Origin of the sequence: Mycolicibacterium sp. 624, from assembly GCF_040548615.1 — a bacterium.
In the GTDB taxonomy this organism is placed as follows: Bacteria; Actinomycetota; Actinomycetes; order Mycobacteriales; family Mycobacteriaceae; genus Mycobacterium.
Window position 1 is genome coordinate 744652 of sequence record NZ_JBEPRZ010000001.1, and the last position, 114891, is coordinate 859542.

A 114891-nucleotide genomic window follows, 5' to 3' on the forward strand; every position below is an offset into this window, starting at 1 on the left:
CCGCGGCAGCACTGAGCTGCGGTTCGCGATCCTTGAGTTCATCGTGACCGAGCATCGGCTCGGGAACCGGCATTCCGGTCGTGTCTGCCTTGGCCACGTCTTCGTCTCTGCGCGCACTGGCGGTGGAGAGCGAGCCGAATACGTACAGGAACTGGGTACCCTGGGCGCGGACGTCCACCCCCGCCTGGCCCAGGTCGTCCAGCAGCTCATAGGTGTCGTGCGCCAGCGACACCAAAGCCCTTTGTCCTGAACGGTATTGGCTCGGGCGGCTCTTCCAGGCGAATTGCGCGAAGAACCCAGCCTGGGTCACCACGTCGCCCAGACCGACCGTCAGCGACGGCTCGCGCCGGGGGGCCACCAACCCGCTCAGACCCTTGCGCAGAAAGCCGACGCTGGAGACGGGATCGACGTCGCGAGGTACGACCTCTCCGGCGTTCCACCGGGCGCCTCCGCTGCCGAGCGCGCCCGCGTCGACGACGGTGACCTCGCACCCCCGCCGCACCAGCGCCAGGGCGCTGAGCAGCCCAATTGGGCCAGCACCGATGACGATGACCGACTGCGTCATGCCGTACCTCCTTGCCTCGGCCAAACAGGTCCGCCAGTAAACCAGCGGTTGAAGTGGCAGTCAAAAAATGAAGTGTAGCCAAATTTCCGATGCCGTTATAAGCTGCGTCACACCAAGCCACAGGCCGCCCCGTTGGGGAAATCCGGGCCCGTCGAAGATTGGAACGAAAAGTGCGAATCAAGCTTGCTTGTATGGGTTTTGCCGCTCTGGTCGCGGCGGCGGGAACGGCCTGCAGCGGCTCCAGTGCCCCCACAGACGTCGATCTGGGATCCGGTCCGGCCATTGCCGGTCAGGTCAAGGAAGGCGCCTTGGACGGGGTGACCCTGACCTTCGTGTCGTGGGGCGGCGCCTACCAGGATGCGCAGAAGACGAGCGTGATGGATCCGTTCGCAAAGCAGTCCGGCGCAACGGTTCTCGATGACGGTCCGACCGAGTACGCCAAACTACAGGCGCAGATCGCCAACAAGCAGGTCAGCTGGGACGTCGTTGACGTCGACGGTTTTTACACGCCAACCCGCTGCGGAACCGAGTTGATGAAGCTGGACTGGTCGATCATCGACAAGAGCCAGGTCCCCGAGGGGATGGCGACCGACTGCTCGGTGCCCGCCAACGTGTTCGGCGACGTCCTGGCCTTCAACGAGGACAAGGTCGGCGACGCGCCGACGAGCTGGGCGGACTTCTTCGACGTCGCCAAGTATCCGGGCAAGCGAGCGGTCTCGCAGTCCACCGACACAGGGGTGTTCGAGGCCGCACTGCTGGCCGACGGTGTATCCCCGGACAACCTGTACCCGCTCGACGTGCCGCGGGCAGTCCGCAAGCTCAACAGCATTCGCGATCATCTGGTTTTCTATACATCGGGATCGCAAGCCCAGCAGATGCTGGAATCCGGCGAGGTCGACATGGGAATCGTGTGGACCAGCCGCGCACGAGGGGCCGCCGAGTCCGGTGCGCCAGTCGCGGTCATGTGGGACCAGGCGTTCTCGACCTACGAGTCGCTGGCGGTGCCCACAGGCGTCAAGAATCCCAAAGCGGCTATGGCACTGATCAACTTCTATCTCGGCGTCGATCAGCAGAACGAGTTCGCCGCGATGAACGGCAGCGGTCCGGTCAACACCGAGGCCACGCCCGCCTACAAGGGTGACGCCGGCAGTTTCCAGATCACCAACCCGGCCTACGCCGACAAGGTGGTAAAGATCGACATGAACTACTGGGGGCAGAACTACAAGATGCTCGACGACTCCTACAACGGCTGGGTCTCGGGAGCCTAAGCCCTCGTCATGATTCAACAACCCGTTCCCATTGGACCGGCCGCGGGGCCGTCCGACGATGGTCCGTCGACGGCCGCCGCGGACGGCAGACGCGACCGACTGCTAGTGCTGGGGCTTCTCGTCCCGGCACTGGCGGTACTTGCCCTGCTGTTCGTCTATCCCGTCGCCGTCGGGATCCTGCAGAGCTTCTCCCAACCGCGCTGGGGTTGGGATAACTACGTGTGGTTCTTCGGCTCGGACGTCAATCGCGCGATGCTGTGGCGCACCGTGGTGGTTGCGATTCTGACGACCGTCATCACCTTGCTGATCGCTTATCCGTACGCGTACTTGATGACGCTCGTCGGCCCACGCATGCGCGTCTTGTTGCTTGCTCTGGCGGTGTTGCCGTTCTGGATCAGCGCCCTGATCAGGACCTTCGCCTGGTTCGTGATCCTGCAGGACACCGGCACCCTCAATAAGGGCCTCGACGTGCTCGGCCTGGGCCCGGTGCACCTGATTCGCACCCCCGCCGGTGTTCTCATCGGCATGGTGCAGGTGCTGCTGCCCTTCATGGTGCTACCGCTGTACAACGTCATCCGCAACATCGACCGGCGACTGCTGCAGGCCGCCGAAAGTGCCGGCGCCAGACCGTCAGTGGCCTTCTTCACCGTCTACGTGCCTCTGTCGTTGCCCGGCGTGGCCGCTGGATCCATCGTGGTCTTCATATCAGCTTTGGGGTTCTACATCTTTCCCGCACTGCTCGGATCTCCGCAGGAAGCGCTCATCGCACAAGCCATCTACGACCAAACTGCACGCAGCTTGAACTTCGGGCGCTCCGGAGTCATGGGTGTTGTGCTCCTGGGAGTCGTCGCGGCAGTCTTCGGCGTAGTCGCCCTGGCGTCGTCGCTACGGAACAGGGCCAACCGATGACCCGCACACTGACCCGGATCTTCCTCTGGTTGACAGCAGGTTTGGTCGCGGCGTTCATGCTGCTGCCGGTGCTGATCGTCGTTCCCCTGAGCTTCTCGGAGAAGGCGTCCTTCGAGTTCCCGCCCAGCGGCTGGTCGACGCGTTGGTACGAGCGATTCTTCAGCAACTCGGCATGGTCGACCTCGTTGACCAACTCCCTGCTCATCGGCGTCGTCGTCAGCGTGGTCTCCGTCATCATCGGCACTGCAGCAGCTTTGGGACTGCGCCGCCTGTCGACACGGTATTCCGCGCTGCTAAGACTGACGTTCCTGGCGCCCCTGATCATCCCCGGCGTCGTCATCGCCGTCGGCATCTACACACTGTTCCTGCGCAGCCACCTCGTCGGCACCTACCTCGGGTTCGTGCTCGCCCACACGCTAATGGCGTTCCCGTTCGTCGTAATCTCCGTTAGCGCCTCGCTGGCCAGCTTCGACGACCGCCTACTGGACGCCTCCGCCAGCCTGGGCGCCTCTCCCATCACGTCGTTCGCTCTGGTCACACTGCCAGCGATCGCACCCGGGGTGGCCGCGGGAGCCCTCATCGCCTTCGTCACGTCCTTCGACGAGGTACTGCTGTCCATGTTCATCCAGGACCCCTCCCTGAGGACGCTGCCGGTTCAGATGTACTCGACTCTGATCCGCGACACCGATCCCACGATTGCCGCAGCCTCCACGTTGATCCTGGCTGTCACAACCATCGGCGTCACGCTCGTCCTCACGTACGCGGCACGAAAGGCCAAAGATGCCAACTAGACTCCCCCGGGGCATCGGCGCACCAGTCGAGCTCAAGAATCTGTACAAGAGCTACGCCGGCCGCGACGTAGTCAAGAACATCTCGATGTCAATCAACGCCGGCGAGTTCGTGACCCTGCTTGGTCCCTCCGGCTCCGGCAAGACCACCACCCTCAACTTGATCGCCGGCTTCACCCCGATCACGTCGGGCTCGATCGCCGTCAACGGCCAGGACCTCAGCGGCACACCAGCCCACAAGCGAGGACTAGGCGTCGTCTTCCAGCACTACGCCTTGTTCCCCCATCTGACCGTCGACCAGAACGTCATGTACCCGCTGCGCCGACGACGCATCTCCCGCGCCGAAGCTCGAAAACGTGCGGGAGAGACCTTGGAACTGGTCGGCCTTGGAGGGTACGGAAAGCGGCGCGTCAACCAGCTCAGTGGCGGTCAACAACAACGCGTGGCGCTCGCGCGTGCACTCATCTACTCGCCGCCCCTGCTGTTGATGGACGAACCGCTGGGCGCACTCGACAAACGTCTCCGTGATGCACTGCAGATGGAAATCAAACGCGTGCAAAGCGAACTCGACAGCACCTGCATCTTCGTCACCCACGATCAAGAGGAAGCGCTGGTCATGTCGGACCGCGTCGCGGTCTTCAACGATGGTCAGATCGTGCAGTTCGACCGACCCGAGGTGCTCTACCGCCAGCCCGCCAACCTCTTCGTCGCACGGTTTCTCGGAGACTCAGTCCTCCTCGACGGCGAAGGCGCGGGCGATGTATTCACCACTTCGACAGGCAAGATTCGGCTCAACCAACCCCACCAGGGCAAGGGGACGCTGTTCCTGCGCCCTGAAAAGCTCCGCATCGCCGCCCAACACAGCGAAGTCCCAGAATCCGCCGACGCGCTCCGGGCCACGGTCGTACGCACCATCTTCGTCGGGCCTTCAGCAAAGGTGGAGGTCGAACTTGCCGACGGCACCACTGCAGTCGCTCGGCTGGCCGACGAACATGCCACACTGTGGCGACCAGGCGATTCCGTTCACCTGTGGTGGACATCCCAGGAAGCGCGCGTACTTGTCGATTGAGGCATCGAATGATTGATGAAGTGGGCGGCGGTGATCACGTCGACACAACCACTGAGCGCGAACGTTTCGGCGCGCGCCTCCGTTCCGTGCGACAAGGCCAAGGGCTGACGCTCAACCAGGTCGCGGCCCGAGCTGGTGTCACCGCCAGTGCGCTAAGCCAAATCGAACGCGGACGTAGCGGGGCGACCATCGAGACCGTTGTCCGGATCGCCGGCGCGCTCAACGTCTCGACGGGTAGCCTTTTCATCGAAGATAACTGGCGCACACAACCTCTGCGCCGCGCCGACCGAGTCGCCATGCGCGGCAGCGGCGGACATCTTCAAGAAGTCCTCAACCGGCGCGGCGGAACGCGCTTCGAAGTCTTCGAAGTGCAGATCCCGCCCGGCGTCAGCGACGCACCACATCTCTACGCACACGGCGACTCCGAGGAAATGCTGCTCATCCTCGACGGCGCGCTCGAACTCCAGCTCGGCGGACACACCTACCAGTTAGAAGAAGGCGACACGATCGAATTTCAAACGTCGATCCCGCACCTGGTCACCAACAAACGCAAGACCGAGGCCCGCGCACTTTGGATCATCTCTCCGCCCACCAGCGGACGGCACTACGAATCCGACGCATCTCCCAAGGGCCACCGACGTACAAAGGACTCAAACGCGTCTGACTGACCTGCACCCAGACCGTCTCGCTGCGGCTCTTGCGGCCGCACGTCATCGATCGGCCCGCAGGCATTCCGGCCAACATTGTTGGTCGTCGATCATCATTGGCCGTACGTGCGTCGGAGATTGGCGTTGATCAGTTCTCCAATGCGCTGAAACATGTGCTGCACGAAGCGGGCCTCCGGCAGCGGATCATCGAGATGCAGCGTCCATCGCAGGTCGGTTCCACCGCGCGCCGCCGCGAGATCGAAGCGTAAACGCGCGTCGGGGCGTTCGGGCCACAGTGATGACCACACGACGTAGTCAGGCCGATCCGCCTCGGTGACGGTCGGAGCGACTTCGTCATCGTGCAACACCATCCACGGGCGAACTGGCTGCCGATGGGGATCGCACAAATCGTCGAAGACCACCCCCGGCGGCGCGGGTTGGTTGCGCATACGCGTCCCGACCTCATTCACTGCCCCACCCCCTCTCGCGCCTGCAACGCTCAGTCAACTGTCGCCTGGGAGCGGCGATGCGCGGACCATAGCGCCCAACAAACCGGCGGCTCAACCTTCTCAGCGCCGCGGAGGTGTGCGTGGACCGGCTTGGCCCTTGCACATGCGCAGGATCAAGGCGATCTCGTCCTCCGAGTGGACTGCTGGAGTCAGAACTTGCCGTAAGAGCAGGCCTCGAAGCGCGGCAACGGCGACGGTGGCCATGGTCAGCGCGTCCTCGGGCTCGAGCCCGTCGCGTTCGGCGAGCGCGGCCAGCATCTTGGTCAAGTCGTCGAGCGAGTCGCTGAACTCACGAAAGTTGTCCGGGTTGTGCGCGGCCAGTCCTACGACGTGAAAGAAGCCACGGACACGCGGCAGCTGCTCCGGGCGGGTGTAGGCCCGCCAGATCGCCACGACGAGGTCGTCAAAGGTGCCCTGTTGGGCGGTCTTGAAAAGCGCCTCGTTGTCACGAGATCGCTGCACCGTGAGCATGGCCGCCAAGACGCCCGACAGTGACCCGAAGTGGTACCGCAGCAGCGCGTGGCTGGTCGCCGCCCGGGCGGCGACCTCACGCAGCGACACCTCCGGCGAGGGAAGGTCCTCCCCGTAGGCGTCGAGAAGCCGGGCCAGCAGTCGGTCGCGTGCGTCGCCTCTGCGTTCCGCGCTTGACAAGATCACTCCCGCAGTTTATCCATTGGATAATGATTATCCAATGGATAAAGTCTGCTGTGGCGCCGTGCCGCGCGGCCGGCCGAGTTGTGAAGGACCTTCGATGAGCTCCATGTGGCAGGGCTGTCTCGCCGACACCGACTACTTCGAGATGCGTTCCAGCGGTGGGCATGGCTACGGCGTCTGGGTCACCACGCCACCCGGATACGACCCCGCCACGACGCAAGCGCCTGCCGTGTATGTCCTCGACGGCAACTTTGCCGTGGGCCTGACGGCTCCGCTCATCGTCACCCAGATGGACCCCATGCAGCGGATCCAGCCCTACATCCAAGTCAGCGTCGGCTACGCGGGCGAGGACGCACAGGACTGGGATCGGCTGCGCAACAGAGACTTCGTGCCACCCGGCGAGCCCATCGCCAAGGAACTCATCGACGCCGTGGAGATGGGACTGCAAGCGGGCATGAGGACACGCGAGGAAGCCGACGCCTACCTCGCCGAATTGCGCGACACGCACGCCGATGTGTTCCTGAGCTTCCTCACCGCCGAACTGCATCCGCGGATCGCACGCGACTACGGCACAGCCGCGAGCGGTCACGGCCTTTTCGGCTACTCCTACGGCGGACTCTTCACTCTCTACGCCTGGCTCACCGGCAGCACGCTCTTCGAGAGCATTGGAGCGGGCAGCCCCGGCGTCATCGCTGAAGACAGTCAGGTCTTCGCCCAGCTCCAAGAGATGGGTGACAGCCAGCGTGCCGCCAAGCTTCACGTGACCTTCAACGACCGAGAGCTTCTCGGAGACCTGGCCGTCTACCAAAGCCTCGCGAAGAACACCGCCACCGTGCTTCACCGCCTCACCGCACGCAGCGAAGCGGTCACCAGCGAGATCCTGCATGAGACGCACGTCACTGGCCTGCAGGCCTCATTCCTCAGCTACCTCAGGACCTGCCGTCCTCTGTAAGCGCGAACGTGCCTTCCGCTTGGCAGACCCGAGCTAGGCCAGATTCTGAACTGCGTTCGTGAAACGAGAATGCTCAGAGGGGCCAGGTCAAAGGGTCGAGGAGCAGGTAGAAGCGGAGGCGTTCGGCGTCCAGGTCAATGCCGTACTGATCGGAGAACTCGCGGTCTGCTTGGCGGGCTGTGCGCTCGTCGGGCCATGTCTCGCGGGCGTTCGTAAGAAGGAGCGCGATGTCGGCATAGGGGTCTGCCCGCCCAAGCCGGCCAAGGTCGATCAGCCCGCAGACTCGTCGGGTGTCGGGATCGACCAGAACGTTCGGCAGACAGAGGTCACCGTGGCAGACGACTAACTCGTCGTGCTCCTGTTGTACACGGCGCGGCAACTCGTCTTCGAGGTGTCGCAGTATTTGCGCCGGCGGGGTCTCCTGCAGTTCAGGCGGCAAGAATTCAGCCTGAACGCGGTTCTCGGCCACGGTTGTTCGGGCGAGAGGCATCATCATCGCCAAACTTCTGTCGAAGGGACAACTCGCCGCGGCGAGGTCGTGCAACTCGCGTGCCAAGTTGGTGATTGACAACCAGGTCTCGCGGAGCGTGTCGGCGCCGAGTTGGTCAGCCGGAACGCCAGCAACGGCGCGCGTCACTAGACAGGCGCCGCGGTCGGTGCTTCGCCAGTCCAGCACGGCCCCAACGGGAATGCCGGCATCACCGAGCCACACTATTCGGTCACGTTCGGCGGCCAGATCGGCACAACGCTCAGGTGTCACCAGTTTCGCGTAGCGCGCACCGTCGTGGTCGCGTAGCACCGTATCGCCGGACTCACCGGTCGTGACGGGCACCCACTCCGCATCGTCAGGCAACAGCTGCGTCGACAACCAAGCGTTCACCGGCATATCTCAATCATGGCTTACCGGATTCGACGAGACTCACGGTGCACCGAGAAAGCCGCGCCCGCACCCATACTGGTCACCGTGCTCGATCATGCCGAGGTGGTGCGGCTGTACGGCCCGTGGAGTGTTCGAACTCCTCGCGAGGCGGCCAACTTCCTTCGCGGTTACCCGGGCAGGTGGTGGATCGCCGGCGGCTGGGCGATCGATGCATTCACCGGGACCACACGCGCGCACGGAGACCTCGACATCGGTATCCCACGCATGGAGGCAGCAGGTTTCATAGCGTTCGTCGGCGCGACCCTGGACGTGTGGGCAGCCGCAGGAAGCCTGACACCGCTCCCCCGCGACGGGTCGAGCGTTCCAGATGACTGCGGCAACCTCTGGTTGCGGGCAAGCGGTGCCGATCCGTGGGAATACGACGTCCTGCTCGAAGACGTCCGCGAGGAGACCTGGGTCTACAAGCGCGCCACACACATCTCGCGGCCCCTCAGTCACTGCCTGTGGTCACGCGATGACATCACCTACCTACGGCCCGAGATTCAACTCCTGCTCAAAGCGAAGGACGCCCGGGCCAAGGACGCTTTCGACCTCGAGCGGTGCCTCCCGCGCCTCGACGAATCCAGCCGCACTTGGCTCGCTCAGCGATTGCGCCAGGAGAGCCCCCGACACCCCTGGGTCGGCAAACTGGCCGCCAGCACGACTGACCCCGGCTAACGGTCGGTCAACTCGGCACTGTGCATCCGGTATGTACCAACCTATTTCAAATCACTGCGTCGTTTCTGTAGAAGCGGTGTCGCCGAGTAACCGGCGTCAGCCAAAGGGGCTTGATACGTTTGCTGCTGAGGGGAGTCAAGATGAAGGTGTTCCCTGACGCGGGGCGGCGTCGACGCACTGTTTATGCCGCTATCGTCGTCGGAGTCTTGATCATCGTTGGTTCGATCGTTGCCCTTGCCGTGGTGGACTCACGGTCCAATGAACGAGGGGTCGCGGCACTGCGGCACGCCGTGCCTCCCGGTGATGAGTGGGCGGGGTTAAATCGCGTCTCGCAATGGCCGACTGACTGGACATCGGCTGTGTGCAGACCACCGGTGTACTGGTTGAAGGCTGAAAACAAAGACCTGCCGCACGCAACTCGACGAGGAGTTTGTCAGGCCAAAATTGCCCCGGCAGGTGAGTACTTCGACGTCACTCTCGCCCGTTTCAACAACGAGCTTGAGATGCAGGTCGACCTGCAGAACTACGGGTATGAGGCGTACGCGTTCGCTTACGATCAAGGAGGCTTGCTGGTATACGCCATCTTCGGGTCGGTTCAAAACATGGACATCACGGCGGTGTTGGAACCCCTGGAGAGATACGGCTTCAACGTCTATCACGACCCTGGTCCATAGCGTCCCCGGCAGCACCGACTTCGCTAGCTGGCAGTCTCCGCGGTCTCCGCCGCCCAACTTGGTAGCCAAGTGCTTGGCTCCCGTCGTTGGGCGTGGCGGTATGTGTCGAGGTGGACACGCAGCGCAGCAAGTCCGGGATGCAGGTTTGCGGTATGCCAGATCAGCGAGTGCGGGTAAACCGGGGCGGGGTTGTGCACCGGGATCCGTCGCAGGCCGTATAGATCCGGCCAAACGTAGCGGTCTCGCTTGCCGACAAGCGTTGCGATGCAGGGATCTTCGCGCAGAGCTTCCATCAGAGCTTCGTCGCCGAAGTGCGGACCGTGACCGTCGATTGTGAGGTCAAATGCTGCTGCGAGGTCCTCGTAGAATGCGGCCCACTCGGTTCCGAGGACGATGCCTGGAATCCACACTCTGAACCCGCGCAGTTGATGTGGTGTGACGACGGCTTCAGCAGCGAGCTGGTGCCCCGGGCCCACCAGCACTTCGAGTTCATCATCGACGGCACGAACCGTACTCAAGCCGTGAGGCAGTTCGGTGTCCGGCATGGTGACTGCGCGAAATGCCGCATCAATGGCGCCGGACTGCACGGCTAACAGGGCGCCGGTGAGGGTGTTGTCGACCAGCGTGACAACCTCAACGTTCACACCGGGGTACGCGCGGTGAAAGTCCTGCAGCACGACCGAGGGGGCAACACGACGATTGGTGACATCGACACGTAAAGCCCGATTCTGCGGCTGAACGGATCTTCGTGCCCGATCGGCGGCGCGAAGCACCTCCAATGCGTGCGGAAGAAACGAACGACCCTCCAAAGTGAGCTCCACGCCGTGAACACTGCGCACGAATAGCGTTGCTCCCACCGTGCGTTCGAGCACGGCTATGCGTTTCGACACCGCCTGCGGAGTGATGTGCAGATCGTCGGCGGCGTCTTGAAACCGGCCCAGCTCGGCGGCCACCACAAAGGTGCGAATGCCTTCAACGTCCAACGGTCATTCTCCACTGTTGGTTGTGTCGTGCTCGCGTGTCGGTTGCTTGATGCACCCACATACCCGCTGCTGAAATCGGCGCATGCCTCATGTGACATCTGGTCGTCTGTACATCCACACTCCCGAGTGGGCTCAGGTCGCCCGCAGGATCGAACAGGTTACGACTCTCACCTCGCGCCTGAATCTGCTGACCTTCGACGACCTCGCCGGACGGAGGGCACTGCTCGACGAAATATTCGGACGAGCGCTGCCCGAAACCCTCACGCTGTATCCACCGTTCTTCACCGACAATGGGCTCAACACCACGTTCGGCGAGAACGTGTTCGTCAATCAGGGGTGCAGGTTCTACGACCAAGGCGGCATCCGGATCGGCGACGCAACCATGATCGGTCCGAACACCCATCTCATCACCTCCGGGCACCCCGTTCCACCTACCGAACGGCGAGAGTACATTCTGGCCGCACCGATAGTGCTCGAAGACAACGTCTGGCTCGGCGCGGCAGTCACCATACTTCCCGGCGTCACCATCGGTGCGAACTCAGTAGTCGGTGCCGGCGCCGTCGTCACCAAGGACGTCCCGCCCAACACGCTAGTAACGGGATCCGCCGCAACCGTCCGCAAGCAATGGGAGGTCTAAGGATTTGACGACGCGGGCGCATGAGTCTTAACGGCGCATTGTGTCGGTGGCGAAGAGGCGACTGCACGATTGAGGACCGGCCGAACAGACGCCCTGATTGGGGCGTCAGGTCAGATAGTCGGCACCCCCGACGTAGGTCGTCCCGGGAGCATTGGATTGCAGTGCCGCCCGGGCGATTTCGGTGGCAAATTCCTCAACGCTCGGAAGCGGGGCTTGGTCACGACGGGCTTCGACGGAGGCGGGGTCTTTGCGTTGGAGAAGTCGGACGATGATGGTTCCGTCGATCATGTCGCCGGATACGACCTTCAGTTCGATCCCACGTTCCGCCAGGGCGGGTTTGGCGGCCAGCAGCGCATCCTCACCAGCGCGCTTGCTCTGCGCGATCGGTTCGTACCCGTCGGGCACCGGCTTGTCCGGATAGAAGTGCGCTTGATGACTGGTGACGAAGACAATCCGCGCCCCAGGCGCCATGAGCGGAAGAGCGAGCGTCACGAGACGCAGCTGCGCATCACGATTCAGGCGCATTGCGTAACTCGGGTCGGCTCCGCGCTCCAGACCGCCAGAGGCGTTGAGCACCAACACATCAAGTGCATCAAATCGCTCACCAATAGCCGCCAGCAGCGCCTCCACCTGCGCTCCATCACAGACGTCGGCGCCGGCAGCCGATGCCTGTCCCCCGGCCGCACGGATCCCGTCGACCACAGCGTTGGCTCTCTTGGCCTTTTCACGGTAGTTGACCAGAACATGGACACCAGCCGCGGCGAGGAGCCGAGCCACCTCGGCGCCGATCCCGCGGGACGCGCCCGTCACCAACGCGACAGGTGTGGCCATCCGCCCGTTAGGGCGAGCGCGGCCATCGCCACCTACCTCGCCGTCGTCGGCGTCCCCACCTTGACCGATCATGCAAATCTCCTTGTCACCGTGCGGCGTATTTCTTAGATACTACTTAACTTTGTCTTATTTTTCTTATTTTCGTGTTAGCGTCGATCGCATCGCGCGCCGGAACGCGCTGGGGAGGCGGTACGACATGACCGACCACGCTGTTGTTCTCGGCGCGGGAATCGCCGGACTATTGGCTACGGCGGCCCTGGCCGACACGCATGCGACCGTCACCGTCGTCGAACGAGATCGCCTGCCCGACGGTCCATTCGAGCGCCGCGGCACACCCCAGGCACCCCACCTGCACAGCATTCTGTCCCGGGGGTGGCTCACCATCGAGGAACTGCTGCCCGGGTTTCTCGCCGACCTGGCCGCTCGCGGAGGCGACGTTCTCGACGACGCCCACCTCGGGGCTCGCATACACGTCCAGAACGGTCCCTATACCTTCAACCGCACCGACCCGGTCGCCGACCCGGCGGCCCTCACCATGCATCTGGTGACCCGGCCGTTCGTCGAATTCCACCTACGCCGGCGGGTCGCCGCCCTGCCCAACGTCACCATCACCGACGACCACGACATCGTCGAATTCGCTGCCGCACAACCCCACCGCATCACCGGCGTCTCGATCAGCGACCGCCGCACCGGGCAGACACAGGCACTGTCCGCCGACCTGGTCATCGATGCCACCGGACGCGGCAGCCGCACACCCCTGCTGCTCGACAACCTGGGCCTCGGACGGCCACCGCAGCGATCATTCACCGTTCACGGTGTCTACTACAGCCAACGAATCACCATCCCCGACCACGACACGTTCCCCGAACGCCTGATCCTGGTCGTCCCGCCCACCGCTGCCGGGCGAGGCGGCCTCATCGCGGGCGAGAACGACACATGGACGTTGACCGTGGCCAAGCACACCAACGACCCCCATTCGCCCCCAACGACATTCGCGGACATGTTGGCCCTAGCCGAAGAGTTCGTTCCGCCACACATCCATCCAGCCTTGCAGCGGGCACAACCGCTCACCGATGTGATGGTCCACCGCTACCCCGGCGGCACATGGCATCGCTACGATCGCCACCCTCACCAGCCCGAGGGCCTGCTCGTCGTGGGTGACGCGCTGTGCTGCCTCGATCCCATCCACGGCCAAGGCATCACCATGGCAGCGCTACACGCACACGCTCTCCGCACACACCTACGCCACGGCCGAGACCTTGACCCGCGACGCTTTCATCAGGCGCTGGCAGCCGTCACCGCACCCGTGTGGGCCATGAACCAGCCCCCCGGCCACACCACGACCCGCAGCGTCAAACATGCCCTACAAGGACGTCTCATCCGTTGGGGGCGCCACAAGATCCTCCAATCCGCCGACGACATCGTCGTCACCGAACGGCTCATCCGCGTGGTCAACATGATCGACCCGCCACAACGGCTGCTTGAGCCGACACTGCTCGCCCGCGTGGCCACACACCACATCCGTCAGACACTGACCCGCTACCGCCGACACCCAGGAGCGAACACCCATGCTTGAAGTCGTCTACCGCAACGCTCGCACCCGAGTCGCTGACCTTGCCGCCACCCTCAGCGCCGAACAACTACAGGCACAGGTACCTGCCACACCGCGATGGACAACACACGACCTGATGGCCCATCTCGTCGGATGTGCCGCCGATGCGGCCAGCGGACGAGTAGACGGAGCGCCGGGTGACCAGTGGACGGCACGGCATGTCGCCGAACGCCGACACCTCTCCGTGGGTGAGCTGCTCGTCGAGTGGGACCGTGTCGGCCCAGCAGCAGAATCCACCCTGACCGAGGAACAGATCTTCGGACCCAACATCGCCGCCGATGTGACCTGCCACGAATCGGACCTGCACGAGGCGCTGGGACTGCCTCGCGTCGACCGCGAGCACTGGCAGCCATTCCTCGAGGTGATGATGGGGTATCTGCGGAACCAGCTCCGGCACAACACGACTGTGCTAATCCGCGACGAGGAAGGGCAGCAATGGAGTTGCGGTTCGGGAGAACCCACCACGCTGCTACGGGCCGACGGTTACGAACTTCTCCGTGCCACACATAGCCGCCGCTCCCGGACCCAGATCGCCGCCTGGGACTGGACACCCACAGCGGTCACGCACGTTGTCGAACGCTTCGGGTTCTTCGGCCCACGCGACGACGACCAACCCATCCCCATATCAACGCCCTTGACCTGACCACCCAGTTCGATGACTAGGCTCGCCCGTCAGGCGGTTAGGACGATCTTTCCGCGAAGATGCCCTCCGCGCAGCAGCCGCAGTCCGTCGGCAGCGCGATCCATGGGTAGCTCTGTGTGTATCAGCGGGCGTAGTCGACCGGTGTCGGTGAGTGCGAGGAGTTGGTCGGTTGCCGATTTCGAAGCCATCCCGAGGAGTCCTCGGACGCGTTGGTGGGCTAGCGCCGCCGGCGCTGCGGCCAATATTTCGCGGCCGAACCCCCCGAGGATCTTTCCGCCGCCTTCACCGCCGATGACGACGATGGAGCCGCCGGCAGTGAGTGACCGCCGCAGTTCTCGGATCGGACGCCGGCCCGCGGTGTCGAAGATGACATCCCACCTTCGGCCGGTCGCGTGGATCGGGGTGTTCGGGTAGTCGATGGTGTCGGCTGCCCCTAGGGCGGTGACGGTGCCCTTCGCCGCGGGACGACACACACCGGTGACCCAGGGGCTGCGCAGGGCGGCCAGCTGGACGAGTAGATGTCCTATGCCGCCGGCGGCCCCGATGACCAGAATCGATGTGCTTGAATCGATCTCGACCTTCCGCAGAGCAGCAAGGGCAGTCGCTCCGGATACAGGGAGGGCGCACGCCTGCGCATCGGTGACGCCATCCGGAATTCGGCTGAGCCCGTCCGCCCGCACAGCCAGGTACTCGGCGAACGCACCATGTGTGTGGCCCGCGACACGGTCGCCGACGACAAGCCCTGTGGCGCTTGAGGGCAGCTTCTGAATCACGCCAGCGAAGTCCGAGCCGAGTCGGATGGAGCGAGGTGCGCGTAGCCCGAATGCCAGCCGGCCAGCCAGCGGTAGTCCGGTCAGCATGTGCCACACATCGGGGCCCAGGGATGCGCTCGTCGTCTTGATCAGGACTTCGCCGGGGGCACATTCGGGTAGGGCGATGTCGCGCACTGCGATGCGTGACTCGTCGCAGTAGTGGTCGCGCACAACTGCACGCATCATGTCCTCCTGATTGATTTCCCGGACGAGGCATCACAATTGACGTCCTCCCGATCGATTGCTTACAGTGTAAGTATCACACTTACGCTGTAAGTAATCGAGGAGTCTTTTGGCGCTCAACCGCACGACCGTCATAGCCGCCGCCGTGTCCCTTGCCGACCAGACCGGGCTGACGGGCCTGACCATGCGCTCATTGGCCGAGAACGTCGGTGTCGAGGCCATGTCCCTTTACAACCACGTCCGCAACAAGCAGGACCTGCTCGACGGAATGGTCGACTTCGTCTTCGAGGAGATCGAACTGCCCCGCGAACCAGGTGATTGGCGCCTGGGGCTCCGCCGCCGAACTGTGACCGTGCGGGAAGCCTTGCGGCGGCACCCGTGGGCGATCGGACTACTGGAATCGCGGGCGACGCCGGGGCTGGCGACGCTGCGCCACCACGACGCGATGCTCGGCTATCTCCGCGGGGCGGGTTTCTCGGTTCCGGCCGCCGGTCACGCCTATGCGCTGCTCGACAGCTACGTGTACGGCTTCGCCCTGCAGGAAGCCAATCTCCCGGCTGTCACGCCGGACTCCACTGCGGCACAAGCGATTCTCGCGACCGCTCCAGCCGGAGAGTTTCCGTACCTGGCCGAGTTCGCCGTCGAGTGCGTCCTGCAGCCGGACTATGACTTCGCCGCCGAATTCGAGGTCGGCCTGGACCTGCTGCTCGGCGCCATCGCAACGCTGCTCGACGGAAGGAACACCCCGTGACAACGACACCGCACCGCTCCTTGTCGACCCTCTTGGCGGCGGCTCTGGTCGCCGTCGCAGGATGCGCGCCGACCGCCCCAGATGAGACCGCTGTGCGCCCGGATCCCATTGTCTGGCAGACATGCAACACCGCCGACGATCCCCTCGGGCAACAACTGAATTCGGTCGGCGCCCTGTGCGGCACCTACGACGTACCGCTGGACTACGCGGCGCCGAACAATGGAGTCCTGACCATAGCCGCGGCATTCCGGCCCGCGTCCGACCCGGCGCACCGGATCGGCACACTGCTCGTCGAAACCGGTGGACCCGGCCCCTCCCGCGACGGAGTGATCGTCGCTACCGCCGGAACCGAAGGGCTGGGTCCGCTGCCGCCGTTCGTGGCCGAACGCTTCGATCTGGTGGCAATCGATCCGCGGTTCTTCGGCTTGAGTTCACCCAGGGATTGCGGCTGGCGCACCGATACCTACCTCTCCCAAGTCGCGCAGATGTCGCCGGTCACCGATGAGGCGTTGGCCGTCTCAAGCGCGGCCGCGCGCACACTGGCCGAGCAATGCGCGCCGCACGCCGAAGCGCTCAAGCACGCCTCCACTCGCAACATTGCCCGCGACATCGACCAACTGCGGCAACGTCTATCACTGCCCCGCATCTCCTACCTTGGCTGGTCCTACGGCACCTATCTCGGCGCGGTCTACGCGCAGATGTTCGGCGACACCGTGGACCGCCTCGTCCTGGACAGCTCCCTGAACCCCGATACCTACGGCCCCGGTCTGACCCGGGACACGGCGCCGGCCAACGCGGCGGCACTGTCGCATTGGGCCCGCTGGGCGGCGATCCGGAATCCGACCTATCACCTCGGCGATACCGAAGCACGCGTGCTGGCTACCATCGACGACATCATCGCCCGAGCTGCCCAGCACCCACTGATCGTCGGCCCGCATCACGTCACCGCCGATCTTGTGCCCGGCCTGATGTTGACCGCCGACGACAGTGATACCTCCTACCGCGAGTTTGCCCGCCTGGTCCAACAGCTGGCTGCCGCAGCCGACGGTCTCCCCGGCCCCGGATCCGAGCTACTCGATGCCAAGCTCGGGTTGTACTCACTAGCTGAACCGACCCCCGAAATGTGGTTCAGCACAACCGTCGCCAACCAATGCGCTGATCGGGCGGCCGAGCGCCGCCCCGAGGCCTACCGCGACGACATTCGCGCCCATGCGCGCGACGAGCCGATCTACGGACCGCTCGCCCGGCACATTACGCCGTGTGCGTTCTGGCCGACCACCCCCCTCGAGACACCGACCCGGATCGACACCTCTCACCCCGCTCTACTGGTCGGCGCAACTGGTGATCCGGTGGCCCCCGTCGTCGGGCAACAAACCTTGCGCAGACAGCTAGGAGGATCGCGAATCCTGCTGCTGGACAACTCGTACCGCCACGGCGTCTATCCGAACGCGGGATCCGAGTGTATCGCCGCGGCTGTCGAAACCTATCTACTCACCGAACGGCTACCCGAGCACGATCTGACCTGCCCCTCGGCATGAATCGCGCACATCGCCGACCAATTGTGCTGAGCGACGCGCGATTGCCGTGCTGGTCGTCGGTCACGTGTCCCACGCAGCCGCGCTCTGCGCAGTGTTATGCGCACATCACCGACGTGCAGATCAGCTAGAACAACCCAGTCTGCATGAGGTGCTGCGCGGTGGGCACGAACGCAGCGAGTCTCCGTTTTCGCGCGGGGCGCGGGCGGTGACAATTTGCACTATCGCTGCCTGACTATCCAGACTAAACCTGCTCCGCAGCAACGGAATTCGTGCCTTACAGGTGGATATTGACTACCATCCGTGAACAGGGTCTGCAGCGATGCATTCTAAAGGGGATCAGGCCACAGTCTTCAAACGACGCAGCCCTCGAGTGCGTCGTCAGCGGTAACGCCGTACTGGGCGCACGCCATCGCCGACCCCACGTCGAGAACCGTCCAGCGAGAACCGTCGCGACGGAACAGGACCCCGGACGACTGCACCGTGCCCAAAGTCGCACCCAGCGCGAACGGCGGCGAGCACTGAATGTGCCCGAAGCCGGTGGGGTGCGCCACTCGCATGTCGAAGTCAGGACTGGACTTCAACGCTGCCAGCAGCGCCTCTGGGGTCGCCGCCGCGCATACGTCGACATTCTCGGGAGCCGCCGTGGGTGCATCGGAGGTTACACCCTGGCGGCTGACGAACATGCCGTGGCCAGTTCTGTCGTTGGTGAAACGCGTTCCCACCGAGCTGGGCTCGACGGTCCACCCCTTGAGGTTAAACACCTGTCCGTAGGTGAGGACCAGATCGTATTTCGATTCGGCATAGCCGGTGGATTGCATGTTGGAGGTATTCCACTGCAACCCTCCTCCCTCGGCCTCGATCCACACCGTGTTGGCGGGATACTTGGTGGGATCGTCCGGGTCGCAGGCAGACGGCCCGCCGCACCCGATCGGCGCGTTCGCGAAGGTGCCACTGCACAGGACTCGGTCGGGCTCGACGATGCACCGGACCGTGCGCGACTCGGTCGTCACGAACTCCTGATCGAAGGGGTTGGGAGGTCGGGGCTCGGCGGACGCAGCTGATGTGACGGCCAGTGCCGCAACCGGAACCACCATCACCACCGACGCCAGAAGCCTGATCAGCCGTTTCATGACGACCCCCCGGGAATTCTGAATTGCACCCGTCAACGAGCAGCACACAGCGTGTCTAAGCCTGACTGGGCTGATGCTAGCCGGTGGAACGGCACTCGGCGGAGTCCGAGGGCGCGTGGGTCGGGTCGGTTGCCCTGCTTGATGAGCAGTGTCGTGCCCTGCAGCGTGCTGTAGACCTCGGCGGTGTGGCCCCGGTGCCGCGGTCGATCAAATCATGCAATGGAACTTCGGCACGGAAGGTGCTGTTCTGGTGGATCTCAGACGTTCACTCCATTGGCTCGGGCGTGAAGGTGACGTCGACACCGCCCACGGTCATCGTCACCTGACCTTCAATCACCATCACCTGCGCCGAAAACCGTCGGTCAACGGTCTGGGCCAGCTGCTGCACCGGTGCATGCGGTATCTGTACCACCGACAGGTTCTTCCATGCCGACACTTTGGGGCCGACGGTGCGCCACCAAGTGGCCGCGCCGGCGGCGAACGGGAACAGCAGCACCTGATCGGCCTGGCTGGCCGCCTTGCCCAAGGCGCGTTCATCAGGCTGGCCGACGTTGATCCACTCCAGGACGCGGCCCGTATAGTCGGCGAGCCGCAGGTCCGGCACCCCCGGGGTGGACAGGCCGGCCCCGAACGCCAACTCACCGTCGACGTCGCTGAGCCGGTGTGCGCGCAGCCCAAACGCCAACAACCGCACCACCATCCGCTCATCGGTCTCACTGGGATGACGGGCCACGGTCAGCGCGTGATCGGCGTAGTAACCGTGATCGACATCAGAGACGCCAAGTTCGACTTTGAACACTGTTGCAGAAAGGGCCACGTCATAGTGTCCACCCCGGTGGTGTTTCCCGAGCAGTCAGGCCGCTTCGAGTGGTATCAAGCCGCCGCGGCGAGCGGTCCGCTCTGCGGAGAGCACCAGCGTGCGACACCACCACGGTTCGGTGAGAAGACCGGCGCCGGCGCCGAGCCACCCGGGACCGCACAATCGCGACTTGCGGCTTCTCGAGTTCCATGTCCACAGCCTTTGCCCTGAACTGCGGCGACAACGGCCGCCTACCAGCAGATATCCGTTATTACGTAATTATGTACTACCGTCACTAGTGTGGAGAGTTTCGAAGAACGGTTCGCACGCATCGAGCAGCGTCTCGCTGTCGTCGAGGAGCGCGTCGTTGCAGAGCGCGTCGAGGACAGACCCGCCAGGGAGGAGGAGCGCACCCGACAGGGTGAGCTCGCAGCGCTGGTGGACCTCAAATCGCGAGTCGACCCGCCCGGCGGTGTGACCTACGCCGGCTGGATCGAACGCGGCGGGCAGCCGTTGCAGTGGCAGTTCGGTCACACCCTCACCGACCTCGAGGACCACGACTGGGCGTCTCTTGCAGAGCGGTTCGATGCGCTGGGCAACCCCGTCCGACTGAAACTGCTCCAGTTGGTGTGGGCAGGCCACGAGACCGTGGCCGATCTCACTGGGCAGGAGGGGATCGGCACGACCGGGCAGGTCTACCACCACCTCAACGCGTTGGTCGCCGTCGGATGGCTGATCCAGAGCACGCGGGGTCGATACACGGTGCCTGCAGATCGGGTGGTACCGCTACTCGTGATCCTCTCCGCGGCACGGGGTGTCGCATGAGACTGCCTCCGCGCACGTGTGCGGCCGCTCTCGGCGCGATGATCGTCCTCGCGGTGGGAATAGTCAGCCGTCCGACGCCACCAACACTCGGTCCTGCCGATGGCGACCCCGAGCTGATCGCCCGCGTCGCATCGCTACTGCACGGGCTGCGTGACCGGGTCAGCGTCGTGTACATCCGCGACGGCGTACTGACGGAGGCGCACTTCGGCGCCGATTCGGACACCGTCTACGAGATCGGGTCGATCACGAAAACCATGACTTCCCTGCTCTTTGCAGAAGCCGTGGAGGCGGGTGAGCTGACCCCCGACACTCCGCTCGGGAGCCTGCTCGACCTGGGCAGCAGTGCGGCAGCCGACGTGACGCTCGAGGAACTCGCCAGCCACCGGTCGGGCCTGCCGCGGATCTCCAATCGGCCGCAAGATCTGGCCGGCGCCAGTCTTGCCGTGCTGCGGCACCGCAATCCCTACACAACCGACGTCGCGGCACTTCTCACACAGGCGCGTTCAGCGAATCTCTCGGGGCGCGGCTCCTTTTCGTATTCAAACCTGGGCGCAGCCCTGCTCGGCGAGGCGCTCTCCGCGCATGCCGGCACCAACTATCCGGCAATGCTCGACCGCCATCTGTTCCAACCGCTCAGGATGACTCACTCCTTCACCCCGCTCACCGCGTCGGAGTTGTCCTCGGACGCGCCGATCGGATGGAGCGCGAAAGGCCACCCCGAGCAGGCGTGGACCCTGAACGCGTACGCGCCCGCCGGCGGGGTGCGCTCGACACCGGCGGACATGGCGCGCTACGCACAGGCCCTGCTCGACCGCCGGGCACCGGGCCTCAGTGCGCTCGACCCACGCTGGGATGCGGCCGATGACATCCGGGTGGGCCGCGCATGGCTGACTCACCGGGTCGGCGACGTGGACGTCACCTGGCACAACGGCGGCACAGGAGGGTTCTCCAGCATGCTCGCGCTCGACCGCGAGCACGCCGCGGCGGTGGTCGTCCTGGCGAACAGCGCTGTCGCCGTTGACGAGATCGCCATCCGCATCCTGGTCGACACGGCATGACGGATACCGTCACCGTGGCGGTAAACCTCGCCGTGGCAACCCTATTGCTGGCGATCCCCGCGGCATACACCCTCACAGCCTGGCGCGAACGCGCACGCGAACGGAGACGCCGAGGCGGCACCGATGACCAGTTGACCGTGCTTACGACGAGCATCGCCGCCGTCGCCTTCCTGGCGCTGGCACGCGCCCAGGCCGACTGGAGTCAGTTGCCCGTCGCAATCTGGATCGGCGCAGTGGCCACCCTTGCGCTCGGTGCCGCTGGCAGGATTCGACGCTTGCCGGATCTGCCCTGGGTCGCACGGCGTTCCAGCTGGCGCTTGGTCAAAACAACGCTAACCCTTGCGATTTCGATTGCGCTCCTCGCACTGACCGTCAGCTGAGCCGTCTCCTAGTACCAGCGGGCAGCGACGATAGTCTCGACGCTAGGATCTAATCTTGCTGTGGCCCACAGGATTCGGAATGCCGGGGCCAGGATGGCGAATGCGTGGACTGCTCGCTTGCCGCGATGGGCCGAAGTAGCAGATCCGCATACGCGGGCCCGTTGGCTTGCCGCCAGGCGATGCCGAGCAGCTGTATTGCGCGGTCATGCAGAACGACGTCCTCGGGTTCACCGGCCATGCCGCCGTCGAACCGGCGGTGTTGAGAAGGTAGATCCGATCAGCGGCGTCGTAGGTATCGATGACCCGGTTGGGCGGGCGGCTTGGGGCGTGTGGTGGCGTATCTACCAGAGATCTCCTGGGCGCCACTTCCCCACTGCGTTGTCCCAGCTCGCGCTGTCTCTTTTCCCGTCTCACACGGGCGCTCGCGGCGTACCTGCCGCGGAGTTGAGCTGCCGGCACGCTCGGGAGGTCATCTCGCTGAAGTCTCGCTCTCATGTCCAATTGGACATTGAGTGGACATCAAACTTGAAAAGCCACAGAACTCCGCCGCTAGTGCGCCATGTTCGTGAAGCGCGAAAGATGCAGCTGGTGCGCGACGGTGATCGTCTTCGTCGGTCCCGCACGGTGTTTCGCGATGATGAGATCAGCCTCGCCGCCGCGCGGATCGTCGCGTTCGAAGGCATCCGGCCGATTCAGCAGGACGACCATGTCGGCATCCTGCTCGATGCTGCCCGACTCGCGGAGATCGGAGAGCTGTGGCTTCTTGTCGGTGCGCTGCTCGGGGCCACGGTTCAGCTGGCTCATGGCGACCACTGGGACGCTGAGTTCCTTCGCCAAAAGCTTGATGTTCCTGGAGAGCTCGGAGACCTCCTGCTGGCGAGACTCGACCTTCTTGCCCGAGGACATCAGCTGTAGGTAGTCGATCACGATGAGTCGTAGATCCGACTTCTGCGCCAGCCGGCGCGACTTCGCGCGGATCTCCATCATCGTCAGGTTCGGCGAGTCGTCGATGAACAGTGGTGCCTCGCTGATCTCGCTCATGCGGCGCGCCAACTTGGTCCAGTCGTCATCGCTCATATTGCCCGAGCGCATGTCGGCGAGCTTGATCTTCGCCTCTGCCGACAGCAGACGCATGACGATCTCGGTCTTGCTCATCTCGAGCGAGAACAGGATGCTCGCCATACGGTTCTTGATGGAGCACGACCGCAGGAAATCCAGGCCCAGCGTCGAGTTGTGCGTCGGCACCATCGCGTGGCTGGCCAGGTACATGTGGTCGACATTGTCGACCTCGACGCACCGGACCGGGACGCTCTCGATGGCCCTGACGTCGACGATGAACCTCGAACCTGACCGTGCCGTGTTCGCCGCGGCGCGCCGTTCCTTGTGCAGCACGGCCTTTCGGTGCAAACCGAAGACCTCGTCCTCGGTCGCGAAGGTGATCGTGTACGCGACCGACGATGCCTCGCTGCGACCCTTGACCCTCTTTGTCGAGGTCTGGGCTCGATAGCCCAGGCTCACCACCAATTCAGCGAAGTCATGTGCCAACACCGGATTGGTGACCGAGAACTGCACGGACCCACCGGCAGTCACCGTTCCGTCGGTGTCGAGCAGGCCCGCCAGCAGAGACCGTCGTTGCGCCTCGGATGCCCGCAAGTAGTCGATGGGGATGTGCTTGTTCCCGAGCACGCCGATGGTGCGGAGCCTGCCCTGCAGCGTACCGACGGCATTGCGGCACGGCTGGCACAGCCGCAGCCCACACGACGTTCCCCCGCATCGCGAGCAGGTCGGTGCGGGCACTGGTTGCGAGATGAAGCGCGCACGCCCGCCGCAGCTGCGTCCACACGTCCGGACCTGACTGGTCTGCGGCACGAACTCGGTGCCGCAGACTACGCAGGCTCGCGAATCCAGGGCCGGCTCTTCAGGCAGAAGCAACTGGTAGCGGTAGATGGCCGACGCGGACTTCCGCGCCACAAACCCTTCGGCCTCGATGCGCATGACGATCTCGGGATCGGCCGAGGTGAGTTGGGCAGAGGCCGTAGTGCCGTCGCCCAACCAGGCGCCCAGCGTGTACGGGGGCACAAGCAGTTCGCGCTCGGGGCCTTGAATCGCCTTGGCGTTCGTGACCGAGTGATTCAGGCGCTGGTCCACCGTCGGGCAGCGCAGCGTCTCCGCGATCTCGCCCGTGGTGCGCACCTCGGCGAACGTGCGCTGATTCTTGGTCCGGTTGTAACCGACCGCCGCGGCCTGCGCGGACTTACGGGAGGCGCGGGTGTCGGTGAGCCACTGGTGCTGCTCGTCCGCGACGATCACCGTGCCATCGGAGAACTCGACCTCGAAGCACGGCCGCCCGACCATGACCTCGGTGGCCGCAACAACCCGCGTCGGCAGTCCGTCGGCTCCGATGACGTGATCGCCGACCGCGACCTCGCCCATGGTCGTCCAGCCGGACGGCGTCGGCAGCGGGGTGTCGAGCGCCAAAGCCTTGCCCACACCCGGCCGCGCCGCGACGACGATCATCTGGCCGCCATGCAGCCCGTTGGTCACCTCGTCGAGTTCGGTGAAGCCCGTCGGCACACCTCGCGACACACCACCGTGGGAGGCGATCGCGTCGATCTCGTCCATCGTCGGCTGCAGCAGGTCCTCGAGCACCACGAAGTCCTCGGACGTGCGCCCGTCGGTGACGGCGTAGACCTCGGCCTGCGCGCGGTCGACCACCTGGGCGACCTCCGCACCCTCGGCGCCGGCGTAGCCGTACTGCACGACGCGCGTACCCGCCTCCACAAGCCTGCGCAACATCGCCTTCTCGGCGACGATGCCCGCGTAGAAGCCGGCGTTGGCCGCAGTCGGCACGGTGGAGATCAGGGTGTGCAGATAAGGGTGTCCGCCGACGCGCTTGAGGTGTCCCCGGCGATCGAGTTCGGCGGCGACGGTGACGGCGTCGGCGGGCTCACCGCGGCCATAGAGGTCGAGGATCGCGTCGTAGACGTTCTGGTGCGCGGGACGGTAGAAGTCGCCCGGCCGCAGCGACTCCAAGACGTCGGCAATGGCATCCTTGGACAGCAGCATGCCGCCCAGTACCGATTGCTCGGCTGCCATGTCCTGAGGCGGCTGGCGGCCGTATTCCTCGCTCGTAGGCGGAGCCTCTGTGTCCGAACGACCCCGGTCATCGACGACGGCCACTAAGCGTCCTACCTCCCCCGACTACGTGTCGAACGTGCATTCGATCTCACCGTCCGACCGACACTAGAACAGACCACTGACGTCACCACTGACGCGCGGCTCCGGCGGCTTACGTTAGACGTTGCTGAGGCCACCGCAAGACAGCCCTGTGGACAACCCTGTGGATGGTGTGTGGATACACGTGGACGACCATGTTGAGGCATTGGGGAGAACCTGTGGACTAATGAACGAAAAATCGACATCTCCGCAGATAAGCGCACCACAAGGCCCGTCGGAATCTGTGGATGCCAAATGGGTCGGCGTGTCGCCTCAGGTTGACACGCCGGGCGTGTTGTATTGCGCGAACTGACCGAAGAGGTTAACAGCAGGTTGCTTCGCTGGACAGGGTTTCCCGAGCTAAGTTCGCCAGCCAGACACAGCAACGCCCGGGTGAAGACAGATCATGTCCTCACCCGGGCGAAGTTACGCTGCAGAAATTACTCGGCGACGACGCTCAGTGAGAGCGCAGCGCTCACCTCGGGGTGCAACCGCACCGTGATCGCGTGATTGCCGAGCGCCTTGATGTGCGCCTTGGGCAGCTCGACGGTCCGCTTGTCGAGATTGGGTCCGCCGGCCTTCTTGATGGCCGAGACGACGTCGGCCGTCGTCACCGAACCGAACAGCTTTCCGCTGTCGCCGGCCGTGCGTGCGGGCAGCGACACCGAGCCGAGCGCCTCAATGGCGGTCTTCAGCTCGACGGCGTGCTCGCGGTCGCGGACGGTCTTGATCTCGCGGGCGCGACGGATCTCGTTCGCCTGGCGCTCGGCGCCACGCGACGCTGCGATCGCCAGACCACGGGGCAGCAGGAAGTTGCGGCCGTAGCCGTCCTTCACCTCAACGGTGTCGCCAGCCGACCCAAGATGGTCGACCTCAGCGGTGAGAATCAGTTTCATTGTTCTTCCGATCTACCGCGTCGCCGAGCTGAACGGCAGCAACGCGACCTCGCGGGCGTTCTTCACCGCGATCGCGACGTCACGCTGGTGCTGCACGCAGTTACCGGTCACACGGCGGGCACGGATCTTGCCGCGCTCGCTGATGTAGGTCCGCAGCAGTGCGGTGTCCTTGTAGTCAATGTTCATGCTCTTGCCCTTCTTCGAGCAGAACACGCACTTGCGGGTCTTGACCGGCTTCTCAGGCGCCGGCCGACGCTTGCTTGTCGTCTTGGCCATGTCGTTCTCTTTCTGGTTCTTGCTTTGTGGGCGTCGTCAGACGCCAGGAATTGTCAGAAGGGCGGTTCGTCGTCGGCACCGCTGAACGAGCCCGATGCGGGCGCGCTGCCCCACGGGTCGTCCTTGGGCGGCTCGGCGGGGCGTGAGCCACCGCCTCCTCCGCCGCCACCGCTGCCGAATCCACCGCCGCCACCGCCACCGCCGCGACTGGCCTTGTTGACCTTGGCGGTTGCGTAACGAAGTGACGGCCCGATCTCGTCGACCTCGAGCTCCACGACGGTGCGCTTCTCACCTTCGCGGGTCTCGAACGAACGCTGCTTGAGCCGACCGGTGACAACCACCCGCGCTCCGCGGGTCAGGCTCTCGGCGACGTTCTCAGCCGCCTCACGCCAGATGTTGCACCGGAGGAACAGCGCTTCGCCGTCCTTCCACTCGTTGGTCTGACGATCGAATGTGCGCGGTGTCGACGCGACGGTGAAGTTCGCGACGGCTGCACCCGACGGGGTGAAGCGCAATTCGGGGTCGGCGGTCAGGTTTCCGACGACGGTGATGATGGTGTCACCAGCCACGGTTTCCTCCTGAGATCTGGGTTCGGCTCTTCGCGCAAGCGCTCATCGCTGACGGCGTGCTCGAAGACTGCGGTCGCAGGCGAGCCTACGGAACTGCATCGACGAGCACGTGCTGTTGGCGACTAGTGCTTGTCGGTCCGCATGACCTTGGTCCGCAGCACGGACTCGTTCAAGCCGAGCTGGCGATCCAGCTCCGACACCGTGGCCGGTTCGGCCTTCACGTCGATGACGGCATAGATGCCCTCACCGTGCTTGGCGATCTCGTACGCCAGCCGGCGACGTCCCCAGATGTCGACCTTGTCGACGGAGCCGCCATCCTTGCGGATGACGTTCAGGAACGTTTCCAACGACGGAGCTACAGTCCGCTCGTCGAGAGTGGGGTCAAGGATGACCATGATTTCGTATGGACGCATAAGGAACCCATCACCTCCTATGGTCGTGTGCGGCCGCGGACATTCCGCGACAGGAGGGTCGCCTGCGTCGGCAACTGGGCCAGGTTACCCGACGAGCCCCCCACCTGCGAAATCGCGCTCCCCGGCCCCCGGGTCGTAGTTCACCTGCGGCCGCCCGGTGTCGGGGTGCGGCCGCACGCTGGCCACCACCCGGTAGACCTGCGCCAGAAGCTCGGTCGTCAGCACCTCGTCCGGAGGCCCGCAGCACACCTCGTGCCCTCCATCCAGCACATGGACAACATCGCAGAAGTGCGCGGCGAGGTTGAGGTCGTGCAGTGCGACCACCGCGGTGATGCCCAGCGCGGCGGGCAGCGCCAGCACGTCGAACTGGTGGCGGACATCGAGGTGGTTGGTCGGCTCGTCCAGGACGAGCAGCCGGGGCCGTTGTGCGAGCGCACGCGCGATCAGAACTCGCTGCCGTTCCCCACCCGACATCGAGGCGATGGGCCTATCACCGAGGTGGCCGACCCCGACCATCCGCAGTGCGTCATCGACGATCCGCTCGTCGGCGGCGCCGTCCCGCTGGAACATTCGCTTGTAGGGCGCGCGTCCCATCGCGACGACGTCGCGCGCCCGCAGGTCGAAGTCGCCGGTGACGTCCTGCAGGACGGCGGCCACGGTGCGCGCGGACTGCCGCACCGGAATCGTCTGCACGTCGACGCCGTCGATGTGAATCGACCCGCTCGTCGGGCGCAGGATCCGCACCAGACTGCGCAGCAGCGTCGACTTGCCGCATCCATTGGGCCCGACGATGCCGATCACCTGGCCGGGCTCGGCGCGCACCGACACCTCGTGCAGGATGCGGCGACCACCGAGCTCCACGCACAGCTTGTCGGCCTGCAGACGGGCGCCGGTCATGACCGCACCGCCCCACGACGGGCGTCGCGCCGAATCAGCCACAGGAAGAACGGCCCACCGCACAGTGCGGTGAGCACACCCACCGGAATCTCCTGCGGCGACGCCAATGTGCGCGCCGCGATGTCGGCGAGGACCAGGAACGACGCGCCCGCCAACGCCGCCGCAGGCAGTGCCCGGCGATGGTCGCTGCCGACCAGGAGGCGCACCGCGTGCGGCAGGATCAGCCCGACGAACCCGATCGGACCGCTGACCGCGACCAGCACGCCGGTCATCAGCGATGCCAGTACGAAGGTCACCACCCGGAACCGGTCGGCGTCCACACCCATGGTCACCGCGGCCTCATCACCGGCCAGCAGCACGTTCAGCGTCCGCGCGTGTGCCAGCAGATAGACCAGTCCGAGCAGCACCGCCGCCAGCGGCAGCCACAGCGAATTCCACTGCGCACCACCGAGACCGCCCAACATCCAGGTCAGTACCTGACGCGCCTGATCGCCACTTCTGGCGGTCAGCAGCATCAGACTGGTCACGGCCGACAGCACGTACGCGACGGCGACCCCGGCCAGCACCAGACGTGTCGTGGTGATCTGGCCGCCCGCGCGGGACAGGAAGTACACCAGGCCCAGCGCACCGACGGCGCCGACGAACGCCGCGACGGGCATCGAGGCCGCACCGAGAATCGCACCACCGGTCACGATCACGGCCACCGCGCCCACTGAGGCACCCGAGGAGACCCCGAGCAGGTACGGGTCGGCCAGCGGGTTGTGCACCAACGCCTGCAGCGTCATCCCGATCACCGCCAGCCCGGCACCGACCACCGCGCCGAGGACCACTCGCGGGCCGCGCACGTGGGTGATGATCATCTGATGGTGTGGCGCCCCGCTGGCGTCGAACATGCCGGGGAGCGACTGGTGCAGCAGGTTTCGGGCGACATCCATCGGCGGGATCGAGATGGACCCGATCGCCAGGCCCGCGATCATGCACGCCGCGAGCAGCACCCCCAGCGTCAGTAGCACCAGCGGGTAGGGCACGCGGCGTCGGGACGTCACCGGAAGCGGGCGGGATGCAACTGCTCGGCCAGCGGCCCCACCGCGTACGGCGCCCGTACCCCGAGCACGGCGTCCTGCAGCGTCAGCACGGCGAACCGGTCGTCGCGGATCGCCGGTACCGCGGCGAGTTCCGGCCGGCTGCGCAGGAATTCCTTCTTGGCCTCTACCGCTGGCGTGCCGAAGTAGTCGTAGATGACGATGACCTCGGGCTGCCGTTGCAGCACCTGCTCCCAGGAGACGTCGGCGAACGTCTCGTTGAGGTCGCCGAAAATGTTGGTGCCACCGGCCAATTCGATGATCTGGTTGCCGATGCCCTGGCGGCCCGCCGTGAACGCGGTGGCATCGCCGCTGTCGTAGACGAACACCGTGACGGGGTCGACGCCCTCGATGCGGGTAGTGGCCTCGGCGACACTGGCCGCCATCTCCGACACCAGGGAGTCGGCCCGTCCCGGGACGCCGAACAGCGTCGCGATGGTGCGCACCTCGTCGTAGACGTCGTCCATGGTGATCGGTTCGGTGGCGCAGTACTCCGGGTTGAGGTAGGTGGTGATGCCCGCATCGGCGAAGGCGGCCCGCGATCTTCCCGCCGACTCGTCGAACGTGCTGCTGTACCCGCCGTAGACGAAATCCGGTGCCAGCTCCAGGATCTGCTCGAACGACGCGTCCTTGTTGGACAGCTCCGGGATGGCGCGGTAGTCCTCGGCGTACTGCGGTAGCGGCGGGTTGTCCGGGTACACCGTGGCGACGATGGAGTCGCGCAGGCCGAGCGCGAGCATGAGCTCCACCGACTGCTGGTAGTAGCCCACGGCGCGCGTCGGTGCCGCCTGCAGCGTCACCTCGACACCGCAGTTGTCCACCGAGACGGGGAATCCCGGCGCGGCGGCGGCGCTGGCGTCAGCGTCGCCCCGCTGTGCGCACCCCGCCAGAAGCGGCAGGGCGAGGGCAGCGATCGCCAGCAGGCGCATCGGTCGGCAGAGTTGGGTCGGGCATGGCATTGCATCGGCTCCATCCGGGATGTCCACGTCCCAGAACGAGGTCCGGCGGGAGCAGTATCCTGACTCCTGGATCGATGCTCACCCCGACCTTCCAGCCTTGACGGCCGTGGTCGACAGCGGGGTTCGCTCCCCAGTCACAGTGGCGGGACCGCGCCGGTTTCGCACCGGCTTCCTGACTGCCCATCGGAGCCGGTCGGCGACCGGCCATCTCGACACTATCGGAGATGTGTCGCTCACGGCGCCGTCAGGTGGTGAGAACAGCCTCGCGCTCGGCCGACACGACGGGTTGCGGCTCGCTTCGGGGCCGCAGCCGGGCGGGCCACCAGGACGGGAACGCGTCGGGGGCGCGATCGAACACGCCACCGGACGGGTCGTCCACACGACCGTGCAGGCGGACCAGATCCAGCTCCGGCCGGTAGATCTGCCGGACCACCAGCACACAGAGGCCGACCACGGCGATATCACGCAGCAGCACCGTCGTGGTGAACCACTCCTGGGGCAGACCCATGTTCTGCTCGCCGTAGAGATACAGCATTCGCGGCATCCACACCAGCGCATCAATCGTCATCCATGCCAACAGGATTCGGCGGTGCGGCAACGCCAACGCGGCCAACGGCACCAACCACAACGAGAACTGCGGGCTCCACACCTTGTTGGTCAGCAGGAAGGCCGCCACGACCAGGAACGCCAGCTGCACCAGCCGGGGACGGTGCCTGGCGGTCAGACCGATGTAGGCGATCCCGGCACAACACACCGCGAACAACACCGCGGTCACACCGTTGAGCACGGTGGGGGGTTCCCAGAAGCCCAGGTTCTGGTCGAACCCGCCCCACCCTGTGAAGGACTTCACCACGTTGTAGATGGAGTCCATGTCGTCGCCGCGACGGGTGTTGAGCCGGAAGAACTCAGACCAGCCGCGCGGGAACATCACCATGATCGGCAGGTTGACCACCAACCAGGACAACACCGCGGCGATGGTCGTCTTCCCGACGTCGCGGACCCGCCCCGTGCGCACGCCCAGGATCACCAGCGGGATCAACAGCAGTAGCGGAAAGAGCTTGAGCGCCACGCCGATCCCGATGAGCGCCCCGGCGAGAACCGGTTTTCGCCGCGACCACGCCAGCAGCGCGCCCACTGCGGCCGCGACGGCCAGGGCGTCGAAGTTGGTGAATATCTGGAAGATCAGCAGCGGCGAGGCCGCCACCACCGCGGCGTCCCAGACCCGGCGCCCCGCCAACTGCGATGTCGCCCACACTGTCGCCATCCACGCCAACGCCAGACCGAACGCGGCGATGTTGAAGAACATCACCACCTCGGCGACGATCGGCACCGACACGAGCTTCGTCAACGCCGTGTAGGTCTTGGCCAGGGTCATCGACACGTACTGATACATGCCGGTGAGGACCGGATACTCCATGTACCTGACGGCCGGCGTGCCGTCGTACTGAATCTGCTGCTGGCCCTCGGCGTTCTTCTCGATCCAGCTCGACTTGTACGGGAACTTCCCAAGATTGAGCAGTTCGGCGGTGTAGAGCGGCACGGTGTCGGAGTAGCAGAACTCGTAGTAGGCGCGTTGGTTCTCCCACACGGCGACCCGCTGGTCCGCGGTCCCGGTGTCCGTCGACTGCAGGCACGCCGCCTTGGTGGAGTAGCCGAACGCCAGGAACAACACCGCGAGCGCCAGCATCACCCGCAGCGGAGTGAGGAAGCGAGTGCGGCCGATCAGCGCGTGCTTGCCGACCGGACCTCCGACAAGTCCCGACAGTGCCCGGACCGTGACGTCGTTGCGGCTGGGCAGATCGCGGTCATCCGCGCTCCGCAGGTCGTCGGCCAGCGGAGCGGGCGATACGGTCCCGCCTGGCGATACGGTATCCGCCGGCGGCTCCGGCGAGTCCGTCGACCGATCCGGCTCAGCGCCGGTCACGGCGGCGGCGGGGGGGCTGTCGCAGTCGGGGTGACAGCGGCCGGATCACCAGGCACCGGGGGCAGATTCGGATCGCCAGGCGGTGGCGGCGGCGGCATGGTCACCGTGGTCGGTGGCCCGAACGGGATCGTGATACCCGGGGCGATCTCCAGCGTCGGCTGGATGACGGTCTCCGACGGTGGCGGCGGCGGCACGTTCGGCGGTGGCGCGCTCGGCGGGGCTACGGGCGCCGGTGGGCCCGCATAGCCGCCGATCTCGGTGGGCTTCGGGAAGGTCTCCTTGTCGGTGCCGTCGAGCGCACCGTCCATGGTCGCCTTCCAGATGTTGGACGGCAGGCCCGACCCGTACACCGGGCTGCCGTATGACGTCACGAGCGGCTTGGTGCCGTCGGTGGTACCGACCCAGACCGCGGTCGACAGCGACGGCGTGTAGCCGACCATCCAGGCGTCGCGGTTGGCGCCGGTGTCACCAAGCTGGTTGGTGCCGGTCTTGGCGGCGGAGACGCGCCCGCCGGCGAGGTTGTGCCCGTTGGAGTAACCCGCGATCGGCGCCATGGCGGCGGTGACGTTGTCGGCCACCGCCTTGTCGATGCGCTGCTCGCCCTCGCTGGCCTGTTCGCCGGCATCGAAGAGCACATCGCCCTTGGCGTTGACGACCTTCTGCACGAAGTGCGGCCGATGGTAGACACCGGAGTTCGCGAGCGTGGCGTAGGCCGAGGCCATGTCGAGGACCCGGGACTGGTACTGGCCCAACACGATGCCGTTGTTGGGCGGGCCGCCCTGGCCGTCCTCGCTCAAGGTGTGCTCCACACCGGGGAAGCTCTCGGCGATACCCGCCGCGTGTGCCGCGTCGGCGACGTCCTGCGGGCCGTTCTCGAGTTTGAGCATCAACCGGTAGTAGCTGGTGTTCAGCGATCGCTTCAACGCCTCGGCGATGGAGCAGGTGCCGCAGCTGCCGCCCTCGACATTGGAGATCTTGATGCCGTTCACCTCGACCGGTGAGCTGTCGATCTGATAGCCCAGCCCGATGCCCTGCTGCAGCGCCGCCACGAGCGCGAACACCTTGAACGACGATCCAGTCGGCAGCCCGGCCTGGGCGAAGTCGAAGCCGTTGGCGTCCGAACCGCCGTAGTAGGCCTCCACACCGCCGTTCTTCGGGTTGATCGAGACGACCGCCGACCGCATGTCGGGCTCCTGGCCGTCGAGGGCGTCGGTGACGGCCTCCTCGGCAGCCTTCTGCGCCTGGGGGTTGATCGTGGTGGTGACCTGCAGGCCCTCGGTGTTCAGAGTCTGCTCGTCGATGTCGAAGAGGTCGAGCAGCTCCTTGGTGACCTGGCGCTCGATCAGCCCGTTGGGTCCGGTGGTCTGGTTCTGCTGGCTGGCCTGATCCGGTGGGACCGTGGCCGGGAACACCTGCGCGGCACGGTCGGCCGGTGACAACGCGCCCATCTCGACCATGCCGTCGAGCACCCAGTTCCACCGCTCGGCGGCACCCTCGGGGTCGACGGCAGGATCCAGCGTCGACGGCCGCTGGATGAGCGCGGCGAGCAGCGCCCCCTCGGCGACGGTGAGCTGTTCGACGGGCTTGTCGAAGTAGGCCTTGGATGCGGCGGCGATGCCGTAGGAGCCGCGGCCGAAGTAGATGATGTTGAGGTAGGACTGCAGCACCGCGTCCTTGGACCACTCACTCGACATCTTGGTCGAGATGACGAGTTCCTTGGCCTTGCGGATCAGCCCGCCCACGCCGGATCGCGCATCACCGACCAACGCGTTCTTCACGTACTGCTGGGTGATGGTCGAGCCGCCCTGCAGGTCGCCACCGAAGATGTTGTTCTTGAAGGCGCGCAGGAACCCGGTGAACGAGAACCCCGGGTTGGAGTAGAAGTCGCGGTCCTCGGCGGCCATCGCGGCATCTCGGACGTGCACCGGTATCTGGTCGATGTCGACATCGACCCGGTTGCCCTCCGGCGGAACGATCTTCGCGATCTCGCTGCCGTCGCTGGCCAGAATGGTCGACACCTGCGCGGTGCGGATATCGCCGGGCTTGGGCACCTCGACGATCATGTACGCCATCGCGAACGTCACGATCGGCAGCAGAACCGCCATCACGGTCGCCACGACGAGACCGCGCCGGACCCACTTCCAGTTGATCTGAGGGCGGGGACCCGGGCGCTTGCCCCCCGGTCCACCGCGCCCACCCGGGCCACCGCCGGGCGGCGGTCCCGCTGGCGGCGGCTTGGGCGGCGGTGTGCCGTCCAGCGCGGCCTTGACGATGTCGATCGGATCGCGCAGACGCGGGTCCGGTCCTGCGGGCACGGGCGGCAACACCATGGTGCGGCGGTCGTCGGGCGGCGACGGACGACGCGGCGGTCCGGCTGGTCCCGTGGGACTGGGCCGCATCGACGGTCCCGACGGGCTCATCGAGCCGGAGCCGGGCGCACCTGTGGGGCGGTCGGCGTGACGCTGCGGAGAGTCAGGACGTCGCGGAGGAGGAGCGCCGGCACCCTCAGCCGAGGCCCCCTTGGGGACGTCATCGGCTGACCTGTTGTGGCGCCCTTCGCTATTCACTGGCCGTGCGCGCTCCGGAGCGCGCCGTTCGAGTGCCGCGTGCGCCCTTGACCTTCGGCGGGCGCGGTGCGCCCAGCACGTAGGACTTCACTAGATGGTTCCAACTGCACGTACGACATACCTCCACGACGTGGACCGCGAACTCGTCAAACCGCGCGGCCAGCATCACCAGTTCCTCGGTGTTGCGAGCCGACCCGGATACGGCGCCGAGGTGATCGCCGAACACCCAGGACACCAGCGTGAGCTGTTCCTTGCGGCAGATCGGACACGTCACCGAACTCTGCCTGCCGTGGTACTTCGCGGCACGCACCAAGTAGGGATTGGCGTCACAGACCTCCGAGACGCCGGTGCGCCCCGAATACACCTCAGCCAGCAGGGACCGGCGCCGGAGCGCGTAGTCCACCACCTGTCGCTGCAATCGCACGTTCACCAGAGTACGTCGGCACACATCCGGTAGGGGCGCGACCACGTCATGGCGCGCGGACATTTGCCATGTGGTCAGCGGTGATGGGCACCCGACTTCTAACATCGTTGCGTGGCAACCCGGCAGAGCACAGGAACGCGGGCGAAGGATTCCGACCGCAACGACACGTGCCAGATCCTCGACAGCGCGCTGGCCGACGGCCAGCTGTCGATGGAGGAGCACCGCAGCAGGGTCGCGTCGGCGACCACGGCACCGACGCTGGGTGATCTGCAGGCGCTGGTCAGCGACCTGCAGAACGACAATGCGCCGGTCCAGCTGCCCGACCTGAAGAAGCCGTCGCGCTTCACGGCCGGCCCCGCATCGGCGGGCAACGGCTGGGGCCTGCGCGCCGCCGCCGCCGCCGTGCTGGTGGTGCTCGGCATCGCGGTCGGCTGGGGTCTGTACGGCAACACCAGCTCGCCGCTGAGCTTCACCAGCGACCCCGGCGCGAAGGCCGACGGCATTCCCGCGAAGGTCCTCACGCCACCGCGACAGCTGCACTCACTGGGCGGTCTGACCGGGCTGATCGAGCAGATGCGGTCGAAGTTCGGCGACACCACGGGCTACGGGCTCACGATCTACAGCGACTACGCGTCGCTGGAGCGCACCGACCCCACCGAGCCGCGCCGCGCGCTTCGCTACACCTACCGCGGCGGCTGGGGCGATCCGTCCGAGACCAGCATGAGTTCCCATGACCGCGTCGTCGATCTCGCGCAGTTCGACATCCCCATGCTGGTTGGCGTGGTCAGAGGTGCGCCAGAGACCCTGGGCATCAAGGCCGACGAGGTCGAGACCATCTACATCGACATCGAGGCGAACGAGGATATGACCGCTCCGCCGGGAAGTATCGAGATCAGCATCTATGTGAGCCCGAAGTTCGGGAACAGCGGTTACATCGTCCTGAACGGCGACGGCACCACCAAGAACGTCAACTACCCCAGCCCGTAATCACCTCCGGCGTCCCCTGCTGCATCGAGCTGATGTAGCGGCGTATATATCGGCGCGATACAATTGGCCGACGTGTTGGATCGTCGTAGCGACGGAGCAAAGGGGGTGGTTCGGTGCTTGAACTCGCCATTCTGGGACTTCTGCTCGAATCGCCCATGCACGGCTACGAGCTGCGGAAACGCCTGACCGGCCTGCTGGGAGCGTTTCGCGCGTTCTCCTACGGTTCGCTCTACCCAGCACTGCGCCGCATGCAGGCCGACGGCCTGATCGTCGAGGATGCCGCACCCGAGGGCGCGGTCAAGGTGCGGCGGGCGCGGCGCGTCTACCAACTGTCCGATGCCGGCAAGCAGCGGTTCGCCGAACTCGTCGCCGACACCGGACCTCAGAACTACACCGACGACGGATTCGGTGTGCACCTGGCGTTCTTCAACCGCACCCCCGCCGAGGCCAGGATGCGAATCCTGGAGGGCCGCCGGCGTCAGGTGGAGGAACGTCGCGAGGGCCTGCGCGAGGCAATCGCGCGCGCCAGCAACTCGCTCGACCGCTACACACGCCAGCTGCACCAGCTGGGGTTGGAGTCGAGCGAACGTGAAGTGAAGTGGCTCAACGAATTGATCGCGGCTGAACGCGGAGCGCAGGGACGCGCCGAGCAACAGCCCTAACTACCCGTACCCCCATATCCAGCAGGAGAAGGAGACAGTCCCATGTCCGAGACCCCGTCGAACGAAGTCCGGGTCGCCATCGTCGGCGTCGGCAACTGTGCATCCTCCCTGGTGCAGGGTGTGCAGTACTACTACGACGCCGACGAGAACAGCACTGTTCCGGGCCTCATGCACGTCAAGCTCGGCCGCTACCACGTCCGCGACGTGAAGTTCGTCGCCGCGTTCGACGTGGACGCCAAGAAGGTCGGCTTCGACCTGTCCGAGGCGATCTTCGCCTCCGAGAACAACACCATCAAGATCGCCGACGTGCCGCCCACCAATGTGACCGTGCAGCGCGGACCCACCCTCGACGGCATCGGCAAGTACTACGCCGAGACCATCGAGGTCTCTGACACCGAGGCGGTCGACGTCGTCAAGGCGCTCAAGGACGCCAACGTCGACGTCATGGTGTCCTACCTTCCCGTCGGCTCGGAAGAGGCCGACAAGTTCTACGCGCAGTGCGCGATCGACGCCGGCGTGGCCTTCGTCAACGCGCTGCCTGTCTTCATCGCCAGCGACCCCGTGTGGGCCAAGAAGTTCACCGACGCCGGTGTGCCGATCGTCGGCGACGACATCAAGAGCCAGGTCGGTGCCACCATCACCCACCGCGTGATGGCCAAGCTGTTCGAGGACCGCGGCGTGCAGCTCGACCGCACGATGCAGCTCAACGTCGGCGGCAACATGGACTTCCTCAACATGCTGGAGCGCTCGCGCCTGGAGTCCAAGAAGATCTCCAAGACCCAGGCCGTCACCTCCAACCTGCACAAGGAATTCAACGCCAAGGACGTCCACATCGGCCCGTCCGATCACGTCGGCTGGCTCGACGACCGCAAGTGGGCCTACGTGCGGCTGGAGGGTCGCGCGTTCGGTGATGTGCCGCTGAACCTGGAGTACAAGCTCGAGGTCTGGGACTCGCCGAACTCGGCAGGCGTCATCATCGACGCGGTTCGCGCCGCGAAGATCGCCCTCGACCGTGGCATCGGCGGACCCGTCGAAGCCGCATCGGCCTACCTCATGAAGAGCCCCCCGAAGCAGCTGCCCGACGACATCGCGCGCGCGCAGCTCGAGGACTTCATCGAGGGCTAAGCCTCACTTCTCCACCGAGACTGCGGGGAGATCGCGAATTCCACCGGAAACGTGATCTCCCCGCAGTTTCGGCGTTTGTGGGGGTGGTTAGAGTCACATTCGTGGTCGACCCGGTTATCTCAGATGACGAACTGCTGACACTCGACGAGTTCGGGCTGCTGCCCGAGAACGCCGAACAGATCGGCGCGACGGGCCCGCTACCCCACGTCACACGCATCGAGTCCGGCCCCATCAGCGCGCTCAAGTGGGGCGAGGAGTCCCCGCAGATCGTGTTCCTGCACGGCGGCGGGCAGAACGCCCACACCTGGGACACCGTGATCCTCGGGCTCGGTGTGCCCGCCCTGGCGATCGACCTGCCCGGCCACGGCCGCTCGGCGTGGCGTGAGGACGGCGACTACGGGCCCAAGCTCAACGCCGAGACGCTGCGCCCCATCCTGCGCGAATGGGCGCCGGACCCGCGCCTCGTGGTGGGCATGTCACTCGGCGGACTCACCGCGCTGCGCATCGCCGCCACCGACCCCGCCCTCGTACCCGAGCTGGTGTTGGTCGACGTGACACCGTCGGCACCCGAGCGGCACGAGGAGATGACCAAGGCCCAACTCGGCGCGGTCGCGCTGGTGAAGGGCGACCGCTCGTTCGACAGCTTCGCGGCCATGCTCGACGTGACCGTGGCCGCCGCACCGCACCGGGACCGGAACTCGTTGCGCCGCGGCGTCTTCCACAACAGCAAGCGGCTCGACGACGGCACCTGGACGTGGCGCTACGACTCGATCCGCAAGGGCGACGGGTTCGAGGGCCTGTGGGACGACGTGCCATCGGTCACCATGCCGACGACGCTGGTGCGCGGCGCCAACTCCTACTTCGTCAACGACGAGGACGCCGAGTCCTTCGCCAAGGGCGCACCCGGTTTTCAGCGCACCCACATCGTCGCCGACGCCGGCCACTCGGTGCAGGGCGACCAACCGAAGGCGCTCGTCGAGATCCTGCGCGAAGTGCAGGGCGTCTGACGCCGGCTTTTCGCCAACCGGCATTTGGGGTAGCCCACCGTCATGACTACCCCAGCCGAGCCCATGGAGCCGTTGACGCCCGCCGAGACGCCGGAGCGCCTCTCCCCCGTGGAGACACCGGAACGCCTGGTGCCCGCCGAGACACCGGAACGCCCGGACACCGAACCCTCGCCCGCGTAAGACTCCGTTCACCTTCTCGTTGACGACTGCTCTCCCAGCGCCCGTAGGTTCTCGCGCGACGCGGCCACAGCCCCGGCCCTGCGTCGATTCCGCGAAAGGACCCTGCTCGATGGCACTCGTCCCGTTGAACCTGCTCGTCACCCACGAGGGCCGCTCGTCGCGGCAGCGCATCACCTGTCGCTACAAGTGCGGACAGGCCTGCTTTCACCCCGCACCGAACACCAGTGACAACGAGTACTTCGGCGACATCGTCGCGGCGCTGACCCGCCGCTCAGCGCTCAAGGCCGCCGGGGTGGCGGTCCTGGCCGTCGGCGCGGGCTCGGCGCTGGCCGCGTGTTCGACCGCCGCCCCGCAGGCCACGCCTACCTCGTCACCCGAGCCGGTGCCCAACCCGCCGGGGATGAACTTCACCGCGATCGCACCGAACAGCGAGGACGTCGTCGTCATCCCCGACGGCTACCGCCAGGGCGTCGTCATCAGCTGGGGCGACCCGGTGCTGCCGGGCGCGCCTGCGTTCGACGTCAACGCCCAGACGGCCGACGCGCAACGCGGCCAGTTCGGCTTCAACAACGACTTCGCCGGACTGCTGGCCATCGAGGGCTCGACCAACCGCTTCCTGCTCGTCACCAACCACGAGTACGTCACCCCGCAGTTCATGTTCACCGGCTATGACGCCGCCGCCCCCACGCGCGCGCAGTTCGACATCGAGATCGCCGCGATCGGTCTGTCGGTGGTCGAGGTCGAGCGCACACCGGACGGGCTGCGGCCGGTGCTGGGCCGCTACAACCGCCGTATCACCGCCGACACCCCGATGATGCTGACCGGTCCCGCCGCGGGTACCGACTTCGTCAAGACCGCAGCCGACCCGACCGGTCGCACCGTAGCCGGCACGTTCGCCAACTGTGCGGGCGGTGTAACCCCGTGGGGCACAGTGCTTTCCGGTGAGGAGAACTTCCACACCTACTTCGGCGCCACCGAGGGCACACCCGCACCCAGCCCGGTGGTCAGTGACCAGTTCAAGCGCTACGGCGTCAAACCCGCACCGTCCGAGCTGCTCTGGGAGAGCTTCGACCCCCGCTTCGACCTGACCGCCACACCCAACGAGGTCAATCGGTTCGGCTACATCGTCGAGGTCAACCCGTGGGACCCCGCATCCGCACCCGTGAAACACAGTGCGCTGGGCCGGTTCAAGCACGAGGGCGCCACCATCCACGTCACCGACGACGGCACCGTCGTCGCCTACACCGGCGACGACGAGCGCTTCGACTACATGTACAAGTTCGTGTCGAGCAAGAAGGTGATGCCCGGCGCCGGGGCGAGCGGAGCGACGGGGGGAATTCCAGATGCCGCGTCGATGGCGCACAACATGACGATCCTCGACGAGGGCACGCTGTACGTCGCGAAGTTGTCCAGCGACATCCCCGCCGGCGAGATCGACGGCTCGGGAACGCTGCCGGCGAGTGGCTCGTTCGCCGGTGCGGGCACGTGGATTCCGCTGCTGCGCACGGGTCCCGACGGCCGGGGCGAGTCCCTGATCCCCGGCGTCACCGCACAGGAGGCAGCGGTGTTCACCCGCTTCGCCGCCGACAAGGCCGGCGCCACCAAGATGGACAGGCCCGAGGACTTCGAGGCCAACCCCAAGACCGGCAAGGTGTACGTCGCGCTGACCAACAACGACGAGCGCGGCGTCCCCGGTGAGGCCGGCCCCGATGCGGCTAATCCTCGCAACGACAACAAGAGTGGCCAGGTTCTCGAGATCACTGACGATCACGCCGGCACCACCTTCACCTGGGATCTCCTGCTGGTGTGCGGTGATCCCGCCGCCGCGGACACCTACTACGGCGGGTTCGACAAGACCAAGGTCAGCCCCATCTCCTGCCCCGACAACCTGGCGTTCGACAGCCACGGGAACCTGTGGATCTCGACCGACGGCAACGCGCTGGACTCCAACGACGGGCTCTTCGCCGTCGCGCTCGAGGGTCCCAATCGTGGTGAGACCAGGCAGTTCCTCACCGTCCCGCTCGGCGCGGAGACGTGCGGACCCGTCATCACCGACGACCTCGTCACGGTGTGCGTGCAGCACCCCGGCGAGAACGACGACAACAGCATCGACAATCCCCTGTCGCGCTGGCCCGAGGGGAACAACGGAACGGCCCGGCCGTCCGTTGTCGCGGTGTGGCGCGACGGTGGCAACATCGGGGTATGAGCCTCCCCACCCGCATCGGCGTCCAGCTGCAACCCCAGCACTCCCCGAACTACGGCCACATCCGAGACGCCGTCCGACGGTGCGAGGACATGGGCGTCGACATCGCCTTCAACTGGGACCACTTCTTTCCGCTGTATGGCGATCCCGACGGCGCACACTACGAGTGCTGGACCATGCTCGGCGCGTGGGCCGAGCAGACCTCGCGCATCGAGATCGGCGCGCTGGTGACCTGCAACTCCTACCGCAACCCTGAACTGCTGGCCGATATGGCGCGCACCGTTGACAACATCTCCGACGGCAGGCTGATCCTCGGCATCGGATCGGGCTGGAAGGACAAGGACTACGACGAGTACGGCTACGACTTCGGCACGGTCGGCAGTCGCCTCGACGACCTCGCCGCCGCCATGCCGCGCATCACGTCCCGGCTGGCCAAGCTCAATCCCGCACCGGTGCGCGACATCCCGATCCTGATCGGCGGGCAGGGCGAGAAGAAGACCCTGAAGATGGTCGCCCAGTACGCCCACATGTGGCACGGATTCACTACCGCCGAGACCTACCCGGCCAAGGCCGCGGTGCTCGACGCGCACTGCGCCGACATCGGCCGCGACCCGTCGACCATCGAGCGCTCGGCCGGCGTGGAGGACAACAGCGGCGTCCTGCGCGGCGAGGCGCTCGACGCGCTGCTCGCCAACGCCCAGGGACTCGTGGACCTCGGCGTCAGCCTGCTGACGGTCGGCGTCAACGGCCCCGACTACGACCTGACGGCGGCCGAGGCACTGTGCCGGTGGCGCGACGAGCGCGCCGGCGGCTAGACCCCCCGGGTCTAGCTCGGCGGGAAGGTCAGCGACAGCGTCTCCAGGGACACCACCGCGGCGGGCCACGACAGCTTCGGGATGTCCGCCAACCGGTAGTCCGGGATGCGGGCGTGGAACTCCTCGAGCATCAGTCGAAGCTCGGCGCGCGCGAGGTGAACCCCCAGGCACCGGTGGATCCCTCCGCCGAACGCCAGGTGGGTGATGCGCTCATCGAGGTCGATGACGTCGACGTTGGTCGACCGCAAGCCCTCACGGTTCGCGGTGCCAAGCACCAGCACTACCTGCGTCCCGGCCGGGATCAGCGTCCCCGCCACCTCGACGTCCTGGGTCGTCGCTCGCGGCACCATCTGCGCCGGACCATCCAGCCGCAGTACCTCCTCGATGAAGAACGGTAGGCGCGCCGGGTCGGCGATGAGCGTGCGTCGCAGCGCGGGGTCCTCGGCAAGCCGCAGCAGACAGAATCCGATAGCCGCGGTCACGGTGTCGAGGCCGGCGAGTACCAGCACAAAGCACATGCCGAGCATCTGCTCGTCGGTCCAGGCATCGTCGCCGGTGATCGCCAGGACGCCACTGATGAGGTCGTCACCGGGATGTGCGCGCTTGTGCGCGATCTTGTCCTGCAGGTAGCCGAACAACGCCATCGAGCACTCCATCTGGCGCGCACTGGCCTCGCCGTTCGCCTGCTCCACCGTCCCCGAGTGAAAGAGGCCGTCGATCCAGTCCAGGCACTGCGGCAGATCGTCGTGCGGAAGGCCCAGCAACGTCAGGATCGCCTGCGTCGGGAACTTGCGGGCCAGATCAGCCATGACCTCGCACTGGCCCGTCGGGGCGAACGCGTCGATATGGGCCCGCACCTGCGCGCGCAGGCCGTCCTCGAGTTCGCGCATCCGCTTGGGACCGAAGAACGGGTCGAGGACCTTGCGGTAGCGCGCGTGATCGGGCGGATCGACGGCGAGCGGGATCAATTGGATCATCGCGCTCAACCCGTCGAACGCCTTCTCCGACGAGAAGATCTCGGGGTGCGTCTGCGCGTAGCGCACCCCTTCGCGGCTGGTGATGTAGTAGACGTCACCGGCCCGGTAGACCTCCCCGGGACGGCGCAGATAGTCCATGGCCGCGGACCGGTCGGGCCGCATCGGTGCATCGTCGTAGTAGGTGTGGTGCACGGCCGCAGTGGTCATGCTCGGCAGCGTAACGAGAACGATAGTCTCGTTTGATCGGATTGCGGGATCCGGCATCGGGCGCCTCGCCGGCCCGCCAACCCCGTGAGACACTCCAAAGAGCTATGCCCAAGAAGTACGGGGTCAAGGAGAAGGATCAGGTTGTCGGTCACATCGTCAACCTGGTTCTGACTGGAAAACTCCGCTCTGGGGACCGCCTCGATCGCAACGAGATCGCCGAGGAGCTGGGCCTGAGCCGCGTGCCGGTGCAGGAGGCCGTCATCCAACTCGAGCACGACGGCATCCTCTCGACCCGCTACCACCGCGGCGCCTACATCGAGCGCTTCGACCACCGGGCCGTGCTGGAGCACTACGAGATCGACGGTGTGCTCAACGGCGTCGCCTCGGCCCGCGCAGCCGCCGACCCCACCGACGAGCTGGCGGAGCGGCTCGGCAAGGTGCTGGAGAATCTGCGCAATCGCGTGGAGTCCAAGGGTTTCCAGCAGTCCGCGGCGAAGTTCCGCCGCATCGTCAACGACACCTACGCAGGCCCCCGGCTGCTGGCGGCCATCCACTCCGCCGCGACACTGATGCCGCAGACCTTCTGGAAGGTCTACACCGACAGCCATGACGAGCTGCTGCCGTTCTACGAGACCGAGTTCACCGCCATCACCGGTCGGGACGCTGATCAGGCCCGCACCACATGCGAGGAGCGGTCCCTGCTGATGGGCCGGATCATGGTGTCCGAGCTGATCCGGCGCGGCGTGCTCCCGCCATCACAGAGACACCAAACCCATCCATTGCGTTCTGAATGAGGGGAAGGGGCTAATTCCCGGGACCGCGTTCGTTACGTTTTCACGATGACACGCGACGGGGTTCTCCGGGCGACCGTGCTGGCACTGGTGTTGGCGATCATCTGCGGCCTCGGCCTTGCGCCGACCGCGCTGGCCAACGACGACCAGTGCGCGCCTCCGGGTGAGCAGAGCGCGAGCGCGCTGCCGACCAACCTGGCCGCGGCCGCCAAGGGACCCGAGTCCGATCGATACACCACGCCCACCGTGGAACCCCTCGATACCGTCGACGTCGCGGCGCTGGGTCTGGGCACCCCCGGAGTGCTCACCGTCGGCACGCTCTCGGACGCCCCGCCGAGCATCTGCATCAACTCCGCGGGCCAGTTCACGGGTTTCGACAATGAACTGCTGCGGGCCATCGCCGACAAACTCGGCCTGCGGGTGAACTTCGTCGGGACCGACTTCTCCGGTCTGCTGGCCCAGGTCGCGTCGCGCCGCTTCGACGTCGGCTCGTCATCGATCACCACCACCGATGCGCGGCGCAAGACCGTCGGCTTCACCAACGGCTACGACTTCGGCTACTTCTCCCTCGTGGTGCCGACGGGCTCACCGATCACCAGCTTCACCCAGTTGGCCCCGGGTCAACGGATCGGCGTTGTGCAGGGCACCGTGCAGGAGGCCTACGTCGTCGACACCCTTGGCCTGGACCCGGTCAAGTTCCCCGACTACAACACCGTCTACGGCAGCCTCAAGACCCGGCAGATCGACGCCTGGGTGGCGCCCTCACAGCAGGCACAGGGCACGGTGCAACCCGGTGATCCCGCCCAGATCGTCGAGAACACCTTCAGCCTGGACAACTTCGTCGCCTACGCGGTCGACAAGACCAACCAGCCGCTCATCAACGCGCTCAACTCGGGCCTCGACGCGGTGATCGCCGACGGCAGCTGGGCGCGGCTGTACTCCGACTGGGTGCCCCGGGCGCTGCCGCCGGGATGGAAACCCGGGTCGAAGGCGGCTCCGCCTCCCCAGCTTCCCGACTTCGCGGCGATCGCCGAGCGCGCGGCGCAGTCCACCTCACCCGACTCGCCCGTAGGGCCGAAATCCACACTGTCCCAACTGAAGGAGACCTTCCTCAACTGGGACCTCTACCGGCAGGCCATCCCCGACCTGTTCAAGACCGGCCTGCCCAACACCTTGATACTGACGTTCGCGGCCAGCATCATCGGCCTGGTCCTCGGCATGGCGCTGGCGATCGCGGGTATCTCCCGCTCTCGCTGGCTGCGCTGGCCGGCCCGGGTGTACACCGACATCTTCCGCGGGCTACCCGAGGTCGTCATCATCCTGCTGATCGGGCTGGGCGTCGGGCCCATCGTGGGCGGACTGACCGGCAACAACCCCTACCCGCTTGGCATCGCCGCGTTGGGCCTGATGGCTGGCGCCTACGTCGGTGAGATCTTTCGATCCGGCATCCAGAGCGTGGAGGCAGGCCAGCTGGAGGCCTCGCGCGCACTGGGTTTCAGCTACGGCTCCTCGATGCGTCTGGTGGTGGTGCCCCAGGGCATCCGGCGCGTCCTACCCGCGCTGGTGAATCAGTTCATCTCGCTGCTCAAGGCGTCCTCGCTGGTCTACTTCCTCGGCCTGATCGCCAGTCAGCGTGAGCTGTTCCAGGTGGGCCGGGATCTCAACGCGCAGACCGGCAATCTGTCCCCGCTGGTGGCCGCCGGGTTGTTCTATCTCGCGCTGACCATCCCGCTGACCCACCTCGTCAACTACATCGATGCGCGCCTGCGACGTGGACGCGCGCAGACCGAGCCCGACGATCCGCTCGACCCCGCCAATCCCGCGACAACACAGGAGATGGTGTGAGTACGACAGGCGGCCCCGGGAAGGGCTTCGAACCGGTCTCATTGGCGGGCAAGGACATTCATCTGTCCTTCGGCGTGAACACGGTGCTCCGCGGCGTCGACATCGACGTCCCCGCCGGCACCACCACGGCGGTCATCGGGCCGTCGGGATCGGGCAAGTCGACGCTACTGCGCACCCTGAACCGGCTGCACGAACCCGACCGCGGCGACATCCTGCTCGACGGCCGCTCGGTGCTGAAGGACAATCCCGACAAGCTGCGACAACGGATCGGCATGGTGTTCCAGCAGTTCAACCTGTTCCCGCATCGCAGCGTGCTCGACAACGTGACGCTGGCACCGCGCAAGTTGAAGAACCTCGGGGTCGACGAGGCGACGGAACTGGGTATGGCGCAACTCGAGCGCGTCGGGTTGAAGCACAAGGCGCAGGTGCGGCCCGGCACGCTCTCGGGTGGGCAACAGCAACGGGTGGCGATCGCCAGGGCGCTGGCCATGGCACCGCAGTTGATGTTCTTCGACGAGGCCACCTCCGCACTCGACCCCGAGCTGGTGAAGGGCATCCTCGCGCTGATCGCCGAGCTCGCCTCCGACGGTATGACGATGGTGGTCGTGACCCACGAGATGGGCTTTGCCCGATCGACCGCGGACTCCGTGGTCTTCATGGATCACGGGCGGGTCGTCGAGTCCGGACCACCCGAGCAGCTCTTCGAGTCCGCCGAGACCGACAGGCTGCGCCAGTTCCTGTCTCAGGTGCTCTAAACGGCTGCTGACAAGAGGCGACAGGTTAGACTGCCAAACTATGGTGGATACGGAGCCGCAGGTCACTGAGCTGGCTGGGGAGCTGCAACAAGTGCTCTCCAAGCTGTTCTCCGTGCTCCGCCGAACTGGCGAGACGAAGCCCCCCGGCGCAGAGGCCGGTGCCGACCTGACGCTGGCGCAATTGTCGATCCTGCTGACGCTTCTCGACCTCGGTCCGATCCGCATGACCGAGCTCGCCGCCCACGAGCGCGTCCGCACGCCCACCACCACCGTGGCGATCCGCCGACTCGAGAAACTCGGGCTGGTGAAGCGCTCCCGCGACCCCTCCGATTTACGTGCCGTTCTCGTCGACGTCACCCCCCGCGGACTGGTTCAGCACCGCGAGGCTCTCGCGGTGCGTCGTGCCGCGCTGGCGGCCATGCTGAGCAAACTCACCGTCGAGGAACGCACCACCCTCGCCCAGGCGCTGGCCCCGCTGACACGGCTGGCCGAACAGACCGAGGGCTGATCGCACCGCCTCGACGTCACCCAAGCCAGTCCAGGACCGCCGCGGCGGTCCACGACTGCTGCATGCTGCCCAACGGCTCGCCCGTGAACGGCTCGTAGTACTCCGCGAAACTGCCATCGCTGGCCTGCCGCAATCCCTCGCGACGCAGCATCGCCGCGCGCTCGGCCCATCCGCGACGTGCGAAGCACCAGGAGAACAGCCACGACATCACCGGCCAGACCGGGCCGCGCCAGTACTCACGCGACCGGAAGTCCCTCGACACCGGAGACGTCGACGGGATGCACGCGTACTTGAGGTCGGGATGTCCGCAGAACCGCGGGCCCTCGAGCAGCTTCAGCAGCGCGCGCTCCCGGTCGTGAGGCAATCCACCGCAGAGCAGCGGCGCAAACTGCGCGACGGTCTCGGTCGCGATCCAGCGCTCCGCGCGGGTGTCGTAATCCCTTGCCGCCCCGGTCCTTTGGTCGGCCGCCTCGACGACACCGCCCCGGAACCGCTCGGCCCACGCGTACAGGTCGCGGACGTCGGCGAGCGGGCGCTTGTAGTCCTCGCCGATCTCGGCGAGCACAGTGCAGGCCACCGAGAGCACCGCCGAGACGAACACGTCCTCGACCGCGAAGCTCATCACCTTGGGCAGCAGATCGTCGTCGTAGCGCGCCGACTTCATCTCCTCGACCAGCCACAGGTAGCGGTCGTACTCGTGATCCGACGGGCGCTGGCTGGCGTCGGTGTTGACCTTGTTGTCCTCGCGCTGATACTCGGGCACATTGCCGGGAATCACGTTGGCATAGGCGCTGTCCCAGCGCGGCGAGTTGTCCATGCCCGACTCCCAGCCGTGGTACAGCGTGACCCGGCCGCGCGAGTGGGGGTCGCGTGCCTCGGCCAGCCAGCGGTGCCACCGCACGAGATCGGGCCAGCGGCGATCCAGGAACGCCTCGGCGACAGCGCGGGTGGAGCGGCCCCTGGTACGCGCCTGATCGAGGATGCGCTGCACCGCGATCGCATGCACCGGCGGCTGGGTGATGCCTGAGGTGTGCCGGTTGCGCGGGGCGTCAGCCGCCAGCGCCGAGCACGCCCAGCGGGCCGGGCCGGGGAAGTACCCGTCGACGCCGTTGGCGAAGACGATGTGCGGGATCATCCCGTTGCGCCACTGCGCCGACAGCAGGGTGTCGAGCTCCACGACGGCGCGTTCGACGCTCAGCGGGGCCAGCCCGATGGCCACAAACGCCGCGTCCCAGCTCCACATGTGGGGGTACAGCAGGGGTGCGGCGGTGGTCATCACGCCGAGGTCGTTGCCACGCAGGAGGTAGGCGGCGCGGGCCGCCAACTGCGTGGGCGCGAAGGTCGGATCGGGAGGCATTGGTTCAATTCTGCGACGTCGAGGCGAACGGCGCAGGACGGATGGGTCTCGGTAACGTTGCGGCGTGGCTTCCGATGAGCGCTCGCGCGAAGAGCAGACCCGTTCCGATGAGCGCTTGCGCGAAGAGCAGACCCGCACCGCGATGATCACCGGAGCGGGCGGCGGCCTCGGAGCCGCCATCGCCACCGCCCTTGCCCCCACCCACACGCTGCTGTTGGCGGGCCGCCCGTCCGACCGGCTCGACGCGGTGGCCGAGCGGCTCGGGGCCCCGACGTGGCCGCTGGACCTGGCCGATCCGGCGTCGATCGAGCCCGCCGCCGAGGTGCTGACCGATCTCGACGTGCTGATCCACAACGCCGGGGTGTCGCTACCCGGCCGGGTCGGCGAGTCCACGGTCGACGAGTGGCGGGACACCTTCGAGGTCAACGTCATCGGCGCCGTCGCACTCACGCTGGCACTGCTGCCCGCGCTGCGCCATGCCGGCGGTCACGTGGTGTTCATCAACTCCGGGGCCGGTATCAACGCCTCACCCGGGCTGGCGTCCTACTCGGCGAGCAAGTTCGCGCTGCGGGCGTTCGCCGACTCGTTGCGCGCCGACGAACCCGCTCTGCGCGTCACGTCCATCCATCCGGGCCGGATCGACACCGACATGCAGCGCGATCTCATCGCGTACGAGGGTCGTGAGTACGACCCCGGGCAGTTCCTGTCAGCCGACACCGTCGCCGCGGCCGTCGCGCAGGCCGTCGCCACCCCGCCCGACGGTCACGTCCACGAGGTGATCCTGCGCCCCCGCCCGCACTAGCCCCTGCGATTTCGGCGCGGAAAGGAGCGGTGAGCGCTCCGGAACGCGCCGAAATCACGGCTACGCGACGATGTTGACGAGGCGTCCGGCCACCACGATGATCTTCTTCGGCGTGGCGCCGTCCAGGAACGCGACGACCTTCTCATCGGCCAGCGCGGCGGCCTCCAGGGCATCCGCGTCGGCGTCGGCGGCCACGGTGATCCGGCTGCGCACCTTGCCGTTGACCTGCACCGGGTACTCGACGGTGTCGTCGACCAGGTAGGCCGGGTCGGCCTGCGGGAAGGGTCCGTGCGCCAGCGACGCGTCGTGGCCCAACCGCCTCCACAGTTCCTCGGCCAGGTGCGGCGCCAGCGGCGCGACCATCAGCACCAGCGGTTCGACGGCCGCGCGGGCTGTCACGCCCTCCTTGGTCAGGTGGTTGGTGTACTCGATGAGCTTGGCCGCCGCGGTGTTGTTACGCAGTGCCACATAGTCTTCCGCGACGCCGGCGATGGTCTTGTGCAGCAGTCGCAGCGTCTCGTCGCTGATCTGCTCGTGGTCGGCGACGCGATCGGCGCCGGTCTCCTCATCGACCACGACGCGCCACACCCGCTGCAGGAAGCGGTACGCGCCGACGACGTCCTTGGTGGCCCACGGCCGCGACGCCTCCAGCGGACCCATCGACATCTCGTACACGCGCAGGGTGTCGGCGCCGTACTCATCGCAGATCTCGTCGGGTGAGACCGAGTTCTTCAGGCTCTTGCCGATCTTGCCGAACTCCTGGTTCACCTCGACCTCACCGTCGGGGCCGGGCCAGTAGAACTTGCCGTCGCGTTCGGTGACCTCGGCGGCGGGCACATACGATCCGCGCGCGTCGGTGTAGGCGAACGCCTGGATGTAGCCCTGGTTGACCAGCCGGCGGTAGGGCTCACGGGAGCTGACGTGGCCCAGGTCGAAGAGCACCTTGTGCCAGAACCGCGAGTACAGCAGGTGCAGCACCGCGTGCTCGACGCCACCGACGTAGAGGTCGACACCCCCGGGGTCGTTCGCACCGTGCTCGGCGGGGCGGGGCCCCATCCAGTAGGCCTCGTTCTCCTTGGCGCAGAACGTCTCCGAGTTGTGCGGGTCGGCGTAGCGCAGCTCGTACCAGGAGCTGCCCGCCCACTGCGGCATGACGTTGGTGTCGCGGGTGTAGTCCTGCAGCCCGTCGCCGAGATCGAGTTCGACGTGCACCCACTCGGTGGCCTTGCCCAGCGGCGGGGAGGGCTCGCTGTCGGCGTCGTCGGGGTCGAAGTGCACCGGCGCGTAGTCCGGGACATCCGGGAGTTCCACGGGCAGAACCGAATCCGGCAGCGGGTGGGCGCGGCCGTCGGAGTCGTAGACGATCGGGAAGGGCTCGCCCCAGTAGCGCTGCCGGGCGAACAGCCAGTCCCGCAGCTTGTACTCGACACGCGCCTGCCCGTGGCCGTCGGCAACCAGCCGCGCGATGACCGCCTCCTTGGCCGAGGTGACGCTCAGCCCGTTGAGGTAGTCGGAGTTGACCAGTTCACCGTCACCGTTGTAGGCCGCCACGGAGACGTCTCCGCCCGAGACCACCTCGATGATCGGCAGGCCGAACTGCGTCGCGAAGTCCCAGTCGCGCTGGTCGCCGCTGGGCACCGCCATGATCGCGCCAGTGCCGTAGCCGATCAGCACGTAGTCGGCGATGAACACCGGAATGCGTTGGCCGTTCACGGGATTGATGGCGTAGGAGCCGGTGAACACACCGGTCTTGGACTTGTTCTCCTGGCGCTCCAGATCGGACTTCGCGGCGATGTCGGTCCGGTAGGTCGCGATCGCCTCGGCGGGGCTCGCGGCGCCGTAGGTCCACCGGGTGTCGGTGTCGGCGGGCCACGCCGGGGCCGTCAACGCATCGACGAGGGGATGCTCCGGTGCCAGCACCATGTAGGTGGCGCCGAACAGGGTGTCGGGTCGGGTGGTGAACACCTCGATATCGCCGACGTCGGTGGTGAACCGCACCTGCGCACCGGTCGAGCGTCCGATCCAGTTGCGCTGCATGGCCTTGACCTTGTCGGGCCAGTCCAGCACGTCGAGATCGTCGATCAGCCGGTCGTTGTAGGCGGTGATGCGCATCATCCACTGCCGCAGGCGCTTACGGAACACCGGGAAGTTGCCCCGGTCGCTGCGGCCGTCGGAGGTGACCTCCTCGTTGGCGAGCACCGTGCCCAGTCCCGGGCACCAGTTCACCATCGAGTCGGCGCGGTAGACCAGCCGGTAGGAGTCGATGACGTCGCGGCGCTCACCCTCGGACAGCTCCGACCACTGCCGGCCGTCGTCGAGTTGGCGTGCTCCGGAGTCGAATTCGGCGATGAGATCGGCGATCGGCCTGGCCTTGTCGGCCGTGGTGTCGAACCAGGCGTTGAAGATCTGCAGGAAGATCCACTGCGTCCACTTGTAGAAGTCGACGTCGGTGGTGGCGAAGCTGCGGCGCGCGTCGTGTCCGAGGCCCAGCCGGCCCAGCTGCCGACGGAAGTTGACGATATTGGCCTCGGTGCGGGTCCGCGGATGTGTGCCCGTCTGGACCGCGTACTGCTCGGCGGGCAGACCGAACGCGTCGAAGCCCAGCGCGTGCAAGACGTTGCGCCCGGTCATGCGGAAGTAGCGCGCGTAGACGTCGGTCGCGATGTATCCGAGCGGGTGTCCGACGTGCAGACCCTCACCCGACGGGTACGGGAACATGTCCTGGACGAACATCTTGTCCGTGGGCACCGGCGTACCGTCCGTCGGCGCCAGTGACCCGACCGGGTTGGGCACGTTGAAGGTGCCCCGATCAGCCCACGCCTGCTGCCACGTGTGCTCGATCGTCGCCGCCAGGTCCGCGGTGTAGCGGTGCCTGGGGGTGTCGGACGTGTCGTTGTTGTCGACGTGGTCGGGCCGGTCTGTCACGTGAACAGGGTAGTCAACGCCCTGATGAACAATCCCGCCGCGCCATGTGGCCGCCGTCACCACAGGTCGGCCAGTGCACTCCCACCGACGGCGCGGCCGGCAGACGCCTAGGTATCGGTTCCATTGCAGACCGGTCAGCGGACGGTTGCAGGTCCGTTCCTGGCCTGGTGGCGCACCACGACCCGTGGTTACAGTCGGCCCCTGACCAGCATGACCGGGGTCTCGTCACCCGTTCACCACGTGGAAGGAACGCCGTCAGATGTTCGCGAATGCCCGCCGTTGGGGGCTTGTCACAGGAGGCGTCGCCGCGGGTGTCGCAGGCGTCGTCGGATTCGCGGGTACCACTGCGTCCGCCGAGCCGACCCTGCCGCTTCCCCCGCAGCCTGCGCCCGCCACCGTGACGCAGACGATCACGGTGCAGGCTGGCGCCCCCGCGGCACCCGTCGCACCGGTCACGCCGGACATCGCACCGGTTGCGGCAGCGGCACAGGCGCCCGGCGCCGTGCCCGCCGCGGGCCTCAACGCGGCCGCCCCGGCGGTCCCCGTCGCGGTTGCGCCGACCATTCTCCCGGCGGCCTCCGGCACGCTCAGTGACTTCTTCAAGGAACACAACGTCACGCTCGAGCCGCAGGTCAGCAACGGGTTCAAGGCGCTGAACATCGTGCTTCCGATGCCGCAGGGCTGGGCTCATGTGCCCGATCCCAATGTCCCCGACGCGTTCGCGGTGCTCGCCGACCGCGTCGGCGGCGACGGCCTCTACACCTCCAATGCGGCCCTGGTGGTCTACAAGCTCGTCGGCGACTTCGACCCGAAGGAGGCCATCAGCCACGGCTTCATCGAGAGCCAGCAGCTGCCGGCCTGGCGCAGCACCGACGGGTCGCTCGCGGACTTCGGCGGCATGCCGTCGTCGATCATCGAGGGCACCTACCGGCAGAACAACCTCACCCTCAACACATCGCGCAGGCATGTCATCGCGCAGTCCGGTCCGGATCGCTACCTGGTGACCCTGTCGGTGACCACCAGTGCGCAGGTGTCGGTGGCCGCGGGTGACGCGACCGATGCGATCGTCAACGGCTTCCGGGTGACCTCACCGGACGCCGCGCAGCCCGCCCCGCCGCCAGCCCCCGGCGCACCCGCACCCGCACCCGCGGCCGCTCCGGCGCCCCTGCTGCCAGGCCTGCCCAGCTAGAGGCACCCGCAGTACGGTCCGCACCGCCCCAAGACGTCGGGCGGATGCCCGGGCTCGTATCCTCGTTCGCATGCTGATCGCCGCGGTGCTGTGCCTGTGCGCCGCCGCCGTCGTCGCCGCCACCGGAGTGTGGCTGCTGGCGCGGCCCCGGCCCGGCGATCCCGTCCGGGCCGTCCTGCGTTCGGTCGCACCGACTCAGTTGGCGGGTTCGGTGATGTTGGCCGCGGGCGGTGCCGCAGCGCTGTCCGCGCCCGCCGGTGCCGACGTGCTGCTGTTGATCGTGTGCGTCATCGGAGCCATCGGCACCATCGCCGCCGGGTGCTACCAGGCCGCGAAGATGGTAGCCCGCCACGAGGCAAGCCAGCGGTGCTGTCAGGACTCCCCTCAGGAGACTCCCCAGGAGGCTCGTCAGGAGTCCATGGCCAGCGTCACCTCGGGCGCCGACGGCTGCGCCGGCTCGTGTGCGTCCTGCACGCTGTCCTGCAGCTGACGCGTCAACCGCCTAGTTGCGGCTGACGTCGATCGGATGGGTCGCCAACAGCGACAACGGCAGCGGCTGACGACGCAGCACCCGCGACCAGAGATCCACCCGCGCTTCGACGAGCACGTCCGAGGGCAACGCCGACAACACGATCCAGTCGTCCCGCTCGATCTCGCCCTCGAGCTGGCCGATTGTCCAGCCCGAGTAGCCCGCGTAGATCCGCACACCCTCCACGACGGCGGCGATCGACTCGGGTTCGGCATCCAGATCGACCATCGCGATCCGACCCTGCACGTGCCGCAACCCCGGCACCTCGGAGGGGTCGATACCCGCGCGCATCGTCGCCAGGCACAGCGCGGCATCCCGCTTGACCGGACCGCCGACGAACATGGTCTTGGGTTTGATCGCCAGGTCGGCCCACTGCGGCAGCACGTTGTGGACGGCCGTCTCGCTGGGCCGGTTCAACACCACGCCCAGCGTGCCGCCGTCATTGTGCTCAACGACATAGATCACGCTGCGGCGGAAGGTGGGTTCCAGCAGATCGGTGTTGGCGAGTAGCAGCGTTCCCGCGCGGACCCGATGCGCTGCGGGGGCAAGGAAGTCCTCCGGCTCGTCTGACTGCGCCACCCCTCCATCATCGCACTCGGGCCTGGCCGCGGTGGCGAACAGGCGCGGCCCGTCGAGATATTTGTACTGTGGGAAGGGTCGACGACCGTCGAGTCGAACAAGTTCGGGAATGAAGTGGCTGACGCTCGAGGACACCTAGCCGTACTGCGGTCGCTGCGCGGCATGACCGAGTTCCGGCGCCTTCTCGAACTGCGCGCGGTCAGCCAGTTCGGCGACGGCCTGTTTCAGGCTGCCCTGGCCGGCGCGCTGCTGTTCAACCCCGAGCGCGCCGTCGGACCGTGGGCCATCGCGGGCGCGTTCGCGGTGCTGTTTCTGCCCTATTCGATTCTCGGCCCGTTCGCAGGCGCGCTGCTGGACCGGTGGGACCGCCGCCTGGTGCTGGTCGGCGCCAACGTGGCACGACTGATGCTCATGCTCGTGGTGGCCACGCTGTTGACGGTGGGCGCGGGCGACCTGCCGATCCTGTGCGGCGCGCTGATCGTCAATGGGTTCACCCGGTTCGTGTCCTCGGGGCTGTCCGCCGCGCTGCCGCACGTGGTGCCCCGCGATCAGGTCGTCACGATGAACTCGGTGGCCACCGCATGCGGCGCGGTCGCGGCGTTCCTCGGTGCCTACTTCATGCTGCTTCCGCGGTGGCTGTTCGGCTCGGGTGACACCGGGGGGTCGGTGATCATCTACCTGGCTGCGATACCGGTGGCACTCGCGCTGGTGTTCTCCATCCGGTTCAAGCCGCACGTGCTCGGCCCCGACCACACGCTGCGTGCGGTGCACGGCTCGGTCGCCTACGTGGTGGCGACGGGTTGGGGCTACGGACTGCGCACCGTCGCCTCTGTGCCGACGGTCGCGGCCACGCTGACCGGGCTGGCCTCCCACCGGGTGGTGTTCGGCATCAACACGTTGCTGGTGCTGATCCTGGTCCGGCACAGCGGCAGCCACGACGTCGCGGGCCTCGGCACCGTCGTGCTGTTCGTCGGGGCGGCCGGTCTCGGCTCGTTCCTCGCCACGCTGGTGACGCCGAGCGCGGTTCGGCGGTGGGGCCGCTACGCGACGGTCAACGGAGCGCTGGCCGTGGCCGCGGTGATCCAACTCGTCGGCTCTGGGCTGTATCTGCCGTTGATGATTGGGTGCGGCTTCCTGCTCGGCGCCCTGGGCCAGGTGGTCAAGTTGTGCGCCGACACGGCCATGCAGATCGACGTCGACGACGCGTTGCGCGGTCACGTGTTCACGGTGCAGGACTCGTTGTTCTGGGTGGCGTTCATCGGCGCGATCGCAGCGTCCGCCAACTTCATTCCCGATGACGGGGACTCACCCGGCCTGGCGCTGGCCGGGGTCGTCGCCTACCTCGTCGGGCTTGCCGCGCACGCGGCGATCGGCAGGCGCGGCAGGGCGTCGGGCGCACCGGTCTAGGGTCGAACCATGGCTGGAGCCGACGCGGTGGTCGCCGACCTTCGGGCCGAGAGCGACGATCTCGATGCAATCGTCGCCGGGCTGACCGATGGGGGCTGGCGCACCCCGACCCCCGCCCCGGGTTGGACCATCGCCCACCAGATCGCACACCTGCTGTGGACGGACCGGGTGGCGGTTGTCTCCGTCACCGACGAGGCGGGTTTCGCCGATCTGCTGACCGAGGCCGCCAAGAACCCCACCGGTTTCGTCGACGAGGGCGCCGAGGAACTGGCCGCACTGCCGGCCGCCGAGCTGCTGGCACAGTGGCGCGCCACCCGCACCCGGCTACATGACGAGCTGCCCCGCGTCACCGACGGTCGCAAGCTGCCCTGGTTTGGACCGCCCATGAGCGCGGCCTCGATGGCGACGGCGCGGCTCATGGAGACCTGGGCGCACGGCCTCGACGTCGCCGACGCGCTCGGGGTGAGCCGGGTGCCCACCGCGCGGTTGCGCTCGATCGCACACATCGGGGTCCGCACCCGCGACTTCGCGTTCACCGTGCACGGACTCACTCCGCCGGCCGACCCGTTCCTGGTCGAACTGCGCGCCCCCGACGGGTCGACGTGGTCGTGGGGTCCCGCCGACGCCACGCAGCGCGTCACCGGGTCGGCGGAGGACTTCTGCATGCTGGTCACGCAGCGCAGGCCGCGCGCCGATCTCGACGTGACGGCCATCGGCGACGACGCGGCGCGGTGGCTGACCATCGCGCAGGCATTCGCCGGTCCACCCGGAGTCGGTCGGGACTAGCGCTCGTCCCACCAGGACAGCACGCGCGTCCCGAACAGCGTGAGCCACTTCGACGGCTCGCCCTCGGTCACGTCGACGTCAAACCACACCCGCCCGGTTAGTCGTGGGCCCTGCAGCCAGCGTCCGTCGGATTGCCTTGCCGCCCTGATGATTTCGACGGCATCTGCAAGGCGCGGATCCGGTGGCGTCCCGTCCACGAGCGATGCCGCGCGGAAGTGGTCCGCGGCGTTGAGGACGCTGTAGGCCCAGCGGTGCGGATACCGAAACTGGTTGGTCCACGGCCCCACCGGTTCGCCCGTCGACAGTCGTCGGCGCAGTCCTCGCGTCAGGAGGTACTCCATGCCGCCGCGTCGCACCGCCCGCGTCGTGTCGGTCTTCGCGAATGAGTCGTGGGCGAGCAACCCCTTGAGCGAGTTGAGTGTCGAGTGAAATGACGAGCGCGTCGAACCCTCCACCCATTCGCAGTTCCAGCCACCGTCGGCCAGTTGGTGGTCGGCGAACCAGTCGACCAGACGCGTCACGTCGACACCCAGCCATGCTCCGTTGGCCAGGGTCCACGCGTTGATGCAGCAGTCGACCTCGCCATCCCAGTACGGCAGGTCCTCGTACTCCCAGCGCGAGTGCTCGGCGATCAGCTCCGGTGTGCGGCGGGCACGTAGCACCGCAGGATCCAGGCCCCACTCACGCAGCGAGTTCAGCGACCAGGTGGTCGCCGTCCACGGCTGCCCGTCAGCCTCCACCGTGTCGAAGTCGAATCCGGCGGGGAAGAATGCCCCACCAGCCCACTGGCCGGTGGCGTCCTGGAGCGCGAGCATTCGCGCCCCGAAACCCTCCTCGGCGACCCGGGCCCGCGTCGCCCGCCACACCTGCTCGGGAGCGGCCAGCAGATCGCGTTCGACCTGCCACCGCAGCGCGGGGTCCGAGTCGAGAAGCCAGGCCGCCACGTTGTCGGACACCATGCCCAAGAACCTAACCCGCCGAGTCGGCCAACCCGTCGTCATCGGAGTCGGTCAGTATGACGTCCCACTGCCCGTCACCATCGGTGTCGACATGGGCGACCGCACCGGCCAGCACCCGGTCGGCCAGTCCGTCATGGTCGACGTCGAGCAACCGGTCATCGACCTCACCGTCACCGTCGAAGTCCACCAGCGGCCCGCCCAGCGACTCGGCGCCGTCGAGGCCGAACCAGCGCAGCTGCGCGCCGCGCTCCACGCTCACCGCCCAGGTGCCCGACCCGTCATCGGTGAAGCGCTGCCCGCCCGCCTCCTCGAGGTCGAACACCGCGTGGTCGGCCAGCCCGTCACCGTCGAGATCGGCCAGCGCGTCGTCCGCCAGCCCGTCACCGTCGAAGTCGAGCCCGAACGCGTCGAGGGTGCCGTCACCGTCGATGTCGAGGTTCGGCTCCGCCGCCGACATGCTCGCCCCGCCGTCGCCGTCGCCGACGCAGTAGTCCACTGGCTCATCCCCCGTCGCTACGCTCGCCCCACCTAACTAGGACGCAGCGCTAGCCTCTGGCGTTCCACCATTTCAGAAGTTCGGCCACAGCCTCGTCGTGCTCGAGGGGCCCGCGCTCCATCCGCAACTCCTTGAGGTGGTTCCACGCCTGCCCGACCACCGGTCCGCCCTGGATGCCGAGGATCGACATGATCTCGTTGCCGTCGAGGTCCGGGCGCACCCTCGCCAGGTCCTCCTTGGCGGCGAGCTCGGCGATCCGCTGCTCGAGATCGTCGTAGTTGGCCTGCAGCCGGGCGGCGCGACGCTTGTTGCGGGTGGTGCAGTCCGCGCGGACCAGCTTGTGCAGCTGCGGCAGCAGCGGCCCGGCGTCGGTGACGTAGCGCCGCACCGCCGAGTCGGTCCACTTGCCGGTCCCAGTGCCGTCCGCGTAACCGTGGAAGCGCAGGTGCAGGTACACCAGCTGGGACACATCGTCGACCATCTGCTTGGAGTACTTCAGCGCGCGCATCCGCTTGCGGGTCATCTTCGCCCCAACCACCTCGTGGTGGTGGAAGCTGACGCCGCCGTCGGACTCGTGCCTGCGGGTGGCCGGCTTGCCGATGTCGTGCATCAACGCCGCCCATCGCAACACCAGGTCCGGACTCTCCCTGGAGTCCTCCAGGTCGACGGCCTGACGCAGCACGGTCAGCGAGTGCTGATAGACGTCCTTGTGCTGATGGTGTTCGTCGATCGCCATCTGCATCTGGCCGATCTCGGGCAGGACGATCTCGCCGAGCCCGGTCTGCACCATCAGATCGACACCGGCCACCGGGTCCTTGCCGGAGAGCAGCTTGTCCAGTTCGGCGGCGACGCGTTCGGCGGTGATGCGACCGAGTTCACCGGCCATGCGCTGCATCGCCTCATGTACCCGCGGGGCGACGGTGAAGCCCAGCTGTGAGACGAACCTCGCCGCGCGCAGCATGCGCAGTGGATCGTCGCCGAACGACACCTCCGGCGCCGACGGTGTGTCCAGCACACCGGCGGTGGCGTCGGCCAGCCCGTCCTGCGGGTCGAAGAACTCGCCGATGCCGTCGCCCGTGATGCCGACCGCCATGGCGTTGACCTTGAAGTCGCGGCGCACCAGGTCGTCCTCGAGCCGGTCACCGAACTCGACGGTGGGGTTCCGCGACACCTGGTCATAGCTGTCGGCGCGGAACGTGGTGATCTCCAGGCGCAGCTTGCGCTTCGTCAGGCCGATCGTGCCGAACTCGATGCCCGTCTCCCACAGACCGTCGGCCCAGCCGCTCACGATGCGCTTGATGGCGTCGGGGCGGGCGTCGGTGGTGAAGTCCAGGTCGGTCACCGGCCGCTCGAGCACGGCGTCACGCACGCTGCCGCCGACCAGGTACAGCTGGTGTCCGGCCCCCTCGAACAGCGCGCCCAACTCCGAGAGCAGCGGAGCGTGCGGAGACAGGCTCCGCATGGCGGCGGCCAACAGCGGAGCGTTGGCGGCGGGGTCGATCGGCACGTTCGGTGAGCCTAATGGGCGATCACCAGAAGTCACGCGGCAGCGTAACGACTGAGCATCAGCAAGGCACCAACAGCGAGTGGCGGCAGGGTGGAAACCAAGTGGCAACTACTATCGCTTGGGTGTCGGAGGGCGAACAGGCCAAACCACGACGGCGCCGAGGAAGGCGCCGCGGCCGACGCTCGGCCGGGCCGCCCGAGGCCGGCGGCAAATCAGGCGCCAAGCCCACCACGCAGCCCATGACCCAACCCGCCGAAGCCGACGCCAGCGCCCCCGTCGAGACACCCCGCCCGGCCCCGTCGACCAACTCCCACAAACCCGGCCCCACACGTCGCCCGGCGGACCGACTCCGCACCGTGCACGAGACATCAGCGGGTGGCCTGGTCATCGACGGTATCGACGGCCCCAAGGACCGTCAGGTCGCCGCGCTCATCGGGCGCCTCGACCGCCGTGGTCGCATGCTGTGGTCGCTGCCCAAGGGACACATCGAGCTGGGTGAGACCGCCGAGCAGACCGCGATCCGCGAGGTCGCCGAGGAAACCGGCATCGAGGGCAGCGTGCTCGCCGCGCTCGGCAGCATCGACTACTGGTTCGTCACCGAGGGTCGCCGCGTGCACAAGACCGTCCACCACTACCTCATGCGGTTCCTCGGCGGGGAGCTCTGCGATGACGACGTCGAGGTCAGCGAGGTGGCCTGGGTGCCGCTTCGGGAACTTCCGTCGCGGCTGGCCTACGCCGACGAGCGCCGCCTCGCGCAGGTCGCTGGCGACCTGATCGACACACTTCACACCGACGGACCGGGCGCGCTGCCGCCCCTGCCGCGGAGCTCTCCGCGGCGGCGGGCGCAAACGCACTCCCACACCCGCAACCGTCGCCCCGACGAGTCCACTCAACCCCAACCTGGCCGGCGGGCGAACGGCTGCGGCCAGGGACCATGAGTTTTCGGGCGGCCCCGTCGGCCGCTGGGATTGTCCTTCTGCGCTTGCTGGCCGCCGTCGTACTCCTGAGCCTCATAGCCGCACCCATCGCCGCACTGTCGGTCCTGCCGCGCGCGCAGGCCGGCGAACCCGGTACCAACCAGTTCCTCAAGCTGCGCATCGACGAGGTGACCCCCGATATCGTCAGCACCACCAGTGAACCTCTGGTGACGGTCTCGGGAACCGTCGCCAATGTCGGTGACCGCCCCGTGCGTGATGTGGTGGTCCGCCTCGAGCAGGCCGCCGCCGTGACGACGTCGAACGGTCTGCGCACCAACCTCGTCGGCGACGGTGAGCAGTACCGGCCCGTGGCCGACTTCATCACCGTGGCACCCGAGCTCGAGGAGGACCAGAGCGTCCCTTTCACGCTGACCTACCCGATCCGTTCCGACGACAGCCCGTCGCTGCAGGTCGAGGAGCCCGGTGTGTACCCGGTGCTCGTCAACGTCAACGGCACCCCCGACTACGGCGCACCGGCCCGCCTCGACGACGCCCGTTTTCTCCTGCCGGTGCTCGGCGTGCCGTCGTCATCGGAATCCGCCAACCCCGTGTCCTCGGTGGTCCCCCCCGACACCTCCCGTCCGGTCGGCGTGACGATGCTGTGGCCACTGGCGGACAAGCCACGCCTGGCTCCGGGTGCGCCGGGTGGAACGGTGCCGGTCCGCCTCCTCGACGACGACCTCGCGACGTCGCTGGCCCCCAGCGGCCGCCTCGAGGTCCTGCTGTCGGCGGCGGACTTCGCCACCAGTCCACCCGTCGATCCCACGGGTGAGATCCGCAGCGCGCTGTGTCTGGCGGTGGACCCCGACCTGCTGGTCACCGTGAACGCGATGACGGCCGGCTACGTCGTCGTCGACTCCCCCGAGGCCGGCATCACCGGCGCCAGCCGCCCGGGCACGGGCCAGGACGCCGCGATCGGATGGCTGGCCAGGCTGCGGGCGCTCGCACAGCGCATGTGCGTGGTCTCCTCGGTGTACGCGCAGGCCGACCTCACGGCCCTACAACGCGTCGCCGATCCCGGCCTGTCGTCCATCGCCACCATCGACGCCGCAACGGTCGTCGACCAGATCCTGGGCGTCCAGTCCGTGCGCGGCGCCACCCTCGTCGCCGACGGGCCGCTGACGGGCCCGGCGGTGCGATTGCTGTCCGAGCGCGGCCCGACGGTGGCGATCGCCGCCGCCGAGTCGACAGCGCAGGACTCGGCGAACAGCGACGCGCCTGCCGCGGACCTCGCGCCTCGGCGCTATACCCCCGCGGTGGTGGCTGCGCCGTTCGACCCGTCGGTGGGCGCCGCGCTCGCCGGTGCGGGCGACACCCCGTCATCACCGTCGTATCTGAGTGCCTCCCTTGAGGTTCCGGTCCAGCAGGACTCCCCGGTGGCACGCCGCCAGGATGCGGTCGGGGCGATGCTGTGGCGCGGACTGCGACCGGACACCGAGCCGCGCACCGAAGTCCTGATGCCGCCGCTGGTGTGGAACCTCGGGCCCGACGACGCCACCGCGGTGCTGTCGACATTGGCCACCTCGATCCACGCGGGGCTCAGCGTGCCGCGGCCGCTGACCGCCGTCATCGCCGAGAGCAGTGCCGTCAGTCCGGCGGTCGACGAGGCGCTGCCCGACGACTCGGCGACCAACCCGCGGGCACGGTTCAGCGACGGCGTCATCGCACAGATCGCGGGCGCCACCGCCAGGCTGTGGGGCCTGACAGCGGCGCTGACGACCGACGAGAGAACGGGTCTGACAGGCACCCAGTACACCGCTCCCCTGCGCGAGGACATGCTGCGCGCCCTGAGTCAGTCCGTGCCCGCCGCCGCCCGCAACGGCCTGGCCGAGCAGCGGGCGACGCGGGCCGCGGCGACCGTCAACGACCTCTTCAACGCCGTCACCATCGTCAACCCCGGTGGGTCCTACACGTTGGCGACCGAGCGCAGTCCGCTGCCGATGGCATTGCGCAACGACCTTCCCGTGCCGATCCGGGTGCGGCTCGACGTCAACGCGCCACCCGGTATGACCGTGACCGATATGGGCGAGATCGAGTTGCCGCCGGGCTATCTGCCACTGCGGGTGCCCATCGAGGTGCACTTCACCCAGCGTGTGGCGGTGGACGTGTCGCTGCACACCGCTGACGGGCTGCCGCTGGGCGAACCGGTCCGGCTGTCGGTCCACTCGAACGCCTACGGCAAGGTGCTGTTCTTCATCACGCTGTCGGCGGGTGCCGTGCTGTTCCTGCTCGCCGGCCGACGGTTGTGGCACCGCTTCCGCGGCCAACCCGACCGTGCCGACCTCGACCGACCGCCCGGCAGGACCGCACCCGAGCATCCCGATCCCCTCGACGTCGCGATCGCTCACGCGCCGGACGACAAGACGTGAGCACGCCGAGGCGACCGGTGCCCGCGCCACCGCGCCAACGGATTCCGCGCGGTCCCGCGCCACGACGCCGCGCCGGTCAGATCGCGGCACAGCCCGTCCGCAAGGAGCTGTCCGACGCCGCGGTGGTATCGCGGTCATGGGGCATGGCGTTCGCGACACTGATCAGCCGCATCACCGGATTCATCCGGATCGTGCTGTTGGCCGCAATCCTCGGCGCGGCCCTGTCCAGTGCCTTCTCGGTCGCCAACCAGCTGCCGAACCTCATCGCCGCCCTCGTGCTGGAGGCGACGTTCACGGCGATCTTCGTACCGGTGCTGGCCCGTGCCGAACGCGACGACCCCGACGGCGGAACCGCATTCGTGCGCAGGCTCGTCACGCTGGCCACCGCACTGCTGCTCTTCGCGACCGTGCTGTCGGTGGCCCTGGCACCGGTGCTGGTCCGGCTCATGCTCGGCGACGACCCGCTGGTGAACCGCTCGCTCACCACGGCGTTCGCGTATCTCCTTCTGCCCCAAGTGATCTTCTACGGGCTCTCGTCGGTGTTCATGGCGATCCTGAACACCCGCAACGTGTTCGGCCCTCCCGCATGGGCGCCCGTGGTCAACAACGTCGTCGCCATCGCGACACTGGGGCTTTACGTGCTGGTGCCCGGCGAACTCTCGCTGGATCCGGTGGAGATGGGCAACGCCAAGCTGCTGGTACTCGGCATCGGCACCACGCTCGGCGTGTTCGCGCAGACCGCGGTGCTGCTGGTCGCGATCCGGCGGGAACGAGTCAGCCTGCGCCCGTTGTGGGGCGTCGACGAGCGGCTCAAACAGTTCGGCACGATGGCCGCGGCGATGGTTCTCTACGTCCTGATCAGCCAGGTGGGCCTGATCGTCGGCAACCAGATCGCCAGTAGCTCCGCGGCTTCCGGGCCGGCGATCTACAACTACACCTGGCTCGTGCTGATGCTGCCGTTCGGCATGATCGGCGTGACGGTGCTGACGGTCGTCATGCCGCGGCTATCGCGCAACGCCGCCGCCGACGACATCCCGGCCGTGCTGGCCGACCTGTCACTGGCGACCCGACTGACGATGGTGACCCTGATCCCGATCGTCGCGTTCATGACGGTGGGCGGCCCGGCGATCGGCACCGCACTGTTCGCCTACGGCAACTTCGGCGAGGTCGACGCCGGCTACCTCGGCATGGCGATCTCGTTGTCGGCGTTCACGTTAATCCCGTACTCGATGGTGCTCCTGCAGTTGCGGGTGTTCTACGCCCGGCAGCAGCCGTGGACGCCGATCGCGCTGATCGTCGTCATCACGGCGGTCAAGGTGCTCGGCTCGCTGGCGGCGCCGCACCTCACCGACGACCCCGATCTGGTCGCCGGTTACCTCGGCCTCGCGAACGGACTGGGCTTTTTGGCGGGCGCGATCGTCGGGCACTTCGTTCTGCGCGCCAACCTCAAACCGCCCGGCGGCCGGATGATCGGGCTGCCGGTGATCCGGACGATTCTGGTGACCATCGCCGCATCGCTGGGTGCCGGACTCATCGGCCACGTCGCCGATCAATTGCTGGGGCTGGAGAAACTGACCGCCCAGGGTGGCGGTGCCGGGTCGATGCTGCGGCTGCTGATCCTCGGCGTCATCATGCTGCCGATCATCGCCGCGGTGCTGCACCTCGCAAAGGTCCCCGAGGCGCAGTCGGTGCTGGCACTGGTCCGCCGTCGGCTGGGACGGGGTGGCGAGCCCGCACCCGCCGCGCTGGCGCCCGCCGGACCGCCCGTCCCACCGCATTCGGGTCCCCCGGTCACGTACCCTGAGCCCAGGAATCCGCACCCATTACCGCCGCGTCAAAATTGGCCGGCACCACGGGGCGGACCTCCGGCAGACGTAGCCGGAGGCAGGCTGCGGGAGGGAGGTCCACCAGTGACTGACGACTCCACGGGCGGCTCGACGCCTGCCCCCGACGGCGGCGCCACGACTCGGATTCCGCGTCCCGCGGCCGACGACTTCGAACCCGACGTCTCAACCGGGGCGGCCTTCGGAGCATCGGGCCGACCGCCAGCCGATTACGGCGGCGATCCCACCCGCGAGGCATTGTCCTTCGGGATGCTCAACGAGCCCCCCATTGAGGCCGCCACCGACGACGAGGTGCACCTCATCCCCGGTGCCACCATCGCCGGTGGTCGCTACCGCCTTCTCGTCTTCCACGGCGGCCCGCCGCACCTTCAGTTCTGGCACGCCCTGGACACAGCGCTGGACCGGCAGGTCGCGCTGACGTTCGTCGATCCCGACGCCGAGCTGCCCGATGACGAGCTCCAGGGCATCCTGACCGCGACGATGAAGCTGAGCAACCTCGAGATGCCCGGCGTCGCCCGGGTGCTCGACGTGGCACGAACCGGCTCGGGCGGTCTGGTCGTGGCGGAGTGGATCCGCGGCGGATCGCTGGCAGAGGTCGCCGAGACGGCGCCGTCGGCTATCGGCGGCGCCCGCGCCATCCAGTCCCTGGCCGCCGCCGCCGAGGCGGCACATCGTGCGGGCGTCTCGCTGTCCATCGATCATCCCGGCCGGGTCCGGGTGAGCATCGACGGTGACGTGGCGCTGGCCTTCCCCGCGAGCCTGCCCGATGCGTCACCCGAGAACGACATCCGCGGCATCGGCGCAGCCCTGTACGCGCTGCTGGTCAACCGGTGGCCGCTCCCCGAGTCCGGCGTGCGCAGCAACCTGGCTCCCGCTGATGTCGACGCGGCGGGCATGCCCGTCGAGCCGCGCGTCGTGGACCGTGACATCCCGTTCCAGATCTCGGCCGCCGCGGCACGGGCCACCCAGGAGAATGGCGGCATTCGGACCGCGGGCACCCTGCTCAATCTGCTGCAGCAGGCGACGGCCGTCGCCGACAGGACCGAACTCATCACCCCGGTCGACGACCCCGGCCCCGAGGGTTCACGGACGGACCCCAGAGATGTGGATGACCCCGCGTCGGGGATTCGCCGCCGCAAGGCCCTGATAATCGGGATCAGCGCGGGCGCCGTGATCCTGATTGTCGCCCTCGCCGCGCTCGCGATAGGCCTGCGCGGGTTGTTCGGCGACGTCGGCGGACCGCTGGACCGTCAGGAGCTCGGACTCAACGCTCCCAGCTCCGAGTCCAACACCACCGCGGACACCGGTATCGTGAAACCCGTTCGCGCGGTGGTGTTCTCGCCTGGCGGTGAGGCAGACAACCCCGCGCAGGCGGCTCAGGCCATCGACGGGAACCCGGCAACGGCGTGGACGACGGACACCTACAGTGATTCCGACCCGTTCCCGTCGTTCAAGAATGGCGTGGGGCTCATGCTGCAGCTGCCCCAGCCGACCACGCTGGCCTCGGTGTCGATAACCCTCAACAGCACGGGCACGTCGATCCAGATCCGCTCATCCGATACCGCCACCCCGTCGTCGTTGGACGACACCACGGCGTTGTCGTCGCCGACCCCGATGAAGACGGGGTCGAACACCATCACCATCGATGGTGCGAGCCCGACAACCTATGTGCTGGTGTGGATCACCAAGCTGGGGACGGTGGACGGCCGAAGCGAGAGCGCGCTGTCCGACATCACCCTCAAAGCCACGTCCTGAACCCAGGCGCGCCCGCGGCCATCCCCAGGGTGTTGTCGAGATCCTCGCAGGTCATCGGGCCTGTCAACTGTTGTGCACAAATGGTGTCATGACCGGTGCCCCAGGTTGCCTAGGGTTTGACTGTGAGCAGCTTGGGGGACGTCACCGGCGGGAGTCGGTCCGATGCGGAGTTGCTCGCGGCCCACGTCGCGGGTGACCCCCACGCGTTCAAGGCACTGTTTTACCGCTACCACCGTCAGCTCTACCGAGTGGCGATGCTGACCAGCCGTAGTCCCGAGGACGCCGCGGATTCGCTTCAGGACGCCCTGCTCTCCGCGCACCGCACGGCGCCCGGGTTCCGGCATGACGCCTCGGTGAGCAGCTGGCTGTACCGCATCGTCGTCAACGCGTGCCTGGACCGGTTGCGCCGCAACAAGTCTCATCTGACCATCCCGTTGCTCGACGACACGCACCCGACGGGTGATCCGACGTCGCGGGTGGAGACCGCCCTGGTGGTGGAGCGAGCACTGCTGCGACTTCCGGTCGAGCAGCGGGCCGCGGTGGTGGCCGTCGACATGCACGGGTACTCCGTCGCCGAGACGGCACGCCTACTCGGCGTCCCCGTCGGCACGGTCAAGAGCCGATGCGCACGGGCCCGCACCAAACTCGCGGAGACGCTGGGCTACCTCTCGCGCGACGATCTCGCGCGCGAGGATCTACTGGCTCTGCCGAACCCTGGTGTCCGGCCGCGCGATACCGCCGTAGCCGGGGCCACCGTTGACCACATACGAGAGGCAGCCCGGGATGTCTCGGCAGGCGATGATCGCGCCCGCGCCCGGTGAGGCGCCGCGCACGACGGGCGGATTGTTCGGGATTCCGCAGGTCTGGAGGTACGGGTTGAACGGTTCGATGTACATGCTGCACTGGGGGGCGGCCACCGCGGTGCCCGGGGCGGCGGCGATACTCGCCGCAGCGGCCAACGCGCCTGTGGCCATCAGCACCGCTGATCCCACCGTCGTCAGCCTCCGGCCTGCAGTGAACACGACGACGACCTTCCTGAACGCACGCTGCGGCCCGCCTGCGGGGCCTCTAACTCATTGAACGCTCCAACACCGCACCGAATTCCCTAAACTGCGGGGTTATCGTCGGTTTCGACGGGAAATCTTGATCTGAGATCGTGGAGTGACGTGGACGAGGACGCGGAACCGGCTGCGGACGCCGCCCACACCGTGGCCGCACTGAATCTCGTACGCCACGACCTCGCCCGCCTCGGCTCGGACGCCATGACGGCCGAGCACCTGCCCGACCCCCCGGCGGACGTCACCGCACGGCTGTCCGCAGCTCTGGCGGCAGTCACCCCGCCAGCGAGCAGGGCATCACACGCCGCCCGCGGATCGGTGGCAAGTCCGCGCACCGTCGCCCTGGTGATAGGTGGCCTCGCCGCCCTGGCGGCGGTCGGCATCGGCATCGCGGCGCTGCGCGACACCGCGCCACCGACCCCACCGACGGGTGCGACCGCCGATCGCATCACGGTGTCGCGGCCATCCGTGGACTTCCCCGTCCCCCGGGCGGAGCTCCTCGCGCTGCTGGACCGGCCCGCCGACCTCAGCGGCCTGAGCGATCCCGCCCAGCGCGCCGCGTGCCTCTCCGCGCTGGGCCGCGGTGCGTCGGCGCCCGTGCTGGGCGCCGACAACGTCGACGTCGGTGGCCGGCCCGCCATCCTGCTGGTCCTGGGCGATGGATACGGCGCGATGACGGCGCTGGTCGTGGCGCCGACCTGCAACGCCACCGATCCCGGCGTGATCGCCGAGACCGTCCTCGTGCGCGCCACGACCCCGTCCTGACCGACGCCGCCCACTCGCGGGGAACACCGCCCCTTACGCTGGTGTTATACGCGTGCCGACGCGTGAAGCCCGCGACCGGCCAATCTGAGACGGCCACGACGAGAAGGACGGATATGACCTCCACTCCCACGATCCACGACGTAATCATCATTGGATCGGGACCGGCCGGGTACACGGCAGCCGTCTACGCCGCACGCGCACAGCTCAAGCCGCTGGTGTTCGAGGGTGTCACCTTCGGCGGCGCGCTGATGACCACCACGGAGGTGGAGAACTACCCGGGCTTCAAGGAGGGCATCACCGGCCCCGAGCTGATGGGCGAGATGCGGGAACAGGCCGAGCGGTTCGGCGCTGACCTGCGCATGGAGGACGTCGACGCGGTGTCCCTGGAGGGCCCCATCAAGACCGTCACCGTCGGCGACGAGACCTTCCAGGCTCGATCGGTGATCCTGGCGATGGGCGCGGCCGCGCGGCATCTCGGCGTACCTGGCGAGGAAGAGCGCATCGGTACGGGTGTGAGCACATGTGCAACGTGTGATGGCTTCTTCTTCCGCGACCAGGACATCGCCGTGATCGGCGGCGGTGACTCCGCGATGGAGGAGGCCACCTTCCTCACCCGGTTTGCGCGCAGCGTCACTCTGATCCACCGACGTGACGAATTTCGCGCGTCCAGGATCATGCTGGAGCGCGCGCAGGCCAACGAGAAGATCACGTTCCTGACCAACACCGCGGTGACCGAGGTCGAGGGTGAGCCCAAGGTGACCGGTCTGCGCCTGCGCAACCTCGTCACCGATGAGGAGTCCAAGCTGGCGGTCACCGGCGTGTTCGTCGCCATCGGCCACGACCCGCGCTCCGAGCTCGTCCGCGGTCAGGTCGACCTCGATGACGAGGGCTACGTGTTGGTCGCGGGTCGCACCACGGCGACGTCGATCGACGGAGTCTTCGCCGCAGGCGATCTCGTCGACCACACCTACCGTCAGGCGATCACGGCTGCGGGCAGCGGCTGTTCGGCGGCCATCGACACCGAACGCTGGCTTGCCGACAACGAGTGAGCCGCAACCTATTTCACGACTTCCAACCCCACTAGACAGGAGTATTCACATGGGCGACAACAAGGCAACGGTGGCCGTCACCGACGACTCGTTCTCCGCAGACGTGCTGTCCAGCAGCACACCGGTATTGGTGGACTTCTGGGCGACGTGGTGCGGCCCGTGCAAGATGGTCGCCCCGGTGCTCGAGGAGATCGCCACTGAGAAGGCCGGCGAGTTGAAGGTGGCCAAGATCGACGTGGACGCCAATCCCGCCACGGCACGTGACTTCCAGGTGGTGTCGATCCCGACCATGATCCTGTTCAAGGACGGGCAAGCGGTGAAGCGGATCGTCGGCGCAAAGGGCAAGGCTGCCCTGCTTCGCGAGCTCGCGGACGTGGTCTGACGCCCTGTCCGCGGCACCACGGGCGTCCTCTGGGTTTCCGAATTTTCGCGACGGTCTGCGACAATGCTGTCTAGCCTGTCTGAATTCGTCGGCGGGGTGTACGCCGTCCGTGACCCGAAAGGCCTGGTATGTCGAGTCTGCGCCGCGGTGACCGGGGAGGCGCGGTCACTGAGATCCGCGCGGCCCTCGGCGCGCTGGGGCTGGTCGACAGCCCCGATGCGGATCTGACCACCGGAAAGCATGTCGCGCTCGACGTGTTCGACGACGTTCTGGACCACGCGGTGCGCGCATTTCAGCAGCATCGCGGCCTCCTCGTCGACGGGATCGTCGGCGAGGCGACCTACCGTGCGCTCAAAGAGGCCTCGTACCGTCTCGGTGCCCGCACTCTGGCGCATCAGTTCGGCGCGCCGATGTACGGCGATGACGTTGCGACACTTCAGGCTCGACTTCAGGATCTCGGCTTCTACATCAATCTTGTCGACGGGCACTTCGGTCTGCAGACCCACAACAGCCTGATGTCCTATCAGCGCGAGTACGGCCTGTACCCCGACGGCATCTGTGGGCCAGAGACGCTGCGCTCGTTGTACTTTCTGGGCTCCCGGGTCACCGGTGGCTCACCGCATGCCATCCGCGAGGAGGAGCTGGTCCGCCGCTCCGGCCCGCGTCTGTCGGGAAAGCGGGTCATCATCGATCCGGGCCGCGGCGGCAGCGACACCGGATTGATCGCGAACGGGCCCGGCGGCCCTATCAGCGAGGCAGACATCCTGTGGGACTTGGCAAGTCGACTCGAGGGCCGGATGACGGCGATCGGGATGGATACCTTCCTGTCCCGCCCGGTCGGACACAGTCCTCTCGACGCCGAGCGCGCCGAGACGGCCAACACCGTCGGCGCCGACCTCATGATCAGCCTGCGGTGCGCTGCGGTCGAGGGACCGGCCGCCAACGGTGTCGCATCCTTCTACTTCGGTAATGCACACGGGTCGGTGTCCACGATCGGGCGCAATCTGGCCGACTTCATTCAGCGAGAAGTGGTGGCGCGATCCGGATTACGCGACTGCCGCACGCACGGCCGGACGTGGGATCTGCTGCGCCTCACCCGAATGCCCACGGTTCAGGTCGACATCGGCTACGTGAGCAATCCGCATGATCGCGACCTGCTGGTATCGCCGGCGACCCGCGACAGCATCGCCGAGGGCATTCTGGCGGCCGTGAAGCGGCTGTACCTTCTCGGTAAGAACGACCGCCCGACCGGAACCTTCACGTTCGCAGAGCTTCTCGCGCACGAGATGTCGGTCGAGCAAGCAGCCAAGGGCTGATCTCAGCGGTAGGAACCCGCACCGGCGCCCACCGGTTGGCTGAGTTGTGCACTCTCGAAGAGCCTCTCGAGTGCCGCCTCGACGTCGGCCTTCCATCCCAGCCCCTGCTCGAGTTCGAGACGTAGCCGCGGGAAGTACCGGTGCGGGGAGACGACGACGAAACCGACATCGGTCAAGAAGTCGGCCTCAAGAATGCACTGATCCGCCGAGCAGTCCCCGAGCGCCTCGACCGCGAGTCGCAATTCCGGCGTGACCATTTCTGGATCGACAAGCTCGGCTGCTTCCGCAGTCCGGCCGAATGCCTCCAGCGCGCGAACGCCGCGGCGGACCAGGTCCCCCACCACCGCGGTGACGAGACCGCCCGACAGCCCGCCGATGTCAGCGCCCGCCTCGACCCCCATCGAGGTGAGCAGAACCGCGTCGGCGCTCACCGGTCCGGACGGGAACAGCCTGGCGCGGGGTACCGCGCGGGGCGGCGCATAGAACGCATATCCGAGGCAGGGTGCCTCGACGTCGTCAACGGGTCCGCCGAATCCCTCGTCGTCGGGTTCGCATGACAGGGCCATCTGCCCGCATGAGCCCCACTCGAGCATGACCATGGACAGCCACGCCTCCTTCTCGAACTCGGGATCGGCGAGATGATCGTCGCCTCCGAGAGTTGAGGGGTCGACTTCCCAGAAGACACACCGCCGCGCGTGCTTGGGCAACTGCTCGAAGGCTTCGAGCCGCAGCGGCGTGATGCGGGCGGACACTAGACCCCCCTGGTTTCAGAAAACGGGCAAGGCTGTCCATCCAGAATAGGAGACAGCGACGCCGTCGGCCGCGCGTGGTCCTCCAAGCGCACGGCAGGTGCGGTCGAGAACCGAATGTGGCTGGCGGACAACGTATTTCCTCCCTGCGAGGTGTGTGAGCGCCGACTCAACCCGGTCGTGTGTCACAGTGACGTAATTACGCCGTGTGGTAGGTCATGGCTTCGCAGCGTTCATCAGGTCCACAATTCGCTGAAGGTCGTCGACCGAGCCGAACTCGACCACGATCTTGCCCTTCCGTTTGCCGAGGCTCACGGTGACGCGGGTGTCGAACGCCGAGGACAGCTTCTCAGCAACGTCCTGGAGGCCGGGCATCTGGATCGGCTTGCGACGCGGCGCCGACGGCGTGGGTTCCTGCTCGCGGTTGGCCAGCGTGACGTATTCCTCCGTGGCGCGGACCGACAGCCCCTCCGCCACGATCCGGGCCGCGAGCTCTTCCTGCTTCTCCGGTCCCCCTTCGAGGGATAGCACTGCCCGCGCATGTCCCGCCGACAACACACCCGCCGCCACCCGACGCTGTACCGCCACCGGAAGCCGCATCAACCGGATCATGTTCGTGATCACCGGACGTGACCGCCCGATCCGGGCCGCCAGTTCCTCGTGGGTGACACCGAACTCGTCGAGCAGCTGCTGATAGGCCGCCGCCTCTTCCAACGGGTTCAGCTGCGCGCGATGGATGTTCTCGAGCAGCGCGTCGCGCAGCATGCTGTCATCCGCGGTCTCACGGACGATCGCGGGGATCGTGTCGAGGCCAGCCTCCTGCGCCGCGCGCCACCTCCGCTCCCCCATGACGAGCTGGTACCGCGGTCCACCCGGCGCCGATTCCACGGGTCGCACGACGATGGGCTGCATGAGGCCGAACTCACGGATGGAGTGCACCAGTTCGGCGAGCGCCTCACCGTCGAAGACGGTGCGCGGCTGCCGGGGGTTCGGTTCGATCGCCGTCGGGTCGATCTCCCGGTAGACGGCACCCACCGGGGAGGGCTCCGCAGCCACGGGAGCTCCGCCCAGGACCACATCGGCCGCGGCGTCGCCCATCCGGTGGCCGAACCCGTCACCGTCACCGCCTCCGTCGGCGGGGCCAGTCGGAATCAACGAGGCCAGTCCGCGGCCGAGACCGGTTCTCTTGCGCGGCTGAGTCATCGCCGTACCCCCGTGATCATCGCTGTCCCTTCGTCGTACCGCGTTCGGCAAGTTCCCGGCTGGCGTCGAGATAGCTCATCGCACCCCGAGATCCCGGGTCGTAATCCAGGATCGTCATTCCGTAACCCGGCGCCTCTGACACCTTGACGCTGCGCGGGATCACCGTCCGCAACACCTTATCTCCGAAGTGCGCCCTGACGTCCTCGGCGACTTGGTCGGCCAGCCTGGTCCGTCCGTCGTACATCGTCAGGATCACGGTGGTGACCTCGAGGCTCTGATTGAGATGCGCCTTCACCATCTCGATATTGCGCAGCAGCTGGCCCACCCCCTCGAGGGCGTAGTACTCGCACTGGATCGGGATCAGCACCTCGGGTGCTGCCACCAGAGCGTTGATCGTCAACAGCCCGAGCGACGGCGGGCAGTCGATGAACACGTAGTCGAAGTCGTAGTCCTTGAGGCCGGCCAGTGCGTTTCGCAGCCGACCCTCGCGCGCGACCATGCTGACCAACTCGATCTCGGCGCCGGCCAGGTCGATCGTCGCGGGCACGCAGTAGAGGCGTTCATTGTGCGGGCTGCGCTGCAGCGCCTCCTCCAGCGTGATCTCACCGATCAACACCTCGTACGACGACGGGGTGCCCTCCCGGTGCTCGATGCCCAGCGCTGTGCTCGCGTTGCCCTGGGGGTCGAGGTCGATCACAAGCGTCTTGAGACCCTGCAGTGCCAGAGCCGCGGCGATGTTGACCGCCGTGGTGGTCTTTCCGACGCCGCCCTTCTGGTTGGCGATGGTGAAGACGCGCTGGCGTTCGGGACGAGGGAGTCCCTGCCGCTTGACCTTGTGGAGGAGGCTGACGGCACGCTCGGCCTCAGCTCCGATCGGGGTGTCCCCCGCGCTGGCCGTCATCGGATCTCCGCTCTGGCCATCCCCCGGCGAGAGCCATGTTTCACGTGAAACATTGTCGGCCGATGGGCGTGCGGCGCCGCGCACGACGCCGCGCTTTCCTGGTTTCATGAGCTGCTCCTGCCCGGCCGCGATGTGCGGCCGGCTCGCCTTGACTGCTTGCCGCGCTGCGCCACGACCACGGTTGCGGGTGGAGTCAAATAGTTCACGCCACATCTCACCACCCTCACGTCGACCGCACCTAATGAGTCCAGGACTCGCCGGTGTTCGTCGACTTCCTCCTGGGCGCGTTCGCCCTTCATGGCCAACATCCGACCGTCCACGCGCAGGAGCGGCATGCTCCATCTCGCGATCTTGTCGAGGGACGCGACGGCACGTGACGTCACGACGTCGGCTTCCGATACCTGACTGAGAACTGCCTTGTCCTCCGCACGACCGCGGATCACCGCGACGTCGAGGCCGAGCTGCTCGACCACTTCGGAGAGAAAGTCTGCACGCCGCAAGAGCGGCTCCACGAGGGTGATGCGCGCGCCGGGACGGGCCAATGCCATCGGGATACCCGGCAGGCCGGCGCCACTCCCGATGTCGACAACCGTCTCGCCGTCCGACACGAGTTCGGCGACAGCGGCGCTATTGAGGACATGCCTCCCCCAGAGCCTGTCGACTTCGGAGGGCCCGAGAAGGCCCCGCTCAATGCCGGCACTCGCGAGGATGCCTACGTAGCGTTCGGCCTCTGAGATTCGCGTACCGAATACGCGCACGGCCTCCGGCGGCGGAGGAGGCGCCTCGCCATGTTTCACGTGAAACAATCCTCCGCCCCGGGCCGTGGGAACTACATGGGTGTAACTCTTGCGCGAGGGTCCGCGCGGGCTGATCACGTCAGCCGGGCAGGACCCGTCAACTCGGTAGGACGACGACCCGACGAGACGGCTCGGCGCCCTCGCTCTCACTGCGAACACCGTCCACCGCCGCGACGGCGTCGTGGACGATCTTCCGCTCGAACGGTGTCATCGGGTCGAGTTCTTCGCGTTGGCCACTCTCCAGCACGCGCTGAGCGATCCGGTCACCGAGCGCGGCCAACTCATCACGGCGACGCCGACGCCACCGGGCGATGTCCAACATCAAGCGACTGCGCTCACCGGTCTTCTGGTGCACCGCCAACCGCGTCAGTTCCTGCAACGCGTCGAGAACCTCGCCCTTGCGACCGACGAGCTTGTTCAGGTCGGCCCCACCGTCGATGCTGACGATCGCGCGGTCACCCTCGACATCCAGATCGATGTCCCCGTCGAAGTCCAGGAGGTCCAGGAGCTCCTCGAGATAGTCTCCGGCGATCTCCCCCTCGGCGACCAGTCGCTCCTCGAGATCCTCGGTCTTGGGCGCGTCGTCGGCTTCCACGGCGCGCTCAGTCGTATCAGCGTCTGTCATGTTCGTCCTTCCTCGTTCACCGGTGCAATGGCGGGGTGATCCCCGCCTTCGGATCCGGTTAAGACTTCCGCTTGCGCGGACCGTTGGTATTCCGGCGCGGTGTCGCCTTGGCTGCGCCGGGGCGCGAACCCTTCGCCGGTGGCGGGGCCGCCGTACCCTTCGACGCGTCCGGTGTCGTGTCGTCGAGTGCCGCGACCTCTTCCCCCGCGGACTCCGTCAACTCAGCCGTCGATGCCTTATCCACGTCCGCCTGCTTGGCCGCGGGCTTGGCACCGGCCACAGGCTTGGCACCGGGACTCGGCTTGTTCGAGCGCTTGGGCTTGACTCCCGGTGCCGGCGCGTTGGCGGCGCGGCGTTCCAGCGCCTCGAGCTTGGCGGCTTCCTCGCGCTTCTCGATCTTGCCGAACACGTAGTGCTGCTGGCCGAACGTCCAGATGTTGTTGGCCACCCAGTAGAGGATCACGGCGAGCGGCAAGAAGGGTCCGCCGACGACCACACCGAGTGGGAACACGTACAGCGCCAGCTTGTTCATCATCGCGGTCTGCGGATTCGCGGCCGCTTCCGGACTCTGCCGCGCCACTGACGCCCGGCTGTTGAAGTAGGTGGCGATACCCGCGAGGACCATCAGCGGCAGGCCCACCAGGATGACGGCCATGCGGTCAAACTCGAGGAACGCGTCCAGACCGCTCGTCTGAATCATGGTGGCACCGAGCGGTGCGCCGAAGAGGTTCGCGTCCAGGAAGTGGCCGACGTCGGTCGCGTTGAAGAAGTAGTTGCCGGTCGCCCGGTTCTGCTCGACCGTCAACTGGATCTGGCCGAAGCCACCCTGTGTCCGGTTGAACGACCGCAGCACATGGAACAAGCCGAGGAACACTGGCACCTGAGCGAGCATCGGAAGGCAGCCGAGGATGGGGTTGAACCCGTGGTCCTTCTGCAGCTTCTGCATCTCCAACGCCATGCGCTGGCGATCCTTGCCGTACTTCTTCTGCAGTGCCTTGATCTGAGGTTGCAGCTCCTGCATCTGCCGCGTGGTCTCGATCTGGCGAACGAACGGCTTGTACAGGATGGCGCGCAATGTGAAGACGAGGAACATCACCGACAGCGCCCATGCGAAGAAGTTCGAGGGCCCGAGCAGGAAACCGAAGATCTTGTACCAGACCCACATGATCGCCGAGACCGGATAGTAGATGTAGTCCAGGCTCGCCCAGTTAAACAAGTGAATCGCTCCTCAACGTCGCGGCCGCATCCGCATGGTGGTGGTGCCGCGGTTCTGGTATCGGGTCCCATCCTCCGCGATGCCACGGCCCGCACTTCGCGAGCCGCACCACCGCCAGCCACGCTCCACGGGCGAACCCGTGCTCACGCAGCGCATCGACCGCGTACTGGCTACAGGTCGGGGTGAAGCGACAGGCCGGCGGACGGAACGGAGAGATCATGTTGCGATAGATGTCGATCAGGTAGATCGCGGCGCGAGCCAGCCCCCTAGACGGTGACCAGCGCCTGCTCGATCTGTTCATCGACGGACCCCGGGCTCCAACCGCGCCTTGCGCAGTGCCGCTCGGAGTTGTTGATCCAGACGTGCCGAGATCGCATCGCGACTACCCGGCAATGCCCGGATGACCAACCGGTCCCCGGGCTCAAGATCTTCGATGACACCGCGCGCCACACCACGCAGCCGACGGGCTACCCGGTGGCGGACGACGGCGTTCCCCACTGACTTCGACACCACCAGACCGATCTTGGGTGCCATCTGGGGGGCGCCGACCTCGTCGACAACAGCAGAACGCAGAGAGTGCACGACCAAGTCGGGCTGGACGGCCCGCACACCTCGGTTGACCGTCAGCCCAAAATCCGTCGACCGTGTCATCCGGTACTGGGCCGGAAGCACTGCGCTAGACCCTGCGGCTAATCACGCAGTGAGAGAGCGACGGCCCTTGCTGCGCCGCGCGGACACGATGGCGCGACCCGCACGGGTCCGCATACGGAGCCGGAAGCCGTGCACGCGCGCACGACGGCGGTTGTTGGGCTGGAAAGTCCGCTTGCCCTTGGCCACGGCTGTTACTCCTCGTTCGTGTGGCGGCACACACCATCACGTGAGTGTGATGATCCGAGCCGCTTGCGAGCCCCGGCGCGTAAGCCCGAAACTCCGGGTCGCAGCCGTGTCGCCACGTTCGGGCGACTGTTCGAGGGTACTGACGAGATATCCCTAGGTCAAACCGCTCTACCCGGACCCGGCGGACACCACATTCGTCACATTCTTCACCCCTGCTTCACCCTGCCCAAGACGTGCACAGGAAGCCCCGATAAATGTTGCAGAACGGTTGGCCACCCGTCCTGAAACCTGTTAACTTCTGGCAGTGCCGGTTCAGACTTAACGGCGATCGACAACAACCGAGGATGGTCATCACCTGCGAGCCCACAGACGTCGACAACTGTGACGAGCTCCGGGACCAGACCGTCCCCATGAATAGACATCAGCACGATGACGGCTGTCCACTATCCACAGCCTGTGGATAACTATGTGGACAGTTTTCGTTTCGATATATTCTTCCGTCTCAGCTGACGGGCCTCGAGGAGGTGCGTGTCTTTGACGACGGACCCCGATCCTCCCTTCGTCGCCATCTGGAATGACGTCGTCACCGAGCTCAACGGAGGCGGCACAGGCCGCGACACCGACAACGGTGTCGGCGCACTACCTGCCCTCACGCCCCAGCAAAGGGCGTGGTTGAAATTGGTCAAGCCCCTGGTCATCACCGAGGGATTTGCCCTGTTGTCGGTTCCGACCCCGTTCGTCCAGAACGAGATCGAGCGACACCTCCGCGAGCACATCGTGACAAGCCTCAGCCGGCGTCTCGGTCAGCGCGTCGAACTGGGGGTGCGGATCGCCGATCCAGGACCCGAGACCGATCAACACGACGATCGCGTCCCGGCCCCCCTGCCCGAAGCCGACGAAGTCGATGACGATCAGGAGGCGCTCGCCAGCGCCGAGGCCACGTGGCCGAGTTACTTCACCAACCGGCCGCCCAGGGGCGAGACGCCGGATGTCAGCCTCAACCGCCGCTACACCTTCGAGACCTTCGTCATCGGGGCGTCGAACCGGTTCGCCCACGCGGCCACCCTCGCCATCGCCGAGGCGCCTGCCCGCGCCTACAACCCGCTCTTCATCTGGGGTGAGTCCGGCCTCGGCAAGACCCACCTGCTGCACGCCGCCGGTAACTACGCCCAGCGGCTGTTCCCCGGTATGCGCGTCAAGTACGTGTCCACCGAGGAATTCACCAACGACTTCATCAACTCGCTCCGCGACGACCGCAAGGCGTCGTTCAAGCGCAGCTACCGCGATATCGACGTCCTGCTCGTCGACGACATTCAGTTCATTGAGGGTAAGGAAGGCATCCAGGAGGAGTTCTTCCACACGTTCAACACGCTGCACAACGCGAACAAGCAGATCGTCATCTCCTCCGATCGGCCGCCGAAGCAGCTGGCGACGCTGGAAGACCGTCTCCGGACCCGCTTCGAGTGGGGCCTGATCACCGATGTTCAGCCGCCTGAGCTCGAGACCCGTATCGCCATCTTGCGCAAGAAGGCGCAGATGGACCGCCTCGACGTGCCCGGCGATGTCATGGAACTGATCGCCAGCAGCATCGAACGCAATATCCGCGAGCTCGAGGGGGCCCTTATCCGCGTCACCGCGTTCGCGTCGCTCAACAAGACCCCGATCAGCAAGTCGCTCGCCGAGATAGTCCTGCGTGACCTCATCTCCGACTCCAGCACCATGCAGATCAGTACCGCCACGATCATGGCGGTCACCGCGGACTACTTCGAGACCGCGGTCGAGGAGCTTCGGGGGCCCGGTAAGACCCGCTCACTGGCCCAGTCGCGCCAGATCGCGATGTATCTGTGCCGCGAGCTCACCGACCTGTCCCTGCCCAAGATCGGGCAGGCCTTCGGCCGCGATCACACCACGGTGATGTACGCCGAGAAGAAGATCCGCGGTGAGATGGCCGAGCGACGTGAGATCTTCGATCACGTCACCGAGCTCACCACCAGGATCCGGCAGCGCTCCAAGCGCTGACCCGTCCCCCTACCTCTATTCCGCGCGCTGTGTTCGCGCGCTGTCTTTCGCGCGCCATTCGCCGCAAAATCACGTCCCATCCGCGCCGCCGATCTGGCCCGCGCACACCGGAATTCGTCTCGTTGGGGCGTCTGTGGGCCGATCGGCAGAACTAATCTCAAAGAAACTTCTGCCCCGGACGTATCCTCTGTCACACACAGACCTCGTGGACACAGCTGTGTACAACCTTGGAGTCGCCATCCACGAGTCCCCCAGTTCCAGCACGACACGCAGCCCATACACATGGGCCGAAATTCGTCCGGCGTGTCGTCCACAGCTCACCCACGAGCAGTGACCGGTGTCGACCTGCACTCCGATGGCTCCATCCACAGGTTCCACAGGCCCTATTACTGTTACTCATATATCTAGATAGATTTCATTTAAAAGTAGGGGCTTGGGGAAACATCGATCCGAGACATCCGCCACGGCTCACGCGACGAGCGCTCACTCCGATCGATTAGCTTTCAAGATGCGGCGCGAGGATCTACGGTTGTTATTCGATGACAGGTACGGTCGTCATACCGCAGCGTCACTGCTGATCGCGCAAGCGTCGCAAAACCGCTGCTTAGCGCTTGTTGTATGAGATTTTTCTTCGAAGGGACGCTATGGACGCGGCGACGACTGCCGGCCTCACCGATCTGAAGGTTCGCCTGGTTCGCGAGGACTTCGCCGAAGCAGTGGCGTGGGTCGCACGCATCCTGCCGACCAGACCAACCGTCCCCGTTCTCTCCGGCGTGCTGTTGACCGGCTCCGATGATGGGCTCACGATCTCCGGCTACGACTACGAGGTGTCCGCGGAAGTCCGCGTTGCAGCCGAAATCGCTTCTCCGGGAAGCGTTCTCGTCTCCGGGCGGTTGTTGTCTGACATCACCAAGGCCCTCCCGGCCAAGCCGGTGGATGTCACCGTCGAGGGCACCCGCGTGTCGTTGAGCTGCGGAAGCGCACGATTCTCGCTTCCCACGATGGCCGTCGAGGACTACCCGGCGCTGCCGGCGCTCCCCGAGGAGACCGGGGTGGTGTCCTCAGATCTCTTCGCCCAGGCCATCGGCCAGGTCGCGGTCGCCGCGGGTCGTGATGACACGTTGCCGATGCTCACCGGCATCCGCGTCGAGATCTCCGGCGAGAAGGTCGTCATGGCCGCCACCGACCGCTTTCGTCTCGCAGTTCGCGAGCTCAACTGGTCAACCGCATCGGCTGATATCGAGGCCGCGGTGCTGGTACCCGCCAAGACCCTGTCCGAGGCGGCCAAGGCCAGCAGCTCGGGATCTGATGTCCAGTTGTCGCTGGGATCGGGAGCCTCTGTCGGTCAAGACGGCCTGTTGGGCATTCGCAGCGCGGGAAAGCAGACCACCAGTCGTCTGCTGGACGCGGAGTTCCCGAAGTTCCGCCAGCTGCTGCCATCCGAGCACACCGCCGTGGCCACCATCGCGGTTGCCGAGCTCACCGAGGCGATCAAACGCGTCGCACTGGTCGCCGATCGTGGCGCCCAGGTGCGGATGGAGTTCGACTCCGATGTCCTGCGGCTCTCCGCCGGCGCCGACGACGTCGGTCGGGCCGAGGAGGATCTGCCGGTCGAGTTCTTCGGTGAGCCTCTGACCATCGCGTTCAACCCGACCTACCTCACCGATGGACTGGCCTCGCTGCACTCGGAGAAGGTGACCTTCGGGTTCACCACCCCCAGCAGGCCCGCCGTGTTGCGGCCAACCGGTGACGACGATGGGTACGCCGATTCGTCCGGGCCGTACCCCGCGGGTAACACTGACTACGTCTATCTGTTGATGCCGGTGCGGCTCCCGGGCTGACCGGCCCTAGCTACGCCAGGAGAGCACACACATGCAATTGGGCTTGGTCGGCCTCGGTAAAATGGGCTTCAACATGCGGGAACGTCTGCGCGAGGGCGGACATGAGGTCGTCGGCTACGACCCCCGCCCAGAAGTCACCGACGTCCCGACGCTGGCTGGTCTCGCCAGTGCACTGCAGGCCCCGCGCGTGGTCTGGGTCATGGTTCCCTCCGGTGAGGTCACACACGACACCATCGTTGAGCTCGCCAATGAGCTGGGTGAGGGTGACCTGGTCATCGACGGAGGAAACTCCCGATACACCGAGGATGCGCCACACGCGAAACTCTTGGCGGACAAGGGGATTGGCTTCATCGACGCCGGCGTGTCCGGTGGTATCTGGGGCCTGACCGAGGGTTACGGCCTCATGGTCGGCGGCAGCGATGAGGATGTCGCTCGAGTCATGCCCATCTTCGAGACGCTGCGACCGCCGGGCGAGCTCGCCGACGGATTCGTCCACGTCGGCCCGGTCGGAGCGGGACACTTCGCGAAGATGGTGCACAACGGCGTCGAGTACGCGTTGATGACGGCTTACGCCGAGGGCTATGAGATCCTCGCCGCCGAGGACCTGGTCAAGGATCCCCAAGCGGTCTACCAGGCGTGGACCAACGGCACCGTCGTGCGGTCCTGGTTGCAGCAGCTCCTGGCCAAGGCCCTCAAGGAGGATCCCGAGCTCGCCGATATCAGTGGCTACACAGAGGATTCCGGTGAGGGACGGTGGACCGTCGAAGAGGCGATCAGGTTGCGTGTGCCGGTTCCGGGAATTGCGGCATCGTTGTTCGCACGCTTCCTGTCCAGGCAGGATGACTCGCCGACCATGAAGGCGGTCGCGGCCCTGCGCAATCAGTTCGGTGGTCACGCCGTCCAGAGGATCTCGAAGTCTGGCTGATTCGGCCAGCGGGAGCCAAGCACATCGGGGATAGGACTCGGGTACAGGAATTTGTACGTTCGTCACGTGGGTTTGACCGACTTCCGGTCGTGGCCGAAGGTCGAACTTGAGCTGGAACCAGGCCGCACGGTGTTCGTCGGCCCGAACGGCTTCGGCAAGACGAATATCGTTGAGGCCCTGTGGTATCAATCGACGCTGAGTTCGCACCGGGTGGGTTCGGACGCTCCGTTGATCAGGGTGGGCGCCGAGCGCGCCGTGGTCTCGACGATCGTCGTCAACGAGGGACGTGAGCTCGCGATCGACCTGGAGATCACCTCCGGGCGCGCCAACAAGGCCAGGCTGAACCGCTCCCCCGTGCGAAGCGCCCGTGAAGTCCTCGGTGTTCTGCAGTCCGTGCTGTTCGCGCCGGAGGACCTGGCGCTGGTGCGCGGGGATCCGGGTGAACGACGACGGTTTCTCGATGAGCTCGCGACGACGCGGCGACCGTCGATCGCCGGTGTCCGTGCCGACTACGACAAGGTGGTGCGGCAGCGCACCGCACTCCTCAAGACCGCCTCTGGTGCTCGATTCCGCAGTGACACAAGCGCTTTAGACACCCTCGACGTGTGGGACGGCCACCTCGCAACCTACGGTGCGCAGCTCATCGCGGCCAGGGTCGCGCTCATCACCCAGCTCGCGCCCGAGGTGGTCAAGGCCTATCAACTGCTGGCGCCGGAGTCGCGCCCCGCGGCGGTGCGCTACCGCAGCTCGGTGGACACGGTCGAGGCGGAGGCGGCCGCGGGCACCGTCGACATCGAGATGTATGAGGCCGCACTCCTGGCGGAACTCGCCGGCCGGCGCTCCGCGGAACTCGAGCGCGGTGTCTGCCTGGTCGGACCACACCGTGACGATCTCGAACTGCGGCTTGGCGACCACCCGGCGAAAGGCTTTGCCAGCCATGGGGAATCGTGGTCGATGGCATTGTCGCTGCGGCTTGCCGCCTACGAGCTGCTGCGCCAGGAGGGTACCGACCCGGTGCTGCTTCTCGATGACGTCTTCGCCGAACTCGACGACGCCCGCAGGCGCGCACTCGTGGGCGTCGCGTCCTCGGCCGAACAGGTGTTGGTCACCGCCGCGGTGGCCGACGACATTCCCTCGGACTGGGATGCGCGTCGGGTAAGGATAGGTATGCGCGAGGACGACGACGGACGCACTTCGGAGGTGATCGAATGACTGACGAGCCTGGAGGCCCACCGGAGCACCTCGCGCACCTCGCGGGGATGGATCTGGTGCGCCGGACGTTGGAGGAGGCACGCGGCGCCGCGCGCAGTCAGGGGAAGGATGTCGGCAGGGGGGGTAACTCCCCCGCCAAGAAGATCGCTGGCGGTAACCGGGGTCGGCGCAGAACGTGGTCGGGGCCAGGTCCCGATGCTCGAGATCCCCAGACGTTGGGCGCGGCGACCATGGACCTCGCCCGCCGCCGCGGCTGGACCCCCAAAGTCTCCGAGGGTGCGGTGTTTGGGAAGTGGTCCGAGGTGGTCGGGGAACAGATCGCCGAACACGCGACCCCATCGGTCCTGCGTGAGGGCGTCTTGACGGTGGTGGCGGAGTCGACCGCGTGGGCCACCCAACTGCGAATGGTGCAGGCCCAACTCCTGGCCAAGATCGCCGCGGCCGTCGGTGACGGCGTCGTAAAGTCGTTGAAGATCGTGGGTCCGACCGCGCCGAACTGGCGCAAGGGCAAGTTGCACATCGCCGGACGCGGGCCGCGCGACACCTATGGCTGAGACAGCTGCTGGACGATCGCTGAGAGCCTTTTGAATCCGAAATGAGACGCTCGCGAGCGGCCGGACGAGGGGATAACCGAGAAATTCCGCGCACGTCGCAATTAGGTACACAGAAACGCCGCCTCAGAATCAGTGCTGACGGTGGCTGACGGTAGACTTACGGCAGATCCGTCAGGGGCATCGTCCCCCTAGCGAGCATCCCCCTGCAAAGACCAAGGAGACGCGTCCAACGTGGCTGCCCAGAAGAACAGTCCTGCGAACGAGTACGGCGCCGAATCGATCACCATTCTCGAGGGTCTCGAGGCCGTCCGGAAGCGTCCGGGCATGTACATCGGGTCCACTGGTGAGCGTGGTCTGCACCACCTGGTGTGGGAGGTCGTCGACAACGCGATCGACGAGGCGATGGCCGGCTACGCCACCAGGGTCGACGTCAAGATCCTCGGCGACGGCAGCGTCCAGGTCACCGACGACGGCCGCGGTATTCCCGTGGCGATGCACGCAACAGGTGTTCCCACGGTCGATGTCGTCATGACGCAGCTGCACGCCGGCGGTAAGTTCGGCGGCGAGAACAGCGGTTACAACGTCAGTGGTGGGCTCCACGGCGTGGGTGTGTCGGTGGTCAACGCGCTGTCCACCCGGCTCGAGGCCACGATTCTGCGGGACGGCTCGGAGTGGTTCCAGTATTACGACCGCTCAGTTCCCGGCACGCTCAAACAGGGTGGGCCGACGAAGAAGACCGGCACTACCATCAGATTCTGGGCCGACCCGGAGATCTTCGAGACCACCGAGTACGACTTCGAGACCGTCGCGCGTCGTCTCCAGGAGATGGCCTTCCTCAACAAGGGCCTCACCATCGATCTGGTCGATGAGCGCGTGACCGTCGATCAGGTGGTGGACGAGGTCGTCAGCGACACCGCCGAGGCGCCCAAGACCGCGGACCAGGTTGAGGCGGAGGCCAAGGGCCCGCACAAGGTCAAGCACCGCACCTTCCACTACCCCGGCGGCCTGGTCGACTACGTCAAGCACATCAACCGCACCAAGACCCCAATTCAGCAGAGCATCATCGCCTTCGACGGCAAGGGTCCCGGCCACGAGGTCGAGATCGCGATGCAGTGGAACGCCGGCTATTCGGAGTCGGTGCACACGTTCGCCAACACCATCAACACGCATGAGGGCGGCACCCACGAGGAGGGCTTCCGTAGTGCGCTGACCACGGTGGTGAACAAGTACGCCAAGGACAAGAAGCTGCTGAAGGAGAAGGACGCCAACCTCACGGGTGACGACATCCGCGAGGGTCTTGCCGCGGTCATCTCCGTCAAGGTCAGCGATCCGCAGTTCGAGGGTCAGACCAAGACCAAGCTCGGCAACACCGAGGTCAAGTCGTTCGTGCAGAAGATCTGTAACGAGCAGCTGACGCACTGGTTTGAGGCGAACCCGGCGGAGGCGAAGACCGTTGTGAACAAGGCGGTTTCGTCGGCACAGGCCCGGCTCGCCGCGCGCAAGGCGCGAGAGTTGGTGCGCCGCAAGAGCGCTACCGATATCGGCGGGTTGCCAGGCAAGCTCGCGGACTGCCGTTCCACCGATCCGCGGCTCTCGGAAGTCTATGTGGTGGAGGGCGACTCGGCCGGTGGCTCGGCGAAGAGCGGCCGCGACTCGATGTATCAGGCGATCCTGCCCCTGCGCGGCAAGATCATCAACGTCGAGAAGGCACGCATCGACCGCGTGCTGAAGAACACCGAAGTCCAGGCGATCATCACAGCGCTCGGTACCGGCATTCACGATGAGTTTGACATCACAAAACTGCGGTATCACAAGATCGTGCTGATGGCCGACGCCGACGTCGACGGCCAGCACATCTCCACGCTGCTGCTGACGTTGTTGTTCCGATTCATGAAGCCGCTCATCGAGAATGGGCACGTCTTCCTCGCACAGCCGCCGCTGTACAAGCTCAAGTGGCAGCGCAGTGAGCCCGAGTTCGCCTACTCCGATCGTGAGCGGGACGGACTGCTCGAGGCCGGTCGGGCCGCCGGTCGGAGGATCAACACCGAGGACGGGATCCAGCGTTACAAGGGTCTCGGCGAGATGGACGCGAAGGAATTGTGGGAGACCACAATGGATCCCAGTGCCCGCGTCCTGCGTCGGATCACGCTCGACGACGCCGCATCGGCCGACGAGCTCTTCTCAATCCTCATGGGCGAGGACGTGGAAGCCCGCCGCAGCTTCATCACCCGGAACGCGAGAGATGTTCGCTTCCTCGACGTGTGATTCCGCGATGCCCGACTCCAGGAACCGAATCCCTAGCTGCTCATAGACGAGCGAGGAGCACATGACAGACACGACCCTCCCCCCGGGAGACGACGGCGCCACCACTGATCGGATCGAACCGGTCGACATCCAGCAGGAGATGCAGCGCAGCTACATCGATTACGCCATGAGCGTCATCGTCGGCCGCGCCCTCCCCGAGGTCCGAGACGGTCTCAAGCCCGTACACCGGCGCGTGCTCTACGCCATGTACGACTCCGGGTTCCGGCCCGACCGCGGTCACGCGAAATCGGCGAGATCCGTTGCCGAGACGATGGGTAACTACCATCCGCACGGCGACTCGTCGATCTACGACACCCTGGTCCGAATGGCCCAGCCGTGGTCGCTGCGTTACCCCCTGGTCGACGGTCAGGGCAACTTCGGCTCACCGGGTAACGATCCGCCGGCCGCCATGCGTTACACCGAGGCGCGCCTCACGCCGTTGGCCATGGAGATGCTGCGCGAGATCGACGAGGAGACAGTCGATTTCGTCCCGAACTATGACGGCCGCGTGCAGGAGCCGACCGTTCTGCCGAGCCGGTTCCCCAACCTGCTGGCCAACGGCTCGGGCGGTATCGCGGTCGGCATGGCCACCAACATGCCGCCGCACAACCTGCGCGAGCTCGCGGAGGCAGTCTTCTGGTGCCTGGATAACTACGAGGCCGACGAGGAGAGCACGCTCGCCGCGGTCACCGAGAGGGTCAAGGGACCGGACTTTCCCACCTACGGTCTGATCGTCGGCTCGCAGGGTATTCACGACGCCTACACGACGGGTCGCGGTTCGATCCGCATGCGGGGCGTCGTCGAGATCGAGGAGGACTCGCGGGGCCGCACCCTGCTGGTCATCACCGAGCTGCCCTACCAGGTCAACCACGACAACTTCATCACCTCGATCGCCGACCAGGTGCGCGACGGCAAGCTCGCGGGTATCTCCAACATCGAGGACCAGAGCAGCGACCGCGTCGGACTGCGGATCGTCGTCGAGGTCAAGCGTGATGCCGTGGCCAAGGTGGTGCTGAACAACCTCTACAAGCACACCCAGCTGCAGACCAGCTTCGGCGCGAACATGCTGTCGATCGTCGACGGTGTTCCCCGCACCCTGCGCCTGGATCAGCTGATCCGTCTGTACGTGGTCCATCAGCTCGAAGTCATCGTCCGGCGCACCACCTACCGGTTGCGCAAGGCCAATGAGCGGGCCCACATCCTGCGCGGACTGGTCAAGGCACTCGACGCCCTTGACGAGGTCATCGCGTTGATCCGGGCGTCGCAGACCGTCGACATCGCGCGGGCCGGTCTCATCGAGCTCCTCGACATCGATGACATCCAGGCTCAGGCCATCCTCGACATGCAGCTGCGGCGCCTCGCCGCACTGGAACGCCAGCGCATCGTCGACGATCTGGCCAAGATCGAGGCCGAGATCGCCGACCTCGAGGACATCCTGGCCAAGCCGGAGCGTCAGCGCGCGATCGTGCACGAGGAGCTCGCTGAGCTCGTCGAGAAGTACGGCGACGACCGGCGCACCCGCATCATCCCCGCCGACGGCGACGTCGCCGACGAGGATCTGATCGCGCGCGAGGAGGTGGTCGTCACGATCACCGACACCGGCTACGCCAAGCGGACCAAGTCCGATCTGTACCGCAGCCAGAAGCGCGGCGGCAAGGGTGTGCAGGGCGCCGGCCTCAAGCAGGACGACATCGTCCGGCACTTCTTCGTCGGCTCCACGCACGACTGGATCCTGTTCTTCACCACGCAGGGCCGGGTCTACCGCGCGAAGGCCTACGAGCTCCCGGAGGCGTCCAGGACGGCCCGCGGCCAACATGTCGCGAACCTGCTGGCGTTCCAGCCCGAGGAGCGCATCGCGCAGGTCATCCAGATCAAGAGCTACGAGGATGCGCCCTACCTGGTGCTGGCCACCCGCAACGGTCTGGTGAAGAAGTCCAAGCTCACCGACTTCGACTCGAACCGGTCGGGCGGCATCGTCGCGGTGAACCTGCGCGACGGCGACGAGCTGGTGGGTGCGGTGCTGTGTTCCGCAGAGGATGACCTGCTGCTGGTCTCCGCGAAGGGGCAGTCGATCCGCTTCTCGGCAACCGATGACGCGTTGCGGCCGATGGGTCGGGCCACCTCCGGTGTGCAGGGCATGCGCTTCAACGAAGAGGACAAGCTGCTCTCGCTGAACGTCGTGCGCGAGGACACGTATCTGCTGGTCGCGACGTCCGGTGGCTATGCCAAGCGGACCGCGATCAGCGAGTACACCGCGCAGGGCCGAGGTGGTAAGGGCATTTTGACCATCCAGTACGACCCCAAGCGTGGCACTCTGGTCGGAGCGTTGATCGTCGACGATGACACCGAGCTCTACGCCATCACCTCCGGAGGCGGTGTCATCCGAACGAGGGCACGTCAGGTGCGTAAGGCCGGACGGCAAACCAAGGGGGTGCGCTTGATGAACCTCGGTGAGGGCGACACACTGATTGCCATTGCGCGTAACGCCGACGAGGACCCCGAGGACACTGAGGGCACTGAGGACGCTGAAGGCACTGAGGGCACCGACGAGTCCGACGAGACGTGACGCCAACCGTTTGCACCGGCAACCGGTCTGATCGAAGGAGCCGTAGGTGAGTTCACCCAACGAGCCGGGGTACCCGCGCGCGGCAAGCGCCAACGGCTCACCGGGTGCCACGCCCGACGCCGGCCCGCCCGCAGGTGGGCCGACGCGCAACGGCCCTGCCAAGGAGTCCGGGGAGGCGCCGCCGCCCTGGCAGCGCGGCGGCACGCGGCCACGACCGGGTCCGCGCGCCGCTGACGGTCCCGAGGGTGGTCGCGCGGGGTCAGCGGCCGGGCATCCGCCCGGCGCCGACGCCCGACTAAACCGGTTCGTCTCGGGTGGTCCCGCGACTCCCCCACCGTCGGCACCCACCCGGGAGGGCGGTCCGACGCGCGAGGGCGAGGCTCCCAGGGGCGAGGGACCGCGCGGTGAGCCGGCTCGTCCCGAGCCCACCAGGCCCGAGACCTATGCCAGTGAGCTACCCGATCTGTCCGGATCACCACGGCCGCCGGTCCGCAAGCCTCCAGCGGAGCGCACGGCACCCGAGGCGCCGTCGACCCGGCCCGCGGTACGTCCGCCCGTGACGGGCCGTGCGACGGGCCCGGTGCGGGCCACCATGGCGATCCGGCGGTTCGATCCGTGGAGCGTGCTGAAGGTCTCCCTGGTGCTCTCGGTCGCACTGTTCTTCGTGTGGATGATCGCCGTCGCGTTCCTGTACCTCGTGCTGGGCGGCATGGGCGTCTGGAGCAAGCTCAACAGCAACGTCGGTGACTTGCTCACCAGCGCGAGTGGCAGTGGCGGAGAACTGGTCTCCAGCGGCACGATCTTCGGCGGAGCCGCCCTGATCGGGCTGGTGAATATCGTGCTTCTCACTGCGATGGCAACGTGCGCCGCGTTCATCTACAACCTCACCACCGACCTCGTCGGAGGTGTCGAGGTGACGCTGGCGGACCGCGATTGATCGCAGCGCCGAGCGCCCAGATCGATGGTGGTTTGGGTGCTAGGCAGGCGTTGCGGTAATCTCACCGCTCGTCCGGATGGATAAAACGGGCCTATAGCTCAGGTGGTTAGAGCGCTTCGCTGATAACGAAGAGGTCGGAGGTTCGAGTCCTCCTAGGCCCACGGAAATGCCGGCCCGCCCGGCGTGGTCACCGGAAGGGTGCACCGTGAAATTGGTGTTGCTGATCATCGCCGCAACTGCGGCTGTGGTCGTCTGGCGGTCGCGACGCGGCGTCGAGGTATGGCATACGGCGGCCGACCCCGCCAACCCCTAGGGGCCTTAGCTCAGTTGGTAGAGCGCTGCCTTTGCAAGGCAGATGTCAGGAGTTCGAATCTCCTAGGCTCCACAATTCTTTCGTCTTCTCCGTTGAGTGAGCAGTGACGGCGCCTGCCACTCGCACTTCGTCACCGTGAGCGCTATGTCACCGCACCGCGGCGCGTCCTCAGGGCCGCGGTGTCACCTCAACGCTCGGTGGCCGGGGCGAGGGCTCGGGTTGCGTCGAACGTCGAATGATCGAGAACGTCACCGCGCCGACCGCCAGGACCGCAGCCCCCACCGCGATGAGCACCAGTGGCCGTGGCCGGCGCTTGGAATGGCGTGCCTCCTGCAGCGCCAGGGGTAGTCCGCTGACCACTTCCTGCGCGGCCGCGAGCTCGGTGACGATCGCCGCCTGTGCCGCCGCCAGATCGTGGCGCAGTCTGCCGCTGCGGTAGCGATCTCGCACCCAGGCAGCGGAGGACTGGGCGGAGTCCACACCGAGGCCCAGCGCTCCCCTGGTGACGTCGACAGGGCCCAGGGTGGAGTACTTCAGACCGCGGGCCAGCCGCTGCCGGGGACTCAACCGTTCGACGGTCGTCTTGGAGCTCATTGGCGCAACCTCTCTGCGGTCGGGCGGGTGGAACACACCCAGCCAACCCTATTCGGGCGGGGGCGGCATCCGGCGCGGAAATGCGAATGGCACACTGGGTTCCCGTGACGAGCCCCATTCAGACAGCGACCGCGACACTGCACACCAACCGCGGCGACATCAAGATCGCACTCTTCGGCAATCACGCGCCGAAGACCGTCGGAAACTTCGTTGGCCTGGCCCAGGGCAACAAGGACTACAGCACCGAGAACGCCTCTGGTGGCGCCACAGGCCCGTTCTACGACGGCGCCGTGTTCCACCGCGTCATCTCCGGCTTCATGATCCAGGGCGGCGACCCGACCGGCACCGGCCGCGGCGGACCGGGCTACACCTTCGATGACGAGTTCCATCCCGAGCTCGCCTTCGACAAGCCCTACCTCCTGGCGATGGCCAACGCCGGCCCGGGCACCAATGGCTCGCAGTTCTTCATCACGGTTGGCAAGACGCCGCACCTGAACCGTAAGCACACCATCTTCGGTGAGGTCGTCGATCCGGAGTCGCAGAAGGTCGTCGACGCCATCGCCGGCACCGCTGTCGACCGCGGCGACCGTCCCACCGAGCCCGTCGTCATCGAATCCGTGACCATCTCCTAGGAACTTCGGCCGAAACACACGAAATGGCTGCCCCGGCCAGCTCGGGAGCAGCCATTTCGCGTGTCTGGAGCTATCGGGCGTAACCGGCCGCGGTCAGCGCGTCGAGGACCTCGAGTGGGTCTGTGCCCAGATCCCAGCGGGTGAAGACCAGCAGGCGATCGCCCTCCACCACGTCGATCTCCAGCATGCGGACCTTGCGTCCGATGCGACGGAACTCCGTGATGCGCACGGCGCCGATGTCGGCGGGTCGCAATATCTGCGTGCGCCACCAGCCGCGGACCACAAGCCCCTCACCGGTGATTGCCAGCTTTGGTCGGGCGCGCCAGGACATGCTTGCGAACGTGAGCAATCCGACAGCGGCAACCCCGGCTAGGACACGTCCGGGAGGGTCTGTGACTACGGTCACAGCGGCGATTGCCATCACAGTGCCGAAGATTCCGCAAGCCACCACACCACCGGTGCGTGGGCCCCACTGAGTTTGCTGCATTGACTCTCAACCCCCTTTAAGCGTGGGTAATCGAGTTATCCACAGGTGCTATCCACAATGGGGATGAATCACAACGATGTGATTGCGTGACGACCAGGTTGCCAGCGGCCGAACGCATCGCGGCCAACTTGAATACAACCTCGCGTCATTCGTCGTCACCGCCACCGCATGGTGAGCAACAGGCCAGTGATCATGAAGGCAAACGCAATCGCGTAGTTCCACTGCGCCAGATTGGCCATCCAGGTGAGCCAGCTGGGTGCGTCCACAGGATTGGTCGCGGCGAGCTGGAACACCAGCAACCACACCAGACCGAGCAGCATCAGGCCGATGAAGAGTGAGACGAACCACACGCTCGACGGTCCCGCTTTCACCTTCACCGGGGTGCGGCTCACCGGGTTGACGGTGAAGTCGTTCTTCTTGCGGACCTTTGACTTGGGCATGGGTACCTTCGGACGGGTTGGCGCCACTTCGACGGTGCGGTGCGACGATGGAGCAGATGCAGTCAGAGCCTATCTCAGCGGACCGCCCAGCCGAGAACCCTGACGACCCGGGAGGAGGACCCGATGGCAGCTAGTCAGTCCACGCCGCCAGCCGGCGACCACGCCCAGGCGCCGGCGGCAGAGGCACCACCACACCGGCGGTCGTTCTGGCGGTTCGGCGTCCCCATCGTCTGTTTGTGCGCTGGCCTCCTGCTGGCGACCACCCACACCGTCTCCGGTGGTGACGAGATCCGGCGCAGCGACGCACCGCGGCTGGTCGACCTGGTCCGCGAGGCCCAGCAGTCGGTGGACCGGCTGTCCGCCCAACGTGACGCGATGGTGTCCGAGATCGACAACCATCACGGTGGCAGCCCGGGTGCCGACGCCGCCCTCCACGCGATCACGGGCCGAGCCGACGCTCTCGCCGCGGCGGCCGGTGTCGATCCGGTCCGAGGACCGGGTCTGGTGATCACGCTGAATGACGCACAACGCGACGCCGAAGGCAGGTTTCCAGGGGATGCCTCCCCCGATGACCTCGTGGTACACCAGCAGGACGTGCAGGCAGTGCTCAACGCCCTGTGGGGCTCGGGCGCCGAGGCCATACAGATGCAGGACCAGCGGATCATCGGGACGTCGGCGCCCCGGTGCGTCGGCAACACGCTGCTGCTCAACGGGCGCACCTACAGCCCGCCGTACGTGATCACCGCCATCGGCGACGTGCCCGCGATGCAGGCCGCCCTGGCAGCCGCTCCCCTGGTCAACCTGTATCGCCAGTATGTGATGCGGTTCGGTCTGGGCTACACCGAAGCGCCCAAGCCCCAGGTCGACGTCGTCGGCCACACCGCACCGGTGCGGATGCGCTACGCCACGCCCGCGGGTCCGCTCGGTTACTGACGCCGCCGCAGGCGGGACGCAAAAGGCCTCGACGCACCCAGTAACCTGGCCTGATGCAGGTTCTCGTCGTCGACAATTACGACAGCTTCGTGTTCAACCTCGTCCAGTACCTCGGTCAGCTGGGCGTGGACGCGCAGGTGTGGCGCAATGACGATGAGCGGCTGGCCGACCCGGATGCCGTCGCGGCACGCTACGACGGCATCCTGCTGAGCCCCGGCCCCGGCACCCCCGAGCGCGCCGGCGCGTCCATTCCGTTGGTGCGCGCGTGCGCGGCCTCGGCCACACCGCTGCTGGGCGTCTGCCTCGGCCACCAGGCCATCGGGGTGGCGTTCGGCGGCACAGTGGATCGTGCGCCCGAGCTCCTGCACGGTAAGACCAGCACCGTGAATCACACGAATGTCGGTGTGCTGAAGGGACTTCCGGATCCCTTCACCGCGACCCGGTACCACTCGCTGACCATCCTGCCCGAGACTCTGCCGGAGGTTCTCGAGGTCACCGCGCGCACCACCGGCGGTGTGATCATGGCGGTTCGGCACGTCGATCTGCCCATCCACGGCGTGCAGTTCCACCCCGAGTCGATCCTCACCGAGGGCGGCCACCGGATGCTGGCCAACTGGCTCGAGTTGTGTGGGCAGGCGCCCGCCGAGGGTCTGGTGCGTCAGCTCGAGCAGGAGGTCGCCGACACCGTTCGCGCGGCTACTGCGCGAAGCTCAGCGTGATCGGAGCGTCGAAGTTGGTCGGGGTGCCTGCCGCCGGGGACTGATCGACAATCCCGTTGCTCGGCACGCCGCTGTTCTGCGCGTTGGGCAACTTGATCAGCTCGCCGGTCCAGCCGTAGGAACCCCGCAGGAGCGGTTCGGCGTCCACCCAGAACTGGCCTCGTAGCGAGGGCATGACGAACTGGTTGCCGCGCGACACCTGAATCTGGATCAGGGTGTCCGTCGGAACGTTCTGTCCGGATGCCGGATTGGTGCCAACGACCTCGCCCGAGCGCTTCGAGCTGTCGATGTCGATGCGAATGGTGTTCGGGAAGCCGGACTGCTTGACCAGCCGGTCGCAGTCGTCGAAGCTGAGCCCCGCGCAGTCCGGGACCAGCCTGCTACCCGGGCCCGACCCCACGATGATCGTGATCTCATTGGTGATCGCCGAGGTGGAGTTGGCAGACGGATTGGTCGCGATGACCCGGTCCTTCTGCTCGGGCAGTGACGCGGACAGCGTCCGCTTGATCCGCTCGAAGCCCGCGTCGCGCAGCTTCTCCTCCGCCTGATCGGGCGTCATGCTCTTGACGTCCGGTACCTCGCGCTGCTTCGGGCCGGACGAGACGACGATAGTGATCCGGTCGCCCGCGGCGACTGCCGATCCCGCCTCGGGTTCTGTCTTGATGACGAGCTCGGGGCCCACCGTGGAACTGTCCTCCGGACGCTGATCCACCTCAAAGCCACGATTCTGAAGATCTGCGGTGGCGTCCTGATAGGACTGCCCCGCCACGTCGGGCACCTGCTGATCACGCGGGCTGCCGCCGATCATGTTGATGCCGACCGTGACGACCACGGTCAGCACGGCCAGGATCGCCACGACCAGCAGCCAGCGCTTGACCGCGGTGTTGCGCTCGGGAGGAGGCGCATAGCCCCGTTGTGCGGGCATGTGAGCCGTGGACTCACCACGCCCGTGCGACGGCGCGGCCGCCAGCATCGAGGTGCGCTCGGCATCGGTGAACACCTTGGGTGCCTCGGGCGGCTCACCGCTGTGCACGCGGATCAGATCGGTGCGCATCTCGGCGGCCGACTGGTAGCGGTTCTCCGGGTTCTTCGCCAGCGCCTTGAGCACGACGGCGTCGAGTTCGGGGCTGATACCGGCGTGCCGGGCCGACGGTGGCACCGGATCCTCGCGGACGTGCTGGTAGGCGACCGCGACGGGCGAATCGCCGACGAAGGGCGGCTCACCGGTCAGCATCTCGTACAGCACGCAGCCCAGCGAGTAGACGTCGGACCGCGAGTCGACCTTCTCGCCGCGCGCCTGCTCGGGTGAGAGGTACTGCGCGGTGCCGATGACAGCGGCCGTCTGGGTCACGCTGTTGCCGGTGTCGGCCAGCGCGCGGGCGATGCCGAAGTCCATCACCTTCACAGCGCCGCCCTTGCTGATCATGATGTTGGCGGGCTTGACGTCGCGGTGGATGATGCCGTGCTGGTGGCTGAAGTTCAGCGCCTGGCAGGCGTCGGCGATGACCTCGAGGGCACGTCGCGGCTCCATCGGACCCTCGGTGTGCACGATGTCGCGCAGCGTGACGCCGTCGACGTACTCCATGACGATGTAGGGCAGCGGACCGGTCGCGGTCTCGGCCTCCCCCGTGTCGTACACAGCGACGATCGCGGGATGGTTCAGCGCGGCGGCGTTCTGCGCCTCGCGGCGGAACCGCAGATAGAAGCTCGGGTCGCGGGCCAGGTCTGCGCGCAGCACCTTGACCGCGACGTCGCGGTGTAACCGCGTGTCGCGTGCGAGGTGGACCTCGGACATGCCGCCGAACCCGAGGATGTCACCGAGTTCGTAGCGGTCAGACAGGTGCTGGGGCGTAGTCATCGGTTTGTCTGCTCGTGCGCGGCTTCGGAATGGGCCGCGGCTTGGACCCCACCTTCCCTGATCAGACCCGGATCGGTCCAATCAGGGCCCTGCCAGGACGGCGCGGGCATGGCGGATGGCGACGGCGGTGGCACGATCGTGGTGCTCGTGTTGGTGATCGTCGTCGGCGACGGCTGGTTGTCCTTGCGGTCCTGGGCGTTGAGCACGATCAGGATCGCGATGACGATGGCGAGCGCCCCGAGCACACCGGCTGCCCACAGCAGGGCCCGCTGTCCCGAGGAGAAGGTGCGCCGCGGTGGAGGTGCCGGCCGGTGATTGCCGGTCGCCGGACGCGGCCGAGCCGCGGTGGGCGGCTTGCTCGAGAAGTCGGCGGCGGAGCGGGCCTGCGCACCCGACGGGATCGCCGCGGGTGTGGCCCGGCCGATGGTCGGCGCCTGGTTGGGCCGCGGTGGGCGTCGTCCCGCACGCACCGCGGCGACGGCGTCGGCGAACGCGCCGCCGGTGCTGTACCGAAGGCCCGGGGACTTGGCCAGGGTGATCTCGATGAGCTCGCGCACGTTCGGCGGCAGATCGGCGGGCAGCGGTGCCGGCTGCTCCTTGATGTGCTTCATGGCGACCGTCAGCGCACCGTCGCCGGTGAACGGACGGCGACCCGAAACCGACTCGTAGCCAACGACTCCCAGCGAGTACACGTCGCTGGCAGCGGTGGCGTCGTGGCCGAGGGCCTGCTCGGGCGCGATGTACTGGGCGGTGCCCATCACCATGCCGGTCTGCGTCACCGGTGCCGCGTCGACAGCCTTGGCGATACCGAAGTCGGTGAGCTTCACCTGCCCGGTGGGCGTGATCATGATGTTGCCTGGCTTGACGTCGCGGTGCACCAGTCCGGCAGTGTGCGCGACCTGCAGCGCGCGGCCGGTCTGCTCGAGCATGTCGAGCGCGTGCCGCAGCGACAGTCGGCCGGTGCGCTTGATGACCGCGTTGAGCGGTTCGCCGTTGACGAGCTCCATCACCAGGTAGGCGGTGCGGCCCTCACCGTCGAGCTCGGTCTCGCCGTAGTCGTACACGCTCGCGATGCCGGGGTGGTTGAGCATCGCCACGGTGCGCGCCTCGGCGCGGAAACGCTCGACGAACTCGGGGTCCGTCGAGTACTCGGCCTTGAGGACCTTGATGGCGACCTGACGTCCCAGTCGGCTGTCGAGGCCCTCCCAGACCTGACCCATGCCGCCGGTGGCGATGAGTCGCTGCAACCGGTAACGGTCGGACAGCGTCACTCCGACGCGCGCGCTCATGATTCCTCCCGCAGCGCAGCGGCGATGGTGGCCCGGCCGATCGGTGCAGCCAGTGCCCCGCCGGTGGCGGACAAACGGTCGCCACCATTCTCCACGAGGACGGCAACGGCCACCTTGGGCGCCCTGGCCGGCGCAAACGCGATGTACCAGGCATGTGGCGGTGTGTTTCGGGGGTCGGTCCCGTGCTCCGCCGTACCGGTCTTGGATGCGATCTGCACGCCGGCGATGGCCCCCTTCTGTTGAGTCACCTTTTCGGCGTCAATCATCAGGTCCGTAAGTGTAGTGGCGACCTGGGAAGACACCGCTCGGCGTGCCTCGTGCGGGGTCGTCGTGGCGATATTGGACAGGTCGGGCCCCTTGAGATCGGCGACCAGATACGGGTCCATGGCGACGCCGTCATTGGCGACGGTCGCGGCCACGACGGCGTTCTGCAGCGGAGTGAGTGCGACATCCCGCTGCCCGATGCTGGACATGCCGAGAGCGGCGCCGTCGCTGATCGGTCCGACGGTGGACTCGACCACCGGCAGCGGAATTGGTGGTGTGGGGGTGTCGATGCCGAAGGCCTGCGCCGTGCTGCGCAGCGCGTCGGCGCCGGTGTCGATGCCGAGCTGGACGAAGGCGGTGTTGCACGACTTGGCGAACGCCTCCCGCAGGGAGGTGGTCGGGCCGTTGCCGCACGCCGAGCCGCCGTAGTTCTCCAGCGTTGCGGTGCTGTCGGGCAACGGAATCCGAGCCGCGGACGTGAGCTGGGTGTCGGGGTTGGCACCGGCCGCAAGCGCTGCCGCGGTGGTGATGACCTTGAACGTGGACCCGGGCGGGTAGGTCTCCGAGATCGCGCGGTTCACCAGCGGCGAGTTCGGGTCGTCACGCAGCCGCTCCCACGCCTCGGACTGCGAGTCGACGTCGTGCGACGACAGCACGTTCGGGTCGTAGGACGGTGAGGACACCATCGCCAGGATCTTGCCGGTCGAGGGCTCCAGCGCCACCACCGAGCCCTTGCACGGGCCGTTGCAGGCCTCCGAGATGGCCTCCCACGCGGCCAGCTGCACCTGCGGGTTGATCGTGGTGCCGACGTTCCCGCCACGGGGGTCACGGCCGGTGAAGAAGTCGGCCAGCCGCCTGCCGAAGAGGCGTTCATCGGAGCCGTTGAGCACTGAGTCCTCGGCCCGCTCCAGGCCCGTGCTGGAGTACCGAAGCGAGTAGAAGCCGGTCACTGGCGCATAGGCCTGAGGCGTGGGATACACCCGCAGGAACCGAAAGTGCCCGTTGGTGGACACCGAGTACGCCAGCAGCTGGCCGCCGGCGGTGATCTGGCCCCGCTGGCGGGAGTACTCGTCGAGCAGGACGCGCTGATTGCGAGGGTCCGACCGCAGACCGTCGGCGGTGAAGACCTGGGTCAACGTGGCGTTGCCCAGCAGCAGCACGATCAGCGCCATGATCGCCACGGAGATGCGACGCAGGGAGGTGTTCATACCTTCGAGATCACCTCCGTCTTGGCGGCGGCGATCGGTGTCGGATTGGGCCCGGCGTCGGAGATCGGACGACGGGCAGAGTGCGAGATGACCATCAGGATGGCCAGCAGCACGTAGTTGGCCAGCAGCGAGGAGCCGCCGTAGGACATCCACGGGGTGGTCAGGCCGGTGAGCGGAATGAGCTTGGTGACGCCGCCGACCACGATGAACAACTGGATGGCCAGCGTGGAGGCCAGTCCGGCGGCCAGGAGCTTGCCGAAGCTGTCACGCACGGCGATCGCGGTGCGCATGCCGCGCACGATCAGGATCGTGTAGAGCATCAGGACGCCGGCGAAGCCGACCAGGCCGAGCTCCTCGCCGATGGCGGCGATGATGAAGTCGGTGGACGCCGCGGGCACGGTGCCGGGCTGGCCGTTGCCCAGACCGGTGCCGAAGATGCCACCGGTGGCGAAGCTGAACAGCGACTGCACCATCTGGTAGCCGGCGCCGTCGGGGTCGGCGAACGGGTCGAGCCAGTTCTGCACGCGGGTCTGGACGTGGCTGAACGCGAAGTAGGCCACGACGCTGCCCGCGGCGAACAGGGTGAGCCCCAACAGGACCCAGCTGATCCGGTCGGTGGCGATGTACACCAGGACGAGGAACGACGCGTAAAGCAGAAGCGACGTGCCGAGGTCCTTCTCGAAGACCATGACGCCGATCGAGGCCACCCACGCCGCGAGCAGCGGCGCGAGGTCACGCGGTCGCGGGAGGTTCATGCCGAGCACGTGCTTGCCGGCGCTGGTGAAGAGGCTGCGCTTGGACACCAGGACCGCGGCGAAGAAGATGAGCAGCAGGATCTTGGAGAACTCTGCGGGCTGAATCGAGAAGCCGGGCAGCCGAATCCAGATCTTCGCGCCGCCCTGCTCGGAGTACTGGCTGGGCAGCAGCGCCGGAATCAGCAGCAGCACGAGGCCGGTCAGGCCGCAGATGTAGCCGTAGCGGGCGAGCACGCGGTGGTCCCGCAGGAAGATGATGACGAGCGAGAACGCGACAACGCCGACCAATGTCCACAGCATCTGCTGGTTGGCGCTGGGACCGCGAGCTGCACCCGAGGCCAACGGGCCGGCGGCGAGGTCGAGGCGGTGAATCATCACCAGCCCCAAGCCATTCAGCAGCGCGACGACGGGCAGCAGAAGCGGGTCGGCGTAGGGCGCGAAGCGACGGACCGCCAGGTGCGCACCGGTGAACAGTGCGAGGTAGGCGACGGCGTACTGCAGCAGATCCCAACTCAGGCCCTGTTCCTGGTTGGCCTCCACGATGAGCAGCGCGACCGTCGTGATGATGCCAGCGAAGGCGAGCAGGACCAGTTCGGCGTTGCGCCGGTTGGGCATTGGCGGAACTACGGTGACGGCGGCCTGCGGCGCGGTGCTCATGACACCGCCCGGCAAGTGGTGCCCGGCTCCTGCGGTGGGGGAGGCAGCGCCGTCACGGTCGGCGACGGCGTGGGCGGGGGTGCGGGTGATGCCGGCGGCGGTGGCGCCGGGGTGCTGACGGTCTTCGGTGTCTCCGGCGCCGGACCGGGCAGTGGCCCGCGAGGAGTTGTGGTGGTGGGGGTACCCCCCGCTGTCGGGCGGGGTGCGGTGGTGGTCGTCGTCGGCGGCGCCGGTGCGCAGATCGGCAGGAGCGAGGACGGCCCGAGATCCCGAAGCTGGCGGATGGCGTCGTCGACGCTGCCCGCGGGCAGACCGGCCGCAACCTGCGCGCGCTCGGACTGGCGCAGGTCGCTGACCTTGAGCGGCTGGCAGTTGGAGCGGTCGTCGTCGGCGGCGATGATCCGGATGTCGTTGCGGTTGTCGAGGCAGGCGATGCGGAACGGCTGCTGCAGCGGCATACCGAGCAGCGAGCCTTGCACGCCACGCATGATGTAGACGGCGCCGTCATGCTCGGCGACGTAGTAGTTGCTGCGAATCACCATGCGCCCCACGAACAATCCGGCGGCGACGAGCAGGATCAGCAGGATCGCGATGATGAGGATCTTGCGGCGCGAGCGCGGCTTCTTCGCCGACTCGGGCTCGACGGCGGGGCGCTTGGTGGGTGTGGCGCGCTTCGGGTTGAACGCCGATGCGCGTCCGGCGGCGGTGTTGGGCGGCACGGACTGGTCGTCGTTGCCGGACACCGCGCCGGCCAGGATGGGCTGGGTCTGGCCGTACCCGTGGTCGACGACGTCGGCGACCACCACGGTGACGTTGTCGGGGCCGCCGCCGCGCAGCGCCAATTCGATGAGCCGGTCCGCGCTTTCGGCGACGTCCTCGATCTGCAGCGCGTCCTGGATGGTCTCGTGACTGACCGGGTCCGACAGCCCGTCCGAACACAGCAGGTAGCGGTCGCCGACCTTGGCCTCGCGCACGATGAGTGTGGGCTCGACCTCGTGACCCGTCAGCGCCCGCATGATCAGCGAACGCTGCGGGTGACTGTGTGCCTCCTCGGCGGTGATGCGGCCCTCGTCGACCAGGGTTTGGACGAACGTGTCGTCCTTGGTGATCTGGGTGAGCTCGCCGTCGCGAAGCAGATAGCCCCGGGAGTCACCGACGTGGACGAGCCCAAGGCGGTTGCCCGCGAACAGGATCGCGGTCAGCGTGGTCCCCATGCCCTCGAGCTCGGGATCGGCCTCGACGTGTGCGGCGATCGCCGAGTTGCCCTCGTGCACGGCGTTGTTGAGCTGACTGAGCAGATCGCCGCCCGGCTCGTCGTCGTCGAGATGAGCCAGCGCGGCGATGACCAGCTGTGAGGCCACCTCACCCGCCGCATGCCCGCCCATGCCGTCGGCGAGGGCCAGCAGGCGCGCGCCGGCGTACACGGAGTCCTCGTTGTTGGCCCGGACCAGGCCGCGGTCACTGCGCGCCGCGTAGCGGAGGACGAGTGTCACGGGCGCAGCTCGATTACCGTCTTGCCGACTCGAACCGGCGTCCCCATCGGAACCCTTACCGCTGTCGTCACCTTCGCCCTGTCAAGGTATGTGCCGTTGGTCGATCCTAGGTCTTCTACGTACCATTCCGTCCCTCGCTGGGACAGCCGTGCGTGCCGTGTTGAGGCGTAGTCATCAGTGAGTACGAGCGTGGAGTCATCGGCGCGGCCGATGAGCACCGGCTGAGTGCCCAGGGTGATGCGTGTGCCCGTCAGGGCGCCCTCGGTGACGACGAGCTGCCGGACGACGCTGCGATGCTGACGGCTGGGCAGCAGTGTGCCCCGCAGCGCGAGCCCACGCTTGACCATGACGGCACCGGTGGGTGCGTAGATGTCGGTCCGAAGGGTCCGCAGCACCGCCCAGATGAACAGCCACAGGAGCAATAGGAAACCGACGCGCGTCAGCTGCAGAACTAGCCCCTGCATCCGACGTCCCTTCCGTCACCGTCCCGCTGTGGCACCCAACCTCTGCACCGAGCCACGGGCCGTGTCACTCCTGCCAGCGGATCTGCTCGGTCACCGTCGGCAACGTCACGATACTGGGTGCTGGGATCGGAGTGAGCGGGAAGCGAACAGACTTCGCGGGGCCGTGACCCGTTCGCGTCCTCAGTGAACCCGAACGACGATCTCGGAATGACCCAGTCGAATCACGTCGCCGTCGGCCAGCTGCCACTCCTGGACCGGCGCGTTGTTCACGGTGGTGCCGTTGGTGGAGTTGAGGTCCGACAGCAGCGCGACCTGCCCATCCCAGCGGATCTCCAGGTGGCGACGCGAGACCCCGGTGTCAGGCAGCCGGAACTGAGCGTCCTGACCGCGGCCGATCACGTTGGCGCCCTCGCGCAGCTGGTAGGTACGGCCGCTGCCGTCGTCGAGCTGCAGCGTCACGTTGGCGCCGGCGACACCGGCAGCGGCGTATCCCGCGCCGTAACCACCCTGCTGGCCGTAGCCCGCGTCGGCGTAGCCGCCGCCGTAACCCTGGTCGCCGTAGCCCGCGGGTGCGGCCGGCTGGCCGTACTGCTGCTCGCCGTATCCGGGCTGGCCGTAGTCCTGACGGTAGGCCTGACCGCCGTATCCGCCCTGGTCGGGGTAGCCGCCCTGGTCCGGGTAGCCGCCCTGGTCGGCGTAGCCACCCTGCTCGGGATACCCGCCCTGGTCCGGGTAGGCCGGACGCGCCTCGGGCCGACCGTAGTCGTCGTGGCGCGGGGCCTGACGGCCGTAGTCATAGTCGCCGGCGGGAGCGCCGGGAGCGGGGTAACCGCCAGCGGGCGCGCCGTAGCCACCCTGGGCCGGCGGGTAACCCTCGGTGTAGCCGCCCGCGGGGGGCTGGCCGTAACCGCCAGCCGGCGGACGCTGCTCATAGGACGGTGCCGGGTAGCCCTGCTCGGGGTAGCCACCCTGCTCGTAGCCACCCTGCTCCGGGTAACCACCCTGCTCGTAGCCGGGCTGCCGCGGGGGGTAGCCGGGCGCCGGGGGGCCCTGAGGCGGGTATCCACCCTGCTCGGGAGGCTGCGGACGGCGGGGCTCCTCGCCCTGGCGGCCGTAGTCGTAGTACTCGTCGCCGGGCTGCTGGCCTGGTCCCTGGCCGCCGCCGCGATGGCTCGGGTTGTCAGTCATCGGAGGAACTCCTGGTTCTGCGGTGTTCGCGCGGTCTGGTTGTGGGGCGGGTGCGCCCGTCGAGTCTCGGTCGGTCGAGTCGGGATCGACCGCTCCACGTACGCGGAATTGGCCGGTGTGCAGGTTCGGTGACGGTTCGAATCTGACGACCACCTCACCATACGTTTGCCATCCTTGGTCATGGATGTATCCCTCCAGGTGTCTGGCAAAACTGGTCGACGTGAGGTCGGGGTCGGCGCTCACCTTCTGATAGTCCGGCACACTGAGGGTAATGACGTAGGCGTTCGGTGCCAAAATATGGCCGCCGCCCAGTTGGCGCACCTTGGCCTCGGCTTCACCCTGGAGCATCGCCTCGACTTCCTGCGGCACGATCGCACCGCCGAACACGCGGGCGAACGCGTCGCCGATGCTCGACTCGAGTCTGCGTTCGAAGCGGCCGACCAAACCCATGTCTGCCTCTCCCCTCGCTCGTCGTCGCTGTCGGTCCCCGCACCTCTGCGTGTCGTGGAGCCTGATGCCTGTAGGCATGGTATCGGCGATGCCCGTTGTCGCGTGACAAACGGTTCTCTGAGAATCTGATCACGGCAGGTCAAGGGGATGTTTTCGCCGTGATCTGCACGGTTGGGGAACGGGCCGGTGTGCGTGATAGCCTTTCGGACGTTGTCGGGGCGAGTGGCGGAATGGCAGACGCGCTGGCTTCAGGTGCCAGTGTCCTTCGGGACGTGGGGGTTCAAGTCCCCCTTCGCCCACAACTAGCGGTCGCACCAACCGCAGCGCAAAGGTCGCGGACTCTCTTGAGTTCGCGGCCTTTGTGTTTGGCGGGTGCGTTCGCACCAAATGCCCGATCGCGAGGATGACTCGCGGCCTGTACGGCCCTCATCTTGCTGAAAGCTCGCTGTGTTAACAATGTGAGCCCCGAGCGCGGTCCCCCGCGCCTGCGTCCGCACCGGACCCATCGGGACTGGAAACCATGAGAGGACCTAATGACACCCACCCGCTTCGGCGTTGCCCTCACCGCTGCAGTTCTCGCGGCTTCCGCACTGAGTGGCTGCTCGGAGGTCACCGAGATCAGGGACGCGGCCTCGAACGCGGTTGAGGAGGTCGTGGCGTCGGGCACCGAGAAGATCACCGAGGCTGTGTCGGGCAACCTGTTCACCGCCGAGGGTATCGACGCTGCGTACTCGGCGATCTCGGAGAAGGTCGGCGCCAATCCCATGCAGGTGGTGGAGGTGAGCATCGCCCCTGGGGTGCTGGCCGTCGAGGCCATCGACCCGAACGCTCCGACCGAACTCAATCAGTGGAGTTACACCGCGGGCACGGTCGGGCCGTCCCGCCCCGTCGACTATGACGATGACACCGAAGCGCTACAGCAGAATCTCTTCCCCATCGATGAGGTTGCCACCAGCGCCATCGTGACGGCCATCAACGGTGCGGTTGCGGCAAGCGAGATCGAGGGCGGCGAGGTTCAGAGCCTGAGCATCAAGCGAAACATGCCGTTCGACGCGAACGTGATGATGTTCATCAACGTCAAGGGCGAGCGCAGCAGCAAGCAGGTGCGCGCGGACGTCGCCGGGCAGATCACCGACGTCGTCTGAGCGCTTCGTTGGCTGCCCGCACTGGACGTTCCGGTGCGGGCGGCCAGCACGCTCATCGACACACGGTGCCGAATTCCTCACGCCGGTAGGCGAATTGGTTCCTCCGCCCTGAAACTGGATCAACGCTCAGCGAGGTGGCAGTTGTTGAACAGCGCGGCGTGATTGACCGGGATCGTCGCGGCCGGATGGTGCGCGAGCAGAAGCCATCAGCGTGTACTGAGCTGGGGCTGAGTATCCCCGCCGTTGTGTTGAGGGTCGTTCGTCGCAACGCCGCGCACGACACATGCGTTTGAGGTGAGCACGGTGATGTCGCGGTGCGGATCGGCCGTGTACGCGACCAGGTCGGCGAAGCTCCCGGTGGTGAGTCGTCCGCTTACACCCGGCAGCCTTGCCGCCGCGGCGGCAGTCTGACTAGCGGCGCGTAGCGCTTCGGGCGCGGGCATACCGCATTGAGTGAGGAGAAGTAGTTCGGTGGGCAATGCATCGAATGGTGTCCATCGCCAGCCTGCGTCCGTACCGGCCACGATTGTGACGCCCGAATCAATGAGATCACGCGTGTCGAGGAGGTCGTTGTGTTGCCGGCGGGTCCACACTTCGCGAATCTTGGCCTCCGCGGGGGCGCACTCGAGCACGTAGTGGCCGACACTGAGTGTCGATACCACTACGGCCTCATGGTTCACGAGTTCGCGTGCGACCTCGGCACGTATTCCGGCCTCTATCCGCCGGTCCCCGGGAGACCGGAACTTCGCGTGCTCAATTACACGAATGCCGGCGGACAAGGCCTGCAGAATTGAGTCGGCGGACAGACAGTGAGCAGTAACCGGAAGATTGGCTTCTCGACTAGCCGCGACGATCCTCTCAAGCTCCGCTGTCGTAAACGCCGTATCCCAGGGATTCGATCCCGTGGTGCCGCCACCGGATGCCATGACCTTGATCTGAGTCGCCCCAGCGGCCGCGAATGTCTCCACGAGTTTCTCCAGTGCGAACGCGCCGGATGCTTCACCGCCCATGCGCGCGGCGTGCCCACCCGGTGGTGTCAACGGTGCACCTGCCGGGTAGAGCCGGGCTCGGTCTGACGCTAAACGGGCATCCCGAGAGATCTGGAAGATGAGCGGCGAGGGCCCACCACAATCGCGAGCTGCGGTCACCCCGACGCTCAGGAGCGATTCGAGAGCGCGACTTGCGTGCGCACGACAATCGGCGTCGTCGATAGGGCCGACCATCACGTCTGAATCGCCTTGGGCTGTTTCAGTGACGTGCACATGCATGTCTATGAACGACGGACCGGCGATGAGCTCACCGAGGTCAATCGTTGGTGCCGTCGGCCAACTGGACGGAGCACGATCACACCCCAGACTGACTTCGGTGATGAGACCGCCCCGCACCAGGATCGAGGCCGGTTCTGGACGTGCTTGATCGTGGCCAAGTCGGATGTGACGGCCGACGATGATGGCTTCCTCTACCGACCGAACGGCCGATTCCGTCGAGCAGCCGTCGTTCGATTCACCGGTCATCGATCGTCTCGCAGCCGTTTCGGAGCGCGCCCTCGCCGCCCGCGATGGTGGCGGCGTAAGCGTCTGGATCAGCCGCACCCTCGGTGTTCAGAATAAGGACATGGTCGTAGGGCTCGCCGGCTTCGGCGCCGCCCGCCCGTTGATCCCGGAAGTAGGCCGTCGCTCCCGCGAGCGATGCCGCCCCGCTTTCACCTGACTCGATGCCGACCTCTGCCAGCTCCCGCATAGCGATTCGGGCGTCGTCATCGTCGACCGTTATCGCGGCATCGATCGATCCGGAGAGTTCCCTCCACGCCAGCCACGACGGAACACCACAGTTGAGTCCTGCCATGATCGAGTGATGCGGGCCTGGGACCTCAACCAGCTTTCCCTCTCGGAGTGATCTCGCGATGCAGTCGGCCCCGCGCGGTTCCACTGTTGCCAGAACCGTATGGGGTCTAGGCCGGAAATGGCGGGCAACTGCCGCAGCAAGAGCCCCCACGCCGGCCGGTGCGAAGACCGCCAATGACTCATCGTGTTGGACGCCTTGCGCATCGAGCTGCTGTTGAATCTCGCTCATGATCGTCGCGTAGCCGGCGATCACCGCCGCAGGGACGTCCTCGTAGCCCGGCCACGACGTATCCGAGATCAGCACGTAGTGCGGGTTCCTCTGAGCCTGGTCGGCTACGAACTGCACAGTCTCGTCGTATGACGCGTAGGCCACGACGACATGGGCGCCTTCGGAGCGAATCGCCTCGATTCGTGGCCGGGAGATCGTGCTGGGCACATACACGACGGCGCCGAGACCAAGATCTTGTGCAATCCGCGCGACAGCACGACCATGGTTCCCATCGGTGGCGCACGTCAGCGTGAATTCGCGTCGGCTCACCCGTCTCCGGAGATGCGCGAAGCTACCGGCCGGGGGCTTCCCACAGAGCGCACTGAGCGTCGCATTCACGGCCCACGAGGCCCCGAGGATCTTGAACGACGGAAGGTCAAAGCGCGCCTGCTCGTTCTTTACCCAGACATTCTTGACCCCCATCGATTCCGCAATCGTGGGGACGTGAACCAATTCGGTGGGCGCGTATCCGGTCATCGTCTTGTGCCATCGACGGCACTCCGGCCAGTAGTCCCCTGGCGAAGCTGTCAGCGTTAGCTCAGGCGTGACGGATGCCGTCCGCGTTATTGGCGTTACTTCGACCACAAAACCCTCCACTGCGTACTGTATTCAGTCTACTTTTGGGGTACAGTACACACCCGAGGAGGGATTGCAATGGTCGTACAGAGGCATCTGCTCCGCGACGACGTCCAGGCCGCAGTTCTGGGCAAGTTGATTCGCGGCGATTACCCGGTTGGCACCCGGATCAATGAAGTGCACCTAGCGGCAGAGCTCGGCGTAAGCCGCACACCGCTACGCGAGGCACTGTCTGCCCTCGCCAATGACGGCCTGATCGAAGCGCGCCCGAGTCGAGGATTCTGGTTATCGCCGCTTACCGATACCGAGGTGCGCGAGACCTACCCCATCATCTCCGAGCTGGAGCAGTTCGCGCTGCGGACCTCCGATGCCGCGCAGCTAGCCGCCACCGCATCGCGCCTACGTGACCACGCTCGCGATATTCAGCGATCATCGGACCCTGTCGTGGCACAGGCGGCCGACGACGAGTGGCACGACCTGCTGATGAGCGCGTGCCCTAACGAACGCCTGAAACGTCTGATCTGCGACCAGAAGTTGGTAGTGCACCGCTACGAGCACGCGTACCTCAGTGACCCCTCCGCCCTCGGGGAGTCGGCCGCACAGCACGCGCGGATCGCGGACGCGATAGCGGCAGGTGACATCGAGGACGCTTGCCGTGAGTTGGACCGCAACTGGCTGACGGGGATGGAACGACTCATCGAGCGCATCACCGGCGGCGCTGAGTGACAACCGTCGGGACATCGCAGCGGCAGATTTCAGTTCGGGACGACCTGGCGGGCTTGACGCCCTACACCGCAGCGGCCCCCCTCAACGGAGTAATGCACCGCCTCAACAACAACGAGAGCCCGTACCCGCCACCCGCCGACGTTGTGGCGAGCATGCTCACCCAACTGAAAAAAACTCTCGAACACGCGCATCGGTACCCCGATACGACGGTCACGGATCTACGGGATTCGTTGGCCCGCTACGTTGGCCACGACATACAACCCGCCCAGATCTGGGCCGGCAACGGCTCCAACGAGGTGCTACTGCAACTGCTCCTCGCCTACGGCGGTCCCGGCCGCCGCGTCCTGGGTTTCACCCCCGACTTCAGCATGCACCGGCAGTTGGCAGCCATCACGGGAAGCCAGTGGCATGACGGCACGCGCTCGAATGACTTCACGTTGAGCGCCTCGCACGCCCGATCCGTCATCGCGCGGGTGCGCCCCCACATCATCATGGTCTCGAATCCGAACAATCCCACCGGAATGGCGCTGCCGCACGACACCCTCGAGGCGCTCGTCGATGCGTCACGAGATTCGATCGTCGTAATCGATGAGGCGTATCACGAGTTCGCGCGTACCCGGTCAGTCGTGCCGCACGTCCATGAACATCAGAACTTGGTCGTGGCCCGGACCCTCTCCAAGGCCCTGGCACTGGCCGGCGTGCGCATCGGGTACATCGTCGCAGCGGAGGCTCGGATACGTGACCTACGGATGATGGCGTTGCCGTACCCGATCAGCAGCCTCGCGGCAACGACTGCAGAAGTGGCTCTCGCCAACGCCCCACGACTACTCGAACAGATTCCAGCCATCCTCGACGAACGTGACTGGCTACGTACAGAACTCGACGCCCGAGGGTTCCCTACGACCAACAGCGATGCCAACTTCCTGCTATTCACCGGTATGGCATGTGCTGAAGGCCTCCTCGAGGACTTCAGGGCCGCCAAGATCGCGGTCCGCGATGTCGGCCCGGCAGGATGGCTGCGCGTCTCGATCGGCACCCCTGCAGACAACCGAGCCTTCTTAGCAGTTCTGGATAGCGCCAACTCCGCTCACCCGACCTTCACCGACTCCTGAGGAGTGCAACGATGCTCACCGTCAGCCGCACAGTCAATTCCGTATCGCCCTCGGCCACAATGGTGGTCGCCGCCAGGTCCGCACAGCTACGCGCAATGGGAAGACACGTGTTGTCGCTCGCCGCAGGCGAACCGGACTTCACCCCACCCGATCACGTACTCGCAGCAGCTGCCGAATCATGTTCGGCGCGAGCAACTCATCGTTACTCTGGATCGGCCGGCCTACCTGAGCTGAGAGCTGCCATGGCGAGCGCCATGGCAGGTGAGGCCAGTCCGGACGAGATCGTGGTGACCAGCGGCGCCAAGCAGGCTGTCTACGTCGCCATGGCAGTGCTTCTCAATCCCGGGGAGGAGGTCCTGATACCCACCCCGTACTGGACGACCTACCCAGAGGCCGCACGGTTGGTCGGGGCAGAACCGGTTTTCGTTGCGACGAATCCGGAGGGAAAGGTACTGGTCGAGTCTTTGGAAGAGGCCTGGACAGACCGCAGCCGCATAGTCGTGATCGGCTCGCCGTCGAATCCAACTGGGGCGGTGTACTCCAGCACCGAACTGGAGGTGATCGCCGAATGGGCGCTTCGGCGGGGTATTACCGTACTCAGCGACGAGGTATATGAACACCTGATCTTCGACGGCCGTACGTTTGCGAGCATCCGCGAGGTCAGTCCCGAGATGGCCGCGGCCACCGTAACAGTGCACGCAGTGTCGAAGACTTATGGAATGACCGGTTGGCGAGTGGGCTGGTTGCACGGTCCCGGACCAATCGCCGCCGCGGCGGCAAAAGTGCAGTCGCATTTGACATCCAATGTCAGCAACATCGCCCAAACCGCGGCGCTCGCCGCCCTGCGGGGCGGGCTTGAGCACGTGCCGGCGGCCGTAGCGGCCTTCACTCGCCGCCGCGATCTCATGCTGCAGGTGCTCGACGGGCTGCCGGGCGTCCACACTGCTGAGCCGGCCGGCGCGTTCTACTGCTTCCCGGATGTCTCTGAGGTTCTGAGCAGAGGAGTCAACGGGCGTCAGTTCACCGACAGCATCGAGTTCGCCACCTATCTTCTCGACGAACTCGGAATCGCCGTGATCCCAGGCGAAGCCTTCGGCGCGCCCGGTCATATTCGGCTCTCGTTCGCCGCCAGCGACCGTGACGTCGTCGACGCGATGTCGGGTCTGCAGCGGATGCTCGGTGGCTGGAGCGACGAGACAGGTCACACCCACTGAAAGCGGCGCCACCGCACTAGATGTCACGGCGCTGACGGGTTTTCGGACTCTGATGGCCGAAGAGGCGAGTGTACTGAGATGGACCGCTAGACCGCGTCCTTCAACCATTGCAGGATGATTCCGGCGATCTGGTCCGAGTTGTCGTCCCACATCGTCATGTGCGTGTTCCCGGTGATGCCGCGGGCGGGGAGGTCGATCCAGGTGACGTTGCCGCCGGCGGCCTGAAGCCGGTCGGTGAACTCACGTGTCGAGTTCCACAGGTCGCGCCACCCTGCGACCGGTTCGTCATCGATCCGGTCCCCCCAGATGACGAGGTGCGGAATGTGCTTGATCACGCGCAGATCAGTGCCGGCCGGAACCTCCGAACCGCTGGGTTCGACCGCGATGTGCGCTACCACGCGATCGGGGTTCCCCACGATGGTAGTGAAGGCGTCGGGCCCGGATGCACTGTGCGAGAGCAGAATACCGTGACCGAGCCGCTCGAACAGCGCGCCATAGGCCGGCAACCGGAGGTCGTCCGACAGCTTGTACCGCGGAATCACCTGCTGCATCGCGTGATCGAACGCATCGACCGGGAAGCGCGCTCCCGGATACGGCGTACGCTGACCGGGGTCGACGGCGTACCCGCTGCCCGGCCCGATCCGGAAGATGTCCCAGATCTCCGCTTTGGTACGGAAGAACGGCTCGCTCGGATAGACCTCGGGATATCGGGCCGACGGCGCTCGGCCGCTACCGACCGGGTCGCAGACGACCGTGTCGTACCCATCGCGCAGGAACAGCTCCTGCCAGCCCGGGCGCCCGTCGGGCGTGCCTTCGTAGCAAACCCCGGATAGTCCGCCGCCGGGCCAGAACACGACCGGGTACTGGCTGTGCGGATCGTCGAGTCTCACTTCGTGCGCGTATAGCTGCCCGATCTCGAAGTCGCCGTTCGGATCGGCGGTCGTCGCCGGCACTCCCGATGCGGCGAACATCGGCCGGGGCGCTTCACCGTGGACCGAGAGCGATCGTCCACCAACGTGGAAGCCCGACATGCTGCGGACACGCAGCGGCCCGGACTCGCTTCCGCAGCCGGCCACGACCGACGTGGATACGCCCGCCATGCCTATCCCGGCGCCTTTCAGGAGCGTGCGGCGTTTCATCGGAGCCCTTTCTGCCGGTCCAGCTGAACCTGAGTCATAAGCCCCCGCTCATCGAAGCCCGCTCACCGGTGAGTTCATCGAATCCCCCAGAAAGCCTTGACACGAGCCAAAACGTAGCACACTGTATTCAGAACACAGTATCGGGAAGGAGGGCCATGCGACGACTCGTAGGGCTAGTGATCGCGGTGATCGGGATCAGTGCAGCGGCTGCATGTGGAGGTGGAGGTTCCGGGGAGGCGTCAAGCGGCGAAGTGTCGGTCGCGATTCTGGAGCCCTCCTCGCTGATGCCAGCAAACTACTCGGAGGTCTACGGCTCGCAGGTTGTGACGTCGCTGTTCACGCCACTGGTGACCTTCGACCCGGGAACCAACGAAACGAGGCTCGGGGTCGCCTCCGAGATAAACAGCGCTGACAGCCAGCACTGGGACGTGAACATCGCGCCCGGCTGGACGTTCCACAATGGCGAGCCGGTGACAGCTTCCTCGTTCGTCGATGCATGGAATTTCAACGCCAACCGCGACGCGGCGCAACTCAACTCATACGTGTTCGACAACATTCAGGGTTACGACGAAGTGTCCTCAGGCCAAGCGCCCGCGATGAGCGGACTTCAGGTCATTGACGACCATTCGTTCCGGATCGATCTGAAGACGCCCGACTCACAGTTCGAGATCATGCTCGGCTATCCCGCCTTCTCGCCGCTGCCAACAGCGGCGTTCAAGGATCCGAATGCATTCGAGCGGTCGCCGATAGGCAACGGGCCGTTCAAAATGAACGGGGAATGGGTCCATGATCAAGAGATCCAACTGATCCGGTTCGACGAGTACGCCGGCAGTCCGGCCAAGGCCAAGTCTCTGACGTACCGGATTTACCAGAGCTTCGACACCGCCTACAACGACTTGGTCTCCGGCGGCGTCGACATTGTGCCGGGCATACCCGCGTCAAAGGTTGAGGAAGCCCGGCGCATCCTCGGTGAGAACTATGAAGAGTTCAACAGCGGGCGGTTGGAATACCTCGGCTTCCCGCTGGCTTCACCGCAATTCGGGTCCGCCGACGTCCGTCGCGCCATCTCGATGGCAATTGACCGGCAGGCAGTCAGCAACGTCGTATTCGCGGGCACTCGTGAACCTGCGACCGGCTACGTACCCAGCCTCGTGCCGGGGGCCGCAACAGACGCATGCGGCCAGGCATGTACCCATGATCCCGAGGCTGCGAAACGGCTCTTCAACCAAGCGGCAGGCGACCGCATCCGTGACGGATTCTCCATCGCGTACAGCACCGACAGCCCCGACAACAAGCCTTGGGTTGAAGCCGTAGCCAGGCAACTGTCGGACACTCTCGGTATTCAGGTCACGCCAAAGCCGTATCCAACCCTGGCGGTGGTGCTCGAAAAGCTGGGCAACGGATCGGTCGACTCAGCGTTCAGAACTGCCTGGACCTTCTACTACCCCAGCATCGGGAACTACCTCGATCCGATCTTCGGCGCCACCTCACCCGAGAACTTCTCCGGCTACCAAAACCCGTCATTCGAAAAGAAATTGGCGGAGGCCAGAGGCTCCGCATCTGCAGATCAAGCGCGCGACCTCTACCTCCAAGCAGAGCAGATTGTGCTCGATGACATGCCCTACGTCCCGTTGTGGACGCAAAGGATCCCGGTCGGAACGTCCCAGCACGTCAGCGACGTGCATATGGACGCCTTCCGCAGGATCCATGTCGAAGACATCGCGCTCAACTGAACCATGGTCAAATACATCCTCGGTCGCGTCCTTCAAACGCTCGGCGTGGTGTTCGGCGGCACATTAGTGATCTTCGCCCTGGCCTTCGCGCTACCGACCAATCCGGCCGCAGCCCTCGCCGGGGAACGAGCCGCTGATCCGGCATTTGTTGCTGCCATAGAAGCCCGGTACCACCTCAACGAGCCGCTGTGGCGTCAGTACCTGTACTACGTGCAGGGACTTCTGCACGGAGACTTCGGCCAGACCGTCACCGGGCAGCCGATCGCGCCCATGCTGGCCGAACGCCTCAGTGTCAGTGCGCAACTCGCCGCCGTCGCGGTGCTTATTGCCTGCGTCCTGGGGATCGGTGCCGGCATGCTCGCAAGTCTGAACCGCCACCGCACCATCGACCACATTGTTCGCGCGGCCACACTCGCCGGATTGTCCATTCCGTTCTTCGTGATCGCATTCGTTCTCCAGCTTGTCGTCGGCGTAAAGCTCCAGTGGCTTCCTGTAGCTGGTCTAGAAGCCGGCTGGAAGAGCCTTCTCATGCCCGGATTCGTTCTCGCCGTGGCGTCTACGGCCTACATCACACGACTCACGCGATCACAGCTCATCGAGCAACTGGACGAGGACTACGTCCGCCTCGCGACGGCGAAGGGGCTGGGGCGCTGGCGTGTCGTTCGCCATCACGCACTGCGGAACAGCCTCATCCCGGTAGTGACGTTTGCGGGCATCGAGTTCGGAGCGCTGTTCGGCGGGGCCGTCATCACCGAACTCATCTTCAACATCCCCGGCCTTGGACAGGCTCTCGCACGCGCGATCTACCTCGGCGACAAACCGGCAGTGGTAGGCATCGTGACCGCGATCATCTTGGTCTACGCGCTGATCAACCTGGTAATCGACGCCATTTACCTCCTCCTAGACCCGAGGATTCGCCATGCATAACCTCGACCTCCCTACTCGCCCGGTCGAAGGACCGGCCGGCGGACACCGGCAGCGGTCCTGGACCCAGCTACGCCGGTCTCGACAGGCACAGGTCGGAGCATTTCTCCTTCTGCTGATGATTGCCCTGGCTCTCATGCCAGGACTGTTCGCTCCATACAGCAGCGGTGACTGCTCCCTGAGCCAATCTCTGCTCTCCCCAAGCCCACAGCATCTGCTCGGTACGGACCTGCAAGGTTGCGACGTTCTGACGCAATCGATCTACGGCACGAGGGCAAGCCTCGCCGTCGGTCTCCTCGTCGCTCTTTTCACCGGCCTTCTCGGCGGCGCCATCGGAGCCATCGCCGGGTACGCGGGCGGGTGGATCGACACGGTCCTGACCAAGATGACCGAGATCGCTCTCTCGATCCCGCTGCTCCTGAGCGCGAGCGTGCTCCTGACTCTGGTCGGAAGTGGCGGTCTCGGCGCAGTGGTGATCGCCCTGACCCTCAGTGGTTGGCCCCCGGTCGCGCGGATCATGCGTGGGGCCGTGCTCGAGGTCCGACATCGAGACTTCGTGCTGGCCGCACGCGCCACGGGCGGAACCCACCCCAGGATCCTGCTTCAACACGTCCTGCGAAACAGCCTGGC

The 114891-nt window shown here is 66.5% G+C and carries 106 protein-coding genes, 3 tRNA genes, 3 pseudogenes and 1 riboswitch (2 of these 113 cut by a window edge); of the genes and pseudogenes, 62 read left to right on the forward strand and 50 right to left on the reverse strand.

Annotated features, from left to right (window positions below):
- Positions 1 to 565, reverse strand: partial view of an NAD(P)/FAD-dependent oxidoreductase gene (locus ABIA65_RS03305; protein ID WP_354522612.1) — the 5' end (the start) only. Its footprint begins 701 nt before the window's first position; 565 of the gene's 1266 nt are visible here — the first part of the coding sequence; its start codon is at positions 563 to 565; its stop codon lies off the left edge, out of view.
- A gap of 191 nt (positions 566 to 756) precedes the next feature.
- Between ABIA65_RS03305 and ABIA65_RS03310 the strand changes: the two genes are divergently transcribed.
- Genes ABIA65_RS03310 through ABIA65_RS03330 form a run of 5 tightly spaced genes read left to right on the forward strand, consistent with a single transcriptional unit; the run spans position 757 to position 5267 of the window.
- Entirely contained in the window at positions 757 to 1833 is a 1077-nt protein-coding gene (locus ABIA65_RS03310) for an ABC transporter substrate-binding protein (protein WP_354522613.1), read from the forward strand.
- A 9-nt stretch (positions 1834 to 1842) separates the two neighbouring features.
- Positions 1843 to 2742, forward strand: coding sequence for an ABC transporter permease (locus ABIA65_RS03315; RefSeq protein ID WP_354522614.1), 900 nt, complete (start codon positions 1843 to 1845; stop codon positions 2740 to 2742).
- A complete protein-coding gene (locus ABIA65_RS03320; protein WP_354522615.1) occupies positions 2739 to 3533 on the forward strand; it encodes an ABC transporter permease in 795 nt (264 codons plus the stop codon). The genes ABIA65_RS03315 and ABIA65_RS03320 overlap by 4 nt, the downstream gene beginning before the upstream one ends.
- Complete coding sequence (locus ABIA65_RS03325) at positions 3523 to 4599, forward strand: ABC transporter ATP-binding protein (protein ID WP_354522616.1); 1077 nt, start codon at positions 3523 to 3525, stop codon at positions 4597 to 4599. The genes ABIA65_RS03320 and ABIA65_RS03325 overlap by 11 nt, the downstream gene beginning before the upstream one ends.
- Positions 4600 to 4607: 8 nt before the next feature.
- Positions 4608 to 5267 carry a type II toxin-antitoxin system RelB family anti-toxin gene (locus tag ABIA65_RS03330; RefSeq protein ID WP_354522617.1) on the forward strand — a complete coding sequence of 220 codons (660 nt, stop codon included), beginning with the start codon at positions 4608 to 4610 and terminating at the stop codon, positions 5265 to 5267.
- 92 nt (positions 5268 to 5359) lie between these two features.
- On the opposite strand, the gene ABIA65_RS03335 is transcribed toward ABIA65_RS03330, so the two are convergent.
- Together ABIA65_RS03335 and ABIA65_RS03340 are read right to left on the reverse strand one after the other, a co-directional pair.
- Entirely contained in the window at positions 5360 to 5695 is a 336-nt protein-coding gene (locus ABIA65_RS03335; protein ID WP_354522618.1) for a hypothetical protein, read from the reverse strand.
- Between the two features lie 120 nt (positions 5696 to 5815).
- Complete coding sequence (locus ABIA65_RS03340; RefSeq protein ID WP_354522619.1) at positions 5816 to 6412, reverse strand: TetR/AcrR family transcriptional regulator; 597 nt, start codon at positions 6410 to 6412, stop codon at positions 5816 to 5818.
- A 94-nt stretch (positions 6413 to 6506) separates the two neighbouring features.
- On the opposite strand from ABIA65_RS03340, the gene ABIA65_RS03345 reads away from it, so the two are divergent.
- Positions 6507 to 7361, forward strand: a complete 855-nt coding sequence (locus tag ABIA65_RS03345; RefSeq protein ID WP_354522620.1) for an alpha/beta hydrolase — start codon at positions 6507 to 6509, stop codon at positions 7359 to 7361.
- Between the two features lie 73 nt (positions 7362 to 7434).
- Here the strand turns inward: ABIA65_RS03345 and ABIA65_RS03350 are convergent, their stop codons facing one another.
- Entirely contained in the window at positions 7435 to 8247 is an 813-nt protein-coding gene (locus ABIA65_RS03350) for an APH(3'') family aminoglycoside O-phosphotransferase (RefSeq protein WP_502919509.1), read from the reverse strand.
- 78 nt (positions 8248 to 8325) lie between these two features.
- Here ABIA65_RS03350 and ABIA65_RS03355 point away from each other — a divergent pair, with 78 nt between their 5' ends.
- Together ABIA65_RS03355 and ABIA65_RS03360 are read left to right on the forward strand one after the other, a co-directional pair.
- Positions 8326 to 8958, forward strand: a complete 633-nt coding sequence (locus ABIA65_RS03355; protein ID WP_354522621.1) for a nucleotidyltransferase domain-containing protein — start codon at positions 8326 to 8328, stop codon at positions 8956 to 8958.
- Positions 8959 to 9098: 140 nt separating this feature from the next.
- A complete protein-coding gene (locus tag ABIA65_RS03360) occupies positions 9099 to 9632 on the forward strand; it encodes a hypothetical protein (protein WP_354522623.1) in 534 nt (177 codons plus the stop codon).
- Between the two features lie 23 nt (positions 9633 to 9655).
- On the opposite strand, the gene ABIA65_RS03365 is transcribed toward ABIA65_RS03360, so the two are convergent.
- Positions 9656 to 10588 carry a LysR family transcriptional regulator gene (locus ABIA65_RS03365; RefSeq protein ID WP_354523073.1) on the reverse strand — a complete coding sequence of 311 codons (933 nt, stop codon included), beginning with the start codon at positions 10586 to 10588 and terminating at the stop codon, positions 9656 to 9658.
- A 109-nt stretch (positions 10589 to 10697) separates the two neighbouring features.
- On the opposite strand from ABIA65_RS03365, the gene ABIA65_RS03370 reads away from it, so the two are divergent.
- Positions 10698 to 11252, forward strand: coding sequence for a sugar O-acetyltransferase (locus ABIA65_RS03370; protein WP_354522624.1), 555 nt, complete (start codon positions 10698 to 10700; stop codon positions 11250 to 11252).
- A 105-nt stretch (positions 11253 to 11357) separates the two neighbouring features.
- Here ABIA65_RS03370 and ABIA65_RS03375 read toward each other — a convergent pair whose 3' ends face one another.
- Complete coding sequence (locus ABIA65_RS03375) at positions 11358 to 12083, reverse strand: SDR family oxidoreductase (RefSeq protein WP_354523074.1); 726 nt, start codon at positions 12081 to 12083, stop codon at positions 11358 to 11360.
- Between the two features lie 196 nt (positions 12084 to 12279).
- Here ABIA65_RS03375 and ABIA65_RS03380 point away from each other — a divergent pair, with 196 nt between their 5' ends.
- A complete protein-coding gene (locus ABIA65_RS03380; protein WP_354522625.1) occupies positions 12280 to 13659 on the forward strand; it encodes an NAD(P)/FAD-dependent oxidoreductase in 1380 nt (459 codons plus the stop codon).
- Entirely contained in the window at positions 13652 to 14338 is a 687-nt protein-coding gene (locus ABIA65_RS03385) for a maleylpyruvate isomerase family mycothiol-dependent enzyme (RefSeq protein WP_354522626.1), read from the forward strand. The genes ABIA65_RS03380 and ABIA65_RS03385 overlap by 8 nt, the downstream gene beginning before the upstream one ends.
- 29 nt (positions 14339 to 14367) lie before the next feature.
- Here the strand turns inward: ABIA65_RS03385 and ABIA65_RS03390 are convergent, their stop codons facing one another.
- Positions 14368 to 15333 carry an NAD(P)-dependent alcohol dehydrogenase gene (locus tag ABIA65_RS03390; RefSeq protein WP_354522628.1) on the reverse strand — a complete coding sequence of 322 codons (966 nt, stop codon included), beginning with the start codon at positions 15331 to 15333 and terminating at the stop codon, positions 14368 to 14370.
- Positions 15334 to 15442: 109 nt separating this feature from the next.
- On the opposite strand from ABIA65_RS03390, the gene ABIA65_RS03395 reads away from it, so the two are divergent.
- Together ABIA65_RS03395 and ABIA65_RS03400 are read left to right on the forward strand one after the other, a co-directional pair.
- Complete coding sequence (locus ABIA65_RS03395; protein ID WP_354522629.1) at positions 15443 to 16084, forward strand: TetR/AcrR family transcriptional regulator C-terminal domain-containing protein; 642 nt, start codon at positions 15443 to 15445, stop codon at positions 16082 to 16084.
- Positions 16081 to 17622 (forward strand): alpha/beta fold hydrolase, encoded by a 1542-nt coding sequence (locus ABIA65_RS03400; protein WP_354522630.1) that lies wholly within the window; start codon positions 16081 to 16083, stop codon positions 17620 to 17622. Before ABIA65_RS03395 ends, ABIA65_RS03400 begins: the two co-directional genes overlap by 4 nt.
- 350 nt (positions 17623 to 17972) lie before the next feature.
- On the opposite strand, the gene ABIA65_RS03405 is transcribed toward ABIA65_RS03400, so the two are convergent.
- The 3 genes and pseudogenes from ABIA65_RS03405 to ABIA65_RS03415 all read right to left on the reverse strand — a co-directional run.
- Positions 17973 to 18752 carry a hypothetical protein gene (locus ABIA65_RS03405; RefSeq protein WP_354522631.1) on the reverse strand — a complete coding sequence of 260 codons (780 nt, stop codon included), beginning with the start codon at positions 18750 to 18752 and terminating at the stop codon, positions 17973 to 17975.
- Positions 18753 to 19017: 265 nt separating this feature from the next.
- Positions 19018 to 19569, reverse strand: a complete 552-nt coding sequence (locus ABIA65_RS03410; RefSeq protein ID WP_354522632.1) for a YaeQ family protein — start codon at positions 19567 to 19569, stop codon at positions 19018 to 19020.
- Positions 19570 to 19608: 39 nt separating this feature from the next.
- Positions 19609 to 19716 (reverse strand): annotated as a pseudogene (locus tag ABIA65_RS03415) (DUF2334 domain-containing protein); the annotation flags it as partial.
- Positions 19717 to 19851: 135 nt separating this feature from the next.
- On the opposite strand from ABIA65_RS03415, the gene ABIA65_RS03420 reads away from it, so the two are divergent.
- From ABIA65_RS03420 to ABIA65_RS03430, 3 genes are read left to right on the forward strand one after another with little or no spacing between them, the layout of a single operon-like run.
- Entirely contained in the window at positions 19852 to 20376 is a 525-nt protein-coding gene (locus tag ABIA65_RS03420; RefSeq protein WP_241402090.1) for an ArsR/SmtB family transcription factor, read from the forward strand.
- On the forward strand, positions 20373 to 21434 hold the full coding sequence (locus tag ABIA65_RS03425; RefSeq protein WP_354522633.1) for a serine hydrolase domain-containing protein: 1062 nt from the start codon (positions 20373 to 20375) through the stop codon (positions 21432 to 21434). The genes ABIA65_RS03420 and ABIA65_RS03425 overlap by 4 nt, the downstream gene beginning before the upstream one ends.
- The gene (locus ABIA65_RS03430) at positions 21431 to 21814 is read left to right on the forward strand and encodes a hypothetical protein (protein ID WP_354522634.1); all 384 of its coding nucleotides are present in this window, start codon (positions 21431 to 21433) and stop codon (positions 21812 to 21814) included. Before ABIA65_RS03425 ends, ABIA65_RS03430 begins: the two co-directional genes overlap by 4 nt.
- A gap of 549 nt (positions 21815 to 22363) precedes the next feature.
- Here the strand turns inward: ABIA65_RS03430 and dnaB are convergent.
- The 11 genes from dnaB to ABIA65_RS03485 form a co-directional block, all read right to left on the reverse strand.
- Positions 22364 to 24994 (reverse strand): replicative DNA helicase, encoded by a 2631-nt coding sequence (dnaB, locus tag ABIA65_RS03435; protein WP_354522635.1) that lies wholly within the window; start codon positions 24992 to 24994, stop codon positions 22364 to 22366.
- A gap of 476 nt (positions 24995 to 25470) precedes the next feature.
- Positions 25471 to 25926, reverse strand: coding sequence for a 50S ribosomal protein L9 (gene rplI, locus ABIA65_RS03440; protein ID WP_241402303.1), 456 nt, complete (start codon positions 25924 to 25926; stop codon positions 25471 to 25473).
- 12 nt (positions 25927 to 25938) lie between these two features.
- A complete protein-coding gene (rpsR, locus tag ABIA65_RS03445; protein WP_241402302.1) occupies positions 25939 to 26202 on the reverse strand; it encodes a 30S ribosomal protein S18 in 264 nt (87 codons plus the stop codon).
- Between the two features lie 53 nt (positions 26203 to 26255).
- Positions 26256 to 26771 (reverse strand): single-stranded DNA-binding protein, encoded by a 516-nt coding sequence (locus ABIA65_RS03450; RefSeq protein ID WP_241402301.1) that lies wholly within the window; start codon positions 26769 to 26771, stop codon positions 26256 to 26258.
- Positions 26772 to 26893: 122 nt separating this feature from the next.
- Positions 26894 to 27184, reverse strand: a complete 291-nt coding sequence (gene rpsF, locus ABIA65_RS03455; RefSeq protein ID WP_241402300.1) for a 30S ribosomal protein S6 — start codon at positions 27182 to 27184, stop codon at positions 26894 to 26896.
- An 84-nt stretch (positions 27185 to 27268) separates the two neighbouring features.
- Entirely contained in the window at positions 27269 to 28081 is an 813-nt protein-coding gene (locus ABIA65_RS03460; protein WP_354522636.1) for an ABC transporter ATP-binding protein, read from the reverse strand.
- Entirely contained in the window at positions 28078 to 29127 is a 1050-nt protein-coding gene (locus ABIA65_RS03465; RefSeq protein WP_354522637.1) for a FecCD family ABC transporter permease, read from the reverse strand. Before ABIA65_RS03465 ends, ABIA65_RS03460 begins: the two co-directional genes overlap by 4 nt.
- Positions 29124 to 30092, reverse strand: coding sequence for an ABC transporter substrate-binding protein (locus tag ABIA65_RS03470; protein WP_354522638.1), 969 nt, complete (start codon positions 30090 to 30092; stop codon positions 29124 to 29126). The genes ABIA65_RS03465 and ABIA65_RS03470 overlap by 4 nt, the downstream gene beginning before the upstream one ends.
- 61 nt (positions 30093 to 30153) lie before the next feature.
- Positions 30154 to 30342, reverse strand: a riboswitch (cobalamin riboswitch).
- A gap of 24 nt (positions 30343 to 30366) precedes the next feature.
- A complete protein-coding gene (locus ABIA65_RS03475; protein WP_354523075.1) occupies positions 30367 to 31956 on the reverse strand; it encodes a glycosyltransferase family 87 protein in 1590 nt (529 codons plus the stop codon).
- Between the two features lie 86 nt (positions 31957 to 32042).
- On the reverse strand, positions 32043 to 34445 hold the full coding sequence (locus ABIA65_RS03480) for a transglycosylase domain-containing protein (RefSeq protein WP_354523076.1): 2403 nt from the start codon (positions 34443 to 34445) through the stop codon (positions 32043 to 32045).
- A gap of 160 nt (positions 34446 to 34605) precedes the next feature.
- Entirely contained in the window at positions 34606 to 35037 is a 432-nt protein-coding gene (locus ABIA65_RS03485) for a DUF5318 family protein (RefSeq protein ID WP_241402295.1), read from the reverse strand.
- Positions 35038 to 35148: 111 nt separating this feature from the next.
- Between ABIA65_RS03485 and ABIA65_RS03490 the strand changes: the two genes are divergently transcribed.
- From ABIA65_RS03490 to ABIA65_RS03520, 7 genes are all read left to right on the forward strand, one after another.
- Positions 35149 to 36024 carry a DUF1707 SHOCT-like domain-containing protein gene (locus ABIA65_RS03490; RefSeq protein WP_241402294.1) on the forward strand — a complete coding sequence of 292 codons (876 nt, stop codon included), beginning with the start codon at positions 35149 to 35151 and terminating at the stop codon, positions 36022 to 36024.
- A 113-nt stretch (positions 36025 to 36137) separates the two neighbouring features.
- A complete protein-coding gene (locus ABIA65_RS03495; RefSeq protein WP_241402293.1) occupies positions 36138 to 36686 on the forward strand; it encodes a PadR family transcriptional regulator in 549 nt (182 codons plus the stop codon).
- A 42-nt stretch (positions 36687 to 36728) separates the two neighbouring features.
- Positions 36729 to 37811: an inositol-3-phosphate synthase gene (locus ABIA65_RS03500; protein WP_241402292.1), complete on the forward strand. Its 1083-nt coding sequence runs from the start codon at positions 36729 to 36731 to the stop codon at positions 37809 to 37811.
- A gap of 101 nt (positions 37812 to 37912) precedes the next feature.
- Positions 37913 to 38818: an Rv0045c family esterase gene (locus ABIA65_RS03505; RefSeq protein ID WP_354522640.1), complete on the forward strand. Its 906-nt coding sequence runs from the start codon at positions 37913 to 37915 to the stop codon at positions 38816 to 38818.
- Positions 38819 to 38860: 42 nt separating this feature from the next.
- The gene (locus ABIA65_RS03510; protein ID WP_241402290.1) at positions 38861 to 38998 is read left to right on the forward strand and encodes a hypothetical protein; all 138 of its coding nucleotides are present in this window, start codon (positions 38861 to 38863) and stop codon (positions 38996 to 38998) included.
- A gap of 109 nt (positions 38999 to 39107) precedes the next feature.
- Positions 39108 to 41204 carry a PhoX family protein gene (locus ABIA65_RS03515; protein WP_354522641.1) on the forward strand — a complete coding sequence of 699 codons (2097 nt, stop codon included), beginning with the start codon at positions 39108 to 39110 and terminating at the stop codon, positions 41202 to 41204.
- Complete coding sequence (locus ABIA65_RS03520) at positions 41201 to 42016, forward strand: LLM class F420-dependent oxidoreductase (RefSeq protein WP_354522642.1); 816 nt, start codon at positions 41201 to 41203, stop codon at positions 42014 to 42016. Before ABIA65_RS03515 ends, ABIA65_RS03520 begins: the two co-directional genes overlap by 4 nt.
- 11 nt (positions 42017 to 42027) lie before the next feature.
- Here ABIA65_RS03520 and ABIA65_RS03525 read toward each other — a convergent pair whose 3' ends face one another.
- Positions 42028 to 43200 (reverse strand): cytochrome P450, encoded by a 1173-nt coding sequence (locus ABIA65_RS03525; RefSeq protein WP_354522643.1) that lies wholly within the window; start codon positions 43198 to 43200, stop codon positions 42028 to 42030.
- Positions 43201 to 43304: 104 nt separating this feature from the next.
- On the opposite strand from ABIA65_RS03525, the gene ABIA65_RS03530 reads away from it, so the two are divergent.
- The 4 genes from ABIA65_RS03530 to ABIA65_RS03545 are packed head-to-tail and all read left to right on the forward strand — an operon-like array spanning position 43305 to position 47099.
- Positions 43305 to 43994 (forward strand): GntR family transcriptional regulator, encoded by a 690-nt coding sequence (locus ABIA65_RS03530; protein ID WP_241402286.1) that lies wholly within the window; start codon positions 43305 to 43307, stop codon positions 43992 to 43994.
- Positions 43995 to 44039: 45 nt separating this feature from the next.
- The gene (locus tag ABIA65_RS03535) at positions 44040 to 45836 is read left to right on the forward strand and encodes an ABC transporter substrate-binding protein/permease (protein WP_354522644.1); all 1797 of its coding nucleotides are present in this window, start codon (positions 44040 to 44042) and stop codon (positions 45834 to 45836) included.
- Positions 45833 to 46591 (forward strand): amino acid ABC transporter ATP-binding protein, encoded by a 759-nt coding sequence (locus ABIA65_RS03540; protein WP_305853320.1) that lies wholly within the window; start codon positions 45833 to 45835, stop codon positions 46589 to 46591. Before ABIA65_RS03535 ends, ABIA65_RS03540 begins: the two co-directional genes overlap by 4 nt.
- 40 nt (positions 46592 to 46631) lie before the next feature.
- Positions 46632 to 47099 (forward strand): MarR family winged helix-turn-helix transcriptional regulator, encoded by a 468-nt coding sequence (locus ABIA65_RS03545; protein ID WP_241402284.1) that lies wholly within the window; start codon positions 46632 to 46634, stop codon positions 47097 to 47099.
- A 16-nt stretch (positions 47100 to 47115) separates the two neighbouring features.
- Here the strand turns inward: ABIA65_RS03545 and ggh are convergent, their stop codons facing one another.
- Positions 47116 to 48456 (reverse strand): glucosylglycerate hydrolase, encoded by a 1341-nt coding sequence (gene ggh / locus ABIA65_RS03550; protein ID WP_241402283.1) that lies wholly within the window; start codon positions 48454 to 48456, stop codon positions 47116 to 47118.
- 142 nt (positions 48457 to 48598) lie between these two features.
- Here ggh and ABIA65_RS03555 point away from each other — a divergent pair, with 142 nt between their 5' ends.
- Complete coding sequence (locus ABIA65_RS03555) at positions 48599 to 49258, forward strand: SDR family oxidoreductase (protein WP_241405940.1); 660 nt, start codon at positions 48599 to 48601, stop codon at positions 49256 to 49258.
- A gap of 60 nt (positions 49259 to 49318) precedes the next feature.
- Here ABIA65_RS03555 and leuS read toward each other — a convergent pair whose 3' ends face one another.
- A complete protein-coding gene (gene leuS, locus ABIA65_RS03560) occupies positions 49319 to 52183 on the reverse strand; it encodes a leucine--tRNA ligase (RefSeq protein ID WP_354522645.1) in 2865 nt (954 codons plus the stop codon).
- A 259-nt stretch (positions 52184 to 52442) separates the two neighbouring features.
- On the opposite strand from leuS, the gene ABIA65_RS03565 reads away from it, so the two are divergent.
- Both ABIA65_RS03565 and ABIA65_RS03570 read left to right on the forward strand, forming a co-directional pair.
- Positions 52443 to 53372 carry an LpqN/LpqT family lipoprotein gene (locus ABIA65_RS03565; protein WP_354522646.1) on the forward strand — a complete coding sequence of 310 codons (930 nt, stop codon included), beginning with the start codon at positions 52443 to 52445 and terminating at the stop codon, positions 53370 to 53372.
- 70 nt (positions 53373 to 53442) lie between these two features.
- Entirely contained in the window at positions 53443 to 53862 is a 420-nt protein-coding gene (locus tag ABIA65_RS03570) for a hypothetical protein (RefSeq protein ID WP_354522647.1), read from the forward strand.
- 12 nt (positions 53863 to 53874) lie between these two features.
- Here the strand turns inward: ABIA65_RS03570 and ABIA65_RS03575 are convergent, their stop codons facing one another.
- Positions 53875 to 54480, reverse strand: a complete 606-nt coding sequence (locus ABIA65_RS03575; protein ID WP_241402279.1) for a YqgE/AlgH family protein — start codon at positions 54478 to 54480, stop codon at positions 53875 to 53877.
- A gap of 114 nt (positions 54481 to 54594) precedes the next feature.
- Between ABIA65_RS03575 and ABIA65_RS03580 the strand changes: the two genes are divergently transcribed.
- Both ABIA65_RS03580 and ABIA65_RS03585 read left to right on the forward strand, forming a co-directional pair.
- Entirely contained in the window at positions 54595 to 55887 is a 1293-nt protein-coding gene (locus tag ABIA65_RS03580; protein WP_241402278.1) for an MFS transporter, read from the forward strand.
- Between the two features lie 9 nt (positions 55888 to 55896).
- The gene (locus tag ABIA65_RS03585) at positions 55897 to 56673 is read left to right on the forward strand and encodes a TIGR03084 family metal-binding protein (protein WP_354522648.1); all 777 of its coding nucleotides are present in this window, start codon (positions 55897 to 55899) and stop codon (positions 56671 to 56673) included.
- Here ABIA65_RS03585 and ABIA65_RS03590 read toward each other — a convergent pair.
- From ABIA65_RS03590 to ABIA65_RS03600, 3 genes are read right to left on the reverse strand one after another with little or no spacing between them, the layout of a single operon-like run.
- The gene (locus tag ABIA65_RS03590) at positions 56670 to 57632 is read right to left on the reverse strand and encodes a prenyltransferase/squalene oxidase repeat-containing protein (protein WP_354522649.1); all 963 of its coding nucleotides are present in this window, start codon (positions 57630 to 57632) and stop codon (positions 56670 to 56672) included. The genes ABIA65_RS03585 and ABIA65_RS03590 overlap by 4 nt on opposite strands.
- Before the next feature lie 10 nt (positions 57633 to 57642).
- Entirely contained in the window at positions 57643 to 58128 is a 486-nt protein-coding gene (locus ABIA65_RS03595; RefSeq protein ID WP_354522650.1) for a pullulanase, read from the reverse strand.
- Positions 58129 to 58177: 49 nt separating this feature from the next.
- On the reverse strand, positions 58178 to 59590 hold the full coding sequence (locus ABIA65_RS03600; protein WP_502919533.1) for a CCA tRNA nucleotidyltransferase: 1413 nt from the start codon (positions 59588 to 59590) through the stop codon (positions 58178 to 58180).
- 167 nt (positions 59591 to 59757) lie between these two features.
- On the opposite strand from ABIA65_RS03600, the gene ABIA65_RS03605 reads away from it, so the two are divergent.
- The 9 genes and pseudogenes from ABIA65_RS03605 to ABIA65_RS03645 all read left to right on the forward strand — a co-directional run bounded on the left by ABIA65_RS03605 (position 59758) and on the right by ABIA65_RS03645 (position 71150).
- Entirely contained in the window at positions 59758 to 60573 is an 816-nt protein-coding gene (locus ABIA65_RS03605; protein ID WP_354522652.1) for an NUDIX hydrolase, read from the forward strand.
- Positions 60570 to 62981: a hypothetical protein gene (locus ABIA65_RS03610; protein ID WP_354522653.1), complete on the forward strand. Its 2412-nt coding sequence runs from the start codon at positions 60570 to 60572 to the stop codon at positions 62979 to 62981. The genes ABIA65_RS03605 and ABIA65_RS03610 overlap by 4 nt, the downstream gene beginning before the upstream one ends.
- The gene (gene murJ / locus ABIA65_RS03615) at positions 62978 to 66580 is read left to right on the forward strand and encodes a murein biosynthesis integral membrane protein MurJ (RefSeq protein ID WP_502919510.1); all 3603 of its coding nucleotides are present in this window, start codon (positions 62978 to 62980) and stop codon (positions 66578 to 66580) included. Before ABIA65_RS03610 ends, murJ begins: the two co-directional genes overlap by 4 nt.
- Before the next feature lie 131 nt (positions 66581 to 66711).
- Positions 66712 to 67254, forward strand: a pseudogene (gene sigM, locus ABIA65_RS03620) (RNA polymerase sigma factor SigM); the annotation flags it as partial.
- Positions 67255 to 67363: 109 nt separating this feature from the next.
- Positions 67364 to 67660: a hypothetical protein gene (locus tag ABIA65_RS03625; RefSeq protein WP_241402271.1), complete on the forward strand. Its 297-nt coding sequence runs from the start codon at positions 67364 to 67366 to the stop codon at positions 67658 to 67660.
- 86 nt (positions 67661 to 67746) lie between these two features.
- Positions 67747 to 68403, forward strand: a complete 657-nt coding sequence (locus ABIA65_RS03630; RefSeq protein ID WP_354522654.1) for an RsmA family anti-sigma factor — start codon at positions 67747 to 67749, stop codon at positions 68401 to 68403.
- 113 nt (positions 68404 to 68516) lie between these two features.
- Positions 68517 to 69452, forward strand: a complete 936-nt coding sequence (gene trxB, locus ABIA65_RS03635; RefSeq protein ID WP_241402269.1) for a thioredoxin-disulfide reductase — start codon at positions 68517 to 68519, stop codon at positions 69450 to 69452.
- Between the two features lie 49 nt (positions 69453 to 69501).
- Positions 69502 to 69834 (forward strand): thioredoxin, encoded by a 333-nt coding sequence (trxA, locus tag ABIA65_RS03640; RefSeq protein ID WP_241402268.1) that lies wholly within the window; start codon positions 69502 to 69504, stop codon positions 69832 to 69834.
- Between the two features lie 128 nt (positions 69835 to 69962).
- Entirely contained in the window at positions 69963 to 71150 is a 1188-nt protein-coding gene (locus tag ABIA65_RS03645) for an N-acetylmuramoyl-L-alanine amidase (protein ID WP_241402267.1), read from the forward strand.
- A gap of 2 nt (positions 71151 to 71152) precedes the next feature.
- On the opposite strand, the gene ABIA65_RS03650 is transcribed toward ABIA65_RS03645, so the two are convergent.
- From ABIA65_RS03650 to rpmH, 9 genes are all read right to left on the reverse strand, one after another.
- Complete coding sequence (locus ABIA65_RS03650) at positions 71153 to 71902, reverse strand: acetyltransferase (protein ID WP_241402266.1); 750 nt, start codon at positions 71900 to 71902, stop codon at positions 71153 to 71155.
- Positions 71903 to 72115: 213 nt separating this feature from the next.
- Positions 72116 to 73102 carry a ParB/RepB/Spo0J family partition protein gene (locus ABIA65_RS03655; protein ID WP_354522655.1) on the reverse strand — a complete coding sequence of 329 codons (987 nt, stop codon included), beginning with the start codon at positions 73100 to 73102 and terminating at the stop codon, positions 72116 to 72118.
- A 16-nt stretch (positions 73103 to 73118) separates the two neighbouring features.
- Positions 73119 to 74111 carry a ParA family protein gene (locus ABIA65_RS03660; protein ID WP_371746906.1) on the reverse strand — a complete coding sequence of 331 codons (993 nt, stop codon included), beginning with the start codon at positions 74109 to 74111 and terminating at the stop codon, positions 73119 to 73121.
- Positions 74108 to 74809 carry a 16S rRNA (guanine(527)-N(7))-methyltransferase RsmG gene (rsmG, locus tag ABIA65_RS03665; RefSeq protein WP_354522656.1) on the reverse strand — a complete coding sequence of 234 codons (702 nt, stop codon included), beginning with the start codon at positions 74807 to 74809 and terminating at the stop codon, positions 74108 to 74110. The genes ABIA65_RS03660 and rsmG overlap by 4 nt, the downstream gene beginning before the upstream one ends.
- 88 nt (positions 74810 to 74897) lie before the next feature.
- Positions 74898 to 75425 carry a Jag family protein gene (locus tag ABIA65_RS03670; protein WP_241402263.1) on the reverse strand — a complete coding sequence of 176 codons (528 nt, stop codon included), beginning with the start codon at positions 75423 to 75425 and terminating at the stop codon, positions 74898 to 74900.
- Between the two features lie 58 nt (positions 75426 to 75483).
- On the reverse strand, positions 75484 to 76641 hold the full coding sequence (gene yidC / locus ABIA65_RS03675) for a membrane protein insertase YidC (RefSeq protein ID WP_354522657.1): 1158 nt from the start codon (positions 76639 to 76641) through the stop codon (positions 75484 to 75486).
- On the reverse strand, positions 76634 to 76942 hold the full coding sequence (gene yidD / locus ABIA65_RS03680; RefSeq protein ID WP_241402261.1) for a membrane protein insertion efficiency factor YidD: 309 nt from the start codon (positions 76940 to 76942) through the stop codon (positions 76634 to 76636). The genes yidC and yidD overlap by 8 nt, the downstream gene beginning before the upstream one ends.
- Positions 76939 to 77313 carry a ribonuclease P protein component gene (rnpA, locus tag ABIA65_RS03685; RefSeq protein WP_354522659.1) on the reverse strand — a complete coding sequence of 125 codons (375 nt, stop codon included), beginning with the start codon at positions 77311 to 77313 and terminating at the stop codon, positions 76939 to 76941. The genes yidD and rnpA overlap by 4 nt, the downstream gene beginning before the upstream one ends.
- Positions 77314 to 77334: 21 nt before the next feature.
- Entirely contained in the window at positions 77335 to 77478 is a 144-nt protein-coding gene (gene rpmH / locus ABIA65_RS03690; protein ID WP_087028634.1) for a 50S ribosomal protein L34, read from the reverse strand.
- Between the two features lie 534 nt (positions 77479 to 78012).
- Here rpmH and dnaA point away from each other — a divergent pair.
- The 10 genes and pseudogenes from dnaA (at position 78013) to ABIA65_RS03740 (ending at position 90221) form a co-directional block, all read left to right on the forward strand.
- The gene (gene dnaA, locus ABIA65_RS03695; RefSeq protein WP_241405937.1) at positions 78013 to 79497 is read left to right on the forward strand and encodes a chromosomal replication initiator protein DnaA; all 1485 of its coding nucleotides are present in this window, start codon (positions 78013 to 78015) and stop codon (positions 79495 to 79497) included.
- A gap of 644 nt (positions 79498 to 80141) precedes the next feature.
- Positions 80142 to 81338, forward strand: coding sequence for a DNA polymerase III subunit beta (dnaN, locus tag ABIA65_RS03700; RefSeq protein WP_241402259.1), 1197 nt, complete (start codon positions 80142 to 80144; stop codon positions 81336 to 81338).
- Between the two features lie 28 nt (positions 81339 to 81366).
- Positions 81367 to 82263 (forward strand): annotated as a pseudogene (gnd, locus tag ABIA65_RS03705) (phosphogluconate dehydrogenase (NAD(+)-dependent, decarboxylating)); the annotation flags it as partial.
- A gap of 51 nt (positions 82264 to 82314) precedes the next feature.
- Entirely contained in the window at positions 82315 to 83475 is a 1161-nt protein-coding gene (gene recF, locus ABIA65_RS03710; protein WP_354522660.1) for a DNA replication/repair protein RecF, read from the forward strand.
- Positions 83472 to 84029 (forward strand): DUF721 family protein, encoded by a 558-nt coding sequence (locus ABIA65_RS03715; protein ID WP_241402256.1) that lies wholly within the window; start codon positions 83472 to 83474, stop codon positions 84027 to 84029. The genes recF and ABIA65_RS03715 overlap by 4 nt, the downstream gene beginning before the upstream one ends.
- Before the next feature lie 231 nt (positions 84030 to 84260).
- Entirely contained in the window at positions 84261 to 86294 is a 2034-nt protein-coding gene (gene gyrB, locus ABIA65_RS03720) for a DNA topoisomerase (ATP-hydrolyzing) subunit B (protein ID WP_241402255.1), read from the forward strand.
- Between the two features lie 61 nt (positions 86295 to 86355).
- Positions 86356 to 88899, forward strand: a complete 2544-nt coding sequence (gene gyrA / locus ABIA65_RS03725; protein WP_354522662.1) for a DNA gyrase subunit A — start codon at positions 86356 to 86358, stop codon at positions 88897 to 88899.
- Between the two features lie 46 nt (positions 88900 to 88945).
- Complete coding sequence (locus ABIA65_RS03730; RefSeq protein WP_241402253.1) at positions 88946 to 89836, forward strand: DUF3566 domain-containing protein; 891 nt, start codon at positions 88946 to 88948, stop codon at positions 89834 to 89836.
- An 87-nt stretch (positions 89837 to 89923) separates the two neighbouring features.
- Positions 89924 to 89997, forward strand: a tRNA-Ile gene (locus ABIA65_RS03735).
- 151 nt (positions 89998 to 90148) lie between these two features.
- Positions 90149 to 90221: transfer RNA gene (locus ABIA65_RS03740), tRNA-Ala, on the forward strand.
- 96 nt (positions 90222 to 90317) lie between these two features.
- Here the strand turns inward: ABIA65_RS03740 and cwsA are convergent.
- Positions 90318 to 90743: a cell wall synthesis protein CwsA gene (gene cwsA / locus ABIA65_RS03745; protein WP_241402252.1), complete on the reverse strand. Its 426-nt coding sequence runs from the start codon at positions 90741 to 90743 to the stop codon at positions 90318 to 90320.
- Between the two features lie 86 nt (positions 90744 to 90829).
- On the opposite strand from cwsA, the gene ABIA65_RS03750 reads away from it, so the two are divergent.
- The gene (locus tag ABIA65_RS03750) at positions 90830 to 91375 is read left to right on the forward strand and encodes a peptidylprolyl isomerase (protein ID WP_354522663.1); all 546 of its coding nucleotides are present in this window, start codon (positions 90830 to 90832) and stop codon (positions 91373 to 91375) included.
- Between the two features lie 70 nt (positions 91376 to 91445).
- On the opposite strand, the gene ABIA65_RS03755 is transcribed toward ABIA65_RS03750, so the two are convergent.
- Positions 91446 to 91862, reverse strand: a complete 417-nt coding sequence (locus tag ABIA65_RS03755; RefSeq protein ID WP_241402250.1) for a PH domain-containing protein — start codon at positions 91860 to 91862, stop codon at positions 91446 to 91448.
- 155 nt (positions 91863 to 92017) lie between these two features.
- Positions 92018 to 92302 (reverse strand): cell division protein CrgA, encoded by a 285-nt coding sequence (gene crgA, locus ABIA65_RS03760; RefSeq protein WP_241402249.1) that lies wholly within the window; start codon positions 92300 to 92302, stop codon positions 92018 to 92020.
- 123 nt (positions 92303 to 92425) lie between these two features.
- On the opposite strand from crgA, the gene ABIA65_RS03765 reads away from it, so the two are divergent.
- Positions 92426 to 93235, forward strand: coding sequence for a DUF881 domain-containing protein (locus ABIA65_RS03765; RefSeq protein WP_354522664.1), 810 nt, complete (start codon positions 92426 to 92428; stop codon positions 93233 to 93235).
- Positions 93236 to 93288: 53 nt separating this feature from the next.
- Entirely contained in the window at positions 93289 to 93954 is a 666-nt protein-coding gene (locus ABIA65_RS03770; protein WP_241402247.1) for an aminodeoxychorismate/anthranilate synthase component II, read from the forward strand.
- Here ABIA65_RS03770 and pknB read toward each other — a convergent pair.
- The 7 genes from pknB to ABIA65_RS03805 all read right to left on the reverse strand — a co-directional run bounded on the left by pknB (position 93932) and on the right by ABIA65_RS03805 (position 103580).
- Positions 93932 to 95812, reverse strand: a complete 1881-nt coding sequence (pknB, locus tag ABIA65_RS03775; RefSeq protein ID WP_241402246.1) for a Stk1 family PASTA domain-containing Ser/Thr kinase — start codon at positions 95810 to 95812, stop codon at positions 93932 to 93934. The genes ABIA65_RS03770 and pknB overlap by 23 nt on opposite strands.
- Complete coding sequence (locus ABIA65_RS03780) at positions 95809 to 97101, reverse strand: protein kinase domain-containing protein (RefSeq protein WP_241402245.1); 1293 nt, start codon at positions 97099 to 97101, stop codon at positions 95809 to 95811. Before ABIA65_RS03780 ends, pknB begins: the two co-directional genes overlap by 4 nt.
- Positions 97098 to 98573 carry a D,D-transpeptidase PbpA gene (gene pbpA, locus ABIA65_RS03785; RefSeq protein WP_241402244.1) on the reverse strand — a complete coding sequence of 492 codons (1476 nt, stop codon included), beginning with the start codon at positions 98571 to 98573 and terminating at the stop codon, positions 97098 to 97100. The genes ABIA65_RS03780 and pbpA overlap by 4 nt, the downstream gene beginning before the upstream one ends.
- Positions 98570 to 99985, reverse strand: a complete 1416-nt coding sequence (locus ABIA65_RS03790) for a peptidoglycan glycosyltransferase RodA (protein WP_354522666.1) — start codon at positions 99983 to 99985, stop codon at positions 98570 to 98572. The genes pbpA and ABIA65_RS03790 overlap by 4 nt, the downstream gene beginning before the upstream one ends.
- Entirely contained in the window at positions 99982 to 101478 is a 1497-nt protein-coding gene (locus tag ABIA65_RS03795; RefSeq protein WP_354522667.1) for a PP2C family protein-serine/threonine phosphatase, read from the reverse strand. Before ABIA65_RS03795 ends, ABIA65_RS03790 begins: the two co-directional genes overlap by 4 nt.
- On the reverse strand, positions 101475 to 101942 hold the full coding sequence (locus ABIA65_RS03800) for an FHA domain-containing protein FhaB/FipA (protein ID WP_241402241.1): 468 nt from the start codon (positions 101940 to 101942) through the stop codon (positions 101475 to 101477). Before ABIA65_RS03800 ends, ABIA65_RS03795 begins: the two co-directional genes overlap by 4 nt.
- Positions 101943 to 102122: 180 nt before the next feature.
- Positions 102123 to 103580: an FhaA domain-containing protein gene (locus tag ABIA65_RS03805; RefSeq protein ID WP_354522668.1), complete on the reverse strand. Its 1458-nt coding sequence runs from the start codon at positions 103578 to 103580 to the stop codon at positions 102123 to 102125.
- Positions 103581 to 103796: 216 nt separating this feature from the next.
- Between ABIA65_RS03805 and ABIA65_RS03810 the strand changes: the two genes are divergently transcribed.
- Together ABIA65_RS03810 and ABIA65_RS03815 are read left to right on the forward strand one after the other, a co-directional pair.
- A tRNA-Leu gene (locus tag ABIA65_RS03810) sits at positions 103797 to 103879 on the forward strand.
- A 234-nt stretch (positions 103880 to 104113) separates the two neighbouring features.
- Entirely contained in the window at positions 104114 to 104725 is a 612-nt protein-coding gene (locus ABIA65_RS03815; RefSeq protein ID WP_241402239.1) for a hypothetical protein, read from the forward strand.
- 206 nt (positions 104726 to 104931) lie between these two features.
- On the opposite strand, the gene ABIA65_RS03820 is transcribed toward ABIA65_RS03815, so the two are convergent.
- Together ABIA65_RS03820 and ABIA65_RS03825 are read right to left on the reverse strand one after the other, a co-directional pair.
- On the reverse strand, positions 104932 to 106239 hold the full coding sequence (locus tag ABIA65_RS03820) for an amidohydrolase family protein (protein WP_354522669.1): 1308 nt from the start codon (positions 106237 to 106239) through the stop codon (positions 104932 to 104934).
- Positions 106229 to 107434, reverse strand: coding sequence for a diaminopropionate ammonia-lyase (locus ABIA65_RS03825; RefSeq protein ID WP_354522671.1), 1206 nt, complete (start codon positions 107432 to 107434; stop codon positions 106229 to 106231). The genes ABIA65_RS03820 and ABIA65_RS03825 overlap by 11 nt, the downstream gene beginning before the upstream one ends.
- A gap of 57 nt (positions 107435 to 107491) precedes the next feature.
- Here ABIA65_RS03825 and ABIA65_RS03830 point away from each other — a divergent pair, with 57 nt between their 5' ends.
- From ABIA65_RS03830 to ABIA65_RS03840, 3 genes are all read left to right on the forward strand, one after another.
- Positions 107492 to 108139, forward strand: a complete 648-nt coding sequence (locus tag ABIA65_RS03830) for a GntR family transcriptional regulator (protein WP_354522672.1) — start codon at positions 107492 to 107494, stop codon at positions 108137 to 108139.
- Positions 108136 to 109251: a histidinol-phosphate transaminase gene (hisC, locus tag ABIA65_RS03835; RefSeq protein ID WP_354522673.1), complete on the forward strand. Its 1116-nt coding sequence runs from the start codon at positions 108136 to 108138 to the stop codon at positions 109249 to 109251. Before ABIA65_RS03830 ends, hisC begins: the two co-directional genes overlap by 4 nt.
- 95 nt (positions 109252 to 109346) lie before the next feature.
- Positions 109347 to 110465 carry a pyridoxal phosphate-dependent aminotransferase gene (locus ABIA65_RS03840; protein WP_354523078.1) on the forward strand — a complete coding sequence of 373 codons (1119 nt, stop codon included), beginning with the start codon at positions 109347 to 109349 and terminating at the stop codon, positions 110463 to 110465.
- 86 nt (positions 110466 to 110551) lie between these two features.
- On the opposite strand, the gene ABIA65_RS03845 is transcribed toward ABIA65_RS03840, so the two are convergent.
- Complete coding sequence (locus tag ABIA65_RS03845) at positions 110552 to 111565, reverse strand: alpha/beta hydrolase family protein (protein ID WP_354522674.1); 1014 nt, start codon at positions 111563 to 111565, stop codon at positions 110552 to 110554.
- Between the two features lie 194 nt (positions 111566 to 111759).
- Between ABIA65_RS03845 and ABIA65_RS03850 the strand changes: the two genes are divergently transcribed.
- The 3 genes in view from ABIA65_RS03850 to ABIA65_RS03860 are tightly spaced (at most 3 nt apart) and all read left to right on the forward strand, a layout consistent with a single transcriptional unit that may run on beyond the window.
- The gene (locus tag ABIA65_RS03850) at positions 111760 to 113337 is read left to right on the forward strand and encodes a peptide ABC transporter substrate-binding protein (RefSeq protein ID WP_354522675.1); all 1578 of its coding nucleotides are present in this window, start codon (positions 111760 to 111762) and stop codon (positions 113335 to 113337) included.
- A 3-nt stretch (positions 113338 to 113340) separates the two neighbouring features.
- Positions 113341 to 114264: an ABC transporter permease gene (locus tag ABIA65_RS03855; RefSeq protein WP_354522676.1), complete on the forward strand. Its 924-nt coding sequence runs from the start codon at positions 113341 to 113343 to the stop codon at positions 114262 to 114264.
- Positions 114257 to 114891, forward strand: partial view of an ABC transporter permease gene (locus tag ABIA65_RS03860; protein WP_354522677.1) — the 5' portion only. 253 nt of this gene lie beyond the right edge of the window; only the first 635 of its 888 coding nucleotides appear in the window; it begins with the start codon at positions 114257 to 114259; its stop codon lies off the right edge, out of view. Before ABIA65_RS03855 ends, ABIA65_RS03860 begins: the two co-directional genes overlap by 8 nt.

Coding starts and splice junctions, on each gene's coding strand:
- ABIA65_RS03315 (WP_354522614.1), top strand. CDS start 1,843: ATGATTCAACAACCCGTTCCCATTGGACCGGCCGCGGGGCCGTCCGAC.
- gyrA (WP_354522662.1), top strand. CDS start 86,356: ATGACAGACACGACCCTCCCCCCGGGAGACGACGGCGCCACCACTGAT.
- rpsR (WP_241402302.1), bottom strand. CDS start 26,202: ATGGCCAAGACGACAAGCAAGCGTCGGCCGGCGCCTGAGAAGCCGGTC.
- ABIA65_RS03570 (WP_354522647.1), top strand. CDS start 53,443: ATGCTGATCGCCGCGGTGCTGTGCCTGTGCGCCGCCGCCGTCGTCGCC.
- trxA (WP_241402268.1), top strand. CDS start 69,502: ATGGGCGACAACAAGGCAACGGTGGCCGTCACCGACGACTCGTTCTCC.
- ABIA65_RS03345 (WP_354522620.1), top strand. CDS start 6,507: ATGAGCTCCATGTGGCAGGGCTGTCTCGCCGACACCGACTACTTCGAG.
- trxB (WP_241402269.1), top strand. CDS start 68,517: ATGACCTCCACTCCCACGATCCACGACGTAATCATCATTGGATCGGGA.
- dnaN (WP_241402259.1), top strand. CDS start 80,142: ATGGACGCGGCGACGACTGCCGGCCTCACCGATCTGAAGGTTCGCCTG.
- ABIA65_RS03390 (WP_354522628.1), bottom strand. CDS start 15,333: ATGCGTGCAGTTGTGCGCGACCACTACTGCGACGAGTCACGCATCGCA.
- ABIA65_RS03520 (WP_354522642.1), top strand. CDS start 41,201: ATGAGCCTCCCCACCCGCATCGGCGTCCAGCTGCAACCCCAGCACTCC.
- ABIA65_RS03330 (WP_354522617.1), top strand. CDS start 4,608: ATGATTGATGAAGTGGGCGGCGGTGATCACGTCGACACAACCACTGAG.
- ABIA65_RS03335 (WP_354522618.1), bottom strand. CDS start 5,695: ATGCGCAACCAACCCGCGCCGCCGGGGGTGGTCTTCGACGATTTGTGC.
- ABIA65_RS03425 (WP_354522633.1), top strand. CDS start 20,373: ATGAGACTGCCTCCGCGCACGTGTGCGGCCGCTCTCGGCGCGATGATC.
- ABIA65_RS03845 (WP_354522674.1), bottom strand. CDS start 111,565: ATGGCGGGCGTATCCACGTCGGTCGTGGCCGGCTGCGGAAGCGAGTCC.
- cwsA (WP_241402252.1), bottom strand. CDS start 90,743: ATGAGCTCCAAGACGACCGTCGAACGGTTGAGTCCCCGGCAGCGGCTG.
- rpsF (WP_241402300.1), bottom strand. CDS start 27,184: ATGCGTCCATACGAAATCATGGTCATCCTTGACCCCACTCTCGACGAG.
- ABIA65_RS03610 (WP_354522653.1), top strand. CDS start 60,570: ATGAGTTTTCGGGCGGCCCCGTCGGCCGCTGGGATTGTCCTTCTGCGC.
- ABIA65_RS03850 (WP_354522675.1), top strand. CDS start 111,760: ATGCGACGACTCGTAGGGCTAGTGATCGCGGTGATCGGGATCAGTGCA.
- crgA (WP_241402249.1), bottom strand. CDS start 92,302: ATGCCCAAGTCAAAGGTCCGCAAGAAGAACGACTTCACCGTCAACCCG.
- ABIA65_RS03510 (WP_241402290.1), top strand. CDS start 38,861: ATGACTACCCCAGCCGAGCCCATGGAGCCGTTGACGCCCGCCGAGACG.
- ABIA65_RS03645 (WP_241402267.1), top strand. CDS start 69,963: ATGTCGAGTCTGCGCCGCGGTGACCGGGGAGGCGCGGTCACTGAGATC.
- ABIA65_RS03320 (WP_354522615.1), top strand. CDS start 2,739: ATGACCCGCACACTGACCCGGATCTTCCTCTGGTTGACAGCAGGTTTG.
- ABIA65_RS03855 (WP_354522676.1), top strand. CDS start 113,341: ATGGTCAAATACATCCTCGGTCGCGTCCTTCAAACGCTCGGCGTGGTG.
- ABIA65_RS03830 (WP_354522672.1), top strand. CDS start 107,492: ATGGTCGTACAGAGGCATCTGCTCCGCGACGACGTCCAGGCCGCAGTT.
- ABIA65_RS03350 (WP_502919509.1), bottom strand. CDS start 8,247: ATGCCGGTGAACGCTTGGTTGTCGACGCAGCTGTTGCCTGACGATGCG.
- ABIA65_RS03385 (WP_354522626.1), top strand. CDS start 13,652: ATGCTTGAAGTCGTCTACCGCAACGCTCGCACCCGAGTCGCTGACCTT.
- ABIA65_RS03655 (WP_354522655.1), bottom strand. CDS start 73,102: ATGACTCAGCCGCGCAAGAGAACCGGTCTCGGCCGCGGACTGGCCTCG.
- ABIA65_RS03625 (WP_241402271.1), top strand. CDS start 67,364: ATGTCTCGGCAGGCGATGATCGCGCCCGCGCCCGGTGAGGCGCCGCGC.
- pknB (WP_241402246.1), bottom strand. CDS start 95,812: ATGACTACGCCCCAGCACCTGTCTGACCGCTACGAACTCGGTGACATC.
- ABIA65_RS03470 (WP_354522638.1), bottom strand. CDS start 30,092: ATGCGCCTGCTGGCGATCGCTGCCCTCGCCCTGCCGCTTCTGGCGGGG.
- ABIA65_RS03555 (WP_241405940.1), top strand. CDS start 48,599: ATGATCACCGGAGCGGGCGGCGGCCTCGGAGCCGCCATCGCCACCGCC.
- ABIA65_RS03670 (WP_241402263.1), bottom strand. CDS start 75,425: ATGACAGACGCTGATACGACTGAGCGCGCCGTGGAAGCCGACGACGCG.
- ABIA65_RS03590 (WP_354522649.1), bottom strand. CDS start 57,632: ATGGTGTCCGACAACGTGGCGGCCTGGCTTCTCGACTCGGACCCCGCG.
- ABIA65_RS03310 (WP_354522613.1), top strand. CDS start 757: ATGGGTTTTGCCGCTCTGGTCGCGGCGGCGGGAACGGCCTGCAGCGGC.
- ABIA65_RS03405 (WP_354522631.1), bottom strand. CDS start 18,752: ATGAAACGGCTGATCAGGCTTCTGGCGTCGGTGGTGATGGTGGTTCCG.
- pbpA (WP_241402244.1), bottom strand. CDS start 98,573: ATGAACACCTCCCTGCGTCGCATCTCCGTGGCGATCATGGCGCTGATC.
- ABIA65_RS03515 (WP_354522641.1), top strand. CDS start 39,108: ATGGCACTCGTCCCGTTGAACCTGCTCGTCACCCACGAGGGCCGCTCG.
- ABIA65_RS03380 (WP_354522625.1), top strand. CDS start 12,280: ATGACCGACCACGCTGTTGTTCTCGGCGCGGGAATCGCCGGACTATTG.
- ABIA65_RS03750 (WP_354522663.1), top strand. CDS start 90,830: ATGGCACACTGGGTTCCCGTGACGAGCCCCATTCAGACAGCGACCGCG.
- ggh (WP_241402283.1), bottom strand. CDS start 48,456: ATGCCTCCCGATCCGACCTTCGCGCCCACGCAGTTGGCGGCCCGCGCC.
- ABIA65_RS03780 (WP_241402245.1), bottom strand. CDS start 97,101: ATGAGCGCGCGCGTCGGAGTGACGCTGTCCGACCGTTACCGGTTGCAG.
- rplI (WP_241402303.1), bottom strand. CDS start 25,926: ATGAAACTGATTCTCACCGCTGAGGTCGACCATCTTGGGTCGGCTGGC.
- ABIA65_RS03535 (WP_354522644.1), top strand. CDS start 44,040: ATGACACGCGACGGGGTTCTCCGGGCGACCGTGCTGGCACTGGTGTTG.
- ABIA65_RS03500 (WP_241402292.1), top strand. CDS start 36,729: ATGTCCGAGACCCCGTCGAACGAAGTCCGGGTCGCCATCGTCGGCGTC.
- ABIA65_RS03530 (WP_241402286.1), top strand. CDS start 43,305: ATGCCCAAGAAGTACGGGGTCAAGGAGAAGGATCAGGTTGTCGGTCAC.
- ABIA65_RS03360 (WP_354522623.1), top strand. CDS start 9,099: ATGAAGGTGTTCCCTGACGCGGGGCGGCGTCGACGCACTGTTTATGCC.
- ABIA65_RS03370 (WP_354522624.1), top strand. CDS start 10,698: ATGCCTCATGTGACATCTGGTCGTCTGTACATCCACACTCCCGAGTGG.
- ABIA65_RS03565 (WP_354522646.1), top strand. CDS start 52,443: ATGTTCGCGAATGCCCGCCGTTGGGGGCTTGTCACAGGAGGCGTCGCC.
- ABIA65_RS03815 (WP_241402239.1), top strand. CDS start 104,114: ATGACACCCACCCGCTTCGGCGTTGCCCTCACCGCTGCAGTTCTCGCG.
- ABIA65_RS03840 (WP_354523078.1), top strand. CDS start 109,347: ATGGGAAGACACGTGTTGTCGCTCGCCGCAGGCGAACCGGACTTCACC.
- ABIA65_RS03790 (WP_354522666.1), bottom strand. CDS start 99,985: ATGAGCACCGCGCCGCAGGCCGCCGTCACCGTAGTTCCGCCAATGCCC.
- ABIA65_RS03600 (WP_502919533.1), bottom strand. CDS start 59,590: ATGCGGAGCCTGTCTCCGCACGCTCCGCTGCTCTCGGAGTTGGGCGCG.
- ABIA65_RS03325 (WP_354522616.1), top strand. CDS start 3,523: ATGCCAACTAGACTCCCCCGGGGCATCGGCGCACCAGTCGAGCTCAAG.
- ABIA65_RS03430 (WP_354522634.1), top strand. CDS start 21,431: ATGACGGATACCGTCACCGTGGCGGTAAACCTCGCCGTGGCAACCCTA.
- ABIA65_RS03755 (WP_241402250.1), bottom strand. CDS start 91,862: ATGCAGCAAACTCAGTGGGGCCCACGCACCGGTGGTGTGGTGGCTTGC.
- ABIA65_RS03660 (WP_371746906.1), bottom strand. CDS start 74,111: ATGAAACCAGGAAAGCGCGGCGTCGTGCGCGGCGCCGCACGCCCATCG.
- ABIA65_RS03585 (WP_354522648.1), top strand. CDS start 55,897: ATGGCTGGAGCCGACGCGGTGGTCGCCGACCTTCGGGCCGAGAGCGAC.
- ABIA65_RS03525 (WP_354522643.1), bottom strand. CDS start 43,200: ATGACCACTGCGGCCGTGCACCACACCTACTACGACGATGCACCGATG.
- ABIA65_RS03375 (WP_354523074.1), bottom strand. CDS start 12,083: ATGGCCACACCTGTCGCGTTGGTGACGGGCGCGTCCCGCGGGATCGGC.
- yidD (WP_241402261.1), bottom strand. CDS start 76,942: ATGAACAGATCGAGCAGGCGCTGGTCACCGTCTAGGGGGCTGGCTCGC.
- ABIA65_RS03480 (WP_354523076.1), bottom strand. CDS start 34,445: ATGCGGCCCAGTCCCACGGGACCAGCCGGACCGCCGCGTCGTCCGTCG.
- ABIA65_RS03805 (WP_354522668.1), bottom strand. CDS start 103,580: ATGGGTTTGGTCGGCCGCTTCGAACGCAGACTCGAGTCGAGCATCGGC.
- ABIA65_RS03715 (WP_241402256.1), top strand. CDS start 83,472: ATGACTGACGAGCCTGGAGGCCCACCGGAGCACCTCGCGCACCTCGCG.
- ABIA65_RS03770 (WP_241402247.1), top strand. CDS start 93,289: ATGCAGGTTCTCGTCGTCGACAATTACGACAGCTTCGTGTTCAACCTC.
- ABIA65_RS03460 (WP_354522636.1), bottom strand. CDS start 28,081: ATGACCGGCGCCCGTCTGCAGGCCGACAAGCTGTGCGTGGAGCTCGGT.
- ABIA65_RS03765 (WP_354522664.1), top strand. CDS start 92,426: ATGGCAGCTAGTCAGTCCACGCCGCCAGCCGGCGACCACGCCCAGGCG.
- ABIA65_RS03820 (WP_354522669.1), bottom strand. CDS start 106,239: ATGACCGGTGAATCGAACGACGGCTGCTCGACGGAATCGGCCGTTCGG.
- ABIA65_RS03545 (WP_241402284.1), top strand. CDS start 46,632: ATGGTGGATACGGAGCCGCAGGTCACTGAGCTGGCTGGGGAGCTGCAA.
- ABIA65_RS03800 (WP_241402241.1), bottom strand. CDS start 101,942: ATGCAGGGGCTAGTTCTGCAGCTGACGCGCGTCGGTTTCCTATTGCTC.